This is a genomic window from Streptomyces sp. NPDC086787 (assembly GCF_044745865.1).
Classification (GTDB): Bacteria; Actinomycetota; Actinomycetes; order Streptomycetales; family Streptomycetaceae; genus Streptomyces.
The window spans coordinates 170658-269338 of sequence record NZ_JBIVBC010000011.1 but is presented as its reverse complement, the minus strand read 5'-3'; the positions used below and the strand labels follow the sequence as shown (position 1 = coordinate 269338).

Here is a 98681-nt window from a genome sequence, read left to right as displayed (position 1 = left end):
GATGTCCGCGGCCGCTGCCAGGGTGTTCCGGGGCCGGGGGCCGTCCGGTGGCCGGGCCAGCTCGAAGAGCCGGCTGCAGGTCCGGCCGTCGGCGCGTGGGTGTTGCCGACCGAGATGCCGATGAAGAGGGCAGTCCGTTCGCGTCCGACAGGATGTGCATCGCCCCTTTCTTTAGAGCCCTGACGTGGGCGGTGTCGAGGACGACACGAGTGACATCGACGAGGCCCGCATCGCCGAGTCGGTGCAGCACGGATTCGTGCAGGCGGCACAAGGCCGTCAGCGTGGCCCGATCCGGCGACCTCTGACGGACCAGGCGATGCGACGGCGAGTGCCCGCTCGTAGGCTGCCGCCATGACCGAGACCCAGAACCCGACGCCCCGCGACGCCTTTGAGCTGCTGCTGGCCGGTAACCAGCGTTTCGTCTCAGGCACCCCCGAGCACCCGAACCAGGACGCCGCCCGCCGCACCGAGACCGCACCGTCCCAGCAGCCCTTCGCCGTGCTGTTCGGATGCTCCGACTCCCGGCTGGCCGCCGAGATCATCTTCGACCGCGGGCTGGGCGACCTGTTCGTGGTGCGTACCGCAGGGCATGTCGCCGGTGCAGAGGTCCTCGGTTCCATCGAGTACGGCGTGAGCGTGCTCGACGCCCCACTCGTCGTCGTGCTCGGCCACGACTCGTGCGGGGCCATCGCAGCCGCCCGTGCCGCAGCCGACGGCGGCGGGGTGCCCGGCGGCTTTGTCCGCGACGTTGTCGAACGGGTGACTCCTAGCGTGCTGGCCGCCCGCGCCGCCGGACGCGACCAGGCCGAAGAGATTCTTGCCGAGCACATCGAGCACACCGTGGACCTGCTCCTGGAACGCTCCCGCGCCCTGGCCGAGCGGGTGGCCGCAGGCCGTCTCGGCGTGGTGGGGCTGTCCTACCGGCTGGCCGACGGCAGTGCGCAGCTCGTCGCATCCCGCGGCCTCGACGCAGCCATCCCCGCTGCGTCCTGACCGCCCCGCCTCAGGGGAGAAGTAAGGGCACGGCGTCGGTGCCGGTCACACGGTGGGCCGGGGTCCAGCAGCGCGGCGGAGCCGGTTGGCGATCGCCAGCCCCAGTCCCTCCTCCGCCGGCAGTGACGCGACGACGAGGTCGCACCCCTGCCGGTCGAGTTCGCGCAGGAATCCGTACAGCCCGCGCGCGTAGGGGGCCATCGAGTCGGGGACCGCCACCACGGCGTGCGCCTTCACCTCAGCGTCGGCGAAGGCGGCAGGAAGAAGGACGCCCACCTGGTGCCCCAGCTCCTGCGCCAGCTCCGCTTCGGCGACGACCTTCTCCGGCTCGACCAGAACGACCCGGGCCCGCGGCGCGTAGTGGGACGGATGCTGGCCCGGCACCCGGACCCGGCTGGTCGAGGGGACCGCGAGCGGGCATCCCAGCACCGCTTCGAGGTCCTCGCGCGTCACCCCGCCGGGCCGCAGGATGGTCGGGATCTCGCCGGTGGCGTCGACGATGGTCGACTCGACACCGACCTCGCAGGGGCCGCCGTCCAGCACGAAGTCGACGGCGGCGCCGAGCTCGGCACGGACGTCGTTTGCAGTTGTGGGGCTGACCTGTCCGAAGCGGTTGGCGGACGGGGCCGTGACACCGCCGCCGAACGCCGACAGCAAAGCGCGTGCGACGGGGTGGTCGGGCACACGCACGGCGACCGTCTCCAAGCCACCCGTCGCTTCGAGGGGCACCCGTCGCCCGCGCCGCAGGACCAGCGTGAGGGGCCCAGGCCAGAAGTGTTCGGCCAGCAGGCGGGCCGTTGCGGGCACGTACTGGACCCAGTCGTCCAGCTGCTCCGCGCCGGCAATGTGGACGATCAGCGGGTGGGAAGGCGGACGTCCCTTGACCTGGAAGATGCGCGAGATGGCGGCGGGGTCCTCGGCGTTGGCGCCCAGGCCGTAGACGGTCTCGGTCGGGAGAGCCACCAGGCCGCCGGCGCGCAGCACACCGGCTGCCTTCTCAATGTCACTGGTTCTTGCCGTCACTCTCGCAATTCTAGGAGCACCGAGGACCGGCGACGGCCTTGCTCAGCGCGACCACGGTTCCATTGACCCCCGGTCCGTTCGAGATCATCTGCTTGGCGCTGCTGGCTGTTCCGTTGTTCCTGCCGACGCCAATTGCATCGGATGCGAATAGGCGCGACACCCACCCTGGAAGCTGGCCTGAGACCTGAGACTGCGCAGTAGCGCACTCCCCCGGAGTCTGGTGGCCGGTGTAGACGAAGTCACCCGCGCCGGAGTCGTCGGTCGGTGAGGTTCCAGCCGTCGAAGTAGGCCGTGCCCCGCACCACCGCCTCGTCGTCACTGATCTTGAACCGGGCGACCATCGAGGCGGCGATCTCCCGCATCAGATCGAGTCCCTCATCAGAGACGGGGATCGTCATGCCGGTCAAGGACCGGTCGAGCAGCCACGAACAGCGCCAACACCGCCCGGGCAGGGTTCACTTCCTGAGTACGCATACTCAGGAAGCGGGATCTTGGAACCGAGATACTCGGTCCATGAAGAGACCCGTGAAGCTCGGCATAGCCGGGGCGTCCACTGCGCTGCTCGCCCTCGGAGGAATCGGTACCTACAACCTTGTACACACGCTGACCTCCGGTGCGAGCAGCGATGGCAAGTCCGGGGCCGCGCATGGCTTTGATGCGTCGACGCTGTCGAGCACGCCCCCGTCGGGTGACGAGGCCGTGAAGCTGACCCAAGCGTTCCTGGACGACTGGTCCCGGCGGCAGTTGGACGACGCTGCGAGCGACACCGATGTGCCCGGCACCGCCGCGCAGGCCCTGCGCAACTACGTCGACGGCCTGCGTCTGAAGACGCTGTCGTTCGGCAACGTCCGTTCCGCAGGTCCCTCATCGGCGACCCCTGGAGCCACCAAGGTCACCTTCGACGTCACCGCCCAGACCCCGGGCGGCACCTGGAGCTACCCGAGCGCCGTGGCAGTACGCAAGAGCACCAACGGCTCGGCTGCAGTGCACTGGAACAACTCGGTACTCTATCCCGGTCTGGGGGACGACCAGTCGCTTGTCGCGGGCAGGCTGCCGGCCGGCTCGAACCCTGCAATGGTCGTCGCGAACGACGGTAAGACGGAGCTGTCCCGCTTCGCCTCACTGCGTGACATCGCGTCGACCATCGGGAAGCATGTCACGCCCGCGGGCGGCAGCCCCGGTACCGGCGTGGCTGTGGTCGACGCCGACGGTAGGGGCGTCAAGACGCTGAAAACCTTCACCAAGGGACGTCCCGCGGTCGTCAGAACCACGATCGAGGCCGGCCTCCAGGAGGTGGCCGAGGCGGCGGTCAAGGACGCTCACCTGCAGCAGAAGCCCGCCGGGACAGTGGCACTCGACTGGCGGAGCGGTCACATCCTCGCGATCGCGCACACGGGTGACGACGGCGACATCGCCATCAACGGCATCAAGTCCCCCGGCTCCACCATGAAGATCATCACCTCCGCCGCCCTCTTCGACAAGGCGGGCCTCACACCGAACAGCGCGGCGCCGTGCACGGACTCGCTGACGGCCAACAGCCAGCTCTTCCACAACGACCCCGGCGTACGAGCCAACCCCGGCTCCTCCCTCGCCCAGGGTTTCACAGTGTCGTGCAACACGTCCTTCATCAAGGACGGCTTCCACCACCTGGTGAAGGACGGCGACGCCTCCGCTCTGCACGACGAGGCGGTGAGCGTCTTCGGCATGGGCAGCTGGTCCATCGGCGGCGGGGTCGCCACCACCGACCCGAGCATTCCGGCAGACCCGCAAGGCGGCGACCAGGCAGCCCAGTTCATCGGTCAGGGCAAAGTCACCGCCACCCCGCTGTTCATGGCATCCGTGGCCGCCACCGTCAGAGGCACCGGCTTCCAGCAGCCTGTCATCCTGCCGGACCAGCACCAGACCCCCGCCGCCCGGCCCATCTCCGCACGCACAGCCGGATATCTGCAGACCATGATGCGCGACGTGGCCACCAGCGGTACAGCAGCTCCACGACTGGGCGGCCTGCCCGGCGTCGGCGCAAAGACCGGCACCGCAGAAGAGGGTGACCACACCAACGGCTGGCTCACGGCCTACAACTCCCGCATCGCCGTCGCAGCACTGGTCGAGGGCGGCACCTCCGGCGTCGACTCCGCAGGCTACGTCGTCCGTCAGCTGCTCACCACCAGCTGACGCAAGACCCGGCGGTGAGGCCAACCGACACACGGGTCACCGGCCCCCGGGAGACCTCCGACCGCCGCCGAAGACGGTGCGCGAGCAAGGCTTGCCGATCACCGGGCACGAGTTCCACAGCTCCGCCCCGGCCGTGATCAGTTCCAGTACCGCGCCTTGCTCCTCGGGAGTCCATGCGGCGCACTCGCCTCCGACCAGCTTCTCGTAAGCGCCGTCATGCACCGTGCTCTGCGGGGGCAGCCAGTGGACCTCACCGAGTCCTCGGGCCAGATCCTCGAAGAAGTTCCACGCATCCAGAACCGAACCCGAGGGGACACGCCGGCGTGCCGGGTTCTCCAGCCAATGCTCGACACGGTCGAGCTCCAGGATGTCGGCCTCCGAACAGGCCAGCCTCCGCCCCTGTCGGCTCACGTACAACCGCGCCTGCCGAACGGTCGTGAACACCGGCACCCGACAGTGATCAACTTCCGGCAACGTCAGCACCCGATCAGGCTCGTCGTTCTCGCCACCGATCCACAGGACCACCGCGCTGCGGCCGAGCCCACGCACCCGATAGGCATACAGACGCCTGCCTCGGCACCCGGCCGCAAACACATCTGCCATCTCGATCTTCGTCACGCCCTCACACTGCCCGGCAGCCGCAACGACTGCCGAGCCTTTACGGAGTCCGGTGTCGACCGGGCCTGCCGCGGCGCCCCGGTCATCGCCGACGGCGGCTACCAGGGCACCGGCCTGCTCATCCCGCACCGCAAACAACGTGGCCAGACGCATCTCAGCCCGCAGCAGGAGGCGGAGAACGCCGTCCACCGCCGGGCACGCGCCCGGGCTGAACGGGCCCTGTCGGCTGAAGAACTGGAAGATCCTACACGACTGTCGGCTCAAGGGCGCCGGCGTTCACCAGGCCATGCTCGGCATCGCCCGACTTCACAATCTCGCTCTCATGGGATGAGCTGGCTCTGGTTCACAGCGAAGGTGCCCCGTCCATCCGGCGTCGTGACCCCGTCCGGTGAAGTGGAGACAGTCACGACTGCGTCCCCGGTCGTCGCCTCGATGTCGCCCTGGACCCTCGACGATGCCGGGAAACGGCTCGTCATCCACCCACCGAACCGCTTCACACCGCAGCTCAGGCACTCAGGCTCCCCTCTCCTGGGTTCGGATGCTAGCGACAACGAGCGTCAGTATGCCTGCGACCCCGGACCCGTTGCGGGACAACCTTTTGGGCCCGGCGCGCGGTCCCGCGCCGGACCCGGATCTGCCTTGAGGAGATCCCGTTCCGGCTTGCATCGGCGCGGGCCAGGGACGGGAGGGCTAGGAGGCTGCGCAGGTCCCACCGCGCGTGGCCCTCCCGCCCCCGACAACAACACGCCTACCCTCACAGCCCCTTGGGACTCCCTCTCCTTCCGGCCTTGCCCGGTTGGTGTCCGCGTTTTCAGACACACGTCTGGGCCCGACCGCCTGAGGCGGCCGGGCCCAGATGAGGGGATGTGCTGTCAGGTCACCATCGATACCAGCGGCCGCGGCCACCTCCGGCGTTCGTGGAACGCATCACGAAACCGAGCAGCCACAGCACCAGCACGGCCACAGCCACCCACCAAAGAATCTTGATGGCGAAGCCCGCACCGAAAAGGATCAGAGCGAGAAGCAGAACAAGAAGCAGGGGAACCATAGTCATCAACCTCCTGCGGCACCGTATGCCCTGCTGGCAGCCCTCCATTCCCCGGCGGCACATTGTTTGTGGAGGGCGAGCCGGGGCACCGGGACTTCACCGCGACAGCGGCACCATTGCTTATGAGGAGGGACATTCCATGACTGCGGGCGAGAAGGCCAAGGCGAAGACCGAGCAGGCAAAGGGCAAGACCAAGGAAGCCCTCGGAAACGCTGTCGGCAACGACCGCATGGCCGCCGAGGGGCAGGCGGAAAAGACCACGGGCGATGCCCGCGAGGCCAAGGAGAAGACCAAGGACGCCTTCAGGCACTGACGTCTTTCCCGGCTTACTCAATCGGGGGTCGTCCCGGCAGTTCTGCCGGGACGACCCCCGATTTCTGTTGCCGTCCGAATTACCGCCGGCCGAGCCTGGGCATCATGGAGACTCTTGAGGGACGGACGGCAGCCGCAAGGGGGGTGAGGCGCAGCGCGCGCGTCCCCGAGCGGAAGCACAGGGACTCAGCGGAGCTGTGGGCTGCTTCACTTCCCGCCGGTCCGGCGGCGTGCTGCCTGTTCGATTGGACTCAGTGCCCGGTTCGGGGCGGCCCCGGCGCTGTGAGATCACCTGATTCCGCTGCATCGGCATGCGCCGCGCCCCGTGCTGGTGGTGCCGGGTACGAGCAGGTCGTAGGCGCCGGTCAGGCGCAGTACCTGGACGGGCTGGTCCTGCAGGTCGGCGGCGGTCAGTTGGCCGCCCTCGGCAAGGAAACGTCGGCGCTGCTGGAGCAGGAGGTTGAGGCCACGGGAGTCCATGAAGGACACGCCGGACATCTCCAGATGCAGTGTCCTGCCCAGCGGGATGGCGAGGGTCGCCCTCGCGAGGGTGGGGCAGGTGTCGAGGCCCATCTCTCCTGCGACGGTGATCACCGTACGGTCGGCGTCCTGCTGTGTGACCACGATGAGGTTGTTCAGCCAGCCTCGCACACACCGGCCCAGGTTCCATCAGCACGTCATCCGCTGCGGGCGACCGGCACGCGCCTTTCCTGCCTGGTTCGACAGGGTGAAGGAGAGTGGCCGGGCCGACTGTGCGGGAACGCATCGGTCGGTCTCTGGCTTTCCCGCGACAGGCTGTCCTTCTCCTGTCACCGCACAGTCGGCCAGTGGTCGAGCACACCACCTCGCTGGGGCACAGAGGACAGGAGCCATGATTGAGGCACGAGCGGGTATGTGAACCGACACGAAAAGGACATGCCTTGATCGCGATAACGACGACAGGACCCGGTCCATGCTCAGCCCGCTAGGCCGAAAGCCATCCCAGCACCAGGAAGAGGCGGCGCCCTTGCATTACGTCACCGTCTGGGAGACCGGCTCCGCCCCCATCTCCGAGGCCCGCCAGGCCGTGCGCGCGCTGCTCGGCCGGGCCGGTTACCGGCCGGATCACCGCACCAGCCAGGACGCCCAGCTCGTCGTCAGCGAACTCGTCACCAACGCACACCGGCACGCCCCCGGCCCCGGCAGGCTCGAGCTGGAGGTCATACCCGACGCCGCTCTGCTACGGATCAGGGTCCGCGACAGTTCCCCCCACCAGCCTCAGCTGCAGCCGCCCGCCCCGGGCCGAATCGGCGGCCACGGACTCCACCTCGTCACCCGCCTGTCCACCAAGTTGCACACCCTCGCCCAGGAATCCGGCAAGCAGGTCGTCGCCCACCTCCACCTTCACGCCGCCGACGAACAGCGAACCGACGGATCCAGCTGAGGCACTCAGCAGTCGCGCATCCCCGCTCGCGGCTGCTACTTAGATCCATGCGGGATGTCGCTCACGGCATACGTCTGGACTGCGACGATCGTTGACGCCTGTGCGACTTCACGCAGGGATCATGTCGCCGAGAAGACGGTCAGACGAGATGCCGCCGCAGGCGACGGCAGTGCCGCCGGCCACTTCCGGGGGCCGACATGGACAAGGCGATCCTGCAGATACTGCCAGCGCCCCGCCACGGGTCCGGCGGTGACGGGGCGCCGACGACAGGGTCAGTGGGTGGTGAGCATGCCCTCGCGGAGCCGGGCCAGGCAGCGGGAGAGCAGCCGGGAGACGTGCATTTGGGAGATGCCCAGGCGTTCGCCCATCTGGGCCTGGGTGAGTTCCTCGACGAAGCGCATGTGGAGGATCTGCCGGTCCCGCTCGTCGAGCTGGGCGATCAACGGCGCCAGGGTGTGGAAGTCCTCGACGAGTTCAAGGGCTTGGTCTTCGAGGCCGATGAAGTCCTGCAGGGCGCTCTCGCCGTCCTCGCCGGGGCTGAGGGCGGCGTCCAGGGAGGCGGAGGTGTAGCCGTTGGAGGCGAGCTGCGCCTCGCGGACCTCGTCCTCGGGCAGGCTCATCAGCTCGGACAGTTCCCTGACCGTGGGGGTGCGGCCGAGCCTGCTGCTCAGTTCCTCCTTGGCGCGGGCCATCTGGACGCGGGCCTCCTGCAGGCGGCGTGGTACGTGCACCGCCCAGGAGGTGTCACGGAAGAACCGCTTGATCTCGCCGACGATGTACGGGATGGCGAAGGAGGTGAACTCCACCTCACGGGACAGCTCGAACCGGTCGATCGCCTTGATCAGTCCGATCATCCCGACCTGGACGATGTCCTCCATCTCCTCCGGCCCACGGCTGCGGAACCGGCCGGCCGCGAAACGCACCAGCGACATGTTCATCTCGATCAGCGTGTTCCGCGCGTAGCTGTACTCGCGAGTGCCCTCCTCCAGCACCGCCAGCTGTTGGAAGAACAGCTTCGAGAGCTCGCGGGCGTCCTTGGGCGCCACCCGGGAAGGATCGGCGACCTCCGGGAACTCGGACACCTGCGTCCGCGTTGTCATCGTCGTCGTTGTCATGGGCGTCATGCCGTTTCCCTCCCGGAGTGCGGACACACCACTGCCGCCAGCCGAAACGCGACCGGCGATCAGCGATTACCCCAACATTCGGCATCCATTCCCGGGTGATTCACCAGGTCAGGATCTTGCATCGGCCCAGGCCAGGAAGCGAACAGCCCGAACGACCCCCGCGCCAGGCACAAGCTCCTCCCTCACACTTTTTCCGCCCGCAGACCCCTTGTGCCGTCCCAACTGCCCGGTGCCTTCCGTGAACCGATGAGTGCACGGAAGGCGGGGCCACTCCCCCGACCCGACCTCACAGGAGGCGGCCGGACGAGCGGTCCAGGGTCCGGCACGGCATGCCGTCCTCCACACCGATGCCCAGGCACACGAAGAGCTCGGGGTCTTTCACCTGCCGGTGAAGCGGTACCCCAGCGGCGGCTCGGGCGTTCCGTGCGGGCGGTCAGACGGCGGCAGAGCCTGTACCGGCAGGTGGCCCGTGCTGCGGCCTGACATTCAGCACGACATCAAGACCTGTCATCACCAGGACACGGAGCACCGGCGGCCTGGCGCCTACCAGAACGAACTCCGCCCCAGCGTTCCTCGCTCTCTCTCTGGCCTTCACCAGGGCGGTGAGGCCGGACGAGTCGCAGAACGGGACCGCGGATACGTCCACGGCCAACCTGGCCGGCCCCTGAGCGAGGCACTCGGTGAGAACGGCACACAGGTCCGGGCCCGTGTCCAGGTCCAGATCCCCGAACACACCCACCCGCACCATGTCGCCTTCCCACATCACCAGCGTGGTGATCCCACCCGCACTGCTCATCTCACGTCCCCCCGGCTCACAGTGCCGGCGGCCGAAAGGCTCTCCGCTCCGGGCCGGTGGGCCGCCTGGTGTGGCCCGGCCACACACCCTCGGCGCTTCCCGGCGCGCTGGGTCCTGCTCCTGCATATGGTGGTAGGGAAATACCTGATCATGCTGCTCAGATGCCCCGTCAGAAGGGCCTCTCACTTCTCCCCTTCGGCAGACATGAGAAGCGCCTCTGTACGGTCAGCAAGCCAGAGTGGCGGCAGCTGTAGCGGCGCAGCGGAACGCGGCCGTCAGGATGCAGCAGTGACCACATGAGGGAACCCGCTGCGCGTCTATTGAAGCAGTATGTCGCTGTGTTGCTGCCCGCGGAGAAGGAGCTGCGCTCGTTCCTGGCTCGCTTCGCTGACGTCCGTGTCCGCCATGACCTGCAGCCCACCGGCCAGACGAGCCGAGAACTCGAGGACATCACCCACACCCTGGGCGTCATGGCCGGGACCCAGACCACCCGCCAGGCCCTCACCGCCGCCGACGCCCAGCTGGAACGACTGCAAGCAAGCGGCCACACAACCACCGGGGCGACGCCCGTCCTGGCCGCCCGACCCAGAGCATCCGACAGTCTGCACGCCTGTTCCCGGCCGCCAAGCGCCCTGGCACTGGAGTTCGCCCTGTCGGCATCCCTGCCCGGGCCAGGGTGGAGTCCTTCGTGATACGTTCCTGCCGCCGTGCACTGCTGCGAACTGAGGAGGTGAGACCGATCAACGCTTTGACAGGTCGGGCCTCCCTCCCTCGCGTGGCCCAGGGAGCGCCCGCAGAGGCATCCCGAAAGGCATGAACCGCTATGCGCTTCATATCTGAGACGTCGTCCGACGGCGTCCGCGAACAGCTCTTCACCCTCGGCGACATTCCTGGCGTGTTGTGGACGCCAGAAGGTGCCGTCGCCACTCGTCCGCTCGTCTTGATGGGACACGGTGGCGGTCAGCACAAGAAGGCCCCTGACGTCCTGGCTCGTGCACGCCGCTTCGTGACCGAATGCGGTTTCGCGGTCGTGGCGGTCGACGTTCCCGCCCATGGCGACCGGCCGAAGGTTGAGGAGTATGACCGGATCGCGACTGAGAACCAGGCTCGCGTGGCAGCCGGTGAAGAGTTGGCCCCGCTGATCGCCGACTTCCAGGCGCTCGTGGCCCGCCAGACCGTGCCGGAATGGCGGGCGGTCCTGGACACGGTTCAGCAACTCGAGCACGTAGGCGCCGGCGCGGTGGGTTACTGGGGGGTTTCGCTGGGATGCGGACTCGGTGTTCCGTTCGTCGCTGCCGAACCGCGGGTCCGCGCGGCGGTACTGGGCTTGGGCGGGGTGCTGGCGTCGGCCGAGGCCGCCGCGCGGATCACCGTCCCAGTGGAGTTCTTGGTGCAGTGGGACGATGAGCGGGTGCCGCGGGTTCAGAGTTTGGCGCTGTTCGACGCCTTGGCCTCGGCCGAGAAAACGTTGCACGCCAACCCCGGCAAGCACGGGGAGATCCCGGCATTCGAGCTGGAGAGCACGCTGAGGTTCTTCGCACGGCACCTCGGCTGATACCGCCGCCTGCAGTCCGCGACGCGCCGATCGGAAACCGGATCCCGATCGGCGCGTTCACTGAAACTGGTCGGCGTGGCCGACAGAGTTCAGGTTCGACACATCAACGATGACGAGGGACAGCGCCTGCTGCGGATCATCCGCAGAGGCACCGGGTCAGTGGTGACATGGCGGCGGGCCCAGATGGTCCTACTGTCCGTGCAGGGCATGCCGGTGGCGAAGACCGCCGAGGTGTCGTTCACCAGCGCAGACCGGGTGAGGGATGTGATCCACAACTTCAACACGGACGACTTCGACTCGCTGTACCCGAAGTACAAGGGCGGCCGGCCGAAGACCTTCACGCTGCCCGAGCGGCGCGAGATCAAGAAGATCGCGAAGTCGAAGCCGACCGAGCACGACCTACCGTTCTCCACCTGGAGCCTGACCAAGCTGGCGGACTTCCTGGTTGCCGAGGGGTGGTCGACGACATCAGCCACGAGGGCCTGCGCATCCTGCTCCGCGAGGAAGGCGTCTCCTTTCAACGCCTGAAGACCTGGAAGACCTCCCGCGACCGGACTACGCAGTTAAGAGGGCCCGGGTCGAGCACCTCTACGCAATCGCCGACGGCGAGGTCCTACCCGAGGACGGAGAGCCCGAAGTGGTCTTCTGCCGTGACTGCTGGCCAGCTCAGCCGGGGTCTGGCTACGGGTGGGGAGACCTTGCTGCTTACGAAAGTCTTGTAAGAGCTTGATTCATGACACTCGGTGTAGATCCTCCTGGGTGTTCAGCCGGTGCAGCCGGTGACGGTCGCGGGGCTTCCGGCGCAGTTGGTGGGGAGGTTGCCGGTGATGGTGGCGCCTGTGGCGAAGGGGGTGCTGGTCCAGATGCCGCCGGGGCCGGTGGCGGCGCTGTTGGAGGTGACGGAGGTGGTGTTGTTCAGGGTGACGGTCCCGCCGTTGTTGAAGATGCCGCCGCCCTGGGAGCCGGTGCCGGTAGCCTTGTTGGCGGTGATGGCGGCGCCAGTGGTAGTGAGGGTCGTGCCGCTCGCGGCGTAGATGCCGCCGCCCTGGGAGTACTGACCCGAGGCCAGGTTGTTCCTGACAGTGGCGGCACTGGTGGTGTTCTGCAAGGTCATTGAGGCAGCGTCGTCAACGGCGAGACCCGCGCCGCGCCCCTGGAAACCGACGATCTTGTTGCTGGCGACCGTGCTGCTGTCCAGGATCACGGAAGTGCCAGCGTCCTGGGCATACACGCCCGCGCCGCCCGCGCCGAAGCCGGTCGGGGTGATGATGGTGTTGCCACTGATATTGGAGTTAGTGATCGTGAGATCGGCGCCCGAATCGATGTAGACGCCCCCTCCGGCGCCTCTTTGGACGACATTGCCGGTGATCACGGTGTCCGTGATGGTGCCCCCCGCCGAGTACACGTTGAGGCCGCCCCCGAAGGAACCGAGTCCACCGTCAACGGTGTTGTTCTTGATGACGCTGCCGCTGTCGACGGTGAAGGCGCTGCCGCCGCTTTCGATGCCGCCCCCGTCGAACTTCGCTCTGTTGGAGGACACCGTGGTGCCGTGGAGCGTGAGGGCTCCGCGGCTGCTGATACCGCCTCCGTCGCTGCTTCTGTTGTCCTGGACGAGACTGGAGGTGAGGGTCGCCGTACCGCCGGCCGTCACCCGCAGACCGCCGCCCTCGGCGGAGGCGGCGTTGCCCTGCATCGTCAGGCCGGTGCCGCTGAGGGTGCCGCCGTTGTCGACGAAGATGCCGCCTCCACGGGAGGTGGTGGAGCCGTTCATCACGGTGAGCGTGTCGGCGGTGAGGGTGCCGCCGGAAGCCACGGTGATCAGCCGGTAGAAGCCGGCACCGGTGCGCTGGAGCGTGGCGTGGTTGCCGGTGATGGTGATGGTGTTGGTGATCGGGGGCAGGGCGTTCTGTCCGTCTCCGCTGTCGGCTGCGTACGGGTAGACGCAATAGCTTGCGAGTGTGATGGTGCCCCCGCCGGCGTTGCCGTTGAGGGTGGTGACGGCGGCGTTGAGGCCGGCTGTTCCGCCTCCCACGCCGGTGCAGGGGACGTTGATGACGATGGGCACGGCGTGGGCGGGCACGGCGCCCACCGTGAGCCCCAGAACCCCAGTGATGGTGAAGACTGTCCGGAGGGGACGCCGCCCGGCCACGCGCTGGGTCATCTACCTGCTCCTTGCCGCTGGGCGATTTCATCGGTCCCGTGCTGATCCCCCAGGCGGTCGGCCGAGGCACAACGACGATTCCCGGATGCTGGCACGGTGCACTGCCCGGCTGCCGAAACGCTCCGTCTGGGCGCAGGGGTTCATCCGTGCAGCCCTACTCAGCCCGCCAAGGTTGCGAAGTGCAGAAAGCGCTACCCAACGTCACTGATCATCGGATCTGGCACAGCTTCTCACAGCCCGGGCTCGCGGGCTGTTCGGGCGCGGTTGCTAAAGGTCAAACTCCAGGTGCTCGATGTCGGTGAAACGGACTTCCTCCAGCTGGCCGGCGCGGCGGCCGTTGTCCTGGAAGTACATGTCCTTGAGTGCTTCGGCGGCGATCTGCTGGAGCTGCCGGTCGGTGGCGCCGGACTCCTGGGCGTCGAAGAGGCGGGCGGCGTAGCGGGGCGGCAGCGCGACGGTCAGGTGCCGGAGGCGTTCCTCGTCCGTCGTGCCGATGGGTGCGGTGTAGCCGATGCGGGCGCGGGTGTCGATGACGATGCCGCCGGTGGTCGCTGCCTTTTGCCGTGCCTGGGCGCGGATCTGCGGCTGCCAGCGCTTCTTCACCTCCCGCTCCAGGCGGGCTGCGAGGTCCGGGCGGGGCTTCTTGATCTGGTTCTTCACGTACCGCTCGACCGTGCGCTGCGAGATCCGCAGCATCTGGGCGACCGCCTTGGTGCCCTTGTACTGCTTGACCAGGTACCGCATCTGCGCGGGCGCGCTCTTGGGCGCCGGGCGGGTGAACGCCTTCTGCACCGCGGCGTCCAGGCCGTCCCCGAACATGCTCATCGCGGTCTACCTACTCCCCGGTGTCCTGGTCGGTGACGGTGCCGTCCTTGATGTACCGGGCGAGGTTGAGCTCCGGAGCGTTGAACTGCTCGCGCACCCCCTCGCCCCACAGCACACTCTGCGTGCCCTCGTGCTTGACCAGGCCCGGGTTGACCCCGAGTTTGAAGCCGCCTGGCAGCGGCTTGCCGTGCCGGTAGGGCAGGAGGTCCAGCGGGGAGGGCCCGTCGGAGGCGTACACGGCGCAGTCCGAGAGGACGGCCACCGGGTACTGCCCGGTGAAGGCGGCGTGCTTGACGATCTTGCGGTGCATGTTGATCCGCGTGCGGGAGATGACCGCGGCGCGGATGTCCGGGCGCCAGGTGGGCCGGGCCAGGGCCCGCCACGGCTGACCGGGCTTCCAGCCCTCCCCGCGCGGGCGCTCGCGCAGCTTGCCGATGCCGCCCTTCACGGTTGCTTTGATCGCGGACACCACGATCGCCAGCTGAGGGTCGCGCTGCCGGTAGCCGTCCATCGCCGCGAGGAAGTCCGCCGGCGGCAGGTCCGCGTGCACGCCGAGGTCGGCCATCGTGGCGAGATAGGCATCGCGCAGCCGGTTGTACCAGCCGTCCAGGTAACGGCCGTTGTCATGACGGACGTACGCCTCGACCGGCGTCACCTCGTAGCCGAGCTCCACCGCGTACGCCAACGTCGGTGTGGCGTACCAGGCCGGACCCGTCGGGCGCTCGCCCTTCGGCGTGAACGGGCTCGGCAGCAACTCGCCGTCCAGCTGCGCCCATTTGTCCTTGGCGACCTTCACACGGGACAGGTCGACGTGGCTCAGGTCGACCAGCCAGGAGCCGGGCAGTTTCGGATCGAAGACGGGGTTCTTGACGTACGTCGGCACGCCCAGGCCGACCGTGAGGCCGTTCGCGCCGGCGGCGAAGGCCATGTTCACGTCGATGCCCACCAGGTGGGGGCGGAGGCACTCGGCGTCGGTGAGCGGGCGCGCCCAGTCGTACGCCTCCTCCACCAGGACCTCGGCCGGGGTGCGGTGGTGGAAACGCGGCAGGTCGGCGAGCAGCGGGTGCCCGTCGGGGGCCTCGCAGGGGGCGCAGTCCACCGGGTCCTTGCCCAGCGAGCCGGGGTTGTGCTCGGAATGCCGCCTGCCGTCCGCGTCCGGTTCGGAAGCGCGGGTCGGCGGGTGCAGGGCGGTCATCAGTTCCAGGCCGGTCACGGCGGTCGATCCGCGCGGCGTCATCACCCGGGCCGCATACATGCCCAGCAGCCGGGCCAGATCCGCCGGCGGCAGCTGCCCCGCATCGGCCCAGTGCCGGGTGTCGAGCGCGTCCCACGACGGGATGCACAACTGCACGCAAGAGCGCTCCGAGCCCTGCGCGGGGCGGTAGATCCGCGCCCACGGCCCGAACCCGCGCTTGGTCAGCTGCCAGTCGGCGCGCGTCAGCTGCTTGATGACTTTGTGGCCCTCCGGGATCCGGCCGGCCAGGCGCTCCTCCTTGGTGAGCGCGACGGGCAGGCCGTAGCGCTCCAGCGCGGCCCCGGTCAGCACGATCAGCGGGTCGACGTCCTTGCCCGGCCCGGACAACTTCGGCTGACCGAGACACCCTTCGCGCAGCGTCCACTCCACCAGCGCGGGAAGCGACTTGGCGGCCACGTCCAGGACCAGACCGCCGACGCAGTACGCCAGCACCCGACCCTCTGCGTCGACGTCGACGACCGCAAGCGGACCGTTCTCGAACCTCGCATCCCTCCCGCCTGCCGGAGTGTTGGCGGGGGCGGCCTGCTTCGGGGCCGGACCGCGCGGCGTCGGCCTGGTCATGGCCGCCGGACGCGGTACAGCGGCAGGGCCGACGGAGCGGCGTGCAGTGATCGTACGAGCAGGCTCGGAGTCAGCGTGGGCTTGGGCCGGTTCAGCTGCCGATGGCGCGGGAGCGGCCGGAGCGGCAGGCGTTCCGGGGACCACTGTGTCCCCGGGGGGCACTGGAGCGTTGGCGGGGTAGAGCTGGGCGAGCTGCTTGAGCATGCGGGCGTATGCGTCGCGCTCCGGCGGCCGCGGCTCGGTCTTGCCGGCCTCCCAGCCGCTGACCGTCGCGCGCCGCACCTGCAGTGCGGCGGACACCTCGTCCAGCGTCAGGCCGTGCGCCTGGCGCAGACGCTTGCGCTCTGCCGGGGGCGGCAACGGGGAGCGGGACGCGATGAGCGCGTCGACCGCGTCGAACAGCTCGGACATGCAGCACCTCCAGTTCCGCAACCCTAGCGCGAAGCACACATGTCGCGTACCAAACGCGTACGGATGGCGTAAATGACAGTTGGAGGTTCACGGTTGCTCCCGGAAGGGCGTCCTCGGGCCTGGGCTGCTGCAGGCTCTTTGGCCGAGGATCCGCGGTGGTGTCTGGCCATGCCTGAACGGGCCAAGGGCGCGGCTTGGTGCGGGAGATCGGGAATTGCAGACGCCCTGTGCGGCAGCGTTACAACGCACGGCCTGTTGTTTTCCCAGAGCAATGAGTGGTCTGTCAGGCGAAGCCGGCTGGTGGTGTTGTTCCGGGCCGGTGGTGGGCGACTCCTGCGTACGACATGTCCAGCGAGGCGGTGAGTACCTTGATGTCGAGTTCGTCTGCGAGGGTGAGCAGGCGGGTGGAACTCAAGATGTGTGGCAGCAAGCCGAGGGGGCGATGCTGTCGCGGATGTGCGCGGCGTCGGCAGGGCGGCCCGCGGTGCGGCCGGGTGAGCCGGGTGACGAGCAGATGAGGGTTGTCCGAGCAGAGCCGCCGGGGAACTGAACGCTCTGGTAGTGGAAGTTGATGCCGCTGTCGGTGAGCAGGCGCAGCTCGGTGATGGTCGCCGCGTGGAGCAGAGCGGCGAGTCCGAGAGCCGGAGGGTGCATCACCGCTCCATCGGGGCTCGCGCCGGGGGCAATCACGCTGACACCTTGCGACCCTGTTGTAAGCACCCGGGCAGTCCAGCTCTGGCACCCTTCCGCCACGAAACCCGGGGACTCGACCGTGACGATGGGGCAGAGCTCGGAAAGCGCCTGTGCCTGACCACCCCGAGCGTGGCTAACCGCACGGTCCCGCGGAACCCGGGCTGCGACGCCTCTGACCGGTACGACTGGTGGCAGCAGCGGTGAGCGCCGGGGATCCGCCGGCTATCGACAGTCCGGCGCGGTTGCAGTGAGCCTCGGGATTCACTCCCGTCCGGCCATGAACTGCCAGGCCGCCGATGAGGGCGAGGAGCCCGGCTGCGCCCTTGGTGAGGGGCGCAGCCGGGTACCTGCTTGCTGGGGGTCCCGGGTCAGCGTGCGGAGCCGGCGCGGCGCATCCGCGCGGCGAGCAGGAGGCCCGCGCCGGCGATGAGCGCGGTACCCGCGCCGCCTGCGATCAGGGTGGTGCCTCCCGCGCCGGTGGCGGCGAGGGAGGAGCCGGTGCTGCCCTGCGGGGTCACGGTGGTGTTGCCGCCGCCCTCACCCGCGCCGGTGCTGGTGCTGGTGCCGGCGGGGCTGCTGCCGGTGCCGGAGTTGTTCCGGCGCTGGTGGCTCTCGTTCTTGTCGTTCTCCTGCCGGGCCTTCTCGTCATTCGCGCGGGCGTCGTGCTGGCCGGTCGCCAGGAACTCGACGCGATCGGCCGCAGTGCCCTTCAGGGCGGCGCGGGCGGCCTTGACCAGTTCTGGTCCGCCACCATTGATCATCTTTGCGATCGTGACGCGATTGTCCTGGTCTCGCAGCTCGTACTGCGTCACCTCCAGGAAGTGGCGCAGCTCGGCGGGGGTCGCGGGACCGTTGAGGAGTTTGCTGATCGCCTCGCTCAGGATGGGACCGTTCCAGGCTTCGTCGATCCGGGTGAGCTCGGCCCGGTCGTCCTCGGCCTGGGCGAGGTAGCGGCCCGTCTCCAGGAAGGCGGCCCGGTCGGCCGGAGTGCCCTTGAGGGCCCTCTTGCCCGCTTCCTTCACCGCGGGGCCGCCTCTGCCGACCAGCTTGGTGATCTCGAGACGGTTGTCCCGGTCGCGCAGCTCATGCTGGGTGACGTCGTAGAAGTGGCGCAGCTCTTCCAGAGTCTTCTCGTCGCTGAGGAGTTCCTTGACGCCTTCCTTCAGGCAAGGGCCGGCACCGATCAGGAGCCTGGAGATCATCACTCGGTAGTCGTCGAGACGGATCCTGTGCTGGTCGGTCTCGATGAACCTGCGCATGGCCGTCGGGCCGTCGGCTATGGCCTTGAGGCCGGCCTCCTTCATGTACTCGCTGGCCATCGGGTCGGCGATGATCGCGAGAATGGTCTTGCGGTCCTGTTCCGCCTGGTCCTGCCCCGGCTGGTCCGTCGCTGCCTGGTCGGGCGCGGTCGGAGCGGGCGGGTTGGTGGACGCGGTCTCGGTGCCGGCGGCGAACACCGGCGTCGAGAGCAGGACGACCGGAGCCAGGGCGGCGGTGGTGACCGCCACTGCCATCCGGGACAATTTCGTGGGGAATACCCCACTGGAAACGTTCTTCACGGGACAAAAGACCGGCCACCTGTGCAAATGGTTGCACGGATACTCCGGAAAACCGTGCAACAACGGTCACTCAAGGACCAGGCCGCCATGTGCAGTGCCGGGTAGCGAACCTGGTCCAGGAATGACGCGCGCCGCCGAAACCTGATCAAGGGGTCGGCCCGGTGGTGCACGTACCCGCGCCGCGCCGGCCACCGGAAAGTGGCCAGGCGTGTTTCATGGTGTGTTCCTCTCGCCGCCGGGCTCAGCTGCCCGGCAACAGCACGGGCTTGATGGTCGTGCCTGCCGCCGAGTCCCGCTCGGCGTCGTTGATCGCGCTGAGTGGATAGGTCCGCACGAGCCGGTCGAAGGGGAAGCGACCCTGCTGCCACAGTTCCAGCAGCTTCGGCATGAAGAGCTGGGGCACGGCGTCACCCTCCAGGATTCCCCTCACGTTCTTGCCCTGTGCCAGGGCGGCGGGGGGAAGGGTCAGAGGCCGTGACGGGACGCCGACCAAGCCGACGGTGCCCGTGGGCCTCAGGGCCTCGATGGCCGTGTTGATGACGTCGGGGATCCCGGTGGTGTCCAGGGCGTACTGGCTTCCTCCCCGGGTGAGTTTGCGCAGCTGCGCCACGATGTCGTCGTCGCCGCCGTGCACCGTGGCGGTGGCGCCGAGTTCACGGGCCAGGGACAGCCGGCTCTCGTGCAGGTCCACTGCCACGATCGTGGTGGCCCCGGCGACGCGGGCGGCCATGATCGCGGACAGCCCCACCCCGCCTGCTCCGAAGACGACGATGCTGGAGCCTGCCCCAACCTGCAGGGAGAGGAGGACCGAACCGGCGCCCGTTTGGATCCCGCAGCCCAGCGGGCCGAGCAGTTCCAGCGGCAGGTCCTTGTCCACCTCGACGATGTTGCGTGCGGTGGCCAGCGCATGGGTCGCGAACGACGACTGACCGAACCAGCGGGCCGCCACGGGGTGTCCGTGGTGGTCGGTGGCCGGGCCGGCGGCGTCGAGGCCGGAGCCGGTGAGGTTGAGGCGGAAGAAGTTCTCGCAGTACGCCGGTTGTCCGCCAAGGCAGTTCTGGCACGCTCCGCAGGAGTCGAAGGAGAGCACGACGTGAGCGCCAGGGGCGATTCCGGTGACACCGGGGCCCACTTCCTCCACTGTCCCGGAGCCTTCATGTCCCGTGATGACGGGCGGCTGGGCCATGAACCCGGGCGTCCTCGGCAGCATGTCCGTGTGGCAGAACCCCGCCCCCACGATCCGTACCAGCACCTGGCCGGGTCCGGGAGGCGCCAGCTCGACCGGCTCGATGGCGTAGGGGTCGCTCGCCCCGCGCAACACCGCGGCTTCAATCTTCATCCGAATCTCCTTCATCTGATGTCATGCGCGGTGCGGGAAACGTGACTGTGCACGGCCCGCTTCGACGACATGCACGTCCTTTTTCTGCCGTCTCCGGGGTGTCTTGCGCGCGATCGCCGCCCGGTGGTTGATATCTGGGTTGTCAACCACCGGGCTCCGTGGTCAGCCGTCGTGGGGGCAGGTAGCGCTGCTGACAGCCCGTCCGGTTCTGGTCTGGTGGATGGCCGCGTTCACGGCCTCTCTCGGGTCGCAGGTCCCGGGGGCCCGGTTGCCGGCCGTGCCACCTGTTCTGCTTCGAGGCTGTGATCATCGGCTCGGTCAGTGTCCGATGCACATCCGGTTGGTCGCTCGGATGCGGTTTTCGCGTATGGCGATCAGTACGGTGATCGAGCGGTCGCGAGCCGGGGAAGGTCGGAGCTGACGCTCTCTCAGGCCAGCGGTTTTGCGAGTATGGCTTTGCGGTGGCTGAAGGTCTCGATGGAGTGGTGGCCGTGGTAGCTGCCCATGCCGCTCTCGCCGACGCCGCCGAAAGGCAGGTCCAGGACCATGACGTGGGCCACGGGCAGGCCGTAGCCGAGGCCGCCGGAGGTGGTTTCGGCGGCGAAGCGGCGCCGGGTGTCGTCGGACTCGGTGAACACGTACAGGGCGAGCGGCTTGTCGCGGTCGTTGACGAAGTCGATCGCCTCGTCGAGGCCGGTGACGGTGACGATCGGCAGGATGGGGCCGAAGATCTCCTCCTGCATGACCGGGGAGGTGGGGTCGACGTCGGCCAGGACGGTCGGGGCGATGAACTTGCTCGTCCGGTCACTGCCGCCTCCCACGACCACGCGGCCGGAGCCGAGCAGGCCGGTGAGACGGTCGAAGTGCCGCTCGTTGACGATCCGTCCGTACTCCCCGGACGTCGCGGGATCGGTGCCGTACAGATTCTCGATGGCGCGGATGAGGGCGGGTTCGAGGGCGGCGGCGGTCTGCGGGTCGGTGAGCACGTAGTCCGGAGCGATGCAGGTCTGCCCGGCGTTCAGGAACTTGCCGCGGGCCAGGCGGTCTGCGACCACGTCGAGATCGGTGTCGCGGTCGACGAAGACCGGGGACTTGCCGCCCAGTTCCAGGGTGACGGGGGTGAGGTGTTCGGCGGCGGCCCGCATGACGATCCGGCCGACCATGCCGTTGCCGGTGTAGAAGATGTGGTCGAAGTGCTCGGTCAGGAGTGCCGTGGTCTCGGGGATTCCGCCCTCGATGACGGCCACCGCTTCGGTGTCGAGGTATGCCGGCAGCAGCCTGGCCAGCGCTGCGGAAGTGGCCGGAGCCAGCTCGCTCGGTTTGGCCACGATCGCGTTGCCGGAAGCCAGCGCGCCGACCATCGGAGCGAGCAGCAGCCCGGCCGGGTAGTTCCACGGGGCGATGATCAGTACGACCCCCAGCGGGTCGTACTGCGTCCAGGCCGTTGCGTCCGGCCCCAGCTGCGGCGGGACCGCTGCGGACTCGGGAGCCAGCCACGCCTGAAGGTGGTCGAGCGTGTGGTCGATCTCCCGCAGAGTGAAATCGATCTCCGTGCGGTACGCCTCGCTGGAAGGCTTGGCGAGGTCGGCGTGAAGAGCCGCGGCCAGGTCTGCGCCGCCCTCGATGAGCATTTCCCGCAGCCCGCGCAACTGTGCCGTGCGCCATTCAAGGGACTTGGTACGGCCGGTGCGGAAGGTGGCACGCAGCCGCGCCACGATGTCGGTCGGTGACTCGGAGCAGGAGTGATTCACGGGGAGACCTCGCTGATAGTGCGGCGCGACCGGCGCGGGTCACGCACGGGGGTGGGTTCGGGTTCGTTCGGTGTTCACCGCCGCAGAGCAGTGCTCACCCCTTCGATCGACCCATCACAGTGCGTCGTTCGATGTGGCCAACCTTCTGCCGGGGAGCTGTCCGCTTTCCAGAGCTGACTGGGGCGAGGACCGTCCATTCCTGTCCACTCGCGGTCGCCGCCGATGTCGCCACGCCGTGTGAATCGGTGGGCTGCGGGAGTTCGCTGTCTCTCCGGGGAAACCAGCGCCGGCCGACGGCTGACAGGTCCTTGGGGCTCTTCCGGATGTTGGGGCTTGCGAGACGTTGATCCGCCTGAAGGTAGATCCCAGCCCTTCGTGGAGCCGGCCTGCGCGGGTCGGTGTCCCTCCCGGAGCCGGTAAGCCGCCCTGCTTACTTTCTTGTCGGCCGGCTCGTCCGAGCTGTCCTCGACGCCCCGAAGTGGCGCTGGATGGGCATCAGCCACGCCAACGCGGCGCTGACTGACTGTCATCCGCTACGCGCCCGGCGCCCCGTCGGTTTTCCTCTTCAACGACATCGGCCACCTCCCCGCCGAGCTCCGCTGGACCGGCTTCCCGCAGGAGCTCCACGTCCGAGGCTCGCACCAACACTGCCTGAGGCACCACGGATCAGACCTGGTGGTCGTCACGCGCTCGTCGTCGCTGTCGCCACTGACGTCGACTGCTCAGGGGGCGCGGCCGCCCCCGCCCGCTGTCACATACCAGCTCGTCAGGTTCTTGTGACAGAGCGTGAATGGCGGGACCGGAGTGGACATGAGCGGACCTGAGCGGACAGCAGTCGGTCGTATTTGCTCTGGAAAGTGGACGGTGTCCCGTCAGAGTCTCGGTCACGCCGAACGACGCACCGTACTGGCGGTCGATCGCAGGGCCGGGCGAGCACTCCCGGCACGACGAAGCGCGGATCTGTGCTTCAGGTGAATCCGAGACGTTGGAGAAGGAAGACCATGGCAACGATCACACCGGCCGCCGTGCGGGCCCACGCGAAGCCGAAGGGCGTGCCCGAGCACGAAGGCGACCAGGGGCACGCGCCCATGACGCACCGGCAGATCATGAAGGCGCTCTCGGGCCTGCTGCTGGGCCTGTTCGCCGCGCTCCTCTCCTCGACGATCGTCACCAACGCACTGCCGACGATCATCAAGGACCTCGGCGGCGGCCAGTCCGCGTACACCTGGGTCGTCACGGCGGCGCTGCTCTCCCTGACCGCGTCCGTCCCGATCTGGGGCAAGCTCGCCGACCTGATGAGCAAGAAGGCGCTGGTCCATATGTCCCTGGTCATCTACGTCATCGGCTCGGTCATCGCCGGTCTGGCGCAGAGCCCGGCGATGCTGATCGGCGCCCGTGTGGTGCAGGGGCTGGGCGCGGGCGGTCTCACGGCCCTGGTCCAGGTGATCATGGCTGCGATGATCTCCCCGCGTGAGCGCGGCCGTTACTCCGGCTACAACGGTGCCACCTTCGCCATCGCCACCGCCGGCGGCCCGCTGCTCGGCGGTGTCATCACCGACACCGACTGGCTCGGCTGGCGCTACTGCCTCTTCGTCGGCATCCCGTTCGCGCTGATCGCACTGGTCGTCCTGCAGAAGACGCTCCGTCTGCCCGTCGCCAAGCGGAAGGTCAAGGTCGACTGGACCGGCGCGTTCCTCATCACCGCGGCCGCCTCGCTGCTGCTGATCTGGGTGACCTTCGCCGACGACAAGTACCAGTGGCTGTCCTGGCAGACCTACACCATGGTCGGCGGCACCGTCCTGCTCGCCCTGCTGTTCGTCTTCGTTGAGACCCGGGCCGCCGAACCGGTCATCCCGCTGCGCCTGTTCCGCAACCGCACCATCTCGCTGGCCTCGCTGGCCTCACTGTTCGTCGGTGTCGGCATGTACTGCGGCACGGTCTTCTTCTCCCAGTACTTCCAGCTCGCCCGCGACGAGTCGCCGACCATGTCCGGCGTCATGACCATCCCGATGATCGCCGGTATGTTCGTCTCCTCCACGGTCTCCGGCCGGTTCATCACCGCCACCGGCCGCTGGAAGGCCTGGCTCGTCTCGGGAGGCGTCTTCCTCACCGCGGGCATGTCCCTGCTCGGCCTGATGCGCTACGACACCCCCTACTGGGAGCTGGCCACCTACATGGCGCTCCTGGGCATCGGCGTCGGCATGATGATGCAGAACCTCGTCCTGTCCGCCCAGAACCAGGTCGGCCCGGCGGACCTGGGCGCCGCCTCCTCCGTGATCAGCTTCTTCCGCTCGCTCGGCGGCGCGGTCGGCGTCGGCGTGCTCGGCTCGCTGATGTCCACCCGCATCACCCACTACGCCACCGACACCATCGGCGACCTGACCCCGAAGGCACAGGCCGCGGCCGCCCACGCGACCGGCAGCGGCTCACTGCCCGACATGAACCTGCTGCCCGCCCCGGTCCGCACCTGGCTGGAGAGCGCCTACGGCCACGGCATCGCCGACGTCTTCCTCTACGCCGCCCCCTCCGCACTCCTCGCCTTCCTGCTCTGCCTCTTCATCGAGGAGGCCCCGCTGCGGACGTCCGTCGGGCTGGCCCAGCCCGACGAGAAGCAGGCCGCGTGACCCGTGCCGCCCGGTCATGTTGACAGACGGGTGCACGCCCGACTCCTCGCAGGCCGCCTGCCCCTCGGCGTCCGACCACCACCGCACACGGTGGTGTCGGACGCCGAGGGGCAGGCGGCTCGGCATTGAGCCTGCCACCGAGGGCGAGAAGCCGAGCCGCGTCGCGAGGTCGCGCGGAATGATTCCGTCCGGTCCTGTCGGCGGCGCCTGGCTCTGTTCACGAGATGTCACGCACACAACCAGGCCCGTTATCGTTCCGTGATGCCTCGGTCATGTGATCACCACATGGAAATCTCAATCTGATCCGTGGCTGTCGCAGTGGGCGAAGCAGGCTGTGACGTGCGGGAGACATCCGAGTGACAACCGAACAGGGAAACGCCATGCCACCCACCGGACGCCGTAGGGCTTTCGACGGAACGTCACGGGAGCACGCCGTCGCATCAGCGACTCAGACCCCGGTGGGCGACGGACGTCATCGCGCCCGGAAAGCGGGCGGCAACCGTGGCCGGACGCTGGTCGTCGGGGCGCTCGCCGGTCTCGGCGTGCTCGGGGCCGGTTACGTGTTCGTCCACTCGGGCGAAACCCGGACCTCAGGCACCAGTTTGGGCCTCGCGAGCGGGCACTCCGGGCACTCCGCGCACTCCGACGACGCCCCGGACAACTCGTCGGGCCGCAGCGGTTCCTCCGGCCACATCATGACCCCGGTGGTGCACCAGCCACCGCAGCAGCTGCCTGGACTCGGCCCCGGCATGCTGGCCCGAATACCGGCGGACACCCGGCAGGCCGTAGTGGTCACGGGGGTGGGCAAGGACTCCCCGGACTCCCGTCTCGTGCTCTATCGCCGTACCGCCGACGGCTGGCAGGCCCAGGTGTCCTGGGCGGCGCACAACGCCAGGAACGGCTGGACCACCGACCACCACCTGAACGACCTGCGCTCGCCCGTCGGGGTGTACACGCTGACCGACGCGGGTGGCCGGATGCCGGACCCCGGAAGCAAGTTGCCCTACGCCCGGAACCGCTCCGCCTTCGCGGTCGGGGGCACCGGGTTCAGGGGCGAGTCCCTCGCGGGTTCCTTCAACTACGTCGTGGCCATCAACTACAACCGCCACACCGGCGTCCCGCCCTACGACTGGGCGCGGCCCGAGGGAGCGGGCAAGGGTGGCGGCATCTGGATCCACGTCGACCACGGTGGCCCCACCCACGCCTGCGTCTCCATCGCCCAGGAGCACATGAAGACGCTCCTGCGCACCCTCGATCCGAGCCTGCACCCGATCATCGTCATGGGGGACAACGCCTCGCTCGCCGAGTAGTGACTGCCCTCGGGTGGTCTGGTCGATGTTCGACACCCCTCGTTTTCCAGAGCAGGGATCGAGTGATGTTGCACCACCTCACGCGACAACTCTTGTGTGCAGGTGGGTTCATGACGGCAAATCACCTCTCCGACGATCACCGTCGATGGCCTTTGAGGTCGGGCCCTGGCCGCTGCTCCGGCGGAGTGACTGCGACGGTGGCACTCGGCACGGCTGACTGTCCGGGCGTTGCGGGACAGTCGATGATGTCCCGCGTGCGCCGTGCTTCGAGCGGAGGAGAGGGTGACTTCAGGTCGCCGCCGGACTCACCGAGGCCGAGGTGTGCGCGGTGCCGGGCACCCATTGGGTGTTGTTGCGGCCGAGCGAGGGGAAGGTTGCCTCGTCGCCGGCGGCCAGGGCGGGGGCGGCCTGGGACACCACCGGCAGGCCGGCGGGGGCGGACACTGGCAGCAGGCCGTCACCGCATCACGGCCCGCTGCGGGGACCAGTTCGGCGACCTCGCCGGGAAGGCACAGCCGCAGACAAGCAGGTGCAGGCGGCAGTCGATAGGACCAAGTGGGGACGGAGCCGCAGCACGCCCCTACCAACTGCCGGCGATGTGTTTCGCGTAAGGCACTCGTGCCGGTCCGTATGCGTACGGTGGGCTCGATGTGGTGTCGTCCGGCTGGCCGGGGGGTCTCGGCAGGGGGTCGCTGTAGTGGTGGGCGGCGATCCGGGCATCGTGTTGCGCGTTGAGCAAGTGGATCAGGCACATCCCGATGCCGGTCGCGAGGATGAGCACCGCGGTGAGAACGAGGGTCTGCATGAATCTCACCTCCGGGTGTTTCCGGGCAGGGGGTGGGCGGGTCGGCCCATCGGCGTCCCGAAGGGGGACATGCAGGCTCCGCCGTCGTTCTCCCAGGCGGCTTCCCGGCGCAGGGTGTCGCGGATGCGGCGCTCGATGACGGCTTCGTCGGCCATCAGCGCGTCGGCGGTGAGGATGCTCCCGGGGATCGCTGCGGCGGCCATCAGGCGGGCTGCGGCGGCGGGTTCGGTTTCGGGCGGGATCACCAGCAGGTCCCAGCGGCCGACGGTGTAGGAGAGCAGGATCAGCTTGTCGGGGTGTTGTTCGGTGAACCAGCCCACATGCACGGTGTGCCCGGCTACCGGCACCTTGCGTGGGATGACGGGCCAGCGGGTGGGGTTCACGGTGACGCGTGTGATGCGTCCCCAGGCTTTGTCGAGTGCGGCTGCGAGCGGCGGAAGCTCGGCCTCCAGCTCGCGCGAGTAGGGCCACCAGGCACCGTCGAACTGGCCGTCGGGGGTGGTCCTCGGGGTGAGGGACAAGCGTGTCGGGGGCTCCACGTCGATCTCTCGCGGCATGGTCCGGTCAAGGGTGGTGGTCATGGTGCGGACCTGCCCCCGGGCTGTCCGTCGGCAGCCCGGTTTTTTTCGTGATCGCCGGAAACGACACCCGCGTGGAAGCCGGTGTACGAAGTGCTTCCGGTACTTTCACTATACGCCCTTTCAGCGTCCTTTGACCGTCTTGACCTGGTACTTTCCGGCGGCCCGGTTGCCCTGCGGCCAGGGCGGCCGTTCACGCGGGACATCGAAACCGGACTTCCTGCGCCGACTGCCCGATACGCCTCGATCGACGCGACCTCGAAGTCCGGCCTCCCGGACGTGGCATCCTCTGGGCGGCTTCGGAGTCGCAGCTGGTTTACGAACCGGAGGAGTCCGCCCGCCGGGAGCGGCTCCGCAGCAGGAGTGCCGTGGCCGCCGCTGCCGCGAGGGCCGCTCCGCCCGCCGTCCACGCGATCAACTCGGTTTGGCCCGTCTTCTGTTGGGCGGTGCAGGTCTTTCCCGGTGGGGCGGGGGCGACGCGCAGCCGTGCCCACAGCTTGTTGGGGAGTTTCTCGGTGGTGTTGCGCCGGTAGACGGCGTAGAGGCCCGGCTTGGCGTCGCAGGTGATGGTTGTGGTGCCGGTCAGGACGACCTTCTCGCCGCGCAGGACGGGGTGGTCGGTGAAGGCGCGGGAGGTGAGGGTGATCTCGCCGTCCGCTCCCTCGTCGTCGTTGTCGTTGATCGTGATGCGGCTGCCGGCGCGGAAGGTGCGTACGTCCCACTCGGACTGGGGCCAGGAGTCGCTCGGGCCCAGCGTTCCTCCTGGGCGGGCGGAGGGAGCTTGCTCACCTTGTCGCGGCAGGCGCGGCGGGCCGCGTCGTCGGCCGGTGCGACGCGAAGCCGTGCCCAGCGGCGCGGGTGCTCTTCGGGACCCACGGTGCCGGCGCTGCGCAGCAGGACCGGGTAGACGCCCGGTCGGGCGTCGCAGGCGATGACGACGGTGGTGGTGACCAGCGGGTCCATCATCCGGAACTTTCCGTCCGCGGTGAACACGGAGGATCTGACGCTGTCGCCGTATCCGATCTGGTACCGCCGGGCGTTGACGGTCAGGATGTCACCGGGCTGCACCGCTCTTGTGCTGCCGTGCACGAGCGTGGCTGGCGGGGGCGAGTCCGTGGCCGCGGCCGAGGCCGGTCCAGCCGCCAGGAGGGGCAGCAGGAGTAACGGGGCCGTGCACGCGGGCCACATCTACCTGGCCACCGTCCTGGCCCGGCGCTCGACATTCCGCGACCTGCACCTGGCCCAGGTGGACGCCTGCAGTTGTCTGGCCGACGCACTGCGCGGGCAGCTCTCGGCCCGCCCCGACAGCTCACGGCGGTGCGGCCGAGCCGTCGGCCGCAGGACGTCGGGAACCGTGTGGCCACCCATGGCGGCGACATGGACCCCGATCTGTACGAGATGGATCCGATCGCCTTCGAGAACCTGGTTGCCGAGCTGTTCCGGGCCATGGGGATGCAGGCGGTCACCACCCAGCGCTCCAGCGACGGCGGTGTGGACGTCGACGCACTGGACCCGACGCCGATCCGCGGCGGGAAGATCGTCGTACAGGTGAAGCGCTACCGCAACACGGTGCCGCCCACCGCCGTGCGTGACTTGTACGGAACCGTGCAGGATGCCGGCGCCAACAAGGGCGTCCTGGTGACGACGTCGGGGTTCGGCCCCGGCTCACGCACCTTCGCCAACGGCAAACCCCTGGAACTGATTCCAGGACCGGAGCTGGTCGACCTACTGCACCGTCACGGACTGCGTGGGCGGCTGGGCGAAGCGAACCGCCCGGTCGCGGCGCGAACGGCACCGCGGGCCCCGGAGACGCGGTTGCCCGCCGACTACAACATTCTGGGCATGTCGTGGACCGGTGGCGTCGCGTTGGACGTGTGCGCTCTGGTCTGCCACGGCAACCGCGTCCTCAGCGACGACCACTTCGTCTTCTTCAACAACCAGCAGACACCCGACGGCACGGTGCGAGCGCTTCCCCCCACCGCACCCGACAAGGCCGCGATCTGTGTGGCCTTCGACGGCCTGCCCGAAGCCGCCGACCGTTTCGTGCTCGTGGCCGCAGTCGACCCGGAGACCAATCCGGACGCGGACCTCTCGGGCTTCACGGACGCGGGTATCCGGCTCCTCGACCCGCAGATGACCGAACTGGGGCGGCTCGACGTCTCCGACGGCCGGCCCGGCGAGACCGCCCTGGTACTCGGCTCCTTCCGCAGAAGGTCCAACGGCGACTGGGACTTCGTCCTCGGCGGCAAGGGCTACCGGGGCGGCCTGGAGGAACTCGTCGTCGACTACGGCGTGGACGTGGAGTAGAGCGTCGGCGGGCGGCGCGATCGTGCCCGCGCGTGCGGTCACGGCTTGCGATCGGCCACCGGATACGGAACGAACGTGGTCGCGTTCTGGTCGATCAGCAGTTCACGGCCGAGCGGGGGCGTGGCGCGCTGGGGGCAGTGGAGGCGTTCGCAGACGCGGCAGCCCATCCCGATGGGGGTGGCGGCGGACGGGCTGGTCAGGTCGAGACCGTCGGCGTAGACGAGACGGTGGGCGTGGCGGATCTCGCAGCCGAGGCCGATGGCGAAGGTCTTGCCGGGTTCGCCCCAGCCACCACGATGCCGGGTGATGGCGCGGGCGGTCCACATGTAGCGCTGTCCGTCGGGCATTTCGGCGACCTGGACATGGATCCGGCCGGGTGCGGCGAAGGCCTCGTAGACGTTCCACAGCGGGCAGGTGCCGCCCGCCCGGGAGAAGTGGAAACCGGTCGCGGACTGACGCTTGGACATGTTGCCGGCGCGGTCGACCCGGACGAAGGAGAATGGCACGCCCCGCAGGCCGGAGCGTTGGAGGGTGCTCAGACGGTGGCAGACGGTTTCGTAGCCGAGGCCGTAGCGGTCGGTGAGGCGCTCGATGTCGTAGCGGACCTCTTCGGCCGCCGTGCGGAAGGCGGTGTACGGGAGGATCAGCGCTGCGGCGAAGTAGTTGGCGATGCCGATGCGGGCCAGTGCGTGGGTGGGGGTGCCGGCCGGGAAGTCCTCGGCGGCCAGGCGGTCGAGTTCGTCGCCGTATTCGAGCAGGGCGAGCTGGGTGGCCATACGGAAGGCGCGCTGGCCGGGGCGCAGCCGGGTGGACAGGTGGAGGGTGCGGGTCGGTTCGTCGTAGTGGTGCAGCTGGTCACCGGACTCGGCGTGCGCACCGGATGCGCCGGTAAGCCGGATGTCGTGGCGGTCGGTGAGACGGGCGGTGAGGACCCGTAGGACGTCGCCGGGGCGGATGCCGATCTCCCGGGCCAGTTCCTCGGCGGCGAGATCGGTGTCGTGGAGGTAGTTCTGGCGACGGTAGAAGAAGTCCCGGATCTCCTCGTGGGGTGAGCGCGGCGAGACGGGGTCCGTGTCGCGGGCGTCCGTGGCGCCGGCGAGGCGTTCGGCCAGCAGATGGTTGCGGCGGCCGAGGTCGAGCAGCACCTGGGCGACGCCGGGCATCCGGGAGGCAAGCTCCGCGAGGTCGGACGGGGTCACCCGGGCCGCGCTGATCTCCGCCGCGAGGGCTTCGCGCAGGTCGGCGACGAGGCGGCCGGTGTCGCGTTCGGAGAAGAAGCCCGGGTCGACACCGAACGCCTCGGTCAGCCGCAGCAGGACGGGCACGGTGAGCGGGCGGGAGTCGTGCTCCATCTGGTTCAGATAGCTGGGCGAGATCGCCAGGACCCGGGCCAGTTCGGCCTGGCTCATGGCGCGCTCCTCGCGCAGGCGCCTCAGCCGCGCCCCCGCGTACGTCTTGCTCACCGCGTTTCTCCCCATCCGGTCCGGGATGCGGTCAGCGTACGCGCTGGAGGCCTTCGCGCGCCCTTCGCAAACTTGGCAAATGGCCGGTCGAAGATTCGCAGAAGTTGGCATTGATCCACGGTTGATGGCACTCAGTGCCAGTGCCAGAGTCTGAGTGCGGCTCGCCGAACCCGGCGACCACCACCCGGAACCGGGGCGCGATTCATGCCCTGACGTCGGAGATCCCGGCGAGGGTGGAGGTTCTCACCGGCAGCATTGCTCAGCCGCCGCATGGCGGTACGGCGGGCCGCATCCAGCTTCACGACACGAAGTGCCACCCCTGTCCGTCCGGGCCGGGAACTTGGCAGACACAACAGACCGAGAAGACGGTGACAGTCATGGCAGAGGCGAGGACGCAGGCGGCCGAGGAACTCGCGCGGCGCTGGGCCACCGACCCGAGGTGGCAGGGCATCGAGCGCACCCACGGCGCCGAGGACGTCGTACGGCTCTCCGGCAGCATCCGCGAGGAGCACACCCTGGCCCGGCGTGGCGCCGAACGGCTGTGGCGGCAGCTGCACGAGCTGGACTACGTCCACGCGCTCGGCGCGCTGACCGGCGGCCAGGCCGTCCAGCAGGTGAAGGCGGGACTCCAGGCCATCTACCTGTCCGGCTGGCAGGTCGCCGCCGACGCCAACCAGGCCGGGCACACCTACCCCGACCAGAGCCTCTACCCGGCCAACTCCGTGCCGCAGGTAGTGCGCCGGATCAACAACGCGCTGCTGCGCGCCGACCAGATCGCCACCGCCGAGGACGCCGGCGACACCACCGACTGGCTCGCGCCGATCGTCGCGGACGCGGAGGCCGGGTTCGGCGGTCCGCTGAACGCCTTCGAGCTGACCAGGGGAATGATCGCGGCGGGCGCGGCCGGCATCCACTACGAGGACCAGCTCGCCTCCGAGAAGAAGTGCGGCCATCTCGGCGGCAAGGTGCTCGTGCCCACCTCCCAGCACATCCGCACCCTGAACGCGGCCCGCCTCGCCGCCGACATCGCCGACGTCCCCACCGTGATCATCGCCCGCACCGACGCCCTCGCCGCCAACCTGCTCACCAGTGACGTGGACGAGCGGGACGCCGAGTTCGTCACCGGGGAGCGGACGGCCGAGGGCTTCTACCGGGTCCGGGGCGGCATGGCCCCGGTCATCGCCCGCGGGCTCGCCTACGCCCCGTACGCCGACCTGATCTGGGTCGAGACCGGCACGCCCGACCTGGCCCAGGCCCGCGAGTTCGCCGAGGCGATCCACGCCCGGTACCCGGACCAGATGCTCGCCTACAACTGCTCGCCCTCCTTCAACTGGAAGGCGGCCCTGGACGACGACCAGATCGCCAAGTTCCAGCGCGAACTCGGCGCCATGGGCTACAAGTTCCAGTTCATCACCCTGGCCGGCTTCCACTCCCTCAACCACGGCATGTTCGACCTCGCCCGCGGCTACGCCGAGCACGGCATGACCGCCTACGTCGACCTCCAGGAGAAGGAGTTCGCCGCCCAGGCCCACGGCTTCACCGCCGTCAGGCACCAGCGCGAGGTCGGCACCGGCTACTTCGACCTGGTCTCCACCGCCGTCAACCCGGCGTCCTCCACCACCGCCCTGTCCGGCTCCACGGAGGAGGAGCAGTTCCACTAGGGCGTGCCGGCCCCCGCGAGGCAGGCGGGAATTGTCAGACACGCCTTAGGTCCAGCCCGCCCGTCGCCCCCGGCCCCTGAGTGAGCGGGGCCGGGCGGCCGTCCCCGCCACCCGCTCCCCGTACAGGAGTCCTGGATGACCACCACCACCCTCGCCCAGCACATCCGCGTCCTGGCCTCGCCCGGCGACCGGCACGACGAGATCCTCACCCCCGCCGCCCTCGACTTCGTCGGCCGACTCGCCGCCGAGTTCGGCGAGCGCCGCGACGGCCTGCTGAAGGAACGCCGTCGGCAGGCGATCCGTCTCGCGGCCGGGTCCCCGCTCGACTTCCCCATGGTCACCTCCGCCGTCCGGGCGGATCCCACCTGGCGGGTCGCGCCGCCCGCGCCCGGTCTGACCGACCGCCGCGTGGAGATCACCGGGCCGCCCGAACGCCGTATGGCTGTCAACGCCCTCAACTCCGGCGCTCAGGTGTGGATGGCCGACTTCGAGGACGCCACCTCACCCACCTGGGACAACATCATCGGCGGCCAGCTCACCCTGCTCGACGCCATCGAGCGGCGCATCGACTTCACCATCGACGACGGCAGGGAGTACCGCCTCGGCGAACAGCTCGCCACCATCGTCGTACGGCCGCGCGGCTGGCACCTGGACGAGGAGCACCTGGAGTACGACGGCCGTCCCGTGCCCGCCGCCCTCGTCGACTTCGGCCTGTACTTCTTCCACTGCGCGCAGCGGCAGATCGACGCCGGGTACGGCCCGTACTTCTACCTCCCCAAGCTGGAGAACCGCTACGAGGCCCGGCTGTGGAACGACATCTTCGTCCGCGCCCAGGAACTGCTCGGCATCCCGAGCGGCACGGTCCGCGCCACCGTCCTCATCGAGACGATCACCGCCGCCTTCGAGATGGAGGAGATCCTCCACGAGCTGCGCGAGCACAGCGCGGGACTCAACGCGGGCCGCTGGGACTATCTGTTCAGCCTGATCAAGACCGTCGGCCACCGCACCGACTTCCTCCTCCCCGACCGCGCGAAGGTCACGATGACCGCCCCCTTCATGCGGGCCTACACCGAACTCCTCGTGCGCACCTGTCACCGGCGCGGAGCCCACGCCATCGGCGGCATGGCCGCCCAGGTGCCGGCCAAGGACCCGGTCGCGAACGAGGCGGTCCTCGCCACGGTGCGGCTGGACAAGGAGCGCGAGGCGGAGGACGGCTTCGACGGCTCCTGGGTCGCCCACCCGGGGCTGGTGCGCGTGTGCCGTGAGGTGTTCGACGGCGTGCTCGGCGACCGGCCTCACCAGCTGGACCGCGCCCGTGACGACGTCGAGGTGACGCCCTCGGACCTGCTGTCGGTGCGCCGGATCGGCGGGCCGCCCACCGACGAGGGCGTCCGGACGAACATCGCGGTGGCCCTCGGCTACTTCGACGCCTGGCTGCGCGGCCAGGGCGCGGTGGCGCTGAACGGTCTGATGGAGGACGCCGCCACGGCCGAGATCGCCCGCGTGCAGATCTGGCAGTGGCTGCGGCACCGGGTGATCGACCGCGAGACGGTCCTGCGCGTTCTCGACGAGGAGGTCACCGCTCTCGAAGCGGTCCGGCCCTGGGCGCCGGTCGAGGAGGCGCGAGAGCTGTTCGAGCGGACCGCGCTCGCCGGTGAACTGCCGCTCTTCTTCACCCCGGACGCCTACTCCCGTCGCCTCGTGCGGCGGACGGAGCGCCGGTCATGAGCGCCGGCATCGAGCGGGTGGGTGTCGTCGGCGGCGGACAGATGGGTGCCGGGATCGCCGAAGTGTGCGCGCTGGCCGGCCTGGACACCGTGGTCTGCGAGGCCGAGGCCACCGCCGCCCGCGCGGCGTGGGAACGGGTGACCCGCTCGCTCGACCGGGCCGTCCGGCGCGGCCGACTGGAGCCCGCCGCCGCCCAGGACGCCCTCGCCCGCCTCGTGTTCACCGGCGAACCGGACGACCTGGCCGACCGGCAGCTCGTCATCGAGGCCGTCACGGAGAACGCCGACGCGAAGACCGAGATCCTCGCCGCCCTCGACAAGATCGTCGAGGACCCGGCGGCGGTGCTGGCGACCAACACGTCCTCACTGCCCGTCATGCGCCTGGGCATGGCCACCGGCCGCGCCGACCGGGTCGTGGGCCTGCACTTCTTCAACCCCGTCCCGGTGCTGCCGCTGGTCGAGGTCGTGTCGTCCCTGCACACCGCGCCCGGGACCGTGTCCGCCGTGGAACGCTTCGCCACCGAGACCCTGGGCAAGAGGGTCATCCACTCCCGGGACCGCGCGGGCTTCGTCGTCAACGCCCTCCTCGTCCCCTACCTCCTCTCCGCGATCCGCATGGCCGAGTCCGGCTTCGCCACCGCCGAGGACATCGACACCGGCATGGAACTGGGCTGCGCCCACCCCATGGGGCCGCTGAGACTGGCCGACCTGATCGGCCTGGACACCGTCGCCTCGATCGCCGAATCACTCTACGAGGAGTTCCGTGAACCCCTCTACGCCCCTCCCCCGCTGCTCCAGCGCATGGTCGAGGCGGGGCTCCTGGGCCGCAAGACCGGCCGTGGGTTCCACGCGTACGCGCACCCCCCGTCACCCTCGTGGACCGACTCGCCGTCCGAATGATGGAGTTGACGCCTCGCAGCACCGGACAACCCCTTAGGCTGGCCGGTGCAGCTGGTTCGTCCCGTCCGCCAGGCGGGACGTCGCAAGAGGGAACCCGGTGGGAATCCGGGACTGCCCCGCAGCGGTGAGTGGGAACGACCGCCGTCATACGCACTGGGTCCACGGGATCCGGGAAGCGACGGCCAGTAGGTGTCTCGTACGACGGGGCGTGCCCGCGAGTCCGAAGACCTGCCCGTTGCCCGCGCGCGCACGATGCGCACGCGGATATCCCGGTGACCTCGTGGGCGGGTCGGCGTACATATCAGGCGGACGACCGCGCCGTGCCGCGCGGGACCGGGTCCGTCCGGTGCTGTCACGCTTCGCGTCCCCGTCCCGCCACCGGGATCTCAGGGAATCGTCTCGCGAAGGAGATCTCCGTGACCGCCAAGTCCGCAGCCGCGGCAGCACGGGCCACCGTGTACGGCTACCCCCGCCAGGGACAGAACCGGGAACTCAAGAAGGCCATCGAGGGCTACTGGAAGGGCCGCGTCACTGCGGACGCCCTCCGGGACACCGCGGCCGAACTGCGCCACGGCAACTGGCGGCAGCTCGCCGAGGCCGGCATCCACGAGGTGCCGACCGGTGACTTCTCGTACTACGACCACGTCCTCGACACCACGGTCATGGTCGGCGCGATCCCCGAGCGCCACCGCGCCGCCGTCGCCGCCGACGCCCTGGACGGCTACTTCGCCATGGCCCGCGGCGCCCAGGATGTCGCGCCGCTGGAGATGACCAAGTGGTTCGACACCAACTACCACTACCTGGTGCCCGAATTGGGACCGGACACGGCGTTCGCGGCCAACTCCTCCAAGCAGGTGGCCGAGTTGCGGGAGGCACTCGCCCTCGGCCTCACCGCCCGGCCGGTGCTCGTCGGCCCGGTCACCTATCTGCTGCTCGCCAAGTCCGCCCCGGGGGTGGCCGCGGACTTCGATCCGCTGACGCTGCTGGACCGTCTGCTGCCGGTGTACGCCGAGGTCCTGGCCGCCCTGCGCGCCGAAGGCGCGCAGTGGGTGCAGCTCGACGAACCCGCTCTGGTCCAGGACCGCACCCCGGCAGAGCTGAACGCCGCCGCGCGCGCCTACCGCGACCTCGGAGAACTCACCGACCGGCCGAAGCTGCTGGTCGCCTCGTACTTCGACCGGCTGGGCGAGGCCCTGCCGGTGCTCGCCAAGGCGCCGGTCGAGGGGATCGCCCTGGACTTCACGGGGCCCGCCGCGGCCAACCTGGACGCGCTCGCGGCCGTGGGCGGGCTGCCCGGCAGGCGGCTGGTCGCCGGTGTGGTCAACGGCCGCAACATCTGGGTCAATGACCTGGAGCGGTCCCTGTCCACGCTCGGCACCCTGCTGGGCCTGGCCGACCGGGTCGATGTGGCCGCCTCCTGCTCGCTGCTGCACGTGCCCCTCGACGCCACCGCGGAACGGGACATCGAGCCGCAGATCCTGCGCTGGCTCTCCTTCGCCCGGCAGAAGACGAGCGAGATCGTCACACTGGCGAAGGGGCTCGCCCAGGGCGCCGACACCATCACCGCCGAACTCGCCGCCAACCGCGCCGACCTGGCCTCCCGCGCCGGATCGCCGATCACCCACGACCCGGCGGTACGCGCCCGCGCCACCGCGGTCACCGACGCCGACGCCCGCCGCTCACAGTCGTACGCCGAACGGACCGCCGCCCAACGCGCGGCCCTGCGGCTGCCGTTGCTGCCGATCACGACCATCGGCTCCTTCCCGCAGACCGGCGAACTGCGTACCGCACGCGCCGACCTGCGGGCCGGGCGGATCGGCACCGTCGGCTACGAGGACCACGTCAGGACCGAGATCCAGGAGGTGATCGCCTTCCAGGAGAAGGCCGGCCTCGACGTCCTGGTGCACGGCGAGGCCGAACGCAACGACATGGTGCAGTACTTCGCCGAGCAGCTCACCGGCTGTCTCGCCACCCAGCACGGCTGGGTCCAGTCCTACGGCACCCGTTACGTCCGCCCGCCGATCCTCGCCGGGGACATCTCCCGGCCCGAGCCGATGACCGTACGCTGGACGACGTACGCCCAGTCCCTCACCGACCGTCCGGTCAAGGGCATGCTCACCGGTCCGGTCACCATGCTCGCCTGGTCCTTCGTACGCGACGACCAACCCCTCGCCGACACCGCCCGCCAAGTCGCCCTCGCCCTGCGCGACGAGGTCAACGACCTGGAGGAGGACGGCACTTCCGTCATCCAGGTGGACGAACCGGCGCTCCGCGAGACACTGCCCCTGCGGGCCGCGGACCGGCCCGCCTACCTGGACTGGGCGACGGAGGCCTTCCGGCTGTCCACCAGCGGCGTGCGTCCCGACACCCAGATCCACACCCACATGTGCTACGCCGAGTTCGGCGACATCGTCCAGGCCATCGACGACCTCGACGCCGACGTCATCAGCCTGGAGGCCGCCCGCTCACACATGCAGGTGGCTCGCGAACTAGCCGCCCACGGTTACCCCCGCGAGGCCGGACCCGGTGTCTACGACATCCACTCCCCGCGCGTACCCAGCACCGAGGAGGCCGCCGATCTGCTGCGCACCGCCCTCTCGGCCATCCCCGCCGAACGTCTCTGGGTCAACCCCGACTGCGGCCTGAAGACCCGCGGCTGGCCCGAGACCCGGGCCTCCCTGGAGAACCTGGTCGCCGCCGCCCACACGGTCCGGGGCGAGCTGCCCGCGTCCTGATCGCAAGGAGGCCGGGGCGCTCGCGCGCCCCGGCCCTCAAGAGTCCTCGGCCTTCAGGAATCCCCGGCCCTCAGGTGGCCTCGGCCTTTGCCGTCCCGGCGGCGGCGAACCGCACGGGTGCCCGGAACCTTGCCCGGCGTGCGGCGCGGCGGAAGGTCGTGAGCACCGCCGGACCGGCCAGCAGCACGCAGACGAAGTTGGTGAAAGATGTTCCAGTAGGCGCTGCCACCGCCGCTGACCTTCTTGATGGTGTCGACGGAGTAGTCGTCGAACGACGCGTGTCAGGTGCCGTCCCAGCCGAAGTGCCGCTTGCGCGCGGCGGAGTCGAGGGCGGCCGTCGGCGTCGGCACGGCGGAGGCGTTGGCGCCGCCGTTGGTGCCGTCGCATCTGTGCGCGCCGCCCGTGGCCGTGGTGACCTCATGACCGCGGGTTCTGATCCCTCCGCAGAGGAGGAGCCCGTCCGGCCCCTGGACCGTCAGGCTCACCCTGATGGGCGCGTTCGTGCCGGGCGCGCTCTGGGGCTGCGCGACGGTCGGGGCGGAGGCGAGGGCCAGGCCGAGGGCCGTCGCGGCGATCACGGTGCGGCTTGTGGAGCCACGGCTGGCGGAGGCACGGCTAGCGGACATACGGCTTGCGGACATACGGAGCACTTCTGGAGCCTTCCTGAGAGGGCGGTCCACGGCCCGTAGGCGAGCGAACGGACCGGCGGCCCTGGGCAGGCGCGGCTCCCGCCCCTCCGGGACGCTGAACGCACCGAACGGGGCCACACCCGGATCAGGCTCTCGGCTTCGCGCTGCAGACCATGACAGTGGGAAGCGGTTCCCGGCACGCGCCGGGTATCCCGACTCGCGGCCCGCCGGGGCCGCACACGGTTGCAGGTCAGCGCCGGACTCCCACCGGCTTCCCCCACGTCGCGCGCCTGTGCGGTTGTTGTGCCGCCCGCCGCGGCATGGCGGCCACGGCCGCCCGCTGAGTGCGAACGCCCTCATCCTAAGGCTGGTTGAACCTCGGAACCTGGGTAATGGCATGATGATGCCCATGAACACGTACCGAAAGGCCGATGCCGCGTAGACGGCCCGGCGCGCTGCGCGCCGAACAGTCCCCGCGTGACACGTGGCACCTGCCCGTACTCCGCATTCACGGCCTCTCCATCCGGACCAGTGCCGCGATAGACCGGGCGGAGAGACTCTCCGGCGACTATTTCGCCCACCCCGGCGCCACCGACCGCGCTCTGCGCCGGTACCGGGCGTTTCTGCGCGCACCGGGAAGGCGGCCCCTGTATCCGCGGGTCCCGCTGTGTGGTTGTCGTGGCTGTTCCTTCGACGACGTGCGGCACGCCCGCGACGTCCTGGACACGGTCCTCGGGTGGCTGCCGCTCCGCCCCCGTACCGAGCTCGCGCATCACGTGCGCGCCCTGGACTTCGAGTACCTGGGACGCACACTCCCGGACCCCTTCGCCGCTGACCGGCAGTGGCGCCCGGACCTGTGGTGGCGGCGGCGACTGGCCGACGGCCAGGAGGGCGGATGAGGAACGCCTGGCATCGAGGGGCTGGACGCGGTCCTGACGGGCCGTGAGACTGGACCGGACCGGACGCCACTGCTCCAGGACGGTGACCATGGACCAGCACCCGCCCCGTGTCGAACTCACCCCGAAGGCCGCCGATCTGGTGCGCAGACTGCACGCCGACCACGGTCCGCTGATGTTCCACCAGTCCGGCGGCTGCTGCGACGGCAGCGCGCCGATGTGCTACCCGGACGGCGAGTTCCGCACCGGTGACTCCGACGTACTGCTGGCCGAGCTGGAGGTCGAGGGTGTCGGCGAGCCCGTGACCTTCTGGATGTCCCGCAGTCAGTACGAGGCCTGGAGCCGCACCCGGCTCATCATCGACGTGGTGCCCGGCCGGGGCAGCGGCTTCTCGCTGGAGGCACCGGAGGGTGTTCGTTTCCTCACCCGTTCTCGGGTGATGGAAGGCGGGTAACCGCTCCGTGAGCGAAGCCGCGTCCTGATCCGCTTCCCCCGTGTCCCCCGAGTCGTTGGAGGGGTGACACGACATCGAGGGGACGGACATGACTCGTCATCAGAAGCGGTCGACGACCGGCAGAGCGGTCGTCACGGTTCTCACGTCGCTGGGCGTGCTGGCCGCCGCGGCCCTGACCGGGGCGGCACCGGCCGACGCCGCGCGGCGGGGCACCGTCCGGATCGCGCGGGGCGTCACCTACGGGCAGTTCGACATCAGGGCGGCCAAGGGTGTGGCGCACGCCCATGCGCTCTTCGTCGATCTGAGCGACCCGCATGTGCGGCTGGACCTGCTGTATCCGGGCACGGTGGCCGCCCGTGCGCCCCTCTCCCGGCTGGCCCGCTCGGCGGGCGCGGTCGCGGGTGTGAACGGCGACTTCTTCGACATCAGTGAGGCCCAGCATCCGGGCGTCGAGGTGACGGGCGCGAACGTGGGACCGGCGGTCGCGCACGGGCAGGTGCTCAAGTCCGCGGTGCCGGACGGACAGCGCTTCGGACCCGTGCCCCCGCCCGGCACGAACACCACGGACGTGTTCGGCGTGGGTGTCGACCGGCGGGCGCGCCTGGACCGGCTGTCCCTGCTCGGCTCCGTCGTGACGGCCGGCCGGCGGCGGCCGCTCGGCGGGCTCAACCAGTACGCCCTGCCGGTGGGTTCCGTGGGCGCGTTCACCTCGCGGTGGGGCGACGCCTCCCGGGTGCGTGCCACCTGCGGCACGGACAACGCCCGGGCGGCGCCGTGCAGCAGGGACACCTACGAGGTGACGGTCCGTCACGGCCGTGTCGTGTCCGCCTCCGGCACACCGGGCAGCGGCCCCATCGCCCGGGGAACCACCGTCCTGTTGGGCCGGGAGGCGGGTGCGCGATGGCTGCGGAGGCTGGTCCCGGGCCAGCGGGTGACCGTGCGGTCCCGGCTGGTGCCGTCCGCGTCCCGGATCGCGTACCGCTTCGCCCTGGGCGGCTCTCCGCTGCTGCGCGACGGACGTCCGCTGCCGGGCCTCGACGACGTCACCTCGGCGGTGCGCACCGCCGTGGGCTTCACGGCCGACGGGCGGCGGCTGACACTGCTGGTACTGGACGGCGCGCGCGCCCACCGCGGCGGCCTGACGGTCGCCGAAGTGGCCTCGCGGATGCGCGAACTGGGGTCGGCCTACGCGTTCGGCCTGGACGGCGGTGGCTCTTCGACCCTGGTCGGCCGCATGCCGGGGGCGCGCACCGTGACGGTGCGCAACCACCCGAGCGGTGGCGCCGAGCGCCCCGTTCCGAACGGCATCGGGATCTTCTCGGCACCCTGACCGGCCCACCCCGCGCCGGTCAGGGCCGCAGGCTGCTCACAAGGTCCGCGGTCGCGGTGAGCCCGCTGGAGATGGTGGGCGCCACATTGGTGCTGGCCATGTAGAAGCCCAGCAGCATGCAGACCAGAGCATGGGAGATCTTCAGTGCGCCGTTGCGCATGAAGATCACAGCCAGGATCAGGAGCAGCAACACCACAGAGATGGAAACGGCCATCGTGAACCTCCTCCGCCGCGCCGTTTCGCGGCGTTCGGCCGCAAGTGTGGCGTAGCGGAGGGTTCGTCCGGGCGGCTGACGTGTCCTCCGATCGTGTGGTGTCGTCCGGCGGGTGAGGCTCAGGGGGCCTGGATGTCGGCGAGTTCGGCCAGAGCCGCACGGTGGGCGCCCGCCGTGCCGAAGGCCAGGGAGTCCGCCTTGGCGCGCTTGAGGTACAGGTGGACGGGGTGTTCCCAGGTCATTCCGATGCCCGCGTGGAGTTGGAGCGCCTCCTCGGCGGCGTGGACGGCGACGGGGGCCGCGTAGGCCTGGGCCACGGCCACCGCCATGTCGGTGTCCTCGTGGGTGGACAGCGCGTCGGCCGCGGCGCGGGCGGCGGCCCGGAGGCTGACGGTCTCCATCCACAGCGCGGCCAGCCGGTGCTTGAGCGCCTGGAAGCCGCCGACCGGCCGGTTGAACTGCTTGCGCTCCTTGAGGTACCGGACGGTCTCGGTCAACGCCCACTCGGCGACGCCGAGTTGTTCCGAGGCGAGCAGTCCGGCGGCGGAGCGCAGGGCACGGCTCACCGCGGGGCCGGTGTCACCGAGCCGACGGCCGGTGGCACCGGTGAGGGTGACGGTGGCGAGCGGGCGGGTCAGGTCGAGCGAGGTGCGCGGGGTAACGCCGGCGTCGGACGCGGCGACGGCGTACAGGGCGCCGTCGTCGGCCGGGACGAGCAGCACGTCGGCGACGGCGGCGTCGGCGACCGCGGTCAACTCGCCGTGCAGGGCGCCGTTCTCGACGCGCACGGTGCGGACGGTGGCGCCCGGGGCGGTGTGCAGACCGACGGCGAGGGCGGCGATCGTGGTCGCGGACGCCAGTTCGGTGAGCAGGTCCTCGGTCCCGCAGGCGAGGAGCGCCTCGGTGGCGAGGACGGCGCTCGTCAGATACGGCACGGGCGCGACGAAGCGTCCCAGTTCCTCCAGGACCACGGCGGTCTCCCGGTGCGTGGCGCCCTGGCCGCCCAGTTCCTCGGGAATCAGCAGGCCCGCGAGGCCCATCCGGCCGGCGAGTGCCTTCCACAGGGGGAGGTCGTGCGGGGCGCCCGACTCGGTGCGGGCGATGACGCCCGCCGCGTCGCAGTGGTCCGTGAGCAGGTCGCGGACGGCGGCGCGCAGCGCCTCTTCCTCCTCGGAGTAGAGGAGATCCGGCTGTGCGCTCATCGGGACAGGTCCTTCCAGGCGACGTCCTTGTCGGTGCGCGGCTCGGCGGGCAGGCCGAGGACGCGCTCGGCGATGATGTTCAGCAGCACCTCACTGGTGCCGCCCTCGATGCTGTTGCCCTTGGCGCGCAGGTAGCGGTAGCCGGCCTCGCGGCCGGTGAAGTCGACCAGTTCCGGTCGGCGCATCGTCCAGTCGTCGTACAACAGTCCCTCTTCGCCGAGCAGTTCGACTTCGAGGCCGCTGATCTCCTGGTTGAGGCGGGCGAACGCGAGTTTCATTCCGGCGCCTTCGGGGCCGGGCTGGCCCACGGTGAGCTGCTGGCGCAGGCGTTCGCCGGTGAGCCGGGCCACCTCGGCCTCGACCCACAGCCCGAGCAGGCGCTGGTGCAGCTCCGGGGTGCGCAGTTCGGGGCGGTCGCGCCAGGTCCTGGTGACGGGGCCGATCATGCCGCCCTCGCGGGGCATCCGCATGCCGCCGATGGCGACGCGCTCGTTGTTGAGGGTGGTCTGCGCGACCCGCCAGCCGTCGCCGATCTCGCCGAGGCGGCGGGAGTCGGGGATGCGGACGCCGGTCAGGAAGACCTCGTTGAACTCGGCCTCGCCGGTGATCTGGCGCAGTGGCCGGACCTCGACGCCCGGGTCGGTCATGTCGCAGATGAAATAGGTGATGCCCTGGTGCTTGGGCACGTCCGGGTCGGTGCGGGCGATCAGGATGGCCCAGTGGGCGATGTGGGCGCTGGAGGTCCACACCTTCTGCCCGTCCACCACCCAGTCTCCGCCGTCCTCGCGCACGGCGCGGGTGCCGAGCGCGGCCAGGTCGGAGCCGGCGCCGGGCTCGCTGAACAGCTGGCACCAGACCTCTTCGCCCGTCCAAAGGGGCTTGAGACAGCGCTGCTTCTGTTCCTCGGTGCCGTAGCGCAGGATCGTGGGCGCGGCCATGCCGAGGCCGATGCCGATGCGCCGCGGGTCGTTGTCCGGGGCGCCCGCGGCCGCCAACTCGGTGTCCACGACGGCTTGCAGGGCGCGCGGGGCACCGAGGCCGCCGAGGCCCGGCGGGTAGTGCACCCAGGCCAGCCCTGCGTCGAAGCGGGCCGCCAGGAAGTCCGCGGGGGAAGTGTCGGCGGGCGGGTGCGCTGCCAGCAACTCGGCCGTACGGCGCTGGAGGTCGGCTGCGTCGGTCATGCGGTGGCTCCGTTCCGGTGCGAAGGCACGACGGCGACCCGGCCGGTGGTACGGCCGTCACCGACCCGCTGCACGGCGTCCGCGGCCTGCTCCAGCGGGACGCGCTCGCTCACCAGTGGCCTGATCGCACCCCGGGTGGCCAGCTCGGTGAGCTGCTCGTGGCAGTGCTGGACCAGCTTGGGGTTCTTCGTGTTGTACAGGCCCCAGTGCAGACCGAGGATCGCGTAGTTCTTCACCAGGGCGTGGTTGAGCGCGGGGCTGGGGATGGTCCCGCTCGCGAAGCCGACGACCACGATCCGGCCCTCGAAGGCGACGGTCTTGGCGGACTGTGTGTAGGCGTCCCCGCCGACCGGGTCGTAGACCACGTCCGCGCCACGGCCTCCGGTGGCCTCCTTCACGGCGGCGACGACGTCCTCGGCGCGCCGGTCGATCACCACGTCGCAGCCCAGGTCGCGGGCGACGGCCACCTTGTCGGCGCCTCCGACGACGCCGATCACGGTGGCCCCGGCGGCCTTGCCGAGCTGTACGGCGGCGCTGCCGACCCCGCCGGCGGCGGCGTGCACGAGGAGGGTCTCCCCCGCCTCCAGGCGGGCCCGGCGGTGCAGGCCGAACCAGCCGGTCTGGTAGCCGATGTGCAGTGCGGCGGCCTCCGCGTCGTCCAGCGCGTCGGGCGCGGGCAGCAGGGCGGCGGCGTCGGCCAGGGCGTACTCGGCGAAGCCGCCGTGCGGCAGCGCGGGGTTGGCGATCACCCGGCGGCCGTCCTCGGTCTCGCCGCAGATCTCCACCCCGGGGGTGAACGGCAGCGGCGGCCGTACCTGGTACTGGCCCCGGCACATCAGCACATCCGGGAAGTTGATGTTGGCGGCGCGCACCCTGAGCAGGACCTGGCCGTCGGCGGGCGTGGGCCGCTCCACCTCCGCCAGCCGCATCACCTCGCTCGGCTCGCCGTTCTCGCGCACTTGCCATGCCTGCATGGGATGCCTCCACGGGACTGCTTCGTCTGACCGGGCTCCATCGCATACTAAGCGGTCGCTTGCCGATCAGGGAACCGTCACACGTCGCCGGAACACGCCGGGCGGGCCCGGACGTGCATCCGCTCGCCCTGCGCCCCGAAGAGGCTGAGGAACTCGGCCGGTCCCTCCCCCGTCGACCCGAACCAGTGCGGCACCCGGGTGTCGAACTCGGCGGCCTCGCCCGCCGTCAGCACCACGTCGTGCTCCCCGAGCACCAGCCGCAGCCGCCCGGACAGGACGTACAGCCATTCGTACCCCTCGTGGACGCGCGGATCCGGCTCCCGCTTCCGGCGCGGCTCCAGCACCTTGTACGCCTGGAGTCCGCCGGGTTGGCGGGTGAGCGGCCAGTGGGTGCGGCCGTCGCGCTCGATCGGCTTGGCCCGCACCCGCGGGTCACCGACCGGCGGGGCGCCCACCAGCTCGTCCAGCGCCACCTGGTGGGCCCGCGCGATCGGCAGCAGCAGTTCGAGACTGGGTCTGCGCAGCCCGGACTCCAGCCGGGAGAGCGTGCTGACGGAGATCCCGGTCGCCTCGGACAGCCCCGCGAGGGTCACTTCCCGGTCCTTGCGGAGTCGGCGGAGCCTCGGGCCCACGCCCGCGAGAACGTCGTCGGTAGTCATGGCCGTATTGCAGATTCGGCAAAGCCGTTTGTCAATCCCGCGGCACCGGGCGGCGGCACCGGCGGTTTCGCCGGGCGGCCCGGCTCACCGCCCCCGCCGGGGTGTGTTTCCGCCGTGCCCGTAGCACCATGGCCGCATGCTGCTGACCCGGCTGGCCGAGGTGTCGCGGGAGGTTGCCGCCACCGCGGCGCGGTCCCGGAAGACGGCGTTGCTCGCGGAGCTGTTCCGGGGCGCGGAGGCGCGGGAGGTGCCGATCGTGATCCCGTATCTCGCCGGGCGGCTGCCCCAGGGCAGGCTCGGTGTCGGGTGGAAGGTGCTGAGCCGCCCGGTACCGCCGGCTGCGGAGCCGTCCCTCACGGTGCGCGAGGTGGACGCCCGGCTCACGGAACTGGGCGGGCTCTCCGGCCCCGGTTCGCAGGCCGAGCGGGCCCGGTTGGTCGGGGAGCTGATGGGCGCGGCCACCGAGGACGAGCAGCGGTTCCTGCTGGGGCTGATCACCGGCGAGGTGCGGCAGGGCGCCCTGGACGCCGTGGCCGTGGAGGGCCTCGCGCTGGCGACCGGCGCGGACGCGGCGGCCGTACGGCGTGCCGTGATGCTCGCCGGTTCGCTTCCGGCGGTGGCCGAGGCCCTGCTGGCCGACGGCCCGGCGGCGCTGGGCCGCTTCCGGCTCACGGTCGGCCGGCCGGTGCTGCCGATGCTGGCGCACAGCGCGTCCTCGGTGGCCGAGGCGGTCGCGAAGCTCGGCTCCTGTGCGGTCGAGGAGAAGCTGGACGGCATCCGCGTCCAGGTCCACCGCGACGGCGGCGCGGTTCGCATCCACACCCGCACTCTCGACGACATCACCGACCGGCTTCCCGAAGTGGCCGCCGCCGCCCTGGAGCTGACGGGCGACCGGTTCATCCTCGACGGTGAGGTGATCTCCTTCGGCCCGGACGGGCGGCCCCGCTCCTTCCAGGAGACGGCTGGCCGGGTCGGCTCCCGGACCGACGTGGCGAGGGCCGCCGGGGAGGTTCCCGTCTCCCCCGTCTTCTTCGACGCCCTGTCGGTCGACGGCCGCGACCTGCTGGACCTGCCCTTCGCCGAGCGGCACACGGAACTGGCCCGGCTGGTGCCCGAGCCGATGCGGGTGCGGCGAGCCCTCGTCTCATCGCCGGACGACGCGCGAAAGGCAGCGGACTTCCTCGCCGCGACCCTCGCCCGCGGCCACGAGGGGGTGGTGGTCAAGTCGCTCGACGCTCCGTACAGCGCGGGACGGCGGGGCGCCTCCTGGCTGAAGGTCAAGCCGGTGCACACCCTGGACCTGGTCGTCCTGGCCGCCGAGTGGGGCCACGGCCGCCGTACCGGCAAGCTGTCCAACCTCCATCTGGGCGCCCGCACCCCGGACGGCGGCTTCGCCATGCTCGGCAAGACCTTCAAGGGCATGACGGACACGATGCTCACCTGGCAGACCGGCCGGCTCGGCGAACTGGCCGTGCGGGACGACGGCCATGTGGTCACCGTGCGCCCCGAACTCGTGGTGGAGATCGCGTACGACGGCCTCCAGCGCTCCTCCCGCTATCCGGCCGGGGTCACGCTGCGCTTCGCGCGGGTGGTCCGCTACCGGGAGGACAAGCGGCCCGAGGAGGCCGACACCGTGGAGACCCTGCTGGCCGCCCACCCGGAGGTGCGGCCGTGAGCCAGCGGCGGAGCGCCGGCCTGCTGCTGTTCCGGCACACCGGCGACAGGATCGAGGTGCTGCTCGGTCACATGGGCGGCCCCTACTTCGCGAAGAAGGACGCGGGCGCGTGGACCGTCCCCAAGGGTGAGTACGAGCCGGACGAACCCGCGTGGGACGCGGCGCGCCGTGAGTTCCAGGAGGAGCTCGGCCTGCCGCCGCCCGATGGCGAGGCGCTGCCGCTCGGCGAGGTCCGGCAGGCGGGCGGCAAGATCGTCACGGCGTGGGCGGTCGAGGCCGGTCTGGACCCGGCGTCCATCGATCCGGGCACCTTCACGATGGAGTGGCCGCCGAGGTCCGGACAGCTGCGGGAGTTCCCGGAGCTGGACCGGGTGGCGTGGTTCGGCCTGGACCGTGCCCGCGAGCTGATCGTCCCGGCACAGGCCGCGTTCCTCGACCGGCTGGCCGAGCAAGGCCGGTGAAGTCGGGGGCGGTTCCGGCGGGGCGGTTCCGGCGGCGCCCCGGAAGGGCGCGGGCAACTGCGCGACCAGCCAAGACGACACCGCGGACGGCCAGGGCCTGTCGTTCGGATCAGGCCGTAGACGCGACCCGATCCAGACAACAGACCCCAACGGCACATCACGGCGCTTCCGGCGGAGCGGCCGGGCACTCGGCCGAGTAGCCGACACACACGTTGCGATCGCCATCGCCGCGCGGCAAGGTCGGTCCAAGCCCGCTCCCAGGGAGGTCACCCATGCCCATCGCCACGGTCAACCCGGTGAACGGCGAGACGCTCAAGTCGTACGAGGCCATGGGCGAGGAGGAGATCGAGCGCCGACTCCAGCTCGCCGAGGCCACCTTCCGCACGTACCGGCTGAGCCGCTTCGTCGATCGCGGGCGTCTGCTGCTCCAGGCCGCGAACCTGCTGGACGACGACCGGGAGGACATCGCCCGGACGATGACGACCGAGATGGGCAAGCCCGTCAAGCAGGCTCGCGCGGAGGCCGCCAAGTGCGCCAAGGCGATGCGCTGGTACGCGGAGCACGCCGAGGCGCTGCTCGCCGACGAGGCGCCCACGGAGGCCGATGTGACGGACTCCGGCGCCTCCCGCGTCCGGGTGACCTACCGTCCGCTCGGTCCCGTGCTCGCCGTGATGCCCTGGAACTTCCCGCTGTGGCAGGTGATCCGCTTCGCGGCCCCGGCCCTGATGGCGGGCAACGTGGGGCTGCTCAAGCACGCCTCCAACGTCCCGCAGACCGCCCTCTATCTGGAGGACCTGTTCCACCGCGCGGGCTTCACCGAGGGCTGCTTCCAGACCCTGCTGATCGGCTCCGGCGCGGTCGACGGCGTCCTGCGCGACGAGCGGGTCAGGGCGGCGACGCTGACGGGGAGCGAGCCCGCGGGCCGGGCGGTCGCCGCCACCGCCGGGGAGATGATCAAGAAGACGGTGCTGGAGCTGGGCGGCAGCGACCCTTACGTCGTCATGCCGTCCGCCGACATCGAGGAGGCCGCCCGCGTGGCGGTGACGGCCCGGGTGCAGAACAACGGTCAGTCCTGCATCGCCGCAAAGCGGTTCATCGTGCACACGGACGTGTACGACGCCTTCGCGGAGCGTTTCGTGGCCGGCATGGAGGCGCTCAAGGTCGGCGACCCCATGCAGGAGGACACCGAGGTGGGCCCGCTCGCCAGCGAACAGGGGCGGGCCGACCTGGAGGAACTGGTCGACGACGCGCGGCGCGGCGGAGCCACCGTGCTCTGCGGCGGCCGGCGCCCGGACTGGCCGGGCTGGTTCTACCCCCCGACCGTACTGGCCGGCATCACCCGTGGGATGCGGATCCACCGCGAGGAGGCGTTCGGCCCGGTCGCCACGCTGTACCGGGCCGGAGACCTGGACGAGGCCGTGCTCATCGCCAACGACTCGCCGTTCGGCCTGAGTTCCAACGTGTGGACGCGGGACCCGGCCGAGGCGGACCGGTTCGCACGCGACCTGGAGGCGGGGGCGGTGTACGTCAACGGCATGACGGCGTCGCATCCGGCGCTCCCGTTCGGCGGGGTGAAGCGCTCGGGGTACGGGCGTGAGCTGTCCGGGCACGGGATCCGCGAGTTCTGCAACATCACCACCGTTTGGCAGGGTGCGTGACCCTCCCGCGGCTACGATCCCGTTTGTGAACCGCGAAGTGACCCTGCCTCTGATCGTCGACGACCGCGGTACCTTGCAGGTGGCCGCGGCCGACGTGAGCAAGCTGCTCCGCACGGTGGGTGGGCGCTGGCTGCATCTCGTGGAGGCAGGGCAGCAGGGGCTCGACGAGGACACGGTCGCCACCCTGACGATCGAACTCGCCAAGCTGGCCGACCGCATCGACGTCGCCTGCATCGCGCACAGCAGCGGAGCTCCGTGAGGGCGTTCGCCGCGCCACCCCCGATCGGTTGAAAAGCGCTGGTCGGAGCACTGATCCAGGCCCGCTTCGGCGGGTACCCCCGCTGACCCGTCATCCCCGGTTCGGAGTAATCCGGCGAGAGATCGTCGCCCCGTCGGGTGAACCTGGGTGGACCACCTTCTGACCGGCGGGCGGATGCCTGCCGGAAGGCGAAAGCAGGGACGGCTCATGGCGACTTTGTGCAGACCCTCGGTGTCCGTACCAGAACACGTCATCACGATGGAGGACACGCTGGCGCTGGCGCGGGAGCACCACGCGGACCACCCTCAGCTCGGACTCGCGCTGCGGCTGATCGAGAACACAGGCGTCCGCACCCGGCACATCGTGCAGCCCATCGAGGAGACACTGAAGCATCCCGGCTTCCATGATCGGAACAAGCTGTACGAGGCCGAGGCGAAGGCCCGGGTCCCCGCGGTGATCCAGCGGGCGCTCGACGACGCGGAGCTCCTGACCGATGACATCGATGTCATCATCTACGTGTCGTGCACGGGCTTCATGATGCCCTCGCTGACCGCGTGGCTGATCAACGAACTGGACTTCCCCAGCAACACCCGGCAGCTGCCCATCGCCCAGCTGGGCTGCGCGGCCGGCGGGGCGGCCATCAACCGGGCGCACGACTTCTGCACCGCCTACCCGGAGGCGAACGCGCTCATCGTGGCCTGCGAGTTCTGCTCGCTGTGCTACCAGCCCACCGACCTCGGCGTCGGCTCGCTGCTCTCGAACGGCCTGTTCGGGGACGGCGTCGCGGCGGCCGTGGTGCGCGGGCGCGGCGGCACCGGAGTCCAGCTGGAGCGCAACGGGTCGTACCTGATCCCGAAGACCGAGGACTGGATCGCGTACGACGTCCGCGAGACCGGGTTCCACTTCCTGCTGGACAAGCGGGTGCCCACGACCATGGAGCCGCTGGCCCCGGCGCTCCACGACCTGGCAGGCACCCACGGCTGGGACGCGTCCGACCTGGATTTCTACATCATCCACGCGGGCGGACCCCGAATACTCGACGACCTGAGCAAGTTCCTCCAGGTCGACCCGCACGCGTTCCGGTTCAGCCGGGCCACGCTCACCGAGTACGGCAACATCGCGAGCGCCGTCGTGCTGGACGCGCTGCGCCGGCTCTTCGACGAGGGTGGCGCCGAGGACCGGGCGCGTGGTCTGCTCGCCGGGTTCGGCCCCGGCATCACCGCGGAGATGACCGTGGGCCGCTGGGTGAACGCGGACGAACCGGCGTGACGGTCGGCGCATCGCTCCCCGAAGCTCTGCCTCCCGTCAGGTACTGGCCGGTGGCCGACCTGGCGGGGGTGGACTTCGACCCGGTGCTGGCCGAGCTGATGCGCGAGGGTCCGGTCACCCGGATCGAGCTGCCCAACGGCGAGGGCTGGGCGTGGCTGCTGACCCGCTACGACGACGTGCGCGCGGTCGCGGGCGACGCCCGGTTCAGCCGTGAGGCGGTGATGGAGCACCCGGTCACCCGGCTCGCCCCGCACTTCATCCCGGCGCGGGGCGCGGTCGGCTTCGCGGACCGCCCGGACCACACCCGGCTGCGCCGCGCGGTCGCGCCCGCGTTCACCGCGAACGGCGTGGACCGGATCCGCGAGGACGCCCGGAGCGTGCTGGCCGGACTGGTCGACGAACTGGTCCGGGCCGGTCCGCCGGGCGACCTGACGGCGGCGGTCCTCAGTCCCTTCCCCGTCGCGGTGATCTCCGGGCTGATGGGGGTACCGGCGGCCGACCGGCCCCGGATGCACGACTGGACCCGGCTCATCCTGTCCGCCGCCGACGGCAGGGAGGCCGGTGAACGGGCCAGGGACGCGATGGGAGCGTACTTCCGCGAACTCGTCGGGCGGCGGACGGGCGGCACGGGTGACGACGTCACCTCGCTGCTCGGCGCCGCCGTCGGCCGGGGCGAGGTGTCGCCCGAGGAGGCCGCGGGTCTGTCCGTGCTGCTCCAGATCGGCGGCGAGGCGGTCACCAACAACAGCGGGCAGATGTTCTTCCTGCTGCTGACCCGGCCCGATCTCCTCGCCCGGCTGCGTGCCGAGCCGGGGATCAGGCCGCGGGCGATCGACGAGCTGCTGCGGTACATCCCGCACCGCAACGCGGTCGGGCTGTCCCGGATCGCCACCGAGGACGTGGAGATCTCAGGCGTGCCGATCCGGGCGGGCGACCCGGTGTACGTCTCCTACCTGGCCGCCAACCGCGACCCGGACGTGTTCCCCGAACCGGACACGGTCGACTTCGCCCGCAGTCCGAATCCACATGTGTCGTTCGGCCACGGCCCGCACTTCTGCCCGGGCGCCCAGCTCGCCCGGCTGGAGTGCGAGCTGCTGGTCGACGCGCTGCTGGACCGGTTGCCCGGCCTGCGGCTGGCCGTGCCGCCCGACCAGGTGCCCTTCAGAAGGGGCGCGTTGATCCGAGGGCCCGAGGCCCTTCCCGTGACTTGGTGAGTGCCCATGACGACGACCGAAGGACTGACCGTTCCCTCCGAGGGGCTGCTGGTGCCGCCCGGCCACGGCCGGGTGGTGCAGACGCCCGCCCAGCGTGTGACGTTCAAGGTGACCGGCGAGCATTCCCGGATGGCCTCCACCTTCGAGGTGGAGGTCCCGCCGGGCTTCGACGTCGGCGCCCATGTGCACACGCGCAGCGAGGAGCTGTTCTACGTCCTGGAAGGCGAGCTGGACGTGCTCGCCTTCGAGCCGCGCGTGCGCACGCCAGACAACTGGCAGAAGTGGCAGTCCTGTTCGGGCAACCGTGTGGTGCGGGCGACTCCCGGCACGGTCATCGTCGTACCGCCGGGCTGCCCGCACGCCTTCTCGAATCCGACGGAGACGCCCGCGAAGATGTTCTTCCAGGCCTCTCCCCCGCCCGACCACGAGCGGTACTTCGAGGAGCTGCTGGAGATCCTCGGGAGCGGGGGCCCGCCGGACCAGGTGGCGATCGAGGCACTGCGGGCCAAGTACGACATCGAGCAGCTGACGCCGCTGCGGCATCGCTGAGACGCCGCCGCGGCGGTCGCCGACCCGGCGCTACCGGATCGGCATCCCTGACAGGGTGCGCGCGATGACGAGGCGCTGGACCTCGCTCGTGCCCTCGAAGATCGTGTAGATCGCGGAGTCCCGGTGCATGCGCTCCACCGGGTACTCCCGCGTGTACCCGTTGCCGCCCAGGATCTGGATCGCCTGGGCGGTGACCTGCTTCGCGGTCTCGCTGGCGAACAGCTTGGACATCGATCCCTCGGCGGCGGTGAACGGCCTGCCGTTGACCGCCATCCAGGAGGCGCGCCACACCAGCAGCCGGGCGGCGTCGATCTGGGTGCGCATGTCGGCGAGCTGGAAGGCGATGCCCTGGTTGTCGATGATCGGACGGCCGAACTGCTCGCGGGTCTTCGCGTAGTCGAGGGCGACCTCGTAGGCGGCGCGCGCGGTGCCGACCGCCATGGCGCCCACGGCGGGACGGCTGGCCTCGAACGTGGCCATCGCCGCGTTCTTCACCCGCTCGCCGCCGCCTGCCTTCGTCTTCTCCCGGGTCCGCGCGAGCCGCTCGTCCAGCTTCTCCTTGCCGCCGAGCAGGCAGGAGCCGGGGACGCGGGCGTTCTCCAGAACGACCTCGGCGGTGTGCGAGGCGCGGATGCCGTGCTTCTTGAACTTCTGGCCCTGGGAGAGTCCGGGCGTGCCCGGCGGGATGATGAAGGAGGCGTGGCCCTTGGAGCCGAGCTCGGGGTCGACCACGGCGACGACCACGTGGACGTTGGCGATTCCGCCGTTGGTGGCCCAGGTCTTCGTGCCGTTGATCACCCACTCGTCCTTGGCCTCGTCGTAGACGGCGCGGGTGCGCATGGCGGCCACGTCGGAGCCGGCGTCGGGCTCGGAGGAGCAGAAGGCCGCGACCTTGACGTCGTTGGTGTCGCCGTACATCTGGGGGATCCAGGTGCCGATCTGCTCCTCCGTGCCGTTGGCGAGGACGCCCACGGCGGCGAGGCCGGTGCCGACGATGGACAGGGCGATGCCCGCGTCGCCCCAGAACAGCTCCTCCATCGCCATCGGGATACCGAGGCCGGTGGGGTCGAAGTACTGCTGGGCGTAGAAGTCCAGGGAGTAGATGCCGACCTTGGCGGCCTCCTGGATGACAGGCCAGGGAGTCTCCTCACGCTCGTCCCATTCGGCGGCCGCGGGGCGGATGACGTCGGCGGCGAAGCCGTGCAGCCAGTCCCGGACCTCCTTCTGTTCGTCGTTGAGCTCCATGGTGAACTCGGCCATGTCCCCTCCAGCGGCGGCAGTGCGTGTTACTAGCGGTAACCCGAGTCTGTTACCCGTCAGTAGGGAAAGTCAACTCCGGACACCCGGTCGGCATCCCGTTCGATGTCGGGAACGCCTTCAGTGTTAGTTTGCGCAGGCGTCACCGAAACAGCACGGGTGGGGAGAGCACATGGACACCACACAGCCGACCGACCAGCAACGATCCGCCGACCGCCGTCGGCGCGAACTGCTGGAGGCCGCGGACCGAGTGGTGCTGCGCGACGGCCCGCACGCCTCGATGAACGCCATCGCCGCCGAGGCAGGTATCACCAAGCCCATCCTCTACCGCCACTTCGGCGACAAGGGCGGACTGTACGCCGCTCTCGCCAAGCGGCACACCGACGCGCTGCTGGCCTCGCTGCGGGCCGCGGTCGACGCCCCTGCCGACCGGCGGGAGCGGGTCGAGGCCACCCTGGACACCTACCTCGCGGCCATCGAGGCACGGCCCCAGGTCTATCGCTTCCTGATGCACCCCGCGGAGATCGGGGGCGGCGAACAGGGCTTCGACGTGGGCAGGCACTCCGCGCCGCTGCTGCGCCGGATGGGCGAGGAACTCGCCCAGGTCATCGAGGAGCGGCTGGACCTCGGGCCGGGCAGCCAGCAGCTGGCCCGGGTCTGGGGCCACGGGATCGTCGGCATGATGCACGCGGCGGGCGACTGGTGGCTCGGGGAGCGTCCCTGCTCCCGCGCCGAACTGGTCCGGAGTCTGGCCGACCTGCTGTGGGGACGGCTCGCGGCAGCCGGGGACAAGGTGGGCGGCCCGGGGTTCTGACCCGCGCGCCGGACCCGTCGGTCACCGGCTCCAGGACGCCCGGCGGACCTGGCGGGCCAGTCTGCGTCCGCGCAGGCCGGTGAGACGGTCGGCGTAGACCGTGCCGTCCAGATGGTCGCACTCGTGCTGGAGGCACCGCGCGAAGAAGCCGGTGCCGTGCACGGTGACCGGCTCCCCGGTCATGGTGAAGCCCTCCACGACGGCATGGTCGTACCGCTCCGTCCCCGCCTCGAGACCGGGCAGGGACAGACAGCCCTCCGGCCCCCGGAGCACCACCCCGTCCGTCTCCACCAGGCGCGGGTTCACCACATGGCCCAGGTGCCGGACGTCCTCGTCGTCCGGGCAGTCGTACACGAACACCCGTGAAGCCACCCCCACCTGGTTCGCGGCCAGCCCCACCCCCCGGGCCGCGTACATCGTCGCGAACAAGTCCTCCACCAGCCCGGCGAGTTCGGGACCGAAGTCGGTGACCTCGGCACAGGGCGCGTGCAGCACCGGGTCGCCGAGCAGGGTGAGGGGCCGGACGCGCCCGCGGGCGCCCGGAATGGAACCGTGTCGCATGGCGGCAAGAGTACGGTGCCCGGAGGCCGTCCCCGCCGCGCTGACGTGGGCCGGGATTCGGGTGTGCGAATAGATCTCGATAGGCTGATGTCCACACCACGTTGCCGGATGGCTCACGCGCGGCGCGTACGCCAAGGAGGATCGAGAACTGATGGCAGGCAACTCGGACCCGCTGACGCCGCGGGCCAAGCTCGCCGTGACCGCGGGCAAGGCGGTCGCGGCGGCGTCGCGGGCCGCGGGACGCGGCAGCGGATCGGTGATCGGCGGCAAGGTCGCGCTGAGGCTCGACCCCGACCTCCTCGGGCGCCTCGCCCAGAGCCTGGACTGCGTCCTCGTCTCGGCCACCAACGGCAAGACGACGACCACCCGGCTGATCGCCGAGGCACTGCGGGCCGCGGGCCCGGTCGTCTCCAACGCGCTCGGCGCCAACATGCCGGCCGGCATCACCTCCGCGCTGGCCGGCGGCTCCGAGGCCCGGTTCGGCGTGATCGAGGTCGACGAGAAGTACCTCGCCGGCGTCGCCAGGGACACCTCCCCGAAGTGCATCGCGCTGCTCAACCTCTCCCGTGACCAGCTCGACCGCGCGGCCGAGACCCGCATGCTCGCGGAGAACTGGCGCGAGGGCCTGGCCGGCTCCAAGGCCGTGATCGTCGCGAACTGCGACGACCCGCTGGTGGTGTGGGCCGCGTCCTCCTCGCCGAATGTGATCTGGGTCGCCGCGGGACAGATGTGGAAGGACGACGCCTGGTCCTGCCCGTCCTGCGGCGGTGTGATGCAGCGCCCCGGTGACGACTGGTTCTGCGGCGACTGCGGTTTCCGCCGCCCGACGCCGAGCTGGGCACTGTCCGGCGACCACGTCCTCGACCCGCACGGCTCGGCCTGGCCGATCCACCTCCAGCTGCCCGGCCGCGCCAACAAGGCCAACGCCGCGAGCTCCGCGGCCGTGGCCGCCGTCTTCGGCGTTCCCCCGCAGGTCGCGCTGGAGCGCATGTACCAGGTGCAGGCGGTCGCCGGACGCTACGACGTCGTCCAGTACCAGGGCCGCGACCTGCGTCTGCTGCTGGCGAAGAACCCGGCCGGCTGGCTGGAGACGTTCTCGCTGATCGACCCGCCGCCGGCCCCGGTGATCCTCTCGGTGAACGCGCGCGGCGCCGACGGCACCGACACCTCCTGGCTGTGGGACGTCGACTACACCCGGCTGACCGGCCACCCGATCTTCGTCATCGGCGACCGGAAGCTGGACCTCGCGGTGCGTCTGGAGGTCGCGAACCAGCACTTCCAGGTGTGCGAGAACCTCGACCAGGCGGTCCAGCAGGCCCCGCCGGGCCGGATCGAGGTCATCGCGAACTACACCGCGTTCCAGGACCTGCGCCGCGTAGTCGGCAACTGAACAGGGAGGACGATCACTTCATGAGCGACAACCAACTGCGGCTGGTGTGGATCTACCCCGACCTGCTCAGCACCTACGGCGACCAGGGCAACGCCCTCGTCGTGGAGCGGCGGGCCCGCCAGCGCGGCCTCGACGTGGCCCGACTGGACGTGCGCAGCGACCAGCCGATCCCGACCTCCGGCGACATCTACCTGATCGGCGGCGGCGAGGACCGGCCGCAGCGACTGGCAGCCGAGCGGCTGCGCCGCGACGGGCATCTGTACCAGGCTGTGCAGAACGGCGCGATCGTGTTCGCGGTGTGCGCCGGCTACCAGATCCTCGGCCACGAGTTCGTCAACGACCTCGGCCAGCGCGAGCCCGGCCTCGGGCTGCTCGACGTCAGCACGGTGCGCGGGACGGGAGAGCGGTGCGTCGGCGACGTCCTCGCGGACATCGACCCGCGCCTCGGCCTGCCCCAGCTGACCGGCTTCGAGAACCACCAGGGCATCACCCAGCTCGGCCCCACCGCGCGCCCGTTCGCCCAGGTCCGCCTGGGCAAGGGCAACGGCACCGGGGACGGCACCGAAGGGGCGTACAACGACACCGTGTTCGGCACCTACATGCACGGCCCGGTGCTCGCCCGCAACCCGCAGATCGCCGACCTGCTGCTGAAGCTGGCGCTCGATGTCAACGCGCTGCCGCCGCTCGACGACCGGTGGTACGAGGCGCTCCGCGGTGAGCGCATCGCGGCCGCGCAGCAGCCCGCGTAGCAGGCGCTCCAGACGTACTGCGTTCCAGACGCGCTGGTTCCAGACGTACTGGAGGAGGCTTTGAGTACCTTCCGGCAGGGTCGCCCCCGGGCCCGCTTGACAGGCCGTCCGCTCACATGTGCGGGCGCGTCCAGCAGGCGGACGCCCGCTACGGAGCCACCCCCAGACGCCGGTAGGGTGACCGGGATCCCACCGGACAGCGCGGTCCGGCCCCGGCCCACGTTGAGAAGGTATTTCGGGCTATGCGCATTGGTGTCCTCACGTCCGGCGGCGACTGCCCCGGTCTGAACGCCGTCATCCGGTCCGTCGTGCACCGTGCCGTCGCCGACCACGGCGACGAGGTCATCGGGTTCCGGGACGGCTGGAAGGGCCTCCTGGAGGGCGACTGGCTGAAACTCGACCTCGACGCCGTGAGCGGCATCCTGGCCCGCGGCGGCACCATCCTCGGGTCCTCACGGGTTCGCCCCGAGCATCTGCGGGACGGTGTGGCACGGGCCCGGGGGCATGTCGCGGAGCTCGGTCTGGACGCGATCATCCCGATCGGCGGTGAGGGCACGCTGAAGGCGGCCCGGCTGCTGTCGGACAACGGCCTGCCCATCGTGGGAGTGCCCAAGACCATCGACAACGACATCGCCGTCACCGACGTCACCTTCGGCTTCGACACGGCGGTGGGCGTCGCCACCGAGGCCCTGGACCGGCTGAAGACGACCGCCGAGTCCCACCAGCGTGTGCTGATCGTGGAGGTCATGGGCCGCCACACGGGCTGGATCGCGCTGCACTCCGGCATGGCGGCGGGCGCCCACGCCATCGTCGTACCGGAGCGCCCCTTCGACATCGAGCAGTTGGCGAAGCGGGTCGGCGAGCGGTTCGAGGCGGGCAAGCGGTTCGCCATCGTGGTCGCGGCGGAGGGCGCCAAGCCGAGGCCCGGCGGCATGGAGTTCGACGAGGGCGGCAAGGACGTCTACGGCCACGAGCGGTTCGCCGGGATCGCCCGCCAGCTCTCCGTGGAGCTGGAGCGGCGCCTCGGCAAGGAGGCGCGTCCCGTCATCCTCGGCCATGTGCAGCGGGGCGGGACACCGACGGCGTACGACCGGGTGCTGGCCACCCGCTTCGGCTGGCACGCGGTGGAGGCGGTGCACCGGGGCGAGTTCGGCGGCATGACCGCGCTGCGGGGCACCGACATCGTGATGGTGCCGCTGGCGGAGGCGGTGGAGACCCTGAAGACGGTGCCGCGGGAGCGGTACGAGGAGGCCGAGTGCGTGCTGTAGGCCAGTAGGCCGCCCCCGCGCGAAACCGCCCCCGGTCACGTCCGTGACCGGGGGCGGTTCTAGTCTGGGTCCGGACAGACAGCTGTGGACAGACAGCGCACAACCCCCACGAACCAGGAGCCGGCGGATGGATCACAGCGGGCACGGCATGACCATGGACCTGCCGCCGTTCACGCTGGGGCGAGGTCTCGAGTGGTCGGCGGACCCGTTCTTCCTCGTCGCCTGCCTGCTGGGGCTCGGGCTGTACGGCTGGGGTGTGGCGCGGCTGCGGCGGCGCGGCGACGCCTGGCCCGTGGCGCGGACCGTGTCGTACGTGACCGGTGTGCTGACGATCATGCTGGTGATGTGCACCCGGCTGAACGACTACGGCATGGTGATGTTCAGCGTGCACATGGTCCAGCACATGGTGATCAGCATGCTCTCGCCGATCCTGATCCTGCTGGGCGCGCCGGTCACCCTGGCGCTGCGCGCGCTGCCGGTGGCGGGCAAGGGCCGCAAGGGGCCGCGCGAGTTGCTGCTGGCGCTGCTGCACAGCCGCTACATGCGGGTGATCACCCACCCGGCGTTCACGATTCCGCTGTTCATCGCGAGCCTCTACGCGCTGTACTTCACGCCGATGTTCGACCTCCTGATGGGGTCGAGGGCCGGGCACATCGCGATGATGGTGCACTTCCTCGCGGTCGGTGTGGTGTTCTTCTGGCCGATCATCGGTGTGGACCCGGGGCCGTACCGGCCCGGGTATCTGATGCGGATGCTGGAGCTGTTCGCGGGGATGCCGTTCCACGCGTTCTTCGGCATCGCGCTGATGATGGGGTCGACGCCGATGGTGGAGACGTTCCGGAACCCGCCCGCCTCGCTCGGCATCGACGCCCTCTCCGACCAGAACGCGGCCGGCGGGATCGCGTGGGCGTTCAGTGAGATTCCGTCCGTGTTGGTGCTGATCGCGCTGCTGTTCCAGTGGTACGGCTCGGAGCAGCGCCAGGCCAGGCGCAAGGACCGGGCGGCCGACCGGGACGGCGACAAGGAGCTGGCGGCGTACAACGCCTATCTCGCGTCGCTGAACGCCCGCGAAGGGTGATCTGATTTTCGCCTTACGCACCGCGGGAGTGTGCAGCCGGGGCACTATGGAGGCGAGGGACCAACCACGAGGAGGGTGTCGCGATGCCCGGTTCACCCGGTTCTGCGAACGGTTCCACGAAGACGATGGGGGCGCTCACGGTCGGCGGCCTCGTCGCGGTGACGGCGTACTCCGTGGCACTGGGCAGCAACGGCTGGCTGTGGTTCGGATGGGTGGTGCTGGGGCTGCTGACGGCCGCGATGTTCGTCACTCAGCGCATCTGAGTCACTCCGCGTCGAGAAGCCGCGCGGAGTGCACGCCCGGCTGGTACTTGGGGAGCCGGGCGGTGATCTTCATGCCCGCTCCGGGTGCGGTCTCGATGACGAGGCCGTGGTCGTCGCCGTAGACCTGACGGAGCCGGTCGTCCACGTTGGACAGGCCGATGCCGCCGGACGGGCTGATCTCCCCGGCGAGGATGCGGCGCAGCAGTACGGGGTCCATGCCGACGCCGTCGTCCTCGATGACGACGAGTGCCTCGGAGCCGGCGTCCCGCGCGGTGATCTGGATGCGGCAGGTGTCGGACTTGCCCTCCAGTCCGTGCTTGACGGCGTTCTCGACGAGGGGTTGCAGGCACAGGAACGGGAGAGTGACCGGCAGCACCTCGGGGGCGATCTGGAGGGTGACGGAGAGCCGGTCGCCGAAGCGGGCGCGGACGAGTGCCAGGTAGTGGTCGATGGCGTGCAGTTCGTCGGCGAGGGTGGTGAAGTCGCCGTGCCTGCGGAACGAGTAGCGGGTGAAGTCGGCAAACTCCAGGAGCAGTTCGCGGGCGCGCTCGGGGTCGGTGCGGACGAACGAGGCGATGACCGCCAGTGAGTTGTAGACGAAGTGCGGGGAGATCTGGGCGCGCAGGGCCTTGATCTCGGCCTCGATGAGTCTCGTCCGGGAGCGGTCGAGATCGGCCAGCTCCAGCTGGACGCTCACCCAACGGCCCACTTCCCCGGCCGCCCGGACCAGGACGGCGGACTCGCGTGGCGCGCAGGCCACGAGCGCGCCGTGCACCCGGTTGTCGACGGTGAGCGGGGCGACCACGGCCCAGCGCAGGGGGCAGTCGGGGGCCGCGCAGTCCAGCCGGAACGCTTCGCCCCGGCCGGTCTCCAGCGCCCCGGCCAGGCGCTCCATGATCTCGGTGCGGTGGTGGCCGCCCACACCGTCCCAGGCCAGCACCTCCCGCCGGTCGGTCAGACAGAGGGCGTCCGTGCCGAGGAGCGAGCGCAGTCTGCGGGCCGATCTGCGAGCGGTCTCCCCGGTGAGCCCGGCCCGCAGTGCGGGCGCGGCGAGCGACGCGGTGTGCAGGGTCTGGAAGGTGGCGTGCTCGACGGGCGTGCCCAGTCCGCCCAGCCGCTCGGGCCGCGCGGTGCGCCGTCCCAGCCAGAACCCGGCGGCGAGCAACGGGAGGACGGCGACGCAGAGTCCGGCCAGGAAGCCGCTCATGCCCGGGACTCCGCCCGCACCGCTCCCCCACCCGCCAGTTCCTCCGGCAGATGGAACCTGGCCAGGATCGCCCCCGTCCCGGTCGGTACCCGCGCCGGGGTGGCCAGGGACACCAGCACCATGGTGAGGAAGCCCAGCGGCACCGACCACAGAGCCGGCCAGGCGAGCAGGGCGTACAGCGGTCCGGTGCCCGGCAGGCCCGCCATGGTGGCGGAGACGGCGAGGAAGGCGGAGCCGCCGCCGGTGAGCATGCCCGCGGCGGCGCCGGGCGGGGTGAGCCGACGCCACCAGATGCCGAGGACGAGCAGCGGGCAGAAGGACGAGGCGGAGACGGCGAAGGCCAGTCCGACGGCGTCGGCGACGGGCAGTCCGCCCACCAGTGCGCTCGCCGCCAGCGGCACGGCCATGGCGAGCAGGGTACCGAGTCTGAAGTGCCGTACTCCCCGGGACGGCAGGACGTCCTGGGTGAGCACACCGGCCACCGCCATGGTCAGTCCGGAGGCGGTGGACAGGAACGCGGCGAAGGCACCGCCGGCCACCAGCGCGCCGAGCAGGTCGCCACCGGTGCCGCCGATCATCCGGTCGGGCAGCAGCAGTACGGCCGCGTCCGCGTTGTGGGTCAGGGTGAGTTCGGGGGCGTAGAGGCGGCCGAGCGCGCCGTAGACGGGCGGCAGCAGGTAGAAGCCGCCGACCAGGGCGAGGACGGCGACGGTGGTGCGGCGGGCGGCGACGCCGTGCGGGCTGGTGTAGAAGCGGACGACGACGTGTGGCAGGCCCATGGTGCCGAGGAAGGTGGCGAGGACCAGTCCGTATGTGGCGTACAGCGGGCGTTCCTCCCGGCCGGCCGCGAGCGAGGTGGACATGCCGCCGGTGCCGCCGTGGCCGGCGGCCGGGACGGGTGCCCCGTGGGGGAAGGTGAGGCGGGTACCGGCGGCGACGCGGTGGGTGCCGGTGGGCAGGGTGGTCGGGGTGCCGTGGTGCGGTCGGCCGTCGACCGTGCCGCGCACGGTGACGGTCAGCGGCCGGTCGAGTCTCAGGTCCACGGTGTCGTGCACCTGTACGGTGTGCTGCCGGCGGAAGGACGCCGGTTCCTCGAAGGCGTGGGTGGGGGCGCCGTCGCTCTGCCAGGCGAGGACCAGGAAGAGGGCGGGGACGAGCAGGGCGGTGAGCTTGAGCCAGTACTGGAAGGCCTGGACGAAGGTGACGCTGCGCATGCCGCCGGCGGCGACGGTGGCCACCACGACCACGGCGACGACTATCCCGCCGAGTGCGTCGGGTGCCCCGGTGAGCACCGCCAGGGTGAGCCCCGCGCCCTGGAGCTGGGGCAGCAGATAGAGCCAGCCGACTCCGACGACGAAGGCTCCCGCCAGTCGTCTCACCCCCTGTGAGGCGAGCCGGGCCTCGGCGAAGTCGGGGAGCGTGTAGGCGCCGGAGCGGCGCAGCGGGGCGGCGACGAACAGCAGCAGGACGAGGTAGCCCGCGGTGTAGCCGACCGGGTACCAGAGCATGTCGGGGCCCTGTACGAGGACCAGTCCGGCGACGCCGAGGAAGGAGGCGGCGGAGAGGTATTCGCCGCTGATGGCGGCCGCGTTGAGGCGGGGGCCGACGGTGCGCGAGGCGACGTAGAAGTCGGAGGTGGTGCGGGAGACCCGTAGCCCGAACGCGCCGACGAGGACGGTGGCCACGACGACGAGGGCGACGGCGGGTACGGCGTAACCGGAGTTCACCGGCGTCAGCGGTCCTCGACCAGGCGGGCGAAGTCCCGCTCGTTGCGTTCCGCGCGGCGCACATACCAGCGGGCGAGCACGATCATGGGTGCGTAGAGGCAGAACCCGAGCACCAGCCACTTCAGGCGGCTCGCGTCGGGGACGGCGGCGAACACGAGTGGCAGCGGGCCGACGAGCAGTGCGAGTACCGCGAACACGGTTGCTCCGGCTCTGAGTTGGGATCGCATCAGGGAGCGCACGTAGGTGTGTCCGAGGGTGGTCTGCTCGTCGATCTCGGTACGCGGCCGGTAGTGGCCGGGGGTACGACGGCCGTGGCGGGCGGGTCCGGTGACGACGACCCGGCGTTCGGTGGGCTCCACTTGGGACTCCTATCCCGTGGTCCGGCGCATCAGCAGGTCCCGCAGCTCGCGCGCGTGCCGTCGGCTGACCTGGATCTCCTCGGCACCGACCAGAACACTCACCGTGCCGGCGTCCAGGCGGAGTTCGCCGATGTGCCGGAGGGCGACGAGGTGGCGGCGGTGGATGCGGACGAAGCCGCGGGAGCGCCAGCGGTCCTCCAGGGTGGACAGCGGAATGCGTACGAGGTGGCTGCCGCCGCCGGTGTGCAGCCGGGCGTAGTCGCCCTGCGCCTCGACATGGGTGATGTCGTCGACGGCCACGAAGCGTGTGACGCCGCCGAGTTCGACGGGTATGTGGTCGGGGTCGGGTTCGTGGACGGGGATCCGCGGGGCGGCGCCGCGCAGTTCGGCGGCCCGGCGCACGGCCTCCGCGAGGCGTTCCTTGCGTACCGGCTTGAGGACGTAGTCGACGGCCTCGAGGTCGAACGCGCTGACCGCGAAGTCCTCGTGGGCGGTGACGAAGACGACGAGCGGCGGGTGGGCGAAGCCGGTGAGCAGCCGGGCCATCTCCAGGCCGTCCAGGCCGGGCATCCGGATGTCGAGAAAGACCACGTCGATGGCCTCGGGGCCATCCGGTCCGCACTCCAGGGCGCGGGTGATGCGGCGCAGCGCCTCGGTGGCGTCGCCCGCGCCCTCGGCGCTGCCGACGCGCGGGTCGGCGTGCAGCAGGTAGAGGAGTTCCTCCAGCGCGGGGCGTTCGTCGTCGACGGCGAGGGCACGCAGCATGAAGGTGGAGTCTAGGGCCTGTCGTTCGGAACGGACCCGGAAGAACAATCCGTACGGCAGTACATCCGCCGGGGTGCCCGATCATGCTGGATACAGTGCCGACATGAACAGCACGACCGCCGCGTTCGACGAGCTCGACCGGAAGATCATCACAGCGCTGATGGCGAATGCCAGGACGAGCTTCGCCGAGATCGGAGGGGCGGTCGGGCTGTCGGCCACCGCGGTCAAGCGGAGGGTCGACCGGCTGCGCGAGACCGGTGTGATCACGGGGTTCACGGCCACCGTGAAGCCGTCGGCGCTGGGCTGGCGCACGGAGGCGTATGTGGAGGTGTACTGCGAGGGGGCGGCGCCACCCCGGCGCCTGGCGGAGGTGGTCCGCAACCATCCGGAAATCACGGCCGCGATGACGGTGACCGGTGGCGCGGACGCGCTGCTGCATGTGCGGGCGCGGGACGTGGGGCACTTCGAGGAGGTGCTGGAGCGGATCCGGGTGGAGCCGTTCATCCGGAAGACGATCAGCGTGATGGTGCTGTCGCATCTGCTGCCGGAGAGCCCGGAGGCGGGCGCGACACAGGCGGCGCCGGAGTAAACATCACGGCGCGCAGCACTCGTGCGTCCTTACGGGTCACAACGCAGCGTTCCTGCGTGTCTACGCAGCTGTTGTTCCTTGTCGCGCGTATCTGTCACTTTCTACCTTGGTGTCACCCCAGTCGACACCGCCAGGAAAGCGGAGGAACCCCTCTGTGTCCGAAAGCCGTGTGCCGCGCCCCCGGCGCTTTCTGGTCTGCGAACCCAGACACTTCGCCGTGCAGTACGCGATCAACCCCTGGATGCAACCCGACGTCCAGGTGGACGTGGATCTGGCGCAGGAGCAGTGGCAGGAGCTGATCCGCGCCTACCGCGCCCATGGCCACACCGTGGACAGCGTGGAGCCGGTCGCCGGTCTCCCCGACATGGTCTTCGCAGCGAACTCGGCGGTCGTCGTCGGCGGCCGGGTCTTCGGTTCCCTCTTCCACGCGGCCGAGCGCCGCCCCGAGTCGACCCACTACGACATGTGGTTCAAGGCGGCCGGGTTCACCGTCTACCGGCCCGAGGCCGTGTGCGAGGGCGAGGGCGACCTGGTCCCGGCCGGCCGGTATCTGCTGGCCGGCACCGGTTTCCGGACCACCCGGGAGGCGCATCGCGAGCTCCAGGAGTACTTCGGGATGCCGGTGATCAGCCTGACGCTGGTCGATCCGTACTTCTACCACCTGGACACGGCGCTGTTCGTGCTGGACGACGGCCCGGCAGGCAACATCGTGTACTACCCGGACGCGTTCTCGCCGGGCAGCCGTGAGGTGCTGGCGCGCCTGTACCCGGACGCGGTGCTCGCCTCCCGCGAGGACGCGATGGCCTTCGGCCTGAACTCCGTCTCCGACGGCCGCCATGTCTTCATCGCGCCGCGGGCCGAGCGGCTGGCCTCCTGTCTGACCGACCACGGCTATGTCCCCGTCCCCGTCGACCTGTCGGAGTTCCACAAGGCCGGCGGAGGCATCAAGTGCTGCACCCAGGAGATCCGCTCATGACCGCGCCCGCCCGGCCGACCGCCGCCCGTACGTCCGCCGACCTGATCCGCGCCGAGGAGCCGGTCCTCGCGCACAACTACCACCCGCTGCCCGTGGTGGTCGCGCGTGCCGAGGGCACCTGGGTGCAGGACGTGGAGGGCCGCCGATACCTGGACATGCTGGCCGGCTACTCGGCGCTCAACTTCGGGCACCGGCATCCGGCCCTGGTCGAGGCGGCCCACCGCCAGCTCGACCGGCTGACCCTCACCTCACGGGCCTTCCACAACGACCAGCTGGCCGAGTTCGCCGAGCGGCTCGCGGAGCTGACCGGCCTCGACATGGTGCTGCCGATGAACACCGGCGCCGAGGCGGTGGAGAGCGGCATCAAGGTGGCCCGCAAGTGGGCGTACGACGTCAAGGGCGTGCCCGCCGACCGGGCGACGATCGTGGTCGCGGCGGAGAACTTCCACGGCCGTACGACGACCATCGTCAGCTTCTCCACCGACGAGACCGCCCGCACGGGCTTCGGTCCCTTCACCCCCGGGTTCCGGATCGTCCCCTACAACGACCTGGCCGCTCTGGAGGCCGCCGTCGACGAGACGACGGCCGCGGTGCTGATCGAGCCGATCCAGGGTGAGGCGGGGGTGATCATTCCGGACGAGGGCTATCTGGCCGGGGTGCGCGAGCTGACCCGCCGCGCGGGCTGTCTGTTCATCGCGGACGAGATCCAGTCCGGCCTGGGCCGCACCGGCCGTACGCTCGCGGTGGAGCACGAGGCGGTCGTCCCGGACGTGCTGCTGCTCGGCAAGGCGCTGGGCGGCGGCATCGTGCCGGTGTCCGCGGTGGTGGCCCGGCGTGAGGTGCTGGGTGTGCTGCACCCGGGTGAGCACGGCTCGACGTTCGGCGGCAATCCGCTGTCGGCCGCGGTCGGCACGGCGGTGGTCGGGCTCCTGGAGACGGGTGATTTCCAGCGCCGGGCCACCGAGCTGGGTGTGGTCCTGCGGGACGGGCTGACGGCCCTGACCGGCAAGGGTGTGGTCGGGTTCCGGGCCCGGGGGCTGTGGGCGGGCGTCGACGTCGATCCCGCCATCGGCACAGGCCGTGAGATCAGCGAGGGGCTGATGCGGGAGGGTGTCCTGGTCAAGGACACGCATGGCTCCACGATCCGGATCGCCCCGCCGCTGACCATCACCGGCGACGAACTGCGCTCCGCGCTGGGCGCGTTGGAGAAGGTGCTGGCTGCAGGCCGGTGAAGCCCGGGGCGGGGGCCGGTGCCGGCCGGCCCCCGCCCGCCTTCCGGCCCCTCAGTTCCCGCCGAGCAGCCGGTTCATCTCCTTGATCTCGGCGTTCTGTGCGGTGACGATGTCGTCGGCCGTGCGCATGGCGGCGGCGTCGCGCCCCTTGCTCTTCTCGGTGGCCGCCATCTCGACGGCGCCCCTGTGGTGCTCGGTCATCATGGTCAGGAACATCGTGTCGAAGTCCTTGCCGGTGACCCTCTCCAGCTTGGCCAGGTCCGCGGTGCTCATCATTCCGGACATCTCCTTCGAGCCGGTGTGACCGGAGTGGTCCATGCCGGCCATGGTCACGTCCTCGCCCCACGCCCTGAGCCGGCCGGTCATGGTGGTGATCTCCGGGTCCTGAGCCTTTTCGATGCGCGCCGCGAGGTCCTTGACCTGGGCGGAGGAGGAGCGGTCCGAGGCGAGTCGAGCCATCTCCAGGGCCTGCTGGTGGTGCGAGATCATGCCCTGCGTGAAGGCGACGTCCTGGGCGTTGTGGCCGTCGTCGGTGCCGCCGCCGCAGGCGGCGAGGACGGACAATGCGGTGACGGCGACGACGGCGCGGCGCGCGGAGGTACGGATGGTCATTCGGTGGACTCCAGTGGTGCGGAACGGGATTCGGGCACGCGGAGGACCGCACCCGGCAGGGGGGCGCCGATGCGGTCGTAGCGACCTCTAGATCCGCAGGAGTTGGAGTTCCGCCAGGGACGGTGGCGCGCGTGCCCCGTCCGGTGCCTCGGCCGGGCCCGGGCCCGCGGAACGGGCCGGCACGGCAGCCGCCACCGGGCCCGCGGCCGGCGCGGGCAGCTCCGGTCCGTCGTTCACGGCCCCCGAGGCGCAGGTCGCGTCGGCGTGCCGCAGATGGCGTCCGTCGCGGTGACCGTCGTCGGGACAGCCGTCGACAGGGGTGATCTCGGCCGTCATGTGCGCGGCGTGGGCGTGCCGCGGACGGTCCGTCGCACCGCCGGGAGCCAGGGCGTGCATACCGAGGAGCCCGGCCAGCAGCCCGAGCACGAGCAACGCCCGCCGCCGCCGCAGGGGCGGGCGCTCGCGGGGCTGCTGCTCGGCCGGGTTCATCAAGGTCATCCTAGGCAGGACCTGCTCCGGAGGCGGCGGACGGCCACGGCCGGGCGACGGTAGTGATCACGCCATGCTGCGGCGGCACGCGTCCGTGAAGGTTCCGGCGCGCCGCGAGCGCGCCTACACTGACACCCCATCACACGCCGGTTGACCTGCTGGAACACGGCGGCTCGGCGATCAGCCGGATCTGCCGACCGCCGGAGTGAGGAGCACTCCCTTTGTTCTACTATCTGCTGAAATATGTGGTGCTGGGGCCTTTACTGAGGCTGGTCTTCCGGCCGCGCATCGAAGGGCTGGGAAACGTACCGGCGTCGGGTCCGGCCATCGTCGCCGGTAACCATCTGTCGTTCTCGGACCACTTCCTGATGCCGGCGATGCTCAAGCGGCGCATCACCTTCCTGGCCAAGGCCGAGTATTTCACCGGACCGGGCATCAAGGGCCGGCTGACCGCGGCGTTCTTCCGCAGCGCGGGCCAGATCCCGGTCGACCGGTCGGGCAAGGAAGCGGGACAGGCCGCGATCCGGGAGGGGCTCGGTGTGCTGCGCAAGGAGGAGCTGCTCGGCATCTACCCGGAGGGCACCCGCTCCCACGACGGACGCCTCTACAAGGGCAAGGTCGGTGTCGCCGTGATGGCGCTGAGGGCCGGGGTGCCGGTCGTCCCGTGCGCGATGATCGGCACGTTCGAGGCGCAGCCGCCGGGCAAGGTCGTCCCGCACGTCCGCCGAGTCGGCATCCGTTTCGGCAAGCCCCTCGACTTCTCCCGCTACGCCGGTATGGAGAACGAGAAGGCCATCCTGCGCGCCGTCACCGACGAGATCATGTACGCGATCCTGTCGCTGTCCGAGCAGGAGTACGTCGACCGGTACGCGGCCGAGGTCAAGGCGGAGGAGGCCGCGGCGCGCGGGAAGCGGGAGCGTGCGTTCCCGCGTGCGCCGCTGAGCTGACGAAGGGGCGGCCGGAGTGCTCCGGCCGCCCCTCGCGCCTTGGTGGCCCTTGCCGCTACGGCACAGGCGTGGCGTGCGGCGCGCAGCTCACGTCCGCGCTCTCCAGCTTGCCGTTGAGCAGGTAGTTGTCCACCTGCTCGTTGATGCACGGGTTGACCAGGCTGGTCACACCGTGGGAGCCGGCGCCCTCCTCGGTGATCAGGCGGGAGCCCTTGAAGCGCTTGTGCAGTTCGACGGCACCCACGTACGGGGTGGCGGCGTCACGCGTGGACTGCACGATGAGCACCGGCGGCAGGCCCTTGTGGGTGGTGACGTTCACCGGGGTCTGCTGCTTGGTCGACCAGGTGGCGCAGGGCAGGTTCATCCATGCGTTGGCCCAGGTCATGAACGGGCTGTCCTTGTTGAGCCGGGTGTTGTCCCGGTTCCACTTGTTCCAGCTGGTCGGCCACTTGGCGTCGGCGCACTCGACGGCCGTGTAGACGGCGTTGCCGTTCTCCGCGCTGATGTTGCCCGCGGTGTCGGACATGTCCGGGGAGGCCGCGTCGACCAGTGCCTGGGTGTCACCGGCGACGTACTTGCTGAACGCGGTGGCGACCGGCACCCACGAGGAGTCGTAGTACGGCGCGCTCTGGAAGAAGGAGATCAGCTCGGCCGGGCCGACGACCCCACCGAGCGGCGCCTTCTTGGCGGCGGCGCGCAGCTTGACCCAGTTGTCCTGGACGGCGGCGCGGGTCTTGCCGAGGTGGAACTTGGCGTCGTTGGTGGCGACCCAGTTCTCCCAGTCCTTCCAGCGCTTCTCGAAGGCGACGTCCTGTTCCAGGTTGGCCTGGTACCAGATGTTCTCGCGGTCCGGGTTGACGACACTGTCGACGATCATGCGCCGGACGTGTCCCGGGAACAGCGTGCCGTACACGGCGCCGAGGTAGGTGCCGTACGAGACGCCGAGGTAGTTCAGCTTCTTCTCACCGAGGGCGGCCCGGATGACGTCCAGGTCGCGGGCGGTGTTCGGCGTGGTCATGTGCGGCAGCATCTCGCCGCTGCGCTTGAAGCAGCCGTCGGCGTACTCACGGGCGAGCTTGCGCTGGGCGCTCTTGTCGGCCTCGGTGTCCGGCACCGGGTCGGCCTTGGGCGCCTTGACGAACTCCTGCGGGTCGATGCAGGAGATGGGCGCGGAGTGGCCGACACCACGCGGGTCGAAGCCCACGAAGTCGTACGCCTTGGCGGTGTTCACCCACAGGGCGGACTTGGTGGTGACCCGGCGCGGGAAACGCAGGCCCGAGCCGCCGGGACCGCCGGGGTTGTAGATGAGGGCGCCCTGGCGCTCCTGCTTCGTACCGGTGTTGCCGATACGGTCGACGGCGAGCTTGATCTGCTTGCCGTTGGGCTTCGCGTAGTCGAGCGGCACGGTGACCCAACCGCACTGGATCGGCTTCTCGATCCCCCAGTCGGCGGGGCAGTCCGCCCACTTGATGCCCGCCTTCGCCGCGCGCGCGGCGGCGACGGCCGCTCCCTGGGCCTCCCGGTCCTGACCGTGACGGGTCTGCGCACTGGCCGCGGGCGCCGCCAGGGCGCTGGTGATCAGAGTGGCTGTGACGAGCGCTCCGGCCGAGCCGAGCGCCAGCGCGCGGTTCTTCGGTCTCATGTCCCTCAAGAGGGCCCTCCCGTTACATCGCTGCGAATGGTCACGGGGATCCTCGCGGCTGTGAGGAACGTGAGAACAGAGGCCGCGCAGCATCTTTACCAATCCGATAACCGGATGATCATGTCACGCTGCCGGATGGTCACCCGAGCAGTGTCAGCGCCTCGTCGAGCACCCGGCGCAGCCGCAGGCCGTCGGCCGCGAGCGCGGTCACCAGTACAGCGGGTCCGGCGAGCGGAGTCAGCGCGGCGGCGTCCCCCAGCGGACGCGCCTCGGGCGGGTCGGCGCGGAACTCGGGTCGCGCGACCACGAGTTGTCCTACAGCACGGTGTCCGGCCAGTACGGCGGGCCCGTCCCAGCCGCCCGGAGCGCCGGGACCGCAGGCCAGCTCCTGGTCGAGTACGGTCCGCCCGGCGATCCGCAGCGTGAGACGGCTGCCGAGCCGGCCGGGCCGCTCACCGACCCGCCCGAGCACCTGCTCCTCGCGCAGCACGAGCCGTGCGGCGGCTTCGAGTTCGACCAGGGTGCGCACGCGCAGGTCGCTTCCGGCAGCGGAGATCAACGGCTCCGGCAGCCAGCACAGTTCACCGCCGTCGGCGACCCGGAGCCGTACGTCGTAGTGCGCTTCGCCCTCCGCCTGTCCGGGCAGCGCGATGGTCGCGGCGGCCGACCCCACCTCCAGCCGGGCCCCTCGCTGCACCTCGGCCCGCACCTCGAACCGGTCGCCGCCGAGCGGGCCGCCCATCGCCCCGACGAGCATCACCCGGGCCGCCGTCCCGCCGGCCCGGGTGCGCCGCACCGCGAGCGGTCCCCCGCCCGCCAGGACGGGCAGCGCGGTGCCGCCGCGTCCGTCGTCCCGGGCGACGATCCGCGCGGTCGCACGGACGCCTGTCCCGGTCATGCCGTCCATACGGCGATCCTGGCCCGCACCCAGTCGGCCACCTCCGTCACTCCGGCCTCGCTCCGCAACGACTGCAGCACGAACGGCAGTCCGGAGCGCTGTTCCTTCGCGTCCGCCGCCATCCGCTTGAGGTCGGAGCCGACGTACGGGGCGAGGTCGGTCTTGTTGATCACCAGCAGGTCGGCGGTGGTGACACCCGGACCACCCTTGCGCGGGATGTCGTCCCCGCCCGCCACGTCGATCACGAAGATCTGCGCGTCGACGAGTCCCTTGGAGAAGGTGGCGGTGAGATTGTCCCCTCCGGACTCGACCAGGATCAGGTCCAGCGGCCCGGCTTCGTCCTCCAGGTCCTCCACCGCCTCCAGGTTGGCGGAGATGTCGTCCCTGATCGCCGTGTGCGGACAGGCGCCCGTCTCCACGGCTGTGATCCGCTCCGGCGGCAACACGGCCTCGCGCAGCAGGAATTCGGCGTCCTCCCGGGTGTAGATGTCATTCGTCACGACGGCGAGCGAGAACTCGTCCCGCAGCACCCGGCACAACGCGGCCACCGTGGCGGTCTTCCCGGACCCGACGGGCCCGCCGAGCCCGACCCGCAGGGCCCGCCGCGAGCCGTCGGGCCGCTGGGCGTCGGCGCTGACGGCGGCGGGTCCGTGATGGTCGTGATCAAGATGCATATGAGCAGCTCCGTTCATCCAATTCATCCCATCCGTTCCAGGAGTGAGTACGTGCGGGGGCCGGGTCGGCGGCCCGGCTACGACGCGAACAGCCGGGCGGGCCAGGCGGCATGCGCCTCGGCCGCCACTTCCAGCCACGGCGCCGAAGCCGTCGGCAGCGCGTCGACGCCGTCGGAAGGCACCCGCTGGGCCGCCGCCACGGCCGCGTCCGCGACGCGGTCCAACTCCGGTGCCAGCCGTGCCAGTACCCCGGTCGCGTCGAGCGGGTCGAGGCTCAGCAGCCGCACGGTGGCGGTGGCCGCGCCGCCCACGCTCTCGTAGGCGGCGCAGTACGCCGCGTCGCCCGCCGTGAGCCCGGCCGAACGCGCCACGAGCCCGAGCACCACCGGCTGATGCGCCCCCTTGGGGAACTCCCGGGCCAGCGCGTCGAGTTCTTCGGACGGCCAGACCGCCCGCCCGGCCCGCATCAGCTGCCGCCCGAGCCGGCGCGCGGTGGCCCGCAGCGCCTGCGAGGGCGTACGCGCGTCGGCGGCCGCGTCCAACTCCCCCGGCCGCACTCCGAGTAAGGCGGCCGCAGCCAGCGCGGCGGCCACCAGCCCGGCCGTGTGCAGCCGTCCCCGGCAGAACTCCTCCAGGTCCGCGGCCCCGGTGATCCGCCCGGCCCGGACTGCCGCCTCCGCGCCGCCGGAGTGCGCGTGCCCCCCGGCGGGAAAGCGGCCGTCGGCCAGGACCAGCAGTGCTGCCCTGGACATCAGAAGAGGAAGTAGCGCTGGGCCAGGGGCAGTTCGGCGGCCGGTACCGCCTCGACCAGCTCACCGTCGATGCGCACGGCGAAACTGTCGGGATCGATCCGCACCTCGGGCCGCGCGTCGTTCTCCCGCATGTCCGCCTTGGTCACCCCACGGGTGGAGTCGATGACGGCGAAGCGCTTCCCCAGCCGCAGCCGCTCGGGCAGCCCGTCCTCGACGGCGAGCGGGGCCACGAAGTTGACCGAGTTGGCGGCCGGTGCCCGTCCGATCGCCCCGTACATCGGGCGCGGCAGAAGCGGCTGCGGCGTCGGGATCGAGGCGTTCGCGTCGCCCATCTGCGCGTACGCGATCTGGCCGCCCTTGATGACGAGCAGCGGTTTGACGCCGAAGAACGCCGGTTCCCACAGCACGAGGTCGGCCAGCTTGCCGGTCTCCACGGAGCCCACCTGCCCGGCGATGCCCTGGGCGAGCGCCGGGTTGATCGTGTACTTGGCGACATAGCGCCGTACCCGCCGGTTGTCGGCCCGCCCGTCTCCGGGCAGCGCGCCCCTGCGCCGCTTCATCACATGCGCGGTCTGCCAGGTCCGCATGACGACCTCGCCGACCCGTCCCATCGCCTGCGAGTCGGAGGAGATGATGGAGATGGCGCCCAGGTCGTGGAGGACGTCCTCGGCCCCGATGGTCGACGGCCGGATCCGGGACTCGGCGAACGCCAGGTCCTCCGGCACGGCCGGGTTCAGATGGTGGCACACCATCAGCATGTCGAGGTGCTCCTCGACCGTGTTGACGGTGAACGGCCGGGTCGGGTTCGTGGAACTCGGCAGCACGTGCGGCTCGGACACCACGGTCATGATGTCCGGCGCGTGCCCGCCGCCCGCACCCTCGGTGTGGTAGGCGTGGATGCCGCGCCCGCCGATCGCGGCGAGTGTGTCGTCCACGAATCCGGCCTCGTTGAGGGTGTCGGTGTGGATCGCGACCTGGATTCCGGTCCGGTCGGCGACGGTGAGGGCCGCGTCGATGACGGCAGGGGTCGACCCCCAGTCCTCGTGCAGCTTCAACCCGAGTGCTCCGCCGCGGATCTGCGACAGCATCGCCTCGTGCGAGACGGTGTTGCCCTTGCCGAGCAGACCGATGTTGAGCGGGTGGGCGTCCATCGCCTCCAGCATCCGGGCGAGGTGCCACGGTCCGGGCGTCACGGTCGTCGCCTTCGACCCCTCGGCCGGACCGGTGCCGCCGCCGACGAGCGTGGTGATACCGGCGCTCAGCGCCTCGTCGGCGATCTGCGGGCAGATGAAGTGGACATGCGCGTCCACGGCGCCGGCCGTCAGGATCCGCCCGTTGCCCGCGATCACCTCGGTCTCCGGGCCGATGACCAGGTCGGGATGCACCCCGTCCATCGTGTCCGGATTGCCCGCCTTGCCGATCCCGGTGACCCGGCCGTCGCGGATACCGACGTCCGCCTTGACGATCCCCCAGTGGTCGACGATCACGACCCCGGTGATGACGGTGTCCGGGGTGCCGTCGGCGCGGGTGGCACGGGACTGGCCCATGGACTCGCGGATGACCTTCCCGCCGCCGAAGACCGCCTCGTCCCCGGCGAGTCCCGGGCCGCCCGAGCGGTCCTCCTCGATCTCGATCAGCAGGTCGGTGTCGGCGAGCCGGATCCGGTCGCCGGTGGTCGGTCCGAACAGGTCGGCGTAGCCGGCGCGGGAGATCTCAGGCATCGAGCGCACCCCCGGTCTCGCCGCGCAGTCCGGACACGATCCGGGCGCCGGCGAGCGGGACGAGTTCGACCTCGGCAGGAATGCCGGGCTCGAAGCGCACGGCGGTACCGGCGGAGACGTTCAGCCGCTTGCCGCGCGCGGCCGTACGGTCGAACTCCAGGCCGGGGTTGGCCTCGGCGAAGTGGTAGTGGGAACCGACCTGAACGGGCCGGTCGGCGGCGTTGAGGACGGTGACACGGGTGACCTCGCGGCCCTCGTTGTACACGATCGGGTCCTCGGCGAAAAGGATCTCTCCGGGAATCACGGTGGCCTCCCCGGTCAGACGATCGGGTCGTGGACAGTGACGAGCTTGGTGCCGTCCGGGAAGGTCGCCTCCACCTGGACGTCGTGGATCATCTCGGGGATGCCTTCCATGACATCGTCCCGGGTGAGCAACGTGCGTCCGGAGGACATGAGTTCGGCGACGGTACGGCCGTCACGGGCGCCTTCGAGGACGTGCGACGTGATGAGGGCGACCGCTTCCGGGTGGTTGAGCCTGAGCCCGCGGGCCCGGCGCTTCCCGGCCACGTCGGCCGCCACATGGATCAGCAACCTCTCCTGTTCGTGCGGGGTCAGTCGCACGTCCCACCTCCAGTCCTCGCTCCGGACCGTGGGGGCCCGGCTGCCTCGGCCACGGGGCAAAGTCCCTGGTGGCGTGGAGGGGCAGGCTAGTTGCGCCGAGTTTCCGACACGTTAAACACCCGAGCCCGTCACTCGGACGGCTGCGGGGCCCGCATGCTCATCAGCGCGCGCAGCCCCTTCTCCAGGGTTTCCGGCGGCAACTCCTCGAACACGGCGAGGTGCACGGTGTACCCCTGCGCGAGCGCGATCATGACCCGGGCCAGGGCGTCCGCGTCGGCGTCGGCGGGGATCAGGCCCGCGGACTTGTAGCCCTCGACCACCATCGCCCAGGCGCCCCTGACCCGCTCGTACCCGGCACGCAGGACCTCCGCGAGTTCGGGATTGCGCAGGACCTCGGTCCACACCTGGACCAGCAGCCGGGAGAAGAGCCACTCCCCGCTCGCCAGCAGCACCGGCCTGGCCTCCCGCAGTTGCCGCAACGCCCGGGGAAGCAGCACGTCGGGCAGGGGCGGCGGGGTCTCCGCCGCCGCACCCTCATAGGTGCTCCCCAGCACTCCGAGCACCTCTCCGACAATCGCGGCGATCAGCTCGTCCTTGCCGCTGAAGTAGCGGTAGACGGCGCCCGCGGACAGGTTGACCTCCTTCAGCACGTCCTGCATCGACGTGGCGTGAAACCCGTTTCGGGCGAAGCACAGGGCTGCGCCGTCGAGGATCTGACGGCGGCGGGCGTCTAGGTGTGCCTGGGTCACTCGGGCCATGGTCACAACCTAAAACGAACGTTCCTTCTTGACAAGGCGCGCCGACGGAAGGACGCTGGGTCAATCCTAAAACGAACGATCCTTCTTTTTAGCGGGCCACATCGGCAGCACCGACCGACCAAGGAGACGCATGTCCGCCCATTCCGCGCCCCGCTCCGGGCCCGGCGCCCGACGCCTGATCGCGGTGATCGTCCTCGTCCCGCTGCTCGCCGCCCTGGCGCTGTGGGCGTTCGCCTGGCCGGCCGCGCGGACCGCGCCCCACGACCTGCCGATCGGCCTGGCCGGCCCGGCGAAGGCGACGGCTCCCCTCGAACAGAAGCTGACGCGGCAGGAGGGTGCGTTCGAGATACATCACTACGCCGACGAGGCCGCCGCCCGTGACGCCATCAAGGACCGGACCGTGTACGGCGCGGTGGTGGTGACCGCCGGGGGCCCCAAGCTGCTGACCGCGTCCGCGGCCAGTCCGCTGGTCGCCCAGCTGCTCCAGCAGAAGGTGGCGGCGCAGGCCGCGGGCGACTCCGGCGTGGTGGCAGAGGGCAGGAAGGCCGAGAAGGCCAAGACGAGCGAGACGAGCGAGACGAGCGAGACGGCCGAGAAGGTCAAGAAGACCGAGAAGGCCGGCGAGGCGGCGAAGGGGGCGAAGGCGGCGAAGGCTAGCCAAGCGAAGCAGGCGAAGGCGATCACGAAGGTCACGACAGTCGACGTGGTCGCCTCCTCCCCGAAGGATCCGCGCGGCGCGGCCCTGAGCGGAAGCGTGCTGCCGCTCGCGCTGGCCGGGATGGCGGCGGGCGCGGTGGTGACCCTGCTCGGGCTGCGCGGCGCCCGCGCGGTGACGGCTCTGGTGGGGGCAGCGGCGCTGGTGGGTCTGGTCGGGGCCGGGATCGCGGACAGCTGGCTCGGGGTGATCACGGGCGACTGGTGGGCCGAGGCCGCGGCGTTCGGACTGTCGACGCTGGCCGTGAGCGCCGCCGTCGCCGGGCTCGCGGCACTCGTCGGGTCGGCCGGGATCGGATTCATGTCCGGTGTGGTGATGCTGATCGGCAACCCGGCCTCCGGCGCCTCCTCCGCCCCGCAGCTGCTTCCCGAACCGCTCGGGGCGATCGGCCAGTGGCTGCCGCCGGGCGCGGGGGCGACTCTGCTGAGGTCGGTGTCGTACTTCGACGGCGCGGCGGCCACCACCCCCGCCCTCACCCTGACCTGGTGGGCGGCGCTGGGCCTGGGCGCGGTCCTGGTGGGCAGCGCGCTGAGGAACCGGGTCCGCGCGGAGGAGCAGGCACCCGAACGGCCGGTGCTCGCACTCGCCGACTGACCCGGCAGCACCACGGACGACCGTGCACCCCCGCAGTAGCGGACGGGGGTGCACGGTCTTTTTTCGCGCGGGCGGCTACGCCCCGTCTGCCCTGCGGTGCTCCGCCGCGAGGCCGAAGCGGCGGGTTTCCGGGCCCCCGGGGGCGGAAGTGCGGTCGTGGACGCTGGAGACCGAGGAAGCCACCTTGTCCTCCGCGGGGTCCTGGAGTTCCTCCAGCCGTTCGAGGTCGGCGGCGGAGACGAGGGCGACGAGAGGCTTCCCGTGCCGTGTCACGACGACGCGCTCACCGCCGTACACCACCCGGTTGATCAGGTCGGCGAGCTCAGCCCTGGCTTGCGTAACCGGAATCTCGTAGGCCATGCCTCCAGCTTACGGGGACCTCTTACTCATCCGTACTCATCGTACGTCCTGTACATTTTTTACAGAGAGCCCGTTCGGAGACGGCTCCATCACGAGGAGGGGTATGCCCATGACCCGTACGTCCGCACACACGTCCACCCGCGCGCTCGATCCGTACGCGAAGCTGCTGGAGGAGCGGATCGTGCTGCTCGGCGCGCCGATCGACGAGGTCTCGGCGAACGATGTGGTCGCGCAGCTCATGCATCTCGAGTACGCGAGCCCGGACCGCGGCATCTCGCTCTACATCAACTCCCCGGGCGGCTCGTTCAGCGCGATGACCGCGATCCACGACACGATGCGGTACGTCGGCTGTGACGTGGAGACGGTCTGCCTCGGGCAGGCCGGCCCGTCCGCCGCGGTGCTGCTCGCCGCCGGTACGCCGGGCAAACGGTTCGTACTGCCGGGCGCGCGCGTGCTGCTGCGGCAGCCGTCGCTGCCCGAACCGACGGAAGGTCAGCCGAGCGACCTGGCGATCCGGGCCCGGGAGTTGGAGCGGGTCCGCGCGCGACTCGAGGAACTTCTCGCCCGGTACACGGGGCGCACCCCGGAGCAGGTGCACGAGGACCTGGAGCGTGACCTCGTCCTCGACGCGCGGGGCGCACTGGAGTACGGGCTGGCGGACGGGGTCGTAACGAGCCGCGAGGCGTCCCGCACCGCGCCGGGCGAGAGGTGACCGCCGATGCTGCCGCCGGAACTGCCGCCGCTGCCCGCCCTGACCCGGGCCGAGGGCGAACTCGTCGACCGCTACCTCGACGCGGTCGACCTGCTGGGCCGGATCAACCCGGCGCAGCAGGAGGGCACGTACAGCGGGCTGCGGGCCGCCCAGGCCCTGGTGTCCGCGGCGACGGCGCTGCGCGACGCGCTGGCCGTCATGCACCGGCGGGGTGAGTCGGAACTGCACGCGGCCACCCTGGCGCGGGCGATGCGGGTGCTGGACGGGGAGCGCCGAACCGCCCGGGTCACCGTTCCGCCGAGCCGGACGGGCTGACTTCCGTTCGTCCGCAAGGGTGTTGAAACGGCCCAGAAGGCTTACCCCCGTACGGCGTAGCCGAGCGTCCGTTCGTGAGCCCGTAGGAGTTGCGCAACACGCCTGTCAGAGCCGGACGGTGGGGTACTCCGCCGCTGGTCCGGGGGCCGTTCGCCCTCTCGACCATGACTCGAACACAGCAATGTCCACCCGAACGGGTGAGTGGTGAGTAACCCCACAAATCCCCGATTCCATTGGGTTTTTCGGACACGGGTGAGTGAAGATCCCTGTCTGACGACAAGCCCCCGCCACAGCGGCGGGGCGGTCCGGGTGGACGCCGAGTCCTGCCGCCTCCCGGATGACCGGTCGACAGGAGTGGATCGGCAGGAGTGGAGGACCCAAGCAAGACGGGTCGCCGGAACGGATGTTCGCTGGTTCATCTGTTCGTTCTGAGCGTCCCTTGGGGTGAAGCCGCGGCAACGCGGCCGGGCTACTTCGCCAGCCCGAATCCGACAGGTCATCCTTCACAGGCGGCTGACGAAGGGTTGCGCATGACTGCGCTCAATCGTGTCCCGTCGCTCATGGCCCGTGCCGGTACGGCCTCGGCCCTGACCATCGCCGCAGTGGGCGGCTCGATCGTGGTTCCGGGCATGGCGTCCGACGCCGCGGCGGCGACGACGGCTACGAAGGCACTCCAGATCGCGGCTTCGAAGAAGGGCGCCCCGTACAAGTGGGGCGCCAGCGGTCCGCGACGGTTCGACTGCTCGGGGCTGACGCTCTACTCGTTCAAGAAGGCGGGCAAGAGCCTGCCCCGCACGGCCGCCCAGCAGTACAACAAGACGCACCACGTCTCGTCCGGGCACCGCAGGGCCGGCGACCTGGTCTTCTTCCACTCGGGATCCAACGTGTACCACGTGGGGATCTACGCCGGTAAGGGGAAGATCTGGCACGCCCCGAAGAGCGGGGACGTGGTGAGACTGCAGAAGATCTGGACGAAGAGCGTCTGGTACGGCCGGGTCGGCTGAACCGCCGAGGGGGCGGCGGCTCGCATCGCGGCGTCGCCCCCTCGGGCCCGGCCCGTCCCCCGCGCCTCCCCGGCGCCTCCCGGCGCCGGTCAGGGGTCCTGCTGCCCCGCGGCCGTCAGCGGCTGGGCGGTCACGGTCCACGGCAGTTCGATGGCCACGGTCTTGCCGCCCTCCCGCGTGGGCCGGACGCAGAGTCTGCCGCCGCACTCCGCGGTCAGCCAGCGGATGATCACCATGCCCCGGCCGTTGTCCTGCTGCACGGCAGCGGGTAGCCGCTTGGGGAAGCGCGGATGACTGTCGGTGACGCCGATGCTCAGCCGCTCCGCGCGGTCGAGCACGATGTCCACCGTGAACGTGGGCGACTGCCCGAAGGTGTGCTGCACGGCGTTGGTGGCGAGTTCCGAGACGATGAGCCGGATGGTGTCGGCCACCTCGGTGTCCGACGGCAGACCCCATTCCGCGAGGGTTCCCAGTACGTAGGAGCGGGCCGCGGCGACCGAGACGGGATCGCTCGGCAGAGTTACGGACGCTTCCAAATGATCTGCCATGGCGACGTCGTCCCTTTCACGCGGGACCGGAGTCCGACACGCTGCGGATGGTTCGAGTACGGTCCCGGACTGGTGCTTCGCCGCCAGACTGCCACCACCGCCCCGGCCACGGGTATCGATCCGCCAAGATGTGCATATATCTGTCGCTCGATGCGGTGAACTCTGCGACGGCAGAGCGTATTTGGGCGGCCCGGGTGGAGTAGGGAGTAGTCCATGCAGAACGGTCCCGCGGTGCGCCGCCGGAAACTCGGCGCCGAACTGCGCATGCTGCGCACCGGGGCGGGTCTCACCAGCGGTGAGGCGGCCCGGCTGGTGGGCTGGCACCAGTCGAAGGTAAGCCGTGTCGAGACGGGCGCGAGTGGAGTGAAACCGGCCGATGTGCGGTTACTCCTGGACGCTTACGGGCTGACGGACCGCCAACTGCGCGAACTGATCATGGTATTGGCGGGCGCGGACGACATGGGCGGCCGACACCACTGGTCGCACGCCTACCGCGGGGTGCTTCCGCCCGCCTACCGGGACTTCATCAGCCTGGAGTCACAGGCGAGCACGATGCGCACACTTGAGACGTCGGTGGTCCCCGGACTTCTCCAGACCCCGGCCTACGCACGTGCGGTGACCAGGGCGGCCGTACGCCCGGGCGACGACGCCGAACAGCGGCTCGACGCGCTGGTGGCGGTGCGGCTGGCCCGCCAGGACGTGCTGCGGTCGGATCCGCCGCTGAAGCTGAGCGCCGTACTGGACGAGGCCGTGCTGCACCGGCAGGTCGGCGGTCCGGAGGTGATGGCGGGGCAGTTGGAGCGGCTGGCTCAGGCGGCGCGGCTGCCCCAGGTACGGCTTCAGGTGCTGCCGTTCGCCGCCGGCGCCCACATCGGCATCACCGGACCTTTCGTTATTTTGTCATTTCCGCGCACTTCCGATCTGGACGTGGTTGTTCTCGACCAGTTGACGAGTAGCCTCTATCTCGAACAGAAGGACGACCTCCGGGCCTACTCCGAGGCCTTCAAAACCCTTCAGGGCCACGCCCTTTCACCCGAGGAATCGATGGATTTCCTCGCCGGGCTGGGCGACGGCGCATAACGCGTAAGGAGGCACCATGACCGCACTGGCTCGGCACCTGCCCTCCAGTACCGAGCTGCACGGCGTGCGCTGGCTGCGCAGCAGCTACAGCACGGGAGCGAACAACTGCGTGGAGACGGCACGGCCGCGCTCCGGCCCGCTGACCGGACTGCTCGCCGTACGCGACTCCAAGACCCCCTCCGGGCCGGCGCTGCTGTTCTCCGCCGGGAGCTGGACCGGCTTCCTGGCAGCGCTCCGCTGACCCCCGTACCCCCCGGAGCGCCGCCCCACCGCCACTGACTCAGTGTCCGCCCAGGCGGTGCACGGCCGTGTCGTGCGGACTCACGGCCGCGCCTCGCCGATGACACGTACAGCGCGTTCGATCTCGGCCTCGGAGAGGTCCGCGCGGGCGGTCAGCCTCAGCCGTGAGATGCCGTCGGGCACGGAAGGAGGACGGAAGCAGCCCACGGCGAGGCCTGCCGTACGGCAGTCGGCCGCCCAGCGCACCGCCCCCTCGGGGGACGGCGCCCGCACGGAGACCACCGCGGCCTGCGGCCGTACCGCCTCCATACCCGCGGCGGTCAGCCGCGCGTGCAGTTCAGCGGCGACCTGGCGTGCCCGCGCCGCGCGCGCCGGTTCCCGGCGCAGCAGCCTCAGTGCGGCCAGCGCCGCGCCGACCGAGGCCGGTGCGAGTCCCGTGTCGAAGATGAACGTTCGTGCCGCGTTGACCAGATGGTCGATCACCCGGGCGGGGCCGAGCACGGCACCACCCTGGCTGCCCAGCGACTTGGACAGGGTGACGGTGACGACGACGTCCTCGGCGCCCGCGAGCCCGGCCTCGTGCGCCGTTCCCCGGCCGCCCTCGCCCAGCACACCGAGCCCGTGCGCGTCGTCGACCAGCAGCCCGGCGCCGCGCTCCCGACAGGCCTCGGCGAACGCGGCGAGCGGCGCGGCGTCCCCGTCGACCGAGAAGACCGCGTCGGAGACGACCACCGCGGGCCCCTCGTGCGTGCCGAGCGCCTTGCGCACCGCGTCCGGGTCGGCATGCCCGACGACCTGCGTGGTGCCGCGAGCCAGCCGGCAGCCGTCGATCAGCGAGGCGTGGTTGCCGGCGTCGGAGACGATCAGGGTGCCGTGCGGGCCGAGAGTGGTGACCGCGGCGAGGTTGGCGGCGTATCCGGAGGAAAACACCAGAGCCGCCTCGAAACCGCAGTATTCGGCCAGCTCGCGCTCCAGCTCGCCGTGCAGTTCGGTGGTGCCGGTGACCAGCCGGGAGCCGGTGGAACCGCCGCCCCAGGTGCGCACGGCGGCCGCGGCCGCGTCGGTGACCTCGGGGTGCCGGGCCAGGCCCAGATAGTCGTTGCTCGCCAGGTCGAGCAGCGGCGAGTCGGCCGGCCGGGGGCGCAGCGTCCGTACGAGTCCGGCACGCCGGCGCTGCTCCGCCTGGTGGTCGATCCAGCCGAACGCCATGGGTCCTCCGGGGCTTTTGTAGGTAGCGGACAGACACTAGCCGGACGCCCAGCCGCCCAGGGTGTGGCAATACCCACACGGTGATCCGTCTCCGTTGTGCAATCTCTCCTTGGCCCCGGGCGGTCCCGTAAGACAGGATCGGACCTCATGGACCTGCTGAACACGCTGGTGGACAAGGGGCTTCGGCGCGAGCTGCCGACCCGCGAGGAAGCACTCGCCGTGCTCGCCACCTCCGACGACGATGTGCTCGATGTGGTGGCCGCGGCCGGCAAGGTACGCCGGCACTGGTTCGGCCGACGCGTGAAACTTAACTACCTGGTCAACCTCAAGTCCGGCTTGTGCCCGGAGGACTGCTCCTACTGCTCGCAGCGGCTCGGCTCCACGGCCGGCATCCTGAAGTACACCTGGCTCAAGCCCGACGAGGCGTCCAAGGCGGCCGCCGCGGGCCTGGCCGGGGGCGCCAAGCGGGTGTGCCTGGTGGCCAGCGGACGCGGCCCGACGGACCGTGACGTGGACCGGGTGTCCGACACGATCAAGGCGATCAAGGAACAGAACGAGGGCGTCGAGGTGTGCGCCTGTCTGGGTCTGCTCTCCGACGGGCAGGCCGAACGGCTGCGCGAGGCGGGCGCGGACGCGTACAACCACAACCTCAACACGTCCGAGGGAACATACGCGGACATCACGACCACCCACACGTACGCCGACCGGGTGGACACGGTGCAGAAGGCACACGCGGCCGGCCTGTCCGCCTGTTCCGGTCTGATCGCGGGCATGGGCGAGAGCGACGAGGACCTGGTGGACGTGGTCTTCTCGCTGCGCGAGCTGGACCCGGACTCCGTTCCGGTGAACTTCCTGATCCCGTTCGAGGGCACCCCGCTCGGCAAGGAGTGGAACCTCACCCCGCAGCGGTGTCTGCGCATCCTGGCGATGACACGGTTCGTCTGCCCGGACGTGGAGGTGCGGATCGCGGGCGGCCGCGAGGTGCATCTGCGGTCGATGCAGCCACTCGCGCTGCACCTGGCCAACTCCATCTTCCTGGGCGACTACCTCACCAGCGAGGGACAGGCGGGCAAGACCGACCTGGACATGATCGCGGACGCCGGGTTCGAGGTGGAGGGCGCCGACGAGGTGACGCTTCCGGCGCACCGCGCGGACGCGGTGGGCGGATGCGGGTCGCACGCCGGGGCGGGCTGCGGGTCGCACGAGGACGCGGGCTGCGGGTCGCACGAGGGTGCGGGCTGCGGCAGCGTGTGTGGTTCCGCCGGGGAGGCCGCCGAGGCTCCCGCGGTCACCGCCGGTGCCGCGGCCAACGAGCCGCGTACGGATCTGGTCGCCGTCCGCCGCCGGGGCGCCGGAACGGACCTCGCGCCCAATGCCTGACCTGAGCGTGCCCGAACTGCTGGCACTCGACCGGCGGCACGTCTGGCATCCGTACGGGCCGATGCCCGGCCGGGACGAACCGCTCGTCGTGGAGTCGGCGAGCGGGGTGCGGCTGCGGCTCGCGGACGGCTCGGGCGAGCTGGTCGACGGCATGTCGTCCTGGTGGTCGGCGGTCCACGGCTACCGTCACCCGGTGCTCGACGAGGCCGCGCGGGAGCAGCTCGGGCGGATGAGTCATGTGATGTTCGGCGGGCTCACGCACGAGCCCGCCGTCCGGCTCGCCAAGCTCCTTGTCGACATGTCTCCAGAAGGGCTGGAGCATGTCTTCCTCTCCGACTCCGGCTCGGTGTCGGTCGAGGTCGCGGTCAAGATGTGCCTCCAGTACTGGCGTTCGCTCGGCCGGCCGGAGAAGCGGCGCCTGCTGACCTGGCGGGGCGGCTACCACGGCGACACCTGGCAGCCGATGTCCGTGTGCGACCCCGAGGGCGGGATGCACGAGCTGTGGAGCGGGGTGCTGCAGCGCCAGGTCTTCGCGGACGCCCCGCCCGCGGACTACGAGGAGACCTACGCCGAACATCTGCGTACCGAGATCGAGCGGAACGCCGGTGAAATCGCCGCGGTGATCGTCGAGCCGGTGGTGCAGGGCGCGGGCGGGATGCGGTTCCACTCCCCCGCGTACCTGCGGGTGCTGCGCGAGGCGTGCGACGCGCACGACGTGCTGCTGGTGTTCGACGAGATCGCCACCGGGTTCGGCCGCACCGGCGAGTTGTTCGCGGCGGACCACGCGGCGGTGACACCGGACGTGATGTGCGTGGGCAAGGCACTCACCGGCGGGTATCTGTCGATGGCGGCGACGCTGTGCACGCCCCGGGTGGCCGACGGGATCTCGCGCGGCGAGGTGCCGGTGCTGGCCCACGGACCGACGTTCATGGGCAACCCGCTGGCGTCGGCCGTGGCCTGCGCCTCGATCGAGCTGCTGCTGGGGCAGGACTGGCGGGCGGAGGTCACCCGGATCGAGACCGGGCTGAAGGAGGGGCTGGCACCCGCCGCCGACCTGCCCGGGGTGAAGGACGTACGCGTCCTGGGCGCGATCGGGGTGGTCCAGCTCGACCACGAGGTGGACATGGTGGCGGCCCGCCGCGCGGTCGTTCGCGAGGGTGTGTGGCTACGGCCGTTCCGCGATCTGGTCTATACGATGCCGCCGTACGTGACCGGGGACGCGGACGTGGCACGGATCGCGCGCGCGGTGTGCGCGGCGGCACGGGAGGGATGAGATGCCAGTACTGGTGATCACGGGGACCGGCACGGAAATCGGCAAGACCGTCACGACCGCCGCCGTGGCCGCCGCCGCGCTGGCCGCCGGGCGGTCGGTCGCCGTGCTGAAGGCCGCGCAGACCGGGGTACGGCCGGGCGAGCACGGCGACGCCGACGAGGTGGCACGGCTGGCCGGATCGGTGACGGCGACCGAACTCGCCCGCTATCCGGAGCCGTTGGCGCCCGGCACGGCAGCGCGGCGGGCGGGACTGGCTCCCGTGCGCCCGCACGAGGTGGCCGAGGCCGCCGCCAAACTGGCCACCGATCACGACCTGGTGCTGGTCGAGGGGGCGGGCGGTCTGCTCGTCCGGTTCGACGCGGCGGGCGGCACGCTGGCCGACGCGGCGAGTCTGCTGAACGCGCCCGTGCTGGTCGTCGCCGCCGCAGGGCTCGGCACCCTGAACACGACCGAGCTGTCGGCGCGTGAACTTCGGGCCCGGGGAATTGAGTTGCTCGGTGTGGTGATCGGCAGCTGGCCCGGCTCACCCGACCTCGCCGCGCGCTGCAACCTGGCGGACCTGCCCGAGGTGGCCGGGGCGCCACTGCTGGGCGCGCTCCCCGCGGGCGCCGCCGCGCTCCCGCCGGGCGACTTCCGGACCGCGGCGCCGGGCTGGCTGGCTCCCCGCCTGGACGGCACCTGGGACGCGGAGGCGTTCCGCGTCCGCGAGGCGCCGTAGCGGACGTACGGCGCCGCCGACGTCCCCGAAGGGGGGTGCGACGGCACCGTACGGGGGAGAATCCCCATGGATTCGTCCCGGCCGTCCTGGCCGTCGTGTCTGGGAGGTTGCCATGGGGGTACGGCCCGCGGGCTCCGGCAAGCCGGTGCGCGATCCCGTCCACCACCCGTTGTTCGCCCGCTGCTACGCCCGGATCAGTACGCGCGCCGAGACCAGATACGGCATGGCCGCGATGCGCCACCGGCTGCTCGCCGGGCTGTCCGGGCGGGTGATCGAGATCGGGGCGGGCAACGGGCTGAACTTCGCGCACTATCCGGCGGCCGTCTCGGAAGTGGTGGCGATCGAACCCGAACGGCTGCTGCGCCGGCTGGCCGTCCAGAACGCCCTGCGCGGTGACGTACCGGTCGACGTGGTGCCCGGCGCGGCGGAGGCGCTGCCGGTCAAGAGCGAGGCGTTCGACGCGGTCGTACTGTCCCTGGTGCTGTGCAGCGTCCGTGACGTTCCCCGCGCCCTCGCGGAGGTACGGCGCGTGCTGCGGCCGGGCGGCGAGGTGCGGTTCTTGGAGCACGGCAGGGGCGGCGGTCCGGCGATGGCGTTCGTGCAGCACGCCCTCGACCGCACCCTGTGGCCCGCCCTGACCGGCGGCTGCCACCTCACCCGCGACCCGGTCACCGCGCTGCGGACCGGCGGCTTCGAACTGGGCCCCTACCGGCGGGTGCTGCTCCCGGAGCGGGGCCCGACGCTGCCCACCTCGTACTGCGTCCTGGGCACGGCCTGGCGGCCCGGGACACGCGGGGACACGAACGGGGGCTAGGAACCCTGGATCCCTGGATCCCTGGAAACCCATGAACACGGCCCCTGCCCGGTGCGAGACTCCTCGGGTACAGGGGGGATTACGGACGTGCCCCCGATCACACTAGGCTCAGCCACGACACGGGAGTATGACGTCAGGCGAGCGAGGAGGCGGCGTTGTCCACACCTGCTGCGGAGCAACCGCCCGAGCGGTCGGGTGACGGGATCGCCGCCCGCGCCCGGGGACTGACCAAGGCGTACGGCTCGGGCGAGACCGCGGTGCTCGCCCTGGACTCGGTGGACGTGGAGATCGCCGGCGGGCGCTTCACCGCGGTCATGGGTCCCTCGGGCTCCGGGAAGTCCACGCTGATGCACTGTCTGGCCGGGCTCGACACCGTCTCGGCCGGAGAGGTCTGGCTCGGCGGCACGGAGATAACCGGGCTGAAGGAGCGGGAGCTGACCCGGCTGCGCCGGGACCGGATCGGCTTCATGTTCCAGTCGTTCAACCTCATACCGACGCTGAACGCGGCCGAGAACATCACCCTGCCCATGGACATCGCCGGCAAGAAGCCCGACGAGAAGTGGCTGGACCAGGTCATCGACACGCTCGGCCTGCGCGGTCGGCTGAAGCACCGGCCCGCGCAGCTCTCCGGCGGTCAGCAGCAGCGTGTCGCCTGCGCGCGGGCGCTGGCCTCCCGGCCGGAGCTGATCTTCGCCGACGAGCCGACCGGCAACCTCGACTCACGGGCCGGTCTCGAAGTGCTGGGCTTCCTGCGGGAAGCCGTGGACGAACTCGGGCAGACCGTCGTCATGGTGACCCATGACCCGAGCGCGGCCGCCCACTCCGACCTGGTCCTGTTCCTCGCCGACGGGCGGATCGTGGACCGGATGGAACGGCCCACGGCGGACGCGGTACTGGAACGCATGAAGCGTTTCGACGTCAAGCGGGCCGAGTCCGGAGCCGACGACGACGGCGACGCCGGCTCCGGCTCCGGCTCCGGCACCGCCGAGGAGGCCTGACCCGGTGCTGAAGGCGACACTCAGAAGCTTCCTGGCCCACAAGGGACGGCTGATGCTGTCCGCGCTGGCCGTCGTCCTGTCCGTGGCGTTCGTCGCGGGCAGCCTGATCTTCTCCGACACGGTCACCCGTACCTTCGACCGGCTGTTCGCCTCCACCGCCGCCAATGTGACGGTGGGCCCGAAGAACGACCTCAAGTCCTCCGTGCCGACCGGCGCCGTGCAGACCGTGCCCGCCGCGCTCGCGGACCGGGTCGCGAAGGTGAACGGGGTCGTGGCGACCCACGCCGACGTCTCCGTCCAGAACATCGTGGTGGTCGACAGCCACAACAAGTCCGTGGGGCCGACCACCGGCGCACCGACCATCGCCACCGACTGGTACCGCACCGCCCGTAGTCCGGTGAAGCTGACCTCCGGCCACGCTCCCGGCGGGCCGGGCGAAGCACTGCTCGACGCGGACACCGCCGACAAGAAGCACGTCCGGATCGGCGACACCCTCACGGTGCAGGCGCAGCCGGGCACCTTCAAGGTCCGGGTCGTCGGCATCGCCACCTTCACCACCACCAACCCCGGCGCCGCGCTCGTCTTCCTCGATCCCGCGGTGGCCGCCCGCGAACTGCTCGGCTCGGCCGACCGTGCCACCAGCATCTCGGTGGACGCGGCGAAGGGCGTGACCGACGAGGTGCTCAAGCGGCGCGTCGCCCAGGCCGTGGGCTCCGGCGACTACGACCTGAAGACCGCCGACGAACAGGCCAAGTCGGACGCGGCCGGCCTCGGCGGATTCCTCGACGTCATCAAGTACGTGATGCTGGGCTTCGCCGGTATCGCGGTCCTGGTCGGCATCTTCCTCATCGTCAACACCTTCTCCATGCTGATCGCCCAGCGCACCCGCGAACTGGGCCTGCTGCGCGCGCTCGGCGCCGACCGGCGCCAGGTGCGGCGTTCCGTGCTGACGGAGGCGGTGCTGCTCGGCGTGGTCGGCTCCACGCTGGGGCTGGCCGCGGGCATCGGGCTGGCGTACGGGCTGATCCGGCTGATGAGCGCGTTCGGCATGAACCTGAAGGCCGCCGAAATGGTCATCGACTGGCCGACGCCCGTGTCGGCGTATGTCGTCGGTGTCGGCGTCACCTTCGTGGCGGCCTATCTGCCCGCGCGGCGGGCGGCGACGGTGTCGCCGATGGCGGCGCTAGCGGACGCCGAGATCGCCGGTGTGGGCAAGCCGCTGCGGACACGCGCGGTCGTCGGAACCGTAGTCGGCGCGGCCGGTGTGGCAGCGCTCGTCGGCTGCGCGGTCGCGGAGAAGACCGCCTCGGCGGCCTCCTTCCTGGCCCTCGGTGTCGTACTGACCCTGATCGCGACCGTGATCGCCGGTCCGCTGCTGGTCCGGCCGGTGATCCGCGTCCTCGGCGGCGCCTTCCCCGCGCTGTTCGGCTCGGTCGGCCGGATGAGCCAGCGCAACGCCCTGCGCAACCCGCGCCGCACCGGCGCCACCGCGGCCGCTCTGATGGTGGGGCTGGCGCTGGTCGGCGGGATGTCGGTGGCGAGCGCCTCCATGTCCAAGTCGTTCGACGAGCAGATAGACAAGACCCTCGGGGCCGACTTCGTGGTCCAGAACAGCAACTTCCAGCCGTTCACTCAGGAGGTCACCGACAAGGTGCGCGGCACGGCCGGCGTGAGCCTGGTCGTACGGCAGCGGTTCGCGCCGGTGGCGGTGCGGCTGCCGGACGGCAAGCGGATCGAGACGACCGCCGCCGGGTACGACCTCCGGGCGGACGACGTCGCCCACATCACCTACACGGAGGGGAACACCGCGGCGGCGCTGGCCGACGGCAGCTTCGCCATGGACGCCGCCTTCGCCAAGGACCACGAGGTGCGGCTGGGCAGCACGGTCCCGGTCGAGTTCCCGGGCGGCCGGAAGGCCGACCTGAAGGTGGGTGCCCTGACCCACCAGGCCGGATCCGGTGGGTTCGGCATGCAGGGCGGGCTGTTCTTCGGCATCGGGACGGTCGAGAAGTACGTGCCCGGCGGGCAGGACTCCTCGCTCTACGTCAACGGTGCCGCCGGCGTCTCCGCCGACCAGCTGCGCTCCCGGCTGGAGCGGACACTCGACTCGTATCCGCAGGTCCAGGTGCGTGACCAGGCCGACTACAAGAGGCTGGTCCACGACCAGATCGCGGTCCTGCTCTATCTCGTGTACGCGCTGCTCGGGCTCGCGATCGTGATCGCGGTGCTCGGCGTGGTCAACACACTCGCACTGTCCGTGGTGGAGCGCACCCGGGAGATCGGGCTGCTGCGCGCGATCGGACTCGCCCGACGGCAGCTGCGCCGGATGATCCGGCTCGAGTCGGTCGTGATCGCCGTGTTCGGCGCCGTGCTGGGGCTGGCGCTGGGACTGGTGTGGGGTGTGTGCACCCAGCAGGTGCTGGCCTTGCAGGGCATGACGGCGCTGGCGGTCCCGTGGGGCACGATCGTCGCGGTGGTGATCGGTTCGGCGCTGGTGGGCATCGTGGCGGCACTGCTGCCGGCGCTGCGCGCCTCCCGGATGAACGTGCTGGCGGCCATCGCGCACGAGTGAGGATCGCGCGGAATTCCGGCAGCCGTCCGGATGCCGGAATTCCGCGTCGGGAAGCCGGTTCCCATGATGGGGTCATGCCCATGACCGAACTGCGTGTGCGAGCCGCCGGGTCCGACGACCTCGACACCGTGCTGGCCTTCTGGAGGTCGGCGGCCGAGGGCACCAGCATCAGCGACGACCTGGACGGCGTGGCCCGCCTGGTCGCCCGCGACCCCGGGGCACTACTCCTGGCCGAGCACGGGGAGGAACTCGTGGGGACGGTGATCGCGGGCTTCGACGGCTGGCGCTGTCATCTGTACCGGCTCGCGGTGCATCCGGGGCGGCGCCGGCAGGGCATCGGCTCGGCGCTCCTGGCTGCCGCCGAGGAGCGGTTCGTACGGCTCGGGGGGCGGCGCGGGGACGCGATGGTGCTGGTCCGCAACGAGCACGCCCAGCATGCGTGGCGGTCCGCGGGGTACGGGCCGCAGGAGGAGTGGCGGCGCTGGGTGAAGCCCCTCGCCACCTGAGCGGCTTTGCTCTTCCTTTACCATTGAGGGGCAGAGACTCACCAACGAAAGGTGTGAGCGTCCGCCCATGGACGAGCCTCCCGGTCTACACCGTCGCGCGTTCCTCCCCGCCCTGTCCGACCATGGGACGGAGGTGACCCGATGACCGAAGTGCTCCTCCTGCTGGTGGCGGTGCTGCTGTCGCTCATCTGCGGCGCCTTCGTCGCCGCCGAGTTCTCCCTGACCACCGTGGAACGCCGCGAGCTGGAACGGGCCGCCGAGCGCGGCGAACGGGGTGCGGCGGGTGCCCTCAAGGCCGTACGGACTCTGACGTTCCAGCTGTCCGGCGCGCAGCTGGGCATCACCGTCACCAACCTGGTGGTCGGCATGCTGTCCGAGCCGTCGATCGCGGCGCTGATCGCGGGCCCGCTGCGATCACTCGGCCTCTCGTCCGCGACGGCGAGCTCGGTCGCGCTGGTACTCGGCACCGCCCTGTCCACCGTGTTCCTCATGGTCGTGGGCGAGCTGGTGCCCAAGAACTGGGCGATCTCCTCGCCGCTCGCCGTCGCGAAGCGGGTGGGCAACCCGCAGCGCCTGTTCAGCGCCGCCTTCCGCCCCTTCATCACCCACCTCAACAACACGGCCAACCGCGCGGTACGCCGGATCGGCCTGGAGCCCGCCGAGGAGCTGGCCTCCGCCCGCGGCCCTCAGGAACTGGCGGCACTGGCCCGGCACTCCGCCAAACAGGGTGCCCTGGAGGCGGACACCGCCGAGCTGTTCGTACGCACCCTGAACCTGGCCGACCTGACCGCGGAGAACGTGATGACGCCACGCGTCCAGGTCGTCGCCCTGGATGTCCAGGCGACCTGCGAGGACGTGGCGAACGCGACGCGGGCGACCGGGCTGTCCCGGTTCCCCGTGTACCGCGGCAGCCTGGACGCGGTCGTCGGCACCGCCCACATCAGGGACGTGCTGGCGATGCCCGCCGCGGATCGGCCGCGACGGCGCGTCTCCCAGGTGATGCGCGAACCCCTGCTGGTGCCCGAGTCGCTCACCGTCGACCGGCTGCTGGACCGGCTGTCCGACAGGCGCACGATGGCCGTCGTGATCGACGAGTACGGCGGTACGGCGGGCGTCGCCACCCTGGAGGACATCGTGGAGGAGGTCGTCGGCGAGGTACGGGACGAGCACGATCCGCACGAGACGCCCGACCTCGCCCCGGCCGGGGCCGACGCGGACGGCCGGGCGCTCTACTCGGCGGACGGGGCCGCCCGCACGGATCAGCTGGCCCGGGTGGGACTGACGGTGCCCGGAGGGCCGTACGAGACGCTCGCCGGGCTCGTCGCGACCGAGCTGGGCCGCATCCCGTGCACCGGGGACCGGGTCGAGGTCGCCGGGTGGCGGCTGGACGTCGTCAACGCGTCGGGGCGCAGGGCGGCCCGGGTGCTGCTGCACGCGCCGCTCGCCGGTGAGCCGACGGAGCCCGGATCCGGGGGGGATGCCAAGTGACCGGCCTCCAGTTGCTGATCGGTCTGGCGACCCTCGTCGCCAACGCGTTCTTCGTGGGCGCCGAGTTCGCGCTGATCTCGGTACGCCGCAGCCAGATCGAGCCGCGCGCGGAAGCGGGCGACCGGCGGGCCAGGAGCGTGTTGTGGGGGCTGGAGCACGTGTCGGCACTGCTGGCGGCGGCCCAGCTCGGCATCACGCTGTGCACCCTGGTCCTGGGTGTGGTCGCCGAGCCGGCGATCGCGCATCTGCTGGAGCCGGTGTTCCACACTCTGGGTGTGCCGTCGGGCGCGGGGCATGTGGTGTCCTTCGTGATCGCGCTGACGCTGGCCACCTATCTGCACATGCTGCTGGGCGAGATGGTGCCGAAGAACGTCGCCCTGGCCGAACCGGTGCGCAGCGCGCTGCTGCTCGGCCCGCCGCTGGTCACGCTGTCCCGGGCGCTGCGGCCGGTGATCTTCACCATCAACGCGTTCGCCAACGCTCTGCTCGCACTGCTCAGGGTGGAGACGAAGAACGAGGTGGCGGCGACCTTCTCGGACGCGGAGCTGGCGGAGATCGTCAGGGACGCGGGCGAGGCGGGCCTGATCGACGAACGGGCACGGAAGCGGCTGCGCGACGCCCTGGAGCTGGGCCGCCGCCCGGTGCGGGACGTGGTGGTACCGCTGGAGCGTGTGGTCTACGCGCGCGTGGGCGTCAACCCCGAACAGCTGGAGCGGCTGTCCGCCGAGTCGGGTTTCTCGCGCTTCCCGGTGGTGGACGGGGGCCGCCGGATCGCAGGCTATCTGCACGTCAAGGACGCGCTGGACGCCCTGCCGCGGGACGTGCCCTTCCGGCTCCAGGACATGCGGCCCATCCCCCGGGTCCGCGAGAACACCCCACTGGACGACGTCCTCACCGCGATGCGCGGCAACCGCACCCACCTGGCGGCAGTCCTCGGCACCGACGGCCGTCTGGCCGGACTGGTGACGATGGAGGACGTACTGCGGGAACTGTTCGGCCGACGGGCGTGAGGGAAGGGTGGACCGGGGCGACCGACCGACGGGTATGGAGTCGGGATAGCATCGCTGTCGCCATGCAGACGAATCCCACACCTCCCGCACACACCAGCCTGGTCGCGGTCGGCGACTCCTTCACCGAGGGCATGTCGGACCTGCTGCCCGACGGCTCCTACCGGGGCTGGGCCGACGTGCTCGCCGCGCGGATGGCCGCCCGCAGTCCCGGTTTCCGCTATGCCAACCTGGCGGTGCGCGGAAAGCTGATCGGGCAGATCGTCGAAGAGCAGGTCGATGTCGCGGCCGCGATGAAGGCCGACGTGGTCACGCTGGTCGGCGGTCTCAACGACACGCTGCGGCCCAAGTGCGACATGGACCGGGTCAAGGACCTGCTGACCGAGGCGGTGGAACGGCTGGCGCCGTCGTGCGGGCAGCTCGTACTGATGCGCAGCCCCGGCCGCGAGGGCCCGGTGATGGAGCGGTTCCGGCCGCGCATGGAGGAACTGTTCGCCCACGTGGACGAGCTGGCGCGGCGGCACGGCGCGCTGGTGGTGGACCTGTACGGCGCCCCGTCGCTGGCCGACCCCCGGCTGTGGGACGTGGACCGGCTGCATCTGACGGCCGAGGGACACCGCCGGGTCGCCGAGGCCGTATGGCAGACGCTCGGCCACGAGCCCGAGGACCTCGAGTGGCGCACCCCGATGGCGGCCACCGCTCCCCCGGGCTGGGGCAGCCGCCGGGCCGCCGACGCGAGGTTCGCCAGGGAGCATCTGCTGCCATGGATAGGACGCCGCCTGACCGGCCGCTCGTCCGGCGACGGCCGCTCACCGAAGCGACCCGAGCTGCTGCCCTACGAGGGCCCGGCGTAGGGCGGCCATGAGCACATGAGCACCCGGGTGATCAACATTCGGGGCCGGCGCAACCAGTTCGGCCCCCGCCTGGAACACGCCCCCGAAGACGTCGTGTACGTCGGCCGCCGCTGGACCCTCGGCGGCTGGGACCTGCCCGCTCACCCGCTGCGCAATCCCTTCGCCTACGACACCGCGAAGAAGAAGCGGGACGGCACCCGAACCGAGGTCATGGCGATGTACCGGGCGTACCTCCTGGAGCGCCCCGAGCTGCTGGACCTGGTGGCGGACCTGCGCGGCATGACCCTGGCCTGCTGGTGCGCGCCGCAGCCCTGCCACGCCGACGTCCTGGCGGAGCTGGCCGATACGGACGACGTGACGTAGGACTCGCGTCCCCCTTGTAGCGGTCCGGACCTGTGGATCGGTGGAGGCCACGTTCGCTCTTTCGGCTTTCGAGCGTCCACACGATGTCAGCGGGCAGTACGGTGTGCGCACTCGACTCAGGGGGCCTGATGAGCGACGGAAGTAACGGGGCGGGACGCCGGAGTGTTCGTTGCGGCGCTCGTGCTGCTGTTTGTGAGCGTGATGCAAGGGTGGCCGGTCGTCCCATGGCTGTGCGGGGTGGTCCTCGTCGGCGTCATGGTGACGAACGCAGCGCGGCGGCGGCAAGCAGGCGAAAGGCCGCCAACGAGCGAGGAGCGGCCGTGGCGAAGGCTTGGTGAATAGCAGGCCAGCCGCATCTCGCGAAGAGACTGCTCACTTGGGCACGATGACTCCGTTGCAGGTTCCCACCTTGAGAGCAGGCTTGCACAACTCGATGAGCCGGCTGGCGTTAGCCGCATTTGCGTACCTGATCAGGGTCGGTTCGTGGCCGTTGCGCCGATCAGGTCGCGTAGGCCACCGTCGAGTTCCCCGCCGGCAAGGGGCACGCGGCCCATGGCTCCCAGGAAGAGACTTCGCTCTCAGGGAGCATCGTCCGTAGTCATGGGCGGGATGAAGCGGCTCTGGAGCGGGGCAATGTCGTCAATTAAGCCCGCCCGCCTCCACATTCGCCTGGAATGCCGGAGACGGGCGGACAGCCGACCGCAGTGTTCCGCGACGGTATTCGAGGCGTCATAACGGCGACATGCAGGGCGTCATATCGATGTCACTCTCAGCAGCGGACGGCTACCGTGATCCCATGACGACGCCGAATAGCACCCTCCGGGCGGCACGCATGGCGCTGCTCATGTCCCAAGACGAATTCGCCCGCGCGATCCGTGAGGCGGGCGAACGGGCAGGCACCCCGAACGACGCCAGTAAGCGGCTTGTCCAGCGGTGGGAGTCCGGGCAGATTGCCGCACCACGCCCCGTGTACGCCCGCGCGCTGGAGGCGGTCACCCGTATGCCGATCGGCAGCCTGGGGTTCCCGGCCAACACGCTCGCCAGGGTCACCGATGACGGGCAGGGCGGCCACGATCTCCAGGACTCACCGGTCGGCGTGCCCATCCTCACCGCTGTCCCGACGGCGCAGACAGCCCCGACCGGCACCTACTCCGGGGTCTGGCTCAGCACCTACGAATACGTCTCCAGCGGGCGCGGCGGCGAGGTCTTCACAGGAAAGCACTACGTCGTACTTCTCCAGCACGGCAACACGCTCTCCGGGCGCAGCCTGCCGAACGGCAGCCTCAACCCGGACTCGCCGCTGTCCCTCGATCTCCAGCTTGACGGCAACACCGTGACCGGCACCTGGACGGAGCAGACCGCCCGGGACGGCTATTACCAGGGGGCCAGGTACTTCGGCGCCCTTCAGATGTTGGCCGAGCCGACGGGCCGCAGGATGGCCGGCAAGTGGGTGGGTTTCGGCCGCGAGTTCGATGTGAACACGGGGCCGTGGGAATTGCGGCTGGTGGACGCATCGACGGACAAGGCAACGCTGGAGCGGTACAACCAGCCACCGGGGTAGCCCGGACGCGACGAAAGCGGCGCCCTCCCGGCGGAGAGCGGGGCATGCGGTCATACGTTGCTGACGCTCGCCTGCGTAAGACGGTACGGCGCATCGTGCTGGCCAGCGAGACCGAGACGGCCGTCGAGTCCTGACCGGCGGCCGTCTCACATTCGTCTCACAGCCTCACCGAGCAGCCCTGTACAGAGCACCAAAGACCTGGGCTTTCTCGACTGTACGGACGTACCAGAGGCGCTCTGGACGCCAGGTAAACTCCGTCTACGTGACTTCAGCGCCCGCCAAGCCCCGCATCCCGAACGTCCTCGCCGGACGTTACGCCTCCACCGAGCTCGCCACGCTCTGGTCGCCCGAGCAGAAGGTGAAGCTGGAGCGGCAGCTCTGGCTCGCCGTGCTGCGGGCCCAGAAGGACCTCGGGATCGAGGTGCCCGAAGCGGCGATCGCCGACTACGAGCGTGTCCTCGACACCGTCGACCTGGCCTCCATCGCCGAGCGCGAGAAGATCACGCGGCACGACGTGAAGGCGCGGATCGAGGAGTTCAACGACCTCGCCGGGCACGAGCACGTGCACAAGGGCATGACCTCCCGTGATCTCACCGAGAACGTCGAGCAGCTCCAGATCCGGCTCTCGCTGGAGCTGGTGCGCGACCGCACGGTGGCGGTCCTCGCCCGTCTGGGCAGGCTGGCCGGCGAGTACGCCGAGCTGGTCATGGCCGGCCGCTCCCACAACGTCGCCGCCCAGGCCACCACCCTCGGCAAGCGCTTCGCGACCGCCGCCGACGAGCTTCTCGTCGCCCACGGCCGCGTCGAGGAGCTGCTCGGCCGGTACCCGCTGCGCGGCATCAAGGGCCCCGTCGGTACGGCGCAGGACATGCTGGACCTGCTGGGCGGCGACGCCTCGAAGCTGGCCGGGCTCGAGGACCGGATCGCCGCGCACCTCGGCTTCTCGCAGGCGTTCACCTCGGTCGGGCAGGTCTATCCGCGCTCGCTGGACTACGAGGTCGTCACCGCGCTGGTGCAGCTCGCGGCCGCCCCGTCCTCGCTGGCCAAGACGATCCGGCTGATGGCCGGGCACGAGCTGGTGACCGAGGGCTTCAAGCCGGGCCAGGTCGGCTCCTCCGCGATGCCGCACAAGATGAACACCCGCTCCTGCGAGCGTGTCAACGGACTCATGGTCATCCTGCGCGGCTACGCCTCGATGACCGGCGAGCTGGCGGGCGACCAGTGGAACGAGGGCGACGTGTCCTGCTCGGTGGTGCGCCGGGTCGCGCTGCCGGACGCGTTCTTCGCGCTGGACGGTCTGCTGGAGACGTTCCTGACCGTGCTCGACGAGTTCGGCGCGTTCCCGGCGGTCGTCGCCCGTGAGCTGGACCGGTATCTGCCGTTCCTCGCCACGACCAAGGTGCTGATGGGCGCGGTGCGCGCGGGCGTCGGCCGTGAGGTCGCGCACGAGGCGATCAAGGAGAACGCCGTCGCCACCGCCCTCGCCATGCGTGAGCAGGGTGCCGAGCGCAACGACCTGCTGGAGAAGCTGGCCGCCGACGAGCGTCTCCCGCTCGACCGCGAGCGGCTGGAGGCACTGATGGCCGACAAGCTGTCCTTCACCGGCGCCGCCGCGGCTCAGGTCGGTGTCGTCGTGGGCCGTGTCGAGGAGATCGTCAAGCAGCGGCCGGAGGCCGCCGGATACACCCCGGGAGCGATCCTCTGACCCGCTTCACCCAGGCGGAACTGGAGGCCGCCCGCGACCGTCTCGTCCCGGACGTCGTCGCGGACGGTCTCCATGTCCTGTTCTGCGGTATCAACCCCGGTCTGATGACAGCCGCGACGGGCCACCACTTCGCCCGTCCCGGGAACCGGTTCTGGCCGGTGCTGCACTTGTCCGGCTTCACCCCGAGGCTGCTGAAGCCGGAGGAGCAGCGGGAGTTGCTCTCGTACGGGCTCGGCATCACGAACGTCGTGGCGCGGGCGACGGCGCGGGCCGACGAGCTGACGCCCGAGGAGTATGTGCGGGGCGGACGGCTGCTGTCGGAGCGGGTCACGCGGCTGCGGCCGGAGTGGCTGGCCGTGGTCGGGGTCACCGCGTACCGGGCCGCCTTCGGGGACCGCACGGCGCGGGTGGGGCCGCAGGAGCGGACGATCGGCGACACGCGGGTGTGGGTGCTGCCCAATCCCAGCGGGCTGAACGCCCATTGGACGGCGGCGACGATGGCGGAGGAGTTCGGGCGGCTGCGGGTCACGGCGGATCCACGTCCGTGACGACCGCGAGGAGCCGGCACGGGAGCTCCTTGTCCCACCGTGAGATCCCCAGTGCGACCCAGCGCTCCGACTCGGACGGCTGCCACAGCTGTACGTCCGGCACGTGTCCGCTCAGTACACTCCAGGGCCGGGCGGCCTCCGCCCCGTCCAGGGAGCGCTCGAGGACGCTGTACAGACTGAACTCCTGCGGTGGACCCCAGCGTTGGGTGAGCCGCTCCCCCAGTCCGTCCCGGTCGGCCTCGTACTGAGCCTCCGTCTCCTCCCGCTCCGCTCCGTCGCCCTCCTCGAAGCCGCCGCTGGTCCCTAATGCGGCTATGTGATACCCGGGCCCGCTCTCACCGTGCTCCGTCCTGCCGTGCCGCGCGGGGAACTCGCGGGCGCACAGCAGGTCGATGAGAGCCAGGCACTTCGCGAT

96 protein-coding genes, 8 pseudogenes and 3 riboswitches (1 of these 107 only partly in view) are annotated in these 98681 nt (G+C 70.6%); of the genes and pseudogenes, 56 read left to right on the top strand and 48 right to left on the bottom strand.

The window, feature by feature from the left end:
- Positions 1-95: 95 nt before the first annotated feature.
- Positions 96-265, bottom strand: a pseudogene (locus tag ACIPK3_RS25170) (IS5/IS1182 family transposase); the annotation flags it as partial.
- A gap of 86 nt (positions 266-351) precedes the next feature.
- Here ACIPK3_RS25170 and ACIPK3_RS25165 point away from each other — a divergent pair.
- Entirely contained in the window at positions 352-993 is a 642-nt protein-coding gene (locus ACIPK3_RS25165; RefSeq protein WP_402573046.1) for a carbonic anhydrase, read from the top strand.
- Positions 994-1038: 45 nt separating this feature from the next.
- On the opposite strand, the gene ACIPK3_RS25160 is transcribed toward ACIPK3_RS25165, so the two are convergent.
- Together ACIPK3_RS25160 and ACIPK3_RS25155 are read right to left on the bottom strand one after the other, a co-directional pair.
- On the bottom strand, positions 1039-2016 hold the full coding sequence (locus ACIPK3_RS25160; protein ID WP_402573044.1) for an L-threonylcarbamoyladenylate synthase: 978 nt from the start codon (positions 2014-2016) through the stop codon (positions 1039-1041).
- Between the two features lie 239 nt (positions 2017-2255).
- Positions 2256-2414, bottom strand: a complete 159-nt coding sequence (locus ACIPK3_RS25155; protein WP_402573042.1) for a hypothetical protein — start codon at positions 2412-2414, stop codon at positions 2256-2258.
- A gap of 115 nt (positions 2415-2529) precedes the next feature.
- On the opposite strand from ACIPK3_RS25155, the gene ACIPK3_RS25150 reads away from it, so the two are divergent.
- The gene (locus tag ACIPK3_RS25150) at positions 2530-4188 is read left to right on the top strand and encodes a penicillin-binding transpeptidase domain-containing protein (RefSeq protein WP_402573041.1); all 1659 of its coding nucleotides are present in this window, start codon (positions 2530-2532) and stop codon (positions 4186-4188) included.
- A 36-nt stretch (positions 4189-4224) separates the two neighbouring features.
- On the opposite strand, the gene ACIPK3_RS25145 is transcribed toward ACIPK3_RS25150, so the two are convergent.
- A complete protein-coding gene (locus ACIPK3_RS25145) occupies positions 4225-4806 on the bottom strand; it encodes a hypothetical protein (RefSeq protein ID WP_402573060.1) in 582 nt (193 codons plus the stop codon).
- Positions 4807-4815: 9 nt separating this feature from the next.
- Here ACIPK3_RS25145 and ACIPK3_RS25140 point away from each other — a divergent pair.
- Positions 4816-5137: pseudogene (locus ACIPK3_RS25140) on the top strand (transposase family protein); the annotation flags it as partial.
- 546 nt (positions 5138-5683) lie between these two features.
- Here ACIPK3_RS25140 and ACIPK3_RS25135 read toward each other — a convergent pair.
- A complete protein-coding gene (locus ACIPK3_RS25135; RefSeq protein ID WP_171154443.1) occupies positions 5684-5854 on the bottom strand; it encodes a hydrophobic protein in 171 nt (56 codons plus the stop codon).
- A gap of 139 nt (positions 5855-5993) precedes the next feature.
- Here ACIPK3_RS25135 and ACIPK3_RS25130 point away from each other — a divergent pair, with 139 nt between their 5' ends.
- Positions 5994-6167, top strand: coding sequence for a CsbD family protein (locus ACIPK3_RS25130; RefSeq protein WP_402573039.1), 174 nt, complete (start codon positions 5994-5996; stop codon positions 6165-6167).
- 287 nt (positions 6168-6454) lie between these two features.
- Here the strand turns inward: ACIPK3_RS25130 and ACIPK3_RS25125 are convergent, their stop codons facing one another.
- A complete protein-coding gene (locus ACIPK3_RS25125; protein WP_402573037.1) occupies positions 6455-6817 on the bottom strand; it encodes an STAS domain-containing protein in 363 nt (120 codons plus the stop codon).
- A gap of 355 nt (positions 6818-7172) precedes the next feature.
- On the opposite strand from ACIPK3_RS25125, the gene ACIPK3_RS25120 reads away from it, so the two are divergent.
- Positions 7173-7589: an ATP-binding protein gene (locus ACIPK3_RS25120; RefSeq protein WP_402573035.1), complete on the top strand. Its 417-nt coding sequence runs from the start codon at positions 7173-7175 to the stop codon at positions 7587-7589.
- Between the two features lie 272 nt (positions 7590-7861).
- Here ACIPK3_RS25120 and ACIPK3_RS25115 read toward each other — a convergent pair whose 3' ends face one another.
- Both ACIPK3_RS25115 and ACIPK3_RS25110 read right to left on the bottom strand, forming a co-directional pair.
- Positions 7862-8704 carry an RNA polymerase sigma factor SigF gene (locus tag ACIPK3_RS25115; protein WP_402573058.1) on the bottom strand — a complete coding sequence of 281 codons (843 nt, stop codon included), beginning with the start codon at positions 8702-8704 and terminating at the stop codon, positions 7862-7864.
- 442 nt (positions 8705-9146) lie between these two features.
- On the bottom strand, positions 9147-9461 hold the full coding sequence (locus ACIPK3_RS25110) for an STAS domain-containing protein (RefSeq protein WP_402573056.1): 315 nt from the start codon (positions 9459-9461) through the stop codon (positions 9147-9149).
- Positions 9462-9847: 386 nt separating this feature from the next.
- On the opposite strand from ACIPK3_RS25110, the gene ACIPK3_RS25105 reads away from it, so the two are divergent.
- The 3 genes and pseudogenes from ACIPK3_RS25105 to ACIPK3_RS25095 form a co-directional block, all read left to right on the top strand.
- Positions 9848-10201: a DUF5133 domain-containing protein gene (locus ACIPK3_RS25105; protein WP_402573034.1), complete on the top strand. Its 354-nt coding sequence runs from the start codon at positions 9848-9850 to the stop codon at positions 10199-10201.
- A gap of 131 nt (positions 10202-10332) precedes the next feature.
- Positions 10333-11064, top strand: a complete 732-nt coding sequence (locus ACIPK3_RS25100) for a dienelactone hydrolase family protein (protein ID WP_402573032.1) — start codon at positions 10333-10335, stop codon at positions 11062-11064.
- Positions 11065-11139: 75 nt separating this feature from the next.
- Positions 11140-11719, top strand: a pseudogene (locus ACIPK3_RS25095) (transposase); the annotation flags it as partial.
- A gap of 108 nt (positions 11720-11827) precedes the next feature.
- On the opposite strand, the gene ACIPK3_RS25090 reads toward ACIPK3_RS25095, so the two are convergent.
- The 8 genes from ACIPK3_RS25090 to ACIPK3_RS25055 form a co-directional block, all read right to left on the bottom strand.
- On the bottom strand, positions 11828-13225 hold the full coding sequence (locus tag ACIPK3_RS25090; RefSeq protein WP_402573030.1) for a beta strand repeat-containing protein: 1398 nt from the start codon (positions 13223-13225) through the stop codon (positions 11828-11830).
- A gap of 267 nt (positions 13226-13492) precedes the next feature.
- Positions 13493-14050, bottom strand: a complete 558-nt coding sequence (tpg, locus tag ACIPK3_RS25085; RefSeq protein WP_402573028.1) for a telomere-protecting terminal protein Tpg — start codon at positions 14048-14050, stop codon at positions 13493-13495.
- A gap of 10 nt (positions 14051-14060) precedes the next feature.
- Entirely contained in the window at positions 14061-16277 is a 2217-nt protein-coding gene (tap, locus tag ACIPK3_RS25080; RefSeq protein WP_402573027.1) for a telomere-associated protein Tap, read from the bottom strand.
- A gap of 283 nt (positions 16278-16560) precedes the next feature.
- Positions 16561-16692: a hypothetical protein gene (locus tag ACIPK3_RS25075; RefSeq protein WP_402573026.1), complete on the bottom strand. Its 132-nt coding sequence runs from the start codon at positions 16690-16692 to the stop codon at positions 16561-16563.
- Positions 16689-16931, bottom strand: coding sequence for a hypothetical protein (locus ACIPK3_RS25070; protein WP_402573025.1), 243 nt, complete (start codon positions 16929-16931; stop codon positions 16689-16691). Before ACIPK3_RS25070 ends, ACIPK3_RS25075 begins: the two co-directional genes overlap by 4 nt.
- A 407-nt stretch (positions 16932-17338) precedes the next feature.
- Positions 17339-18484 (bottom strand): ALF repeat-containing protein, encoded by a 1146-nt coding sequence (locus ACIPK3_RS25065; RefSeq protein ID WP_402573024.1) that lies wholly within the window; start codon positions 18482-18484, stop codon positions 17339-17341.
- A gap of 286 nt (positions 18485-18770) precedes the next feature.
- On the bottom strand, positions 18771-19868 hold the full coding sequence (locus ACIPK3_RS25060) for an NAD(P)-dependent alcohol dehydrogenase (protein WP_402573022.1): 1098 nt from the start codon (positions 19866-19868) through the stop codon (positions 18771-18773).
- Between the two features lie 428 nt (positions 19869-20296).
- Positions 20297-21619, bottom strand: a complete 1323-nt coding sequence (locus ACIPK3_RS25055; RefSeq protein ID WP_402573021.1) for an aldehyde dehydrogenase family protein — start codon at positions 21617-21619, stop codon at positions 20297-20299.
- A 434-nt stretch (positions 21620-22053) separates the two neighbouring features.
- Here ACIPK3_RS25055 and ACIPK3_RS25050 point away from each other — a divergent pair.
- From ACIPK3_RS25050 to ACIPK3_RS25040, 3 genes and pseudogenes are all read left to right on the top strand, one after another.
- A pseudogene (locus ACIPK3_RS25050) lies at positions 22054-22249 on the top strand (histidine phosphatase family protein); the annotation flags it as partial.
- A gap of 371 nt (positions 22250-22620) precedes the next feature.
- Positions 22621-24237: pseudogene (locus ACIPK3_RS25045) on the top strand (MDR family MFS transporter); the annotation flags it as partial.
- A 464-nt stretch (positions 24238-24701) separates the two neighbouring features.
- On the top strand, positions 24702-25553 hold the full coding sequence (locus ACIPK3_RS25040) for a L,D-transpeptidase family protein (RefSeq protein WP_402573019.1): 852 nt from the start codon (positions 24702-24704) through the stop codon (positions 25551-25553).
- A 288-nt stretch (positions 25554-25841) separates the two neighbouring features.
- Here ACIPK3_RS25040 and ACIPK3_RS25035 read toward each other — a convergent pair whose 3' ends face one another.
- The 4 genes from ACIPK3_RS25035 to ACIPK3_RS25020 all read right to left on the bottom strand — a co-directional run bounded on the left by ACIPK3_RS25035 (position 25842) and on the right by ACIPK3_RS25020 (position 28004).
- Positions 25842-25997, bottom strand: a complete 156-nt coding sequence (locus tag ACIPK3_RS25035; protein ID WP_402573018.1) for a hypothetical protein — start codon at positions 25995-25997, stop codon at positions 25842-25844.
- Positions 25998-26133: 136 nt separating this feature from the next.
- Complete coding sequence (locus ACIPK3_RS25030; protein WP_402573016.1) at positions 26134-26358, bottom strand: hypothetical protein; 225 nt, start codon at positions 26356-26358, stop codon at positions 26134-26136.
- 5 nt (positions 26359-26363) lie between these two features.
- Complete coding sequence (locus ACIPK3_RS25025) at positions 26364-26939, bottom strand: DUF5994 family protein (protein ID WP_402573015.1); 576 nt, start codon at positions 26937-26939, stop codon at positions 26364-26366.
- Positions 26940-27518: 579 nt separating this feature from the next.
- Positions 27519-28004 carry a hypothetical protein gene (locus ACIPK3_RS25020; protein WP_402573013.1) on the bottom strand — a complete coding sequence of 162 codons (486 nt, stop codon included), beginning with the start codon at positions 28002-28004 and terminating at the stop codon, positions 27519-27521.
- A gap of 112 nt (positions 28005-28116) precedes the next feature.
- Here ACIPK3_RS25020 and ACIPK3_RS25015 point away from each other — a divergent pair.
- Positions 28117-29243, top strand: a pseudogene (locus ACIPK3_RS25015) (restriction endonuclease); the annotation flags it as partial.
- Between the two features lie 38 nt (positions 29244-29281).
- Here the strand turns inward: ACIPK3_RS25015 and ACIPK3_RS25010 are convergent.
- Positions 29282-30706, bottom strand: a complete 1425-nt coding sequence (locus ACIPK3_RS25010) for a short-chain fatty acyl-CoA regulator family protein (RefSeq protein ID WP_402573012.1) — start codon at positions 30704-30706, stop codon at positions 29282-29284.
- Between the two features lie 377 nt (positions 30707-31083).
- Between ACIPK3_RS25010 and aceA the strand changes: the two genes are divergently transcribed.
- The 4 genes from aceA (at position 31084) to metE (ending at position 37729) form a co-directional block, all read left to right on the top strand.
- A complete protein-coding gene (aceA, locus tag ACIPK3_RS25005; RefSeq protein WP_402573011.1) occupies positions 31084-32367 on the top strand; it encodes an isocitrate lyase in 1284 nt (427 codons plus the stop codon).
- A gap of 135 nt (positions 32368-32502) precedes the next feature.
- The gene (gene aceB / locus ACIPK3_RS25000; protein WP_402573010.1) at positions 32503-34095 is read left to right on the top strand and encodes a malate synthase A; all 1593 of its coding nucleotides are present in this window, start codon (positions 32503-32505) and stop codon (positions 34093-34095) included.
- The gene (locus ACIPK3_RS24995; RefSeq protein ID WP_402573008.1) at positions 34092-34994 is read left to right on the top strand and encodes a 3-hydroxybutyryl-CoA dehydrogenase; all 903 of its coding nucleotides are present in this window, start codon (positions 34092-34094) and stop codon (positions 34992-34994) included. The genes aceB and ACIPK3_RS24995 overlap by 4 nt, the downstream gene beginning before the upstream one ends.
- 84 nt (positions 34995-35078) lie before the next feature.
- Positions 35079-35224: riboswitch (cobalamin riboswitch) on the top strand.
- Positions 35225-35410: 186 nt separating this feature from the next.
- Positions 35411-37729, top strand: coding sequence for a 5-methyltetrahydropteroyltriglutamate--homocysteine S-methyltransferase (gene metE / locus ACIPK3_RS24990; RefSeq protein WP_402573006.1), 2319 nt, complete (start codon positions 35411-35413; stop codon positions 37727-37729).
- Between the two features lie 70 nt (positions 37730-37799).
- On the opposite strand, the pseudogene ACIPK3_RS24985 reads toward metE, so the two are convergent.
- Positions 37800-37946 (bottom strand): annotated as a pseudogene (locus ACIPK3_RS24985) (ECF transporter S component); the annotation flags it as partial.
- Positions 37936-38355, bottom strand: a pseudogene (locus ACIPK3_RS24980) (DUF4430 domain-containing protein); the annotation flags it as partial. The pseudogenes ACIPK3_RS24985 and ACIPK3_RS24980, both read right to left, overlap by 11 nt.
- Before the next feature lie 208 nt (positions 38356-38563).
- A riboswitch (cobalamin riboswitch) is annotated at positions 38564-38636 on the bottom strand.
- Positions 38637-38789: 153 nt separating this feature from the next.
- Here ACIPK3_RS24980 and ACIPK3_RS24975 point away from each other — a divergent pair.
- The 3 genes from ACIPK3_RS24975 to ACIPK3_RS24965 all read left to right on the top strand — a co-directional run bounded on the left by ACIPK3_RS24975 (position 38790) and on the right by ACIPK3_RS24965 (position 41038).
- Positions 38790-39257, top strand: a complete 468-nt coding sequence (locus ACIPK3_RS24975) for a hypothetical protein (RefSeq protein ID WP_402573004.1) — start codon at positions 38790-38792, stop codon at positions 39255-39257.
- Between the two features lie 88 nt (positions 39258-39345).
- A complete protein-coding gene (locus ACIPK3_RS24970) occupies positions 39346-39708 on the top strand; it encodes a DUF779 domain-containing protein (protein WP_402573003.1) in 363 nt (120 codons plus the stop codon).
- An 88-nt stretch (positions 39709-39796) separates the two neighbouring features.
- On the top strand, positions 39797-41038 hold the full coding sequence (locus tag ACIPK3_RS24965) for a phosphodiester glycosidase family protein (RefSeq protein ID WP_402573002.1): 1242 nt from the start codon (positions 39797-39799) through the stop codon (positions 41036-41038).
- Between the two features lie 19 nt (positions 41039-41057).
- Here the strand turns inward: ACIPK3_RS24965 and ACIPK3_RS24960 are convergent, their stop codons facing one another.
- The 5 genes from ACIPK3_RS24960 to ACIPK3_RS24940 form a co-directional block, all read right to left on the bottom strand.
- Positions 41058-41252 (bottom strand): hypothetical protein, encoded by a 195-nt coding sequence (locus ACIPK3_RS24960; RefSeq protein WP_402573001.1) that lies wholly within the window; start codon positions 41250-41252, stop codon positions 41058-41060.
- Between the two features lie 119 nt (positions 41253-41371).
- Positions 41372-42454 carry an acyl-CoA dehydrogenase family protein gene (locus tag ACIPK3_RS24955; RefSeq protein ID WP_402573000.1) on the bottom strand — a complete coding sequence of 361 codons (1083 nt, stop codon included), beginning with the start codon at positions 42452-42454 and terminating at the stop codon, positions 41372-41374.
- Positions 42451-43635, bottom strand: a complete 1185-nt coding sequence (locus ACIPK3_RS24950; RefSeq protein WP_402572998.1) for an acyl-CoA dehydrogenase family protein — start codon at positions 43633-43635, stop codon at positions 42451-42453. Before ACIPK3_RS24950 ends, ACIPK3_RS24955 begins: the two co-directional genes overlap by 4 nt.
- Positions 43632-44609 (bottom strand): NADPH:quinone oxidoreductase family protein, encoded by a 978-nt coding sequence (locus ACIPK3_RS24945; RefSeq protein WP_402572997.1) that lies wholly within the window; start codon positions 44607-44609, stop codon positions 43632-43634. Before ACIPK3_RS24945 ends, ACIPK3_RS24950 begins: the two co-directional genes overlap by 4 nt.
- Positions 44610-44686: 77 nt before the next feature.
- Positions 44687-45268 (bottom strand): helix-turn-helix domain-containing protein, encoded by a 582-nt coding sequence (locus ACIPK3_RS24940; RefSeq protein WP_402572995.1) that lies wholly within the window; start codon positions 45266-45268, stop codon positions 44687-44689.
- A gap of 136 nt (positions 45269-45404) precedes the next feature.
- Between ACIPK3_RS24940 and ACIPK3_RS24935 the strand changes: the two genes are divergently transcribed.
- From ACIPK3_RS24935 to ACIPK3_RS24905, 7 genes are all read left to right on the top strand, one after another.
- Positions 45405-46943 (top strand): ATP-dependent DNA ligase, encoded by a 1539-nt coding sequence (locus tag ACIPK3_RS24935; protein ID WP_402572993.1) that lies wholly within the window; start codon positions 45405-45407, stop codon positions 46941-46943.
- Positions 46940-47404, top strand: a complete 465-nt coding sequence (locus tag ACIPK3_RS24930) for an NUDIX domain-containing protein (RefSeq protein ID WP_402572991.1) — start codon at positions 46940-46942, stop codon at positions 47402-47404. The genes ACIPK3_RS24935 and ACIPK3_RS24930 overlap by 4 nt, the downstream gene beginning before the upstream one ends.
- Before the next feature lie 272 nt (positions 47405-47676).
- The gene (locus ACIPK3_RS24925; protein WP_402572989.1) at positions 47677-49062 is read left to right on the top strand and encodes an NADP-dependent succinic semialdehyde dehydrogenase; all 1386 of its coding nucleotides are present in this window, start codon (positions 47677-47679) and stop codon (positions 49060-49062) included.
- A 25-nt stretch (positions 49063-49087) separates the two neighbouring features.
- Positions 49088-49321, top strand: coding sequence for a DUF6213 family protein (locus ACIPK3_RS24920; RefSeq protein WP_402572988.1), 234 nt, complete (start codon positions 49088-49090; stop codon positions 49319-49321).
- 207 nt (positions 49322-49528) lie between these two features.
- A complete protein-coding gene (locus ACIPK3_RS24915) occupies positions 49529-50590 on the top strand; it encodes a type III polyketide synthase (RefSeq protein WP_402572986.1) in 1062 nt (353 codons plus the stop codon).
- Between the two features lie 50 nt (positions 50591-50640).
- Positions 50641-51804 (top strand): cytochrome P450, encoded by a 1164-nt coding sequence (locus tag ACIPK3_RS24910; RefSeq protein ID WP_402572984.1) that lies wholly within the window; start codon positions 50641-50643, stop codon positions 51802-51804.
- A gap of 6 nt (positions 51805-51810) precedes the next feature.
- The gene (locus tag ACIPK3_RS24905; RefSeq protein ID WP_402572983.1) at positions 51811-52353 is read left to right on the top strand and encodes a cupin domain-containing protein; all 543 of its coding nucleotides are present in this window, start codon (positions 51811-51813) and stop codon (positions 52351-52353) included.
- Positions 52354-52383: 30 nt separating this feature from the next.
- On the opposite strand, the gene ACIPK3_RS24900 is transcribed toward ACIPK3_RS24905, so the two are convergent.
- Complete coding sequence (locus ACIPK3_RS24900; RefSeq protein WP_402572982.1) at positions 52384-53613, bottom strand: acyl-CoA dehydrogenase family protein; 1230 nt, start codon at positions 53611-53613, stop codon at positions 52384-52386.
- Between the two features lie 169 nt (positions 53614-53782).
- On the opposite strand from ACIPK3_RS24900, the gene ACIPK3_RS24895 reads away from it, so the two are divergent.
- Positions 53783-54424 carry a TetR family transcriptional regulator gene (locus ACIPK3_RS24895; protein ID WP_402572981.1) on the top strand — a complete coding sequence of 214 codons (642 nt, stop codon included), beginning with the start codon at positions 53783-53785 and terminating at the stop codon, positions 54422-54424.
- A 21-nt stretch (positions 54425-54445) separates the two neighbouring features.
- Here ACIPK3_RS24895 and def read toward each other — a convergent pair whose 3' ends face one another.
- The gene (gene def, locus ACIPK3_RS24890) at positions 54446-54985 is read right to left on the bottom strand and encodes a peptide deformylase (protein ID WP_402572979.1); all 540 of its coding nucleotides are present in this window, start codon (positions 54983-54985) and stop codon (positions 54446-54448) included.
- A 151-nt stretch (positions 54986-55136) separates the two neighbouring features.
- Between def and ACIPK3_RS24885 the strand changes: the two genes are divergently transcribed.
- The 5 genes from ACIPK3_RS24885 (at position 55137) to ACIPK3_RS24865 (ending at position 59733) form a co-directional block, all read left to right on the top strand.
- On the top strand, positions 55137-56375 hold the full coding sequence (locus tag ACIPK3_RS24885) for a MurT ligase domain-containing protein (RefSeq protein ID WP_402572978.1): 1239 nt from the start codon (positions 55137-55139) through the stop codon (positions 56373-56375).
- A gap of 20 nt (positions 56376-56395) precedes the next feature.
- A complete protein-coding gene (locus ACIPK3_RS24880; protein ID WP_402572976.1) occupies positions 56396-57124 on the top strand; it encodes a type 1 glutamine amidotransferase in 729 nt (242 codons plus the stop codon).
- Between the two features lie 242 nt (positions 57125-57366).
- A complete protein-coding gene (locus ACIPK3_RS24875) occupies positions 57367-58392 on the top strand; it encodes a 6-phosphofructokinase (RefSeq protein WP_402572974.1) in 1026 nt (341 codons plus the stop codon).
- A gap of 127 nt (positions 58393-58519) precedes the next feature.
- Positions 58520-59470, top strand: a complete 951-nt coding sequence (locus ACIPK3_RS24870) for a cytochrome c oxidase assembly protein (protein WP_402572973.1) — start codon at positions 58520-58522, stop codon at positions 59468-59470.
- Between the two features lie 83 nt (positions 59471-59553).
- Entirely contained in the window at positions 59554-59733 is a 180-nt protein-coding gene (locus ACIPK3_RS24865) for a hypothetical protein (RefSeq protein WP_402572972.1), read from the top strand.
- A 1-nt stretch (position 59734) separates the two neighbouring features.
- On the opposite strand, the gene ACIPK3_RS24860 is transcribed toward ACIPK3_RS24865, so the two are convergent.
- Genes ACIPK3_RS24860 through ACIPK3_RS24845 form a run of 4 tightly spaced genes read right to left on the bottom strand, consistent with a single transcriptional unit; the run spans position 59735 to position 63791 of the window.
- Positions 59735-60940, bottom strand: a complete 1206-nt coding sequence (locus ACIPK3_RS24860; RefSeq protein ID WP_402572970.1) for a sensor histidine kinase — start codon at positions 60938-60940, stop codon at positions 59735-59737.
- A complete protein-coding gene (locus tag ACIPK3_RS24855) occupies positions 60937-62667 on the bottom strand; it encodes a cation acetate symporter (RefSeq protein ID WP_402572968.1) in 1731 nt (576 codons plus the stop codon). Before ACIPK3_RS24855 ends, ACIPK3_RS24860 begins: the two co-directional genes overlap by 4 nt.
- Before the next feature lie 5 nt (positions 62668-62672).
- Positions 62673-63026: a hypothetical protein gene (locus tag ACIPK3_RS24850; protein ID WP_402572966.1), complete on the bottom strand. Its 354-nt coding sequence runs from the start codon at positions 63024-63026 to the stop codon at positions 62673-62675.
- Between the two features lie 9 nt (positions 63027-63035).
- The gene (locus tag ACIPK3_RS24845) at positions 63036-63791 is read right to left on the bottom strand and encodes a LytR/AlgR family response regulator transcription factor (RefSeq protein WP_402572965.1); all 756 of its coding nucleotides are present in this window, start codon (positions 63789-63791) and stop codon (positions 63036-63038) included.
- 103 nt (positions 63792-63894) lie between these two features.
- Here ACIPK3_RS24845 and ACIPK3_RS24840 point away from each other — a divergent pair, with 103 nt between their 5' ends.
- The 3 genes from ACIPK3_RS24840 to rocD all read left to right on the top strand — a co-directional run bounded on the left by ACIPK3_RS24840 (position 63895) and on the right by rocD (position 66588).
- The gene (locus ACIPK3_RS24840) at positions 63895-64380 is read left to right on the top strand and encodes an Lrp/AsnC family transcriptional regulator (RefSeq protein WP_402572964.1); all 486 of its coding nucleotides are present in this window, start codon (positions 63895-63897) and stop codon (positions 64378-64380) included.
- A 154-nt stretch (positions 64381-64534) separates the two neighbouring features.
- Positions 64535-65356 carry a dimethylargininase gene (ddaH, locus tag ACIPK3_RS24835; RefSeq protein WP_402572962.1) on the top strand — a complete coding sequence of 274 codons (822 nt, stop codon included), beginning with the start codon at positions 64535-64537 and terminating at the stop codon, positions 65354-65356.
- Positions 65353-66588 carry an ornithine--oxo-acid transaminase gene (rocD, locus tag ACIPK3_RS24830; protein WP_402572961.1) on the top strand — a complete coding sequence of 412 codons (1236 nt, stop codon included), beginning with the start codon at positions 65353-65355 and terminating at the stop codon, positions 66586-66588. The genes ddaH and rocD overlap by 4 nt, the downstream gene beginning before the upstream one ends.
- A 51-nt stretch (positions 66589-66639) precedes the next feature.
- On the opposite strand, the gene ACIPK3_RS24825 is transcribed toward rocD, so the two are convergent.
- Both ACIPK3_RS24825 and ACIPK3_RS24820 read right to left on the bottom strand, forming a co-directional pair.
- Positions 66640-67200, bottom strand: coding sequence for a DUF305 domain-containing protein (locus ACIPK3_RS24825; RefSeq protein ID WP_402572959.1), 561 nt, complete (start codon positions 67198-67200; stop codon positions 66640-66642).
- Between the two features lie 87 nt (positions 67201-67287).
- Positions 67288-67689 (bottom strand): DUF6153 family protein, encoded by a 402-nt coding sequence (locus ACIPK3_RS24820; protein WP_402572958.1) that lies wholly within the window; start codon positions 67687-67689, stop codon positions 67288-67290.
- A 221-nt stretch (positions 67690-67910) separates the two neighbouring features.
- Here ACIPK3_RS24820 and ACIPK3_RS24815 point away from each other — a divergent pair, with 221 nt between their 5' ends.
- Positions 67911-68636 (top strand): lysophospholipid acyltransferase family protein, encoded by a 726-nt coding sequence (locus ACIPK3_RS24815; protein WP_402572957.1) that lies wholly within the window; start codon positions 67911-67913, stop codon positions 68634-68636.
- A gap of 55 nt (positions 68637-68691) precedes the next feature.
- On the opposite strand, the gene ACIPK3_RS24810 is transcribed toward ACIPK3_RS24815, so the two are convergent.
- From ACIPK3_RS24810 to ACIPK3_RS24775, 8 genes are all read right to left on the bottom strand, one after another.
- On the bottom strand, positions 68692-70278 hold the full coding sequence (locus ACIPK3_RS24810; RefSeq protein WP_402572956.1) for an alpha/beta hydrolase: 1587 nt from the start codon (positions 70276-70278) through the stop codon (positions 68692-68694).
- Between the two features lie 139 nt (positions 70279-70417).
- Complete coding sequence (locus ACIPK3_RS24805) at positions 70418-71185, bottom strand: urease accessory protein UreD (protein WP_402572954.1); 768 nt, start codon at positions 71183-71185, stop codon at positions 70418-70420.
- Positions 71173-71850, bottom strand: a complete 678-nt coding sequence (gene ureG, locus ACIPK3_RS24800) for an urease accessory protein UreG (protein WP_402572953.1) — start codon at positions 71848-71850, stop codon at positions 71173-71175. Before ureG ends, ACIPK3_RS24805 begins: the two co-directional genes overlap by 13 nt.
- Before the next feature lie 77 nt (positions 71851-71927).
- Positions 71928-72602 carry an urease accessory protein UreF gene (locus ACIPK3_RS24795; RefSeq protein WP_402572951.1) on the bottom strand — a complete coding sequence of 225 codons (675 nt, stop codon included), beginning with the start codon at positions 72600-72602 and terminating at the stop codon, positions 71928-71930.
- On the bottom strand, positions 72602-74323 hold the full coding sequence (locus tag ACIPK3_RS24790; RefSeq protein ID WP_402572949.1) for an urease subunit alpha: 1722 nt from the start codon (positions 74321-74323) through the stop codon (positions 72602-72604). The genes ACIPK3_RS24795 and ACIPK3_RS24790 overlap by 1 nt, the downstream gene beginning before the upstream one ends.
- Positions 74316-74627, bottom strand: coding sequence for an urease subunit beta (locus ACIPK3_RS24785; RefSeq protein WP_402572948.1), 312 nt, complete (start codon positions 74625-74627; stop codon positions 74316-74318). Before ACIPK3_RS24785 ends, ACIPK3_RS24790 begins: the two co-directional genes overlap by 8 nt.
- A gap of 14 nt (positions 74628-74641) precedes the next feature.
- Positions 74642-74944, bottom strand: coding sequence for an urease subunit gamma (locus ACIPK3_RS24780; protein WP_402572946.1), 303 nt, complete (start codon positions 74942-74944; stop codon positions 74642-74644).
- Between the two features lie 128 nt (positions 74945-75072).
- Positions 75073-75702: a TetR/AcrR family transcriptional regulator gene (locus ACIPK3_RS24775; protein ID WP_402572945.1), complete on the bottom strand. Its 630-nt coding sequence runs from the start codon at positions 75700-75702 to the stop codon at positions 75073-75075.
- A 130-nt stretch (positions 75703-75832) separates the two neighbouring features.
- Here ACIPK3_RS24775 and ACIPK3_RS24770 point away from each other — a divergent pair, with 130 nt between their 5' ends.
- Positions 75833-77011 (top strand): ABC transporter permease, encoded by a 1179-nt coding sequence (locus ACIPK3_RS24770; protein WP_402572943.1) that lies wholly within the window; start codon positions 75833-75835, stop codon positions 77009-77011.
- 75 nt (positions 77012-77086) lie between these two features.
- Here ACIPK3_RS24770 and ACIPK3_RS24765 read toward each other — a convergent pair whose 3' ends face one another.
- A complete protein-coding gene (locus ACIPK3_RS24765; RefSeq protein ID WP_402572941.1) occupies positions 77087-77371 on the bottom strand; it encodes a type II toxin-antitoxin system Phd/YefM family antitoxin in 285 nt (94 codons plus the stop codon).
- 109 nt (positions 77372-77480) lie between these two features.
- On the opposite strand from ACIPK3_RS24765, the gene ACIPK3_RS24760 reads away from it, so the two are divergent.
- The 3 genes from ACIPK3_RS24760 to ACIPK3_RS24750 all read left to right on the top strand — a co-directional run bounded on the left by ACIPK3_RS24760 (position 77481) and on the right by ACIPK3_RS24750 (position 79402).
- Entirely contained in the window at positions 77481-78083 is a 603-nt protein-coding gene (locus ACIPK3_RS24760; RefSeq protein WP_402572940.1) for an ATP-dependent Clp protease proteolytic subunit, read from the top strand.
- 6 nt (positions 78084-78089) lie between these two features.
- Complete coding sequence (locus ACIPK3_RS24755) at positions 78090-78398, top strand: hypothetical protein (protein WP_402572938.1); 309 nt, start codon at positions 78090-78092, stop codon at positions 78396-78398.
- 304 nt (positions 78399-78702) lie between these two features.
- A riboswitch (cyclic di-AMP (ydaO/yuaA leader) is annotated at positions 78703-78925 on the top strand.
- A 3-nt stretch (positions 78926-78928) separates the two neighbouring features.
- Entirely contained in the window at positions 78929-79402 is a 474-nt protein-coding gene (locus ACIPK3_RS24750) for a C40 family peptidase (protein WP_402572936.1), read from the top strand.
- An 89-nt stretch (positions 79403-79491) separates the two neighbouring features.
- Here the strand turns inward: ACIPK3_RS24750 and ACIPK3_RS24745 are convergent, their stop codons facing one another.
- Positions 79492-79950, bottom strand: a complete 459-nt coding sequence (locus ACIPK3_RS24745; RefSeq protein WP_402572934.1) for an ATP-binding protein — start codon at positions 79948-79950, stop codon at positions 79492-79494.
- A gap of 213 nt (positions 79951-80163) precedes the next feature.
- Between ACIPK3_RS24745 and ACIPK3_RS24740 the strand changes: the two genes are divergently transcribed.
- Both ACIPK3_RS24740 and ACIPK3_RS24735 read left to right on the top strand, forming a co-directional pair.
- A complete protein-coding gene (locus ACIPK3_RS24740) occupies positions 80164-81030 on the top strand; it encodes a helix-turn-helix domain-containing protein (RefSeq protein WP_402572932.1) in 867 nt (288 codons plus the stop codon).
- A gap of 16 nt (positions 81031-81046) precedes the next feature.
- The gene (locus ACIPK3_RS24735; protein ID WP_402572930.1) at positions 81047-81271 is read left to right on the top strand and encodes a DUF397 domain-containing protein; all 225 of its coding nucleotides are present in this window, start codon (positions 81047-81049) and stop codon (positions 81269-81271) included.
- Positions 81272-81351: 80 nt separating this feature from the next.
- On the opposite strand, the gene ACIPK3_RS24730 is transcribed toward ACIPK3_RS24735, so the two are convergent.
- A complete protein-coding gene (locus ACIPK3_RS24730; protein ID WP_402572928.1) occupies positions 81352-82479 on the bottom strand; it encodes an 8-amino-7-oxononanoate synthase in 1128 nt (375 codons plus the stop codon).
- Positions 82480-82626: 147 nt separating this feature from the next.
- Here ACIPK3_RS24730 and bioB point away from each other — a divergent pair, with 147 nt between their 5' ends.
- From bioB to mug, 14 genes are all read left to right on the top strand, one after another.
- On the top strand, positions 82627-83859 hold the full coding sequence (gene bioB / locus ACIPK3_RS24725; RefSeq protein ID WP_402572926.1) for a biotin synthase BioB: 1233 nt from the start codon (positions 82627-82629) through the stop codon (positions 83857-83859).
- Complete coding sequence (locus tag ACIPK3_RS24720) at positions 83852-85132, top strand: adenosylmethionine--8-amino-7-oxononanoate transaminase (protein ID WP_402572924.1); 1281 nt, start codon at positions 83852-83854, stop codon at positions 85130-85132. The genes bioB and ACIPK3_RS24720 overlap by 8 nt, the downstream gene beginning before the upstream one ends.
- 1 nt (position 85133) lies before the next feature.
- Positions 85134-85850, top strand: coding sequence for a dethiobiotin synthase (gene bioD / locus ACIPK3_RS24715; RefSeq protein WP_402572923.1), 717 nt, complete (start codon positions 85134-85136; stop codon positions 85848-85850).
- A gap of 112 nt (positions 85851-85962) precedes the next feature.
- A complete protein-coding gene (locus tag ACIPK3_RS24710; RefSeq protein WP_402572922.1) occupies positions 85963-86664 on the top strand; it encodes a class I SAM-dependent methyltransferase in 702 nt (233 codons plus the stop codon).
- A 155-nt stretch (positions 86665-86819) separates the two neighbouring features.
- Positions 86820-87662: an ABC transporter ATP-binding protein gene (locus ACIPK3_RS24705; RefSeq protein ID WP_402572921.1), complete on the top strand. Its 843-nt coding sequence runs from the start codon at positions 86820-86822 to the stop codon at positions 87660-87662.
- 4 nt (positions 87663-87666) lie between these two features.
- Positions 87667-90234 (top strand): ABC transporter permease, encoded by a 2568-nt coding sequence (locus tag ACIPK3_RS24700; RefSeq protein ID WP_402572920.1) that lies wholly within the window; start codon positions 87667-87669, stop codon positions 90232-90234.
- An 80-nt stretch (positions 90235-90314) separates the two neighbouring features.
- Positions 90315-90740 carry a GNAT family N-acetyltransferase gene (locus ACIPK3_RS24695; RefSeq protein WP_402573055.1) on the top strand — a complete coding sequence of 142 codons (426 nt, stop codon included), beginning with the start codon at positions 90315-90317 and terminating at the stop codon, positions 90738-90740.
- Positions 90741-90881: 141 nt separating this feature from the next.
- Entirely contained in the window at positions 90882-92228 is a 1347-nt protein-coding gene (locus ACIPK3_RS24690; RefSeq protein ID WP_402572918.1) for a hemolysin family protein, read from the top strand.
- On the top strand, positions 92225-93238 hold the full coding sequence (locus ACIPK3_RS24685) for a hemolysin family protein (RefSeq protein WP_402572916.1): 1014 nt from the start codon (positions 92225-92227) through the stop codon (positions 93236-93238). The genes ACIPK3_RS24690 and ACIPK3_RS24685 overlap by 4 nt, the downstream gene beginning before the upstream one ends.
- Positions 93239-93300: 62 nt before the next feature.
- Positions 93301-94089, top strand: a complete 789-nt coding sequence (locus tag ACIPK3_RS24680) for an SGNH/GDSL hydrolase family protein (protein ID WP_402572915.1) — start codon at positions 93301-93303, stop codon at positions 94087-94089.
- A gap of 15 nt (positions 94090-94104) precedes the next feature.
- Positions 94105-94452, top strand: coding sequence for a DUF4326 domain-containing protein (locus ACIPK3_RS24675; RefSeq protein WP_402572913.1), 348 nt, complete (start codon positions 94105-94107; stop codon positions 94450-94452).
- A 796-nt stretch (positions 94453-95248) separates the two neighbouring features.
- On the top strand, positions 95249-96013 hold the full coding sequence (locus ACIPK3_RS24670; RefSeq protein WP_402572911.1) for a helix-turn-helix domain-containing protein: 765 nt from the start codon (positions 95249-95251) through the stop codon (positions 96011-96013).
- Between the two features lie 262 nt (positions 96014-96275).
- Entirely contained in the window at positions 96276-97718 is a 1443-nt protein-coding gene (gene purB, locus ACIPK3_RS24665) for an adenylosuccinate lyase (protein WP_402572910.1), read from the top strand.
- Positions 97715-98266, top strand: coding sequence for a G/U mismatch-specific DNA glycosylase (gene mug, locus ACIPK3_RS24660; protein ID WP_402573053.1), 552 nt, complete (start codon positions 97715-97717; stop codon positions 98264-98266). Before purB ends, mug begins: the two co-directional genes overlap by 4 nt.
- Here the strand turns inward: mug and ACIPK3_RS24655 are convergent.
- Positions 98244-98681, bottom strand: partial view of a hypothetical protein gene (locus ACIPK3_RS24655; protein WP_402572909.1) — the 3' portion only. 6 nt of this gene lie beyond the right edge of the window; the window shows 438 of its 444 coding nt (coding positions 7-444); the start codon falls outside the window, past its right edge; it ends in the stop codon at positions 98244-98246. The two genes, mug and ACIPK3_RS24655, sit on opposite strands and share 23 nt — an antisense overlap.

Bases quoted from the DNA above. Each gene is read 5' to 3' on its own strand.
- ACIPK3_RS24695 (WP_402573055.1), top strand. From the start codon at position 90,315: ATGACCGAACTGCGTGTGCGAGCCGCCGGGTCCGACGACCTCGACACC.
- ACIPK3_RS24680 (WP_402572915.1), top strand. From the start codon at position 93,301: ATGCAGACGAATCCCACACCTCCCGCACACACCAGCCTGGTCGCGGTC.
- ACIPK3_RS24740 (WP_402572932.1), top strand. From the start codon at position 80,164: ATGCAGAACGGTCCCGCGGTGCGCCGCCGGAAACTCGGCGCCGAACTG.
- ACIPK3_RS24760 (WP_402572940.1), top strand. From the start codon at position 77,481: ATGACCCGTACGTCCGCACACACGTCCACCCGCGCGCTCGATCCGTAC.
- def (WP_402572979.1), bottom strand. From the start codon at position 54,985: ATGCGACACGGTTCCATTCCGGGCGCCCGCGGGCGCGTCCGGCCCCTC.
- ACIPK3_RS25115 (WP_402573058.1), bottom strand. From the start codon at position 8,704: ATGACAACGACGACGATGACAACGCGGACGCAGGTGTCCGAGTTCCCG.
- ACIPK3_RS24825 (WP_402572959.1), bottom strand. From the start codon at position 67,200: ATGACCATCCGTACCTCCGCGCGCCGCGCCGTCGTCGCCGTCACCGCA.
- ACIPK3_RS24950 (WP_402572998.1), bottom strand. From the start codon at position 43,635: ATGACCGACGCAGCCGACCTCCAGCGCCGTACGGCCGAGTTGCTGGCA.
- ACIPK3_RS24865 (WP_402572972.1), top strand. From the start codon at position 59,554: ATGCCCGGTTCACCCGGTTCTGCGAACGGTTCCACGAAGACGATGGGG.
- ACIPK3_RS25090 (WP_402573030.1), bottom strand. From the start codon at position 13,225: ATGACCCAGCGCGTGGCCGGGCGGCGTCCCCTCCGGACAGTCTTCACC.
- ACIPK3_RS24880 (WP_402572976.1), top strand. From the start codon at position 56,396: ATGAGCGACAACCAACTGCGGCTGGTGTGGATCTACCCCGACCTGCTC.
- ACIPK3_RS24945 (WP_402572997.1), bottom strand. From the start codon at position 44,609: ATGCAGGCATGGCAAGTGCGCGAGAACGGCGAGCCGAGCGAGGTGATG.
- ACIPK3_RS24720 (WP_402572924.1), top strand. From the start codon at position 83,852: ATGCCTGACCTGAGCGTGCCCGAACTGCTGGCACTCGACCGGCGGCAC.
- ACIPK3_RS25130 (WP_402573039.1), top strand. From the start codon at position 5,994: ATGACTGCGGGCGAGAAGGCCAAGGCGAAGACCGAGCAGGCAAAGGGC.
- ACIPK3_RS24820 (WP_402572958.1), bottom strand. From the start codon at position 67,689: ATGAACCCGGCCGAGCAGCAGCCCCGCGAGCGCCCGCCCCTGCGGCGG.
- ACIPK3_RS24750 (WP_402572936.1), top strand. From the start codon at position 78,929: ATGACTGCGCTCAATCGTGTCCCGTCGCTCATGGCCCGTGCCGGTACG.
- ACIPK3_RS24670 (WP_402572911.1), top strand. From the start codon at position 95,249: ATGACGACGCCGAATAGCACCCTCCGGGCGGCACGCATGGCGCTGCTC.
- tpg (WP_402573028.1), bottom strand. From the start codon at position 14,050: ATGAGCATGTTCGGGGACGGCCTGGACGCCGCGGTGCAGAAGGCGTTC.
- ACIPK3_RS24675 (WP_402572913.1), top strand. From the start codon at position 94,105: ATGAGCACCCGGGTGATCAACATTCGGGGCCGGCGCAACCAGTTCGGC.
- ACIPK3_RS24765 (WP_402572941.1), bottom strand. From the start codon at position 77,371: ATGGCCTACGAGATTCCGGTTACGCAAGCCAGGGCTGAGCTCGCCGAC.
- ACIPK3_RS24775 (WP_402572945.1), bottom strand. From the start codon at position 75,702: ATGGCCCGAGTGACCCAGGCACACCTAGACGCCCGCCGCCGTCAGATC.
- ACIPK3_RS24935 (WP_402572993.1), top strand. From the start codon at position 45,405: ATGCTGCTGACCCGGCTGGCCGAGGTGTCGCGGGAGGTTGCCGCCACC.
- ACIPK3_RS24690 (WP_402572918.1), top strand. From the start codon at position 90,882: ATGACCGAAGTGCTCCTCCTGCTGGTGGCGGTGCTGCTGTCGCTCATC.
- rocD (WP_402572961.1), top strand. From the start codon at position 65,353: ATGACCGCGCCCGCCCGGCCGACCGCCGCCCGTACGTCCGCCGACCTG.
- ACIPK3_RS24940 (WP_402572995.1), bottom strand. From the start codon at position 45,268: ATGACTACCGACGACGTTCTCGCGGGCGTGGGCCCGAGGCTCCGCCGA.
- ACIPK3_RS24810 (WP_402572956.1), bottom strand. From the start codon at position 70,278: ATGAGACCGAAGAACCGCGCGCTGGCGCTCGGCTCGGCCGGAGCGCTC.
- ACIPK3_RS24905 (WP_402572983.1), top strand. From the start codon at position 51,811: ATGACGACGACCGAAGGACTGACCGTTCCCTCCGAGGGGCTGCTGGTG.
- ACIPK3_RS24965 (WP_402573002.1), top strand. From the start codon at position 39,797: ATGACTCGTCATCAGAAGCGGTCGACGACCGGCAGAGCGGTCGTCACG.
- ACIPK3_RS24915 (WP_402572986.1), top strand. From the start codon at position 49,529: ATGGCGACTTTGTGCAGACCCTCGGTGTCCGTACCAGAACACGTCATC.
- ACIPK3_RS25070 (WP_402573025.1), bottom strand. From the start codon at position 16,931: ATGCACCCTCCGGCTCTCGGACTCGCCGCTCTGCTCCACGCGGCGACC.
- ACIPK3_RS24960 (WP_402573001.1), bottom strand. From the start codon at position 41,252: ATGGCCGTTTCCATCTCTGTGGTGTTGCTGCTCCTGATCCTGGCTGTG.
- ACIPK3_RS24970 (WP_402573003.1), top strand. From the start codon at position 39,346: ATGGACCAGCACCCGCCCCGTGTCGAACTCACCCCGAAGGCCGCCGAT.
- ureG (WP_402572953.1), bottom strand. From the start codon at position 71,850: ATGCATCTTGATCACGACCATCACGGACCCGCCGCCGTCAGCGCCGAC.
- ACIPK3_RS24885 (WP_402572978.1), top strand. From the start codon at position 55,137: ATGGCAGGCAACTCGGACCCGCTGACGCCGCGGGCCAAGCTCGCCGTG.
- bioD (WP_402572923.1), top strand. From the start codon at position 85,134: ATGCCAGTACTGGTGATCACGGGGACCGGCACGGAAATCGGCAAGACC.
- ACIPK3_RS24710 (WP_402572922.1), top strand. From the start codon at position 85,963: ATGGGGGTACGGCCCGCGGGCTCCGGCAAGCCGGTGCGCGATCCCGTC.
- ACIPK3_RS24925 (WP_402572989.1), top strand. From the start codon at position 47,677: ATGCCCATCGCCACGGTCAACCCGGTGAACGGCGAGACGCTCAAGTCG.
- ACIPK3_RS24895 (WP_402572981.1), top strand. From the start codon at position 53,783: ATGGACACCACACAGCCGACCGACCAGCAACGATCCGCCGACCGCCGT.
- ACIPK3_RS24975 (WP_402573004.1), top strand. From the start codon at position 38,790: ATGCCGCGTAGACGGCCCGGCGCGCTGCGCGCCGAACAGTCCCCGCGT.
- ACIPK3_RS24995 (WP_402573008.1), top strand. From the start codon at position 34,092: ATGAGCGCCGGCATCGAGCGGGTGGGTGTCGTCGGCGGCGGACAGATG.
- ACIPK3_RS25100 (WP_402573032.1), top strand. From the start codon at position 10,333: ATGCGCTTCATATCTGAGACGTCGTCCGACGGCGTCCGCGAACAGCTC.
- ACIPK3_RS24730 (WP_402572928.1), bottom strand. From the start codon at position 82,479: ATGGCGTTCGGCTGGATCGACCACCAGGCGGAGCAGCGCCGGCGTGCC.
- ACIPK3_RS25025 (WP_402573015.1), bottom strand. From the start codon at position 26,939: ATGACCACCACCCTTGACCGGACCATGCCGCGAGAGATCGACGTGGAG.
- bioB (WP_402572926.1), top strand. From the start codon at position 82,627: ATGGACCTGCTGAACACGCTGGTGGACAAGGGGCTTCGGCGCGAGCTG.
- ACIPK3_RS24955 (WP_402573000.1), bottom strand. From the start codon at position 42,454: ATGAGCGCACAGCCGGATCTCCTCTACTCCGAGGAGGAAGAGGCGCTG.
- ACIPK3_RS24900 (WP_402572982.1), bottom strand. From the start codon at position 53,613: ATGGCCGAGTTCACCATGGAGCTCAACGACGAACAGAAGGAGGTCCGG.
- tap (WP_402573027.1), bottom strand. From the start codon at position 16,277: ATGTCCGAGCTGTTCGACGCGGTCGACGCGCTCATCGCGTCCCGCTCC.
- ACIPK3_RS24795 (WP_402572951.1), bottom strand. From the start codon at position 72,602: ATGTCCAGGGCAGCACTGCTGGTCCTGGCCGACGGCCGCTTTCCCGCC.
- ACIPK3_RS25060 (WP_402573022.1), bottom strand. From the start codon at position 19,868: ATGAAGATTGAAGCCGCGGTGTTGCGCGGGGCGAGCGACCCCTACGCC.
- ACIPK3_RS25065 (WP_402573024.1), bottom strand. From the start codon at position 18,484: ATGGCAGTGGCGGTCACCACCGCCGCCCTGGCTCCGGTCGTCCTGCTC.
- ACIPK3_RS24860 (WP_402572970.1), bottom strand. From the start codon at position 60,940: ATGAGCGGCTTCCTGGCCGGACTCTGCGTCGCCGTCCTCCCGTTGCTC.
- ACIPK3_RS24805 (WP_402572954.1), bottom strand. From the start codon at position 71,185: ATGGACGGCATGACCGGGACAGGCGTCCGTGCGACCGCGCGGATCGTC.
- ACIPK3_RS24790 (WP_402572949.1), bottom strand. From the start codon at position 74,323: ATGCCTGAGATCTCCCGCGCCGGCTACGCCGACCTGTTCGGACCGACC.
- ACIPK3_RS24735 (WP_402572930.1), top strand. From the start codon at position 81,047: ATGACCGCACTGGCTCGGCACCTGCCCTCCAGTACCGAGCTGCACGGC.
- aceA (WP_402573011.1), top strand. From the start codon at position 31,084: ATGGCAGAGGCGAGGACGCAGGCGGCCGAGGAACTCGCGCGGCGCTGG.
- ACIPK3_RS24745 (WP_402572934.1), bottom strand. From the start codon at position 79,950: ATGGCAGATCATTTGGAAGCGTCCGTAACTCTGCCGAGCGATCCCGTC.
- ACIPK3_RS25110 (WP_402573056.1), bottom strand. From the start codon at position 9,461: ATGGTGCGGGTGGGTGTGTTCGGGGATCTGGACCTGGACACGGGCCCG.
- ACIPK3_RS24845 (WP_402572965.1), bottom strand. From the start codon at position 63,791: ATGCTGCGTGCCCTCGCCGTCGACGACGAACGCCCCGCGCTGGAGGAA.
- ACIPK3_RS25150 (WP_402573041.1), top strand. From the start codon at position 2,530: ATGAAGAGACCCGTGAAGCTCGGCATAGCCGGGGCGTCCACTGCGCTG.
- ACIPK3_RS24875 (WP_402572974.1), top strand. From the start codon at position 57,367: ATGCGCATTGGTGTCCTCACGTCCGGCGGCGACTGCCCCGGTCTGAAC.
- ACIPK3_RS24840 (WP_402572964.1), top strand. From the start codon at position 63,895: ATGAACAGCACGACCGCCGCGTTCGACGAGCTCGACCGGAAGATCATC.
- ACIPK3_RS25165 (WP_402573046.1), top strand. From the start codon at position 352: ATGACCGAGACCCAGAACCCGACGCCCCGCGACGCCTTTGAGCTGCTG.
- ACIPK3_RS24755 (WP_402572938.1), top strand. From the start codon at position 78,090: ATGCTGCCGCCGGAACTGCCGCCGCTGCCCGCCCTGACCCGGGCCGAG.
- ACIPK3_RS25030 (WP_402573016.1), bottom strand. From the start codon at position 26,358: ATGCAGACCCTCGTTCTCACCGCGGTGCTCATCCTCGCGACCGGCATC.
- ACIPK3_RS25135 (WP_171154443.1), bottom strand. From the start codon at position 5,854: ATGGTTCCCCTGCTTCTTGTTCTGCTTCTCGCTCTGATCCTTTTCGGT.
- aceB (WP_402573010.1), top strand. From the start codon at position 32,503: ATGACCACCACCACCCTCGCCCAGCACATCCGCGTCCTGGCCTCGCCC.
- ACIPK3_RS25155 (WP_402573042.1), bottom strand. From the start codon at position 2,414: ATGACGATCCCCGTCTCTGATGAGGGACTCGATCTGATGCGGGAGATC.
- ACIPK3_RS24870 (WP_402572973.1), top strand. From the start codon at position 58,520: ATGGATCACAGCGGGCACGGCATGACCATGGACCTGCCGCCGTTCACG.
- ACIPK3_RS24770 (WP_402572943.1), top strand. From the start codon at position 75,833: ATGTCCGCCCATTCCGCGCCCCGCTCCGGGCCCGGCGCCCGACGCCTG.